We start from the raw sequence: 109,450 nt of genomic DNA, 5'->3' as shown, positions 1-109,450 counted from the left end.
GGATTATTTCAAGGATCGGGCCATCGAACTGGCCTGGAACCTGATCACCAAGGAGTTCGGACTGCCCAAGGACCGGCTGACAGTCACGGTCTATGCCGAGGACGACGAGGCGCACGACCTGTGGAAGCGCATTGCCGGCCTGTCGGACGACAAGATCATCCGCATCACCACCTCCGACAATTTCTGGGCGATGGGCGACACCGGCCCCTGCGGCCCGTGTTCGGAAATTTTCTACGACCACGGCGATCACATCTGGGGTGGCCCTCCGGGATCGGCCGATGAAGACGGCGACCGTTTCATCGAGATCTGGAATCTCGTGTTCATGCAGTACGAGCAGCTGGCCGACGAGCGCGTCGACCTGCCGCGTCCGTCCATCGACACCGGCATGGGGCTGGAGCGCATCGCGGCCGTTCTGCAGGGCGTGCATGACAATTACGACATCGACCTGTTCCGGGCGCTGATCTCGGCGTCTGAAAACGCCATCGGCGTCGAGGCGGAAGGAAAAGCCGCCTCCAGTCACCGGGTGATCGCCGATCACCTGCGCTCCGCCAGCTTCCTCATCGCCGACGGCGTATTGCCCTCCAACGAGGGGCGCGGCTATGTGCTTCGCCGCATCATGCGCCGCGCCATGCGCCATGCCCATCTCCTGGGGGCCGAAGATCCGCTGATGTGGCGTCTCGTGCCGACGCTGGTGCGCGAGATGGGCCGGGCCTATCCCGAACTGACGCGCGCCGAAGCGCTGATCACCGAGACGCTGCGGCTTGAGGAAAGCCGCTTTCGCAAGACGCTTGCGCGCGGCCTGACCCTGCTGGACGACGCCAGCGGCGATCTGGGCGAGGGGGCGGAATTCGACGGCGAGACCGCCTTCAAGCTCTATGACACTTACGGCTTTCCGCTGGATCTGACGCAGGACGCCCTGCGCACGCGCGGCATCTCCGTCGATACGGACGGCTTCAAGGCCGCGATGGAGCGCCAGCGCGCGGAAGCGCGGGCCGCGTGGTCCGGCTCGGGCGAGGCGGCCACCGATACCGTCTGGTTCACGCTGAAGGACCGCTGCGGCGCAACCGATTTTCTCGGCTACGATACCGAAAGCGTGGAGGGCGTCGTTCAGGCGCTCGTGCGCGACGGTGCGGAAACGATGGAGCTGAAGGCCGGTGATACCGGCATCGTGATCTTGAACCAGACACCGTTCTATGGCGAGTCCGGTGGCCAGGTCGGCGACACGGGCACCATGCGCGGCGAGGGGGTCGAGATCGAGGTGACCGGCACGCAGAAGAAGGCCGACGGCCTGTTCCTGCATGAGGTGCGGGTGATTTCCGGCACGGTCGGGCTCGACCAGGCGCTGGAGCTTCAGGTCGACGGCACGCGCCGAGCGGCCGTGCGCGCCAATCACTCCGCGACCCATCTCGTGCACGAGGCGTTGCGCGAGGTGCTTGGAACGCATGTGGCGCAAAAGGGCTCGCTTGTCGGCCCCGACCGGCTGCGCTTCGACTTCTCCCATCCCAAGCCGATGTCCGCGGAGGAGCTGCGGGAGGTCGAGGAGATCTCCAATGCGATCGTCCTGCAAAACGCGCCGGTCGAAACGCGTCTGATGGGCGTGGACGAGGCGATCGAGCAGGGGGCGATGGCGCTGTTCGGCGAGAAATACGGCGAAGAGGTCCGGGTTGTGTCGATGGGCGTCGCGGATCGCGGCGGGAAGGCCGGCAAGACCTACTCGCTGGAGCTTTGCGGCGGAACGCATGTGGCGCGGACCGGCGACATCGGACTTGTGACGCTGGTTTCGGAAGGCGCGGTTGCCTCCGGCGTGCGCCGCGTCGAGGCGCTGACGGGTGCGGCCGCGCGCCGCTATCTGAGCGGCCAGGACGCACGGGTGCGCGACATTGCCGGGGCGTTGAAGGTCGGGCAGTCGGATGTCACCGAGCGGGTTGCCGCGTTGATCGAGGACAAGCGGCGCCTGGAGCGTGAACTCGCCGAAACCCGCAAGAAGCTTGCCATGGGCGGGAGCGAAGGCGGCGACGCCGGCGTGCGCGAGGTTGGCGGCTTCAAGGTGCTGTCGCGCATCGTGGAGGGCCTCAACCCCAAGGATCTCAAGGGCCTTGCGGATCAGGCCAAGAGCCAGGTCGGGTCCGGCGTCGTGGTTCTGATCAACCGCGGCGAGGACAACAAGGCCGCGATTGTCGTGGGCGTGACCGACGACATGACGGGCACGTTGAGCGCTGTGGATCTGGTGCGTGTCGGGTCGGCCGTGCTTGGCGGGCGCGGCGGCGGCGGGCGCCCCGACATGGCGCAGGCCGGCGGATCGGATGCCTCCCAGGCGGAAGCCGCGGTGGAGGCCATCATGGCCTCGCTCGCGGACGGCGCGCGGTTGGCGGAGGCCTGAGGCCATGGGCGCCGACCGCGAAGATCCGGAGGAGACACCGGTCCCGGAGCGGCGGCGCAAGCCTGACCCCGAGCCTTCGGCGGATGTCTCGCAGGGGCCGGGCGCGCGGCGTGGCAGATCGTTCAAGCAACGGGTTTTCCGGTTGCTCGAACTTGGATCGTCCGGCGACCCGCAGGGGCAGTGGGTCGATCGGCTGCTCCTTCAATTCATCGTTCTCACTGTCATTCTCGTCGTTCTGGAAACGGTCCCGTCGATCGAGCGGCAATGGGAGGGGACGCTCGACAGCTTCGAATTCGTTGTCGGCGCGGTGTTCCTTCTGGAATACGTGCTGCGTCTTTGGGTGGCGGACCTGCATCCGCCGTTTCGCCGGCTGAAGCCCCTGCAGGCAAGGTTGCGCTATGCCGTTCGCGGCGAGGCGCTGATCGACCTGATCGCGGTCTTGCCCTTCTTCCTCGGCTTCTTGTTGCCGGCCGGCGACTTCAAGCCGCTGATCGTGCTGCGGTTGCTGCGGTTCTTCAAGCTTGCGCGCTATTCCCCGGCGCTGCGGTCCCTCGCCAATGCCGTCATGAGCGAACGTCACGCGCTGGGGGCGAGCCTCGTCATCATTTTCGGCGTCATGCTGCTCGCCGCGACAGGCATGTATCTGGTGGAGCGCACCGTCCAGCCGGACGCCCTCGGCACCATCCCGAATGCCATGTGGTGGGCACTCGCGACCCTGACCACGGTCGGATATGGCGACGTCGTTCCGGTCACGGTTGCCGGAAAGCTCCTTGGCGGTCTCGTGATGCTCATGGGCTACGGGCTTTTTGCCCTGCCCATCGGCATTATCGCGACCGCGTTTGCGCGGGAAATCCACGCAAGGGACTTCGTCGTGACCTGGGGCATGGTCGCCAGCGTTCCGCTGTTTGAGGATCTGCGTGCCTCTGAAATCGCGGAAATCTCAAAGCTTCTGCGAGCGCTTTCCGTCGATGGCGGTCAGCCGATTACCCGGGTGGGCGAAGAGGCGACCAGCATGTATTTCATTGCCCGCGGCGCGGTGATCGTCGATCTCGGCAGCACGCGCGCGCGGCTGGAGGAGGGCGCCTTTTTCGGCGAGATGGCCATTCTTGGCGGACGGCGGAGACTGGCCTCCGTCAGCGCGGCGGAAGCCACGCAACTGATGGTTCTGGAGGCAAACGACCTGCAGCGGCTGATGAACGACAAGCCGGAGATCGCGCGCAAGATCCTGGACGAGGTGCGGGAGCGTTCGCGCCTCATGGCGTCTGCCGGCGACATCGTCCCGGAAGAGTTGACGCGGGCGGCGGATGCCGGAGAATTCCAGGATGAGGACCAGTGTCCGTCCGTATCGGATCCCGGCCGCGACCTGTTTGAAGAAGAGACCAAGCCGCAGGCCGGGACCGAAGCCGGCGCTGCGGGAACCGATCCGGACCGTCCAGGTGAAAACGGCAAGCCGCCGCGCCGCTCCGAAGACTGACCGACACTGCCACGGGGCAGGCCTGCAGGGAGCGCGTCCACGCGTGCCTTCAGGGCGCCCGCTGCCGCGCGACGACGCCAGCCTGTCGCGGGTCCTGCCGGGGGGCATTGGCGCCGCGCGGGCCCATCCGGTCGAGAACGGCGCGTTTGCGCAGCCGCAGCCAGCGGTGCAGCGCGGGGCGTTCGGTCAACCAGAACCGTAGCGAAAGCCGCGCGCGCCAGGCGGCGAAGGCAAGCGCGCCGATCGGTGTCTGGCTGCTGCCCAACGCCATGATCGGCCGGTGGCGGCCGCCGAAGCGATCCTTGTAGTCGTAGCTTCCCGCACCGAAATCATAAAGCGCGAAGCCGTTCCGCTCTGCCCATTCGATTTCCAGCACGGTCGCGATCAGGCCGGGAGAATGCTTGCGGAAGGGACCGTCGCCGATGGAGCAAAGCGTGCCGGTAATGACGCCGTCGTGGCACAGGCAATAGCTCGTCGCGATCCAGTCGGAACCGACGCGCAGGCCCAGCAGGAGGACCTTGCCCGTCGCGCAGCCCTCGATGGCGAGACGCCGGCAATGGGCGAAGATGGCCGGGTCCTGCAAGGTGTCGCTCATTCCGGATCCGGAGAACCGTGCGAGCCGCTGATCGGCCATCGCGCTCAGGAGGCTGTCGATCTCGTGTGCCGTCGTCGCTTCCACGATCTCGAAGTCCGGTCGTTTTTCCAGCTTGGCGCGCTGCTTTGCCATCTTGGCGTAGACGGAATGATTGCCGCGCGCCCGTTTCAGGCTCTCGGGCGCCAGATCGATGCGCGAGGCGCCGTCGCGGGTCTCGACCGTCCGCCCGCCATCCCGCAGCGGATTGGGCACGCCGCGAAACTCGCGGATGAGCTTCGCGACGAGCAGCATGTCGTGCGGGGGAAGCGCGGCAAGGAACGCCTGCCGCAGCTGTCTTGAGGTCGAGGCGTCTCTCGCGGCCTGCGCGCAGATTACCGGGAAATGGTAGTCGGCCATGCCATGGTCGAGGAACTCGATCCGCCGGACCCCGTGTTTCTTCGTGCGCGTCAGCGGAACGATCATCAGCGCACGGTCGACGCAGGGGTCGAGCACGGCGACGTAGAGCGGCGTGCCGTCGCGGTCTTGCGCAACCGTGTCTTCCAGCGAGCGCAGGAACGCCAGGCTCTGGAACACGGTCGCGCATCCGCGTGCTTCAAGGTCGCTCCACAGAGCTTCAAGACGCGGATCCTGAAGGGTCGCGAAGGTTTCGCTTCGAAGCGGTGTCGTGGCTGTCATGGGGCTAGCGGCTCCGGTCGGTCGTCGACTGCAACCGCTCGCCGATCCGGCCCTTGCGCCAGGCGTAGGAAAGGGCGGCTTTTGTCCAGAAGGCCGGTCCGTCGATGGCGCGGGACTTGGGCGTCATGCCGAAGACCTGACGCATCACGCCATTGGCATAGTTCACCGCGAAATGCCGGCGGCTGGTGCGTGTGTGATACTCAACGGTTGCCGAGACATTCAGCGAATTTCCGTTGACGACGCGGTGCGGCCAGTTCAACGGCCAGAACAGGCCGTCGCCGGGCGTCAGATCGATCACTGTGGCCGCTTCGTCGAAAGACGGATCGTAGGCGATCTCCTCGCCGGCGGCGGTTGTGATGATGCGTTCGAGTTCTTCCGGTTTCAGGAAGGGTTCCGCGCCCGGGTAGAGCCAGATGCGCTTCTCGCCGCGAATGTGCAAGAGCCCCTGGCCGGGAACATCCGCATGATAGTAGACGCGGGCGTTGGGGGAGGAAATCAGGATGCCGAGCTGGCGGTTGAAGCAGGAAAACCCCGGAACCGCGGCCTCGACAGCCCCCATCAGGTCATCCAGAAGCGCCTGATAGCGCGGATCCCGCGCGCCGACATGGCCGATGTTGACCCAGAGCGCGCCACTTGCGACCGCGTCGAAAAGCCTTGCCGGATCGGCGGCGGACAGGCCGCTGTCGCGCCATTCACGCGCGTCCTCGCGGCCCGTGTCCATCGTTGCGATCTCGCGCACGGCGTCCGGATTTTTCGCAACCAGTTCGGCAAGCGCTGCGTCGCTGAACAGCGGGCTTTCGGCGAACCGATGCCGGATCCTGACGATCTCCTTGTCCCAGGTTTCCGCGATGTCCGATGGCAAACAACAGGTGTCTTCGGTCATTGATCCCTCGTGCTTTCGCGAAGCATTGCGTGGATTTCTAAAGATGGGGTCAACAACCATCGCGCGATATGGTGCCCGCGAAAGCAATCTGTTTGATGGTAAATGCGGACTTTAGGTGCTTTCCTTTTTATGAAAATTGCAAATGCATACGTCCCCTTAACCGGAGACGGGTAGGTCTCGACGAAATTCTTCGGACCCGGTGCGCAAACAGATGAAGGCTCTCAGGAGACTCGCAAGCTCCGAACAGGCGCGACGGCTGGTCGAAATCCTGTTCAGCCGCGGGTTGAGCACGCTGTCGAGCTTTCTTCTGCTTTATGTCGCAAGCCGTGTGCTGACGCTGCCCGATTACGGCCTTTACGTGTTTCTTTTTTCCGCGGGAAGTGCGCTCGGGCTGTTCATCGGCCTCGGTCGGCCGATGCTCCTGATCAAGCATCTGCGCGGCGGCGATACATGCACCAGCGCGCACAATCGCGCGCTCCTGCGCGCGAGCCTGCTTTGGGTCGGTGGGGCCGGGGCGGCGATCCTTGCGTTCGGTGGTGTTCTTTACATGACGGCGCCGGAACTGCCGTCCCCCTACAACGCGCTCTATCTCACGGCCGGCTTCGCGGCGATTTATGCCGTCAGCGAACTTCTGCAGGCCTACTTCCGGGTTCGGGAGAACTTCTGGCTGGCCCTGGTGCCGCGCGAGAACCTGTGGCGACCGCTCGCCGCCGCGGTTCTGGTCGCCGGCGTGGTTCTGGGGATCTCCTGGAGCGGGCGGACGGCCTTCGTCGCGGTCAGCCTTGCCCTGCTGGTCTCCATTGCCGTGCAGGTCGTGGTGTTTCTTCGCCAGTCGTCCGGCGTGTGGACATTGTCGCGGGCAACGGAGCTTCGCGGCCGGCTTCGGGCGTGGCGGCGCGAGGGGGCGTTCTTCTGGGCGCATACGGGCTTCGCGGCCGCAGCCGCCTATCTGGAGACGGTCCTGATCGGCGTTGTCATCGGGCTGGAGGCGGCGGCGTTCTTCTTCCTGGTCACACGCCTGACCATGCTTCTCAATCTGCCGAGCGTGGCGGTGGAGACGTTCGGCATGCCCCGGCTTTCGGAAAAGCTGCGTCGAAACGACAGGGCGGGGGCGCAGCAGCTCGCCGTGACCTATTCCTTCGTGACCTTCACGCTGGCGCTTCTCGGCAGCGTCGTCCTGCTCGCGATCGCGCCCTATGTGCTGGTCCTGTTCGACCCGTCGTTTTCCGGGAATTTCGACGTCTTGGCGGTGATGGCCGCCAGCGTCGTGGCGCATGCGTTCTTCGGCGTGGGAACCGGAATGCTGCTGCTTGCCGGGGGCGAGCGCTACTATCTGATCTTTCGCACCTTGCTGTTCGTCCCCTATGTCGGCTGTCTCGTGGTGTCCGGGCAGCTCTTCGGTCTCATCGGCGTTGCGGTGACGAGCCTCGCCTTCGTCCTGATCGAGAACGTCATCGCGCTGGAATGGTGTGTGCGCAAGCGCGGCATCGACCTGCGGGCAAGCACATTCGTGACACGGCGCTTTCGCGTGTCTCGGAGCGCGGGACCCCCGCGATGAGACGGCTCGAGGCTAGCGCGGGACGAGGCCCGGCGTGAGCTGCTCGTAGAGTGGATCGCCTGACCAGAAAACATCGGTCGGGCCGATCGCGTGGTCGACGATGTTCCACCGCCCGTAGGCCCGAACCAGCAGGGCATAGGTGGTGATCCCGTCCATGTATTCCGCCTGGTCGCGAAACATCGTGGCCGAGAGGTCTATCGGCTTGCCGCCGGGCCGTTGCGGCGAGACGATGGCGAAGGCCCAGTTTCCCGAAACGCGCAGACGGTCGATGACGAATTCGACGGGGGGAGACACGCGCGCCTCGACCAGCGGACGAATGGCATTCATCAGGTCCTTGCGCTCCTGCGTCCCGCGTGCGGGTTCGTACGGTTTTTCGAATTGCGCGTAGGCGGATGAGGCCAGCAGGAGAAGTGAAACCGTGGCGAAAACGCGGATCACGAGGGCGGACAGGGCTTTCGGCATCTTTCGTCTTTCGGCGGACATTGAGAACGGGCTTTTGACTTCGGACCGCCGAACTCTAGCCGCCAAATCCCGCGGGGGCCAGTCGGCACGCCATCGCAGGCGGGCCAAGCCCGTCGCAGGCTCCGCCGACCCGTTCTACCGGGCCGAAGGAGCCTCAACGCATGAGCGGACAATCGATTTTGCCGCGCGGCCCGCTTCCTCGGCATAGGCCGCATCGCGATGAACAAGCATTGTGGAGAAGGCGCCGTCCATCAGGAGAACGATCTGGCGTGCGATCGCTGCCGGATCGTCAATCCGGTTTTGCCGCAACTGCGTGGCGAGCCAGCCTTCGAATGCCTTCTTGTGGGCCGAGCCGATCTTCATGGCCGGATGGCCCGGCAGGTTGGCAAGCTCCGCTGCGGTCCGCAAGAAGCCGCAGCCTTTCCACTTGGGATGGCGGGCGGCTCTGGCGAGTTCCACGAAGATCGCCTCGACCTTGTCGGCCACGTCGCCTTGCGCGCTGTCGAACCATGTCTCGAAGAGCTTCAGGTTCGGCTGGTCGCGAGAGCTCAGATACTCGGCGATCAGGTCGTCCTTGCTCTTGAAATGGTAGTAAAGCGTTTTCTTGGTGACCCCGGCGTCCGCCGCAACGGCGTCGACGCTGACCGCGCGAATGCCCTCCCGGTAGAACAATCTGTTCGCGGCATCGACCACCTTTTCACGGGCGGGCTTGTCCTTGCTTGATCTCGCGTTCATCTGGTATCCGACGACAATGTATACTGACTAGTGAGTATGCTTATCGTATCGGCGGGACTAGCCTTTTTGTCAATGCAAACGGAAAGGCAGACCCATGCAAAGCAATGTCCTTTATGAGAAAACCGGTCGCGTCGCGCTTCTGACGCTCAATCGGCCGGAGAAGCTGAACGCCCTCGACTATGCGACCAACGACCGGCTGCTTTCGCTTCTCGAGCGGATCGAGGCTGACGATGAGATCGGCGCGGTGATCCTGACGGGAGCGGGGGAGCGGGCGTTCTCGGCCGGGGGCGACATTCACGAGTTCACGCAGAGCATCAAACGCGGCACGGATGAGGCGGTCCGCGACTTCTGCCGGCGCGGGCAGCGAATGACGGCCCGCTTCGAGGCGTTTCCGAAACCGGTGATTGCCGCCGTCAATGGCATCGCCTTCGGTGGCGGGTGCGAGATCACGGAATCGGTGCATCTGGCGATTGCCTCCGAAGAGGCCGTGTTCGCAAAGCCGGAAATCAACATCGGCATACCCCCGACCTTCGGCGGCACGCAGCGGCTGCCGCGTCTGGCCGGGCGGAAACGGGCGCTCGAACTGCTCTTGACCGGCGACACCTTCGGGCCGCAGCGTGCCCTGGAACTGGGCCTGGTGAACAAGGTGGTGCCCGGCGAGGACTTGCTTCCGGCGGCCTTCGACCTCGCCGAGCGAATCCTGCGGCATTCGTCTCTCGCCGCCGCGCGGATCATCACGGCCGTCACGCGCGGCATTAACACGACGATCGAGGAAGGGCTGCTGATCGAACGCGAGCAGTTCGCCCGCATGTGCGCAACCGCGGATGTGCGGGAAGGGCTGGATGCCTGGATTGCCCGGCGCACCCCGGTTTACCTCGGACGGTAGCGGGACTGATTTCGGCCGCGAGCGCATCGAGTCGCCCGCTGGCCGAAGTCGGGCAAGGGCAGCCGCAGCACTGGGCTGGAGGGGGACGCGGGCCGTTGCAGTGCCGGAGTCCGAATCGCCCGGGCGCGACAGCCGGTCGCCATGGAAAATCCGTGACCGCACAAGGAGCTGGAGCTGCGGACGCTCAGAAAAAGCTCAAAAACTTCGCGCCATCTCAACTCTGACGCGAACTTCGCCCGGATGTTGACCGGCGCGCGTTTGTGCAATCATTTGCACATTGGAAGATACAGCGATTTTTTGCCCTAACGGTTTTTCGCGTTCCCTAGCAAACCTGGAGGGCGTCAGGCTCGTTAACGGTCGTTCAGGTGATTACCGGGCGTGGATATACGCTCGTTTCCAAAACAGCATTGGAAATTGCACTGGAGTGCAGTGATCCGGCGGTTGGATAGGATCGGGTCCTTATGTTTTACAGATAATTTATTTTGCCTTTCCTTTGAGGTTCTCAAGATTTCAGGACGTTTCAAGCAGGCGTTTCAGTTGTAGTCATTAACTAGCTCTTCAGTGGCTTCACTCTAACACCGCTACGCGAAACTGTTTTTTGCGGTCATTTGACTTTGAGAACTGCGGTCGAGACTGCCTTTCTCTGTAAGCTGCGTATGAGGCGAATGCGATGCTCAAGAAAATATCGATCCCGAAGAAGGTTTTTGGCGGCTTCGGATTTATTCTGGTCCTGTTGCTGACGATCAGTGCCATCGGGATCGCCGCCCTTGTCAGCAGCAATGGCGATTTCGCCGTCTATCGCCAGGCGGCGCGGGAAACCGCAGAGGCTGGCCGGGTTCAGGCCAACCTGCTCGAAGCCCGCATCGCGGTGAAGAATTTCCTCATGTCCGGGTCGCAGGCCGATATCGACATCGTGGAGACGCGGCTTCAGTCGACGCGCGCTCTTCTCGGTGAACTGGAAGACATCGTGAGCGGCAACGATACCGGTCGGCTTGTCGCCGCTGCCGTGCGCGATCTTGCGAGCTACACCGAGGCTTTCCAGGCGCTCAAGGCGGTCAGCGAGAGACGGGTCGATGTTGCAGCCCGCACCGTCGACGTGATCGGTCCGAAGATCGCCGCTGAACTCGAGGAGTTCAAGCTCGCGTCCAAGACCCTGCAGGATACGCTCGGCCCGCGGGCGACGGCGGAGATGGAACGTGCCGTCACGATCATGCTGATCGTTGCCGCCGCAGGCGTTATTCTCGGGTTGGCCGCGGCGTGGAGCATTGGAACAGGCATCGCGCGGCCGATTTCCACCATCACCAATGCGATGCGGACGCTTGCCGGCGGCGACAAGACCATCGCCATTCCCGGGCTCGACCATGGCGACGAGATCGGGGCAATGGCCAAGGCCGTCGTCGTGTTCAAGGAAAACATGATCAAGGCCGAGGAACTGGCCGCCAGTGAGATGGAGGCCGCCACGGCGCGCGACGCCCGCGCCCGTCATATCGAGGAGCTGACCCAGTCCTTCGATGCCAACATCTCCGAGCTGTTGGGCGTGGTCGCAAGCGCCGCCACGGAAATGCAGAGCACCGCGCATTCCATGTCCGGCATCGCCAGCGACACCAACCATCGTGCAACCTCCGTCGCCAGCGCGGCGGAACAGGCCTCGGCGAACGTGCAGACCGTGGCAAGCGCCACGGAAGAGCTCTCCTCCTCGATCCAGGAGATTTCGCGACAGGTGTCCCAGTCCTCCGCCATTGCCGGCCGGGCGGTGACAGAAGCGAATCGCACCGACGGTCAGGTCCAGGGGCTGGCGTCGTCCGCCCAGAAGATCGGCGAAGTGGTGAACCTCATTTCCGCCATTGCCCAGCAGACCAACCTGCTTGCGTTGAACGCCACCATCGAGGCGGCGCGCGCGGGCGAGGCCGGCAAGGGCTTTGCGGTCGTTGCATCGGAAGTGAAGGCGCTCGCCACCCAGACGGCTCAGGCGACGGAGGAGATCAGCCAGCAGATTGCCAGCATCCAGGTGGAGACGGCAGAAGCCGTGTCGGCGATCCAGATGTTCGGCGTGACCGTTGGCGAGGTGAACGAGATCGCTTCCAGCATCGCGTCCGCGGTCGAGGAACAGACGGCGGCAACGAGCGAAATCGCCCGCAATGTCGAACAGGCCTCCGAGGGCACCCGGGAAGTCACGTCGAACATCATCGAGGTGACGAACTCGGCCAGCGAAACCGGTGCCGCGGCGACGCAGGTGACCGGTGTGGCGGCGGACCTCAGCCAGCGGGCCGAGTCCCTCAAGTCCCGCGTGGAGCGCTTCCTCGCCGACGTACGGGCGGCCTGAGCGGGCGCACCGACATGACCGTGCCGCGAAAACGGTCGCGGGCACGGTCTCAACCGAAAAAAAAGGGCGCCCCGAAAGGCGCCCTTTTTCCGTTTCAGCGAAGCCGATGCGGCTCAGCCGTTCATTGCCGCCTGCAGGTTCTCGTCGATCTTGTCGAGGAAACCGTTGGTGGTGAGCCACTTCTGGTCCGGGCCGACGAGCAGCGCCAGATCCTTGGTCATGTGACCGGATTCCACCGTGTCGATGCACACCTTTTCCAGCGTGTCGGCGAACTTGGCCAGATCGTCGTTGCCGTCGAGCTTGGCGCGGTGGGCAAGGCCACGGGTCCAGGCAAAGATCGAGGCGATCGGGTTGGTCGAGGTCTCCTCGCCGCGCTGGTGCTGGCGGTAGTGGCGGGTGACGGTGCCGTGGGCGGCTTCCGCTTCCACCGTCTTTCCGTCCGGGGTCATCAGCACCGAGGTCATCAGGCCGAGCGAGCCGAAGCCCTGGGCCACGATGTCGGACTGGACGTCGCCGTCGTAGTTCTTGCAGGCCCAGACGTAGCCGCCCGACCACTTCAGCGCCGCCGCGACCATGTCGTCGATCAGGCGGTGCTCGTAGGTGATCTTCTTTTCCTCGAAGGCCGCCTTGAACTCGGTGTCGAAGACTTCCTGGAACAGGTCCTTGAAGCGCCCGTCATAGGCCTTGAGGATGGTGTTCTTGGTCGACAGGTAGCAGGGAACGCCGCGCTGCAGCGCGTAGTTCATCGACGCGCGGGCGAAATCGCGGATCGAATCGTCGAGGTTGTACATTGCCATCGCGACGCCGGAGGACGGCGCGTCGAAGACCTCGTGCTCGATCTCGGTTCCGTCCTCGCCGACGAATTTCACCGTCAGCTTGCCCTTGCCGGGGAAGCGGAAGTCCGTGGCGCGATACTGGTCGCCGAACGCGTGACGGCCGACGATGATCGGCTGGGTCCAGCCCGGCACGAGACGCGGCACGTTGTTCATGATGATCGGTTCGCGGAAGATGACGCCGCCGAGAATGTTGCGGATCGTGCCGTTCGGAGACCGGTACATGCGCTTGAGGTCGAACTCCTCGACGCGGGCCTCGTCCGGCGTGATCGTGGCGCATTTGACGCCAACGCCGTGTTCCTTGATCGCGTTCGCTGCGTCGACCGTGATCTGGTCGTCGGTTTCGTCACGCTTCTCGATGCTGAGGTCGTAGTACTTCAGGTCAATGTCGAGGTAGGGGTGGATCAGCTTGTTCTTGATAAATTCCCAGATGATCCGGGTCATCTCGTCGCCGTCGAGTTCGACAACCGGATTGACAACCTTAATCTTCGCCATGGTGCAGATGACCTCGTGTCTTGGGTGGCTATGCGCGTCCCGCGCCGGAAACCTCGGGCCAATTGTCGCCGGCCCCTGAAGGCCGCCGCAACAGCCGCGCGGCCCCTATAGCAAAGGGGCGGCGAAACGCAAAGCTAGGCGTTCGTCAATCATACGAAACGACGAGGGCAAAATGCAGGTTGCGAGACGGGCAAGCTCGGCGCACCCTGTTGGAAGTCACAAGGGGTGTTCGGTTCATAAAAACCGGGCGGCGGCATTTTGGACCGCGCCGGAACAGGGGAGCGTGACAGGGTATGGGACGGAGAACCGGAAAGACAACCGCACGACTGCGTGCGCTGGCGCTTGGCGCGGTGGTCGCCCTGTTTGGCGCGGTGGCCGGCATGGCGGGCGCGGCCGCGGAGACATCGGCGGTTTTTCGGATCGACGGCAATATCGACAGTGCCGTCCCCCTGCAACTCACCCGCGCGGACCTGGAAGCGATCGGGATGCACGACGTTGTCACTGTCACGCCCTGGAACGACGAACTGACGACCTACACGGGACCGTTGATCCGCGATGTTCTCGCCCATGTCGGAGCGAAGGGCGACAGCATCGTTGCCGTGGCGCTCAACAATTACCGCGTGGTGTTTCCAGTCTCCGACACCCGTGACTACGATGTCATCCTGGCGGTGCGTGTGAACGGCGAGCCCATCGGCCTGCGCCAGCGTGGACCGGTTCGCGTGATCTACCCCTGGTCGGAGCGCGAGGAACTGAGGTCCGAGGTCTATTACTCGCGGGCGATCTGGCAAATGAACGGCATGACCGTGGTCGGGCAGGCGTCGCAATAGGGGCGGGTCAATACGGACGGGACTGCTTCCTGCTTTCCTCCCGGGCGTGGTGGCTGTAGAATTCCACCCCAGGATGCGCCGTTCGGCTTGAGGCAATCGCTGCGGGACAGGCATCGGCGCGAAACAGGCGAAAGACAGCACGATGGAACTGAGCGCAAGGTGGGTGCGCACGCTCTACGTAACACTTCTGGTGGGCGTCGCGATCATCACCGGGTCGCTGTTCGTCGTCATCTCCACCTTGAGCACGCAGAACAACGAGGACCGGGCAGAATACCGGCAAAGCCTTATCTGGTTCTCCGCGCAATTGGTCGTCGAATACAAGGACGTCCTGCATGCCCTCGACACACTGATTCTCAACGAGGGGCGCGAGGACCTGCGCCAGCCGGTGGTGTCGCGCTTCGATATCCTGTGGAGCCGGGCGATCCGCCTGGGCGAGGGCGCGGTCGGGCGCGAGTTGGCCCGGGTGGACGGCTCCGCGTCGCTGATGCCCGACCTGACGCGCGTGGTGCGCGGAGCGGATACCCATCTGGCGAACATGGCGAACGGGGATCTTGCGGCGGCGGCGTTGATGCGCAAAGAGCTCGGCGAGCTGCAGCCGACGCTCGATGCCTTTCGCTCCAGCGTCTATCGTTTGCAGCGCGAGGCCGCCGCCCGTCAGCGCGACATTCTCAGCGACACCGTCGACACGGTGCTGTTCCTGATCATCGGTCTGCTGGTCGCGGGGCTGTCGATGGGCGGGCTGCTTTTGCGCGACCGCAGTCAGCTGATGCGCCTGCGCGGACAGCTTGAGCGGCGTGTCGCCGAGCGAACCGAGGAACTGGCGCGGGCGAATGCGGATTTGCGCTCCGCGAACGAACGGTTGACCCAGTTCAACAACCTCGCCTCGCACGACCTCAAGGAGCCGGTGCGCAAGATCGGCGTGTTCAGCGACTTGCTGCTGGAAGGGATCGCAAACCGCGACAGCGAGACGATCGACTATGCCGCCAACGTCATGCGCGCCTCCGCCGGACGGGCCAAGACGCTGATCTCCAACCTCCTGAATTATTCCGCCGCGTCCGACCGGACGCTCGACCGGGAGCGGTTGTCCCTCGACACGCTGATCGCGCGGGTCAGTGACAGTCTTTCGGAGCAGATTCGCGACAGTTCGGCGGACATCATCGTGACCGGCGGCGAGACCGAGCTGGAGGGCGATCCCGTTTTCCTGGAGCAGCTTTTCCAGAACCTGATCGCCAATGCGGTCAAGTTTCACCGCGAAGACAACCCGCCGGAGGTGAAGGTCCGCGTCACGCGCGATGCGGACGGACGGCCGCGCCGCATTCATGTGCGTGACAACGGCATCGGCTTCGACATGCGCCATCAGGCGCAGGTCTTCGAGCCGTTTCGTCGTCTGCACGGGCGTGAGAAATACGCCGGAACGGGCATGGGACTGGCGATCTGCTCGGCCATCGCGCAAAGACACGGCTGGGAGTTGGGGGCAACGAGCGCGCCGGGCGAGGGGGCCGATTTCTACATCGATTTCGGCCCCGGCGCCGCCGGCGATTCCGGGTCGGTTGCGACGGCCGCCGAGTAGCGGCCGTCGCGTTTTCAGATCACGCGGAGCCGGTGCCGGCCTTGCGGGCGATCAACGCGATCGCGATATAGCTCCAGCCGTTCATCAGCACCGCGACGCCGCCGAACAGGCCGAGGACCCACAAGGCGGAGGTGGGGAACTCGAACCAGATCAACAGGCCGGCGATGATGGAAAGCACGCCGGCGCCCGCCAGCCAGCCCCAGCCGTCATGCGGGCGCACCTTGAAGCCGAGCAGAATCTGCGTGACGCCCTGCGCCAGCAGAATCACCGCGACGACAAGCGTCAGCGCAAAGGTGCCGATCACCGGATTGAAGTAGACGGCGGCGCCGCCCACCAGTGCGATGATGCCGGTGAGAATGTCCCACAGGAAGCCGCTCCAGTTCTTGACCGAAAAGGCATGCCAGATCTGCAACAGGCCGCCGACGGCAAAGACGATGGCGATGACGAGCGTCACCGCGATGGAGCTTGCCAGGGGAACGGTGATCATGGCGAAGCCGCCGATCACCAGGGCAACCCCGAGCGCGAGGAACCAGCCCCACTTGTTGCGCACGACTTCGGTAATCGGCGGCTTGTGTGTTGCGGTTTGTGTTTGCGGCTGGCTCATGCCGGACTTCCTTGTATTTGCGTATTGGAGACTGTTTTCAATGTTGCGAGTATAACGCCGCTTTGCAGTCGGGGCGATGCGGGATTGCCGCCGATCGCACCCTTCGCGTGAACACTGGAAAAGTCCCCCGCGATGGGCTATTTGCGCGCCATGACACGAAACGCATCCATCGATCCGTCGGCACGGTCCGTCGACCTGACACCGCCCTGCGTCATCCTGTGCGAGCCGCAGCTGGGCGAGAACATCGGCACGGCCGCCCGCGCCATGGCGAACTTCGGGCTTGTCGATCTGCGGATCGTCAATCCGCGCGACGGCTGGCCGAGCGAGCGGGCCCGTGCGGCGGCCAGCCGCGCGGATCATGTGATTGACCGTGTGCAGGTGTTTTCCAGCGTCGAGGAGGCCATTGCCGACCTGAGCTTCGTCTATGCGACGACGGCGCGCTCGCGCGAGGTGCCAAAGCCCGTGCGCGGGCCCGACGAGGCGGCGGAGGCGGCCACGCAACTGGCAGCAAAGGGCGCAAGCGTCGGCTATCTGTTCGGGCGGGAACGCTGGGGCCTCAACAACGACGAGGTGGCGCTTGCCGACGAGATCGTCACGCTGCCCGTCGATCCGGATTTCGCATCGCTCAACATCGCGCAGGCCGTGCTCGTGTGTGCCTACGAGTGGCGGGTGAAGGCCAATCGCGGGGCGCTTCCCTTCCGCCTGGACGAGGTGACGAACCCGCCCGCGCGCAAGGAAGACCTGGTCCGGCTGTTCGAGCATCTGGAAAGCGCGCTCGACGGGGTCACCTTTTTCCGGCCGCCGGAAAAACGCCCCTCCATGGTGCGTAACCTGCGCAACATCCTGCAAAAGGCGACGCTGACGGATCAGGAGGTCAAGACGCTTCGCGGCGTGATCGCGGCGCTCGAGCGACGGCCGACGCGTCCGCGCGAGGGGCCGCGCGAGGAGCCGCGCGGGGACAAAAGCGACGGCCCGGCCGCCGACAGCGAACAATGAGCGCGCCCGCGCCGCTCGCCTCACCGGTTCTCGTCTTCGACAGCGGGGCCGGCGGCATGAGCGTCGCGCGCCGGATCCGTCATCTGCTGCCGCAGCTTCCCCTGTGTTACGTCGCAGACGATGCCGGCTTTCCCTATGGCGACTGGCCCGAAGAGGCGCTGACCGCCCATTGCGTGGCGCTTCTGACGCGTCTTGTCGACGAGCTGCGGCCCTGCGCTGTCGTCATCGCCTGCAATACCGCGTCCACCCTGGTGCTGGCGCCCTTGCGCGCGCGGCTTTCCATTCCGGTGGTGGGCACCGTGCCGGCCATCAAGCCGGCGGCAGAGCTCTCGTGCAGCGGGCTGGTCACGGTGCTGGCGACCCCGGCGACCGTCGTTCGCGACTATACGTTCGATCTGATTCGCCGTTTCGCACCCGACACCGCGATCACGCTTGTCGGTGCGCGCGGGCTTGCCCGGCTGGCGGAGGGGGCAATCGCCGGAAAGGAGATCGATGCGCAGGTTCTGGCGCAGGAAATCGCGCCATGCTTCGTGACGAAGAATGGCGCGCGCACCGATGTCGTGGTGCTGGCCTGTACGCATTATCCGCTGCTTTTGCCGCAGCTGCGCCTGGTCGCGCCGTGGGACGTCGACTGGCTCGATCCGGCGCCGGCGATTGCGCGGCGCCTCGCCGTCGTGCTTGGGGATTCGGTGAGCGGGCCGGCGCCCGGGGCCGAAGCACAGCGCCCGCCCGACCGGGTGATTGCGACATCGGGGGCGGATCTCGGACCGCTGTTGCGGCTTCTCGCGGTCGCAAGCTGAACCTCGCGCCGGCAAACGGCGGTTTTGCGCGGTTCGTGCGGCGGGTTCCGTTTGACAAGCGGGCGGGGGTCGGCTAGGGATCCTGCGACTTGGCGGGTCCCTGTGGCCCGCCTTGTTTTTCACGCACCCGTGGATGCCCATGCCGGCGCTGTTTGGCTTGGGGTCCTGTCGCCTCGATTTCCCCGTGGGTTCATGGAGATGACGAGGAGAGGAGGGCGTGTTTCCTTGAAAAACAGACGAATGCGAAGGAACCGCGAATGTCGAAGCGCCACAGCGTAAAGCACAAACTCGATCGCCGCATGGGCGAGAACATCTGGGGTCGTCCCAAGTCTCCGGCAAACCGCCGTGAGTACGGCCCGGGTCAGCACGGTCAGCGCCGCAAGGGCAAGCTCTCGGACTTCGGTGTCCAGCTGCGTGCCAAGCAGAAGCTCAAGGGCTACTACGGAAACATTTCCGAAAAGCAGTTCCACAAGATTTACGTCGAGGCTTCCCGCCTCAAGGGCGACACCTCGGAAAACCTGATCGGTCTTCTGGAGCGCCGTCTCGACGCGGTCGTGTATCGCGCGAAGTTCGTGCCGACGGTCTTTGCCGCGCGCCAGTTCGTGAACCACGGCCACGTCAAGGTCAACGGCCGTCGCGTGAACATCACCAGCTACCGTTGCAAGCCGGGCGATGTGATCGAGGTTCGTGAAAAGTCCCGTCAGCTCGCGGCCGTGATCGAGGCGACGCAGCTCGCCGAGCGCGATGTGCCGGATTACGTCACCGCCGACCACAGCAAGATGACGGCGACCTTCACACGGGTCCCGACGCTTGCCGACGTGCCCTATCCGGTGCAGATGGAACCGAACCTCATCGTCGAGTTCTACTCGCGCTGATTTTCGGACTTCAAGTCCGCCAGGCTTTGGAAGGGGGCGCGCCGCAAGGCGCGCCCTTTTTCGTTTCGCCCCTTGTTTTTCCCGCACCCCGAGACAAGGCTTTTCATATTCGCCCGATCGAATATGATGCCGGAAAAGGGGAGGAAACAACATGTCCATTTCGAGACGAGGTGTTCTGGCCGGGGGGCTTGGCGCTCCCTTCGTGGCGCGCGGTCTGGCGACGACCGGAGCAGGCGCGGGGCTGCTTGCCGCACGCGCGCCTGCTCGTGCTGCCGAGGCGGCCCACAGCCTGACCCTGGGCGACAGCGAAATCACGATCCTGACCGACGGCGGTCTGACGCTTCCCGCCTCGACGCTTGCCTCCAATGTCAGCGACGCGGAGCGGGCGGCGTTTCTCACCGCGAACGGTCATGACGGCGAGGTCCGTGCCAGCGCGCTCAACATCGCGCTGGTGCGCAAGGGCGATGCGCTGGTGCTGATCGACACCGGAGCCGGGCTGAATTTCTTTCAGGACGCCGGGCTTCTGGCCGACAGTTTCGACGCGGCCGGTCTCGACCGCGACAGTGTCACCCATGTCGTGCTGACCCACGGCCATCCCGATCACGTCTGGGGCGTGATTGACGATTTCGACGAGAGCGAGCGCTTTCCCAATGCCAGCTACCTGATGGGATCGGCGGAGTGGGATTTCTGGATGAACCCGGATTTCCTCGCCGACAACCCGGAAGAGCTGCATTCCTTCGCGCTCGGCGCGCAGCGCAACCTCGGCGCGGTCGCGGAAAAGCTCGAGCGGGTCGGCGCCGATCATGCGGTTGTCTCCGGCATCACGATGATCGAGACGCCGGGGCATACGCCCGGGCACATGTCCGTCCTGATCGAGGATGGGGGCCAGCAGCTGTTGGTGACCGGCGATGCGCTGACCCACCCGTCGGTCTCCTTCGAGAAGCCCGACTGGCAGCCGACCACCGACCAGATCCCCGAGCTTGCCGTGAAGACGCGCCGCACGCTGCTTGATCGCGCGGCAACGGACGGCCTTCTGCTCGTCGGCTACCACCTTCCGTGGCCCGGCGTCGGGCGTGCCGAGGCAAAGGACGGCGCCTGGCGCTACGTCGCGGAGGGCTGACTGTCCACGTCCGCTCAGCGGTCGGGCGGGGGCGGGACATCCGATGTGTCCGGGGTGCCGATCGTCAGCGTCTGCGTGTCGATCGTCGCCGCGCCCCGTCCGTCGGATGTGATCACGGCCGAGCCGATGGAGGCGGAGGAGGAGCAGCCCCCGGCAAGGAGCGCCAGGGCGAGGGCCGTCAGGGATGTGACGCGTAAGGGTGCGGGCAAGGGGTCGCCTTTCCGGGCCGTGCGATGTTCGCGGGAGTGTTCGGGCGCAGCCTGAGGGATCGCGCCCGTTCGTGCAATGGTCGTCGACGATGTTGCCATCGCGGCCAAATCTCGGCATTGTCCGCCCCCGATACATCCAATCCCCGGCAGATGACACCATGAGCGATTCCACGCAGCCTGTTGACGCGACCGAGGCGACGGCCTGTCCGCCCCTGTTTCGCGACGCGCCGGCCTCCGTGGCCTTCAAGAAGCTCAGGAAGCGCCTGTTGCGCGAGGTGCGCGACACCATTTCGCGCAACGCCATGGTGGAAGCCTCCGGCAAGCGCCCGCGCTGGCTTGTCTGCCTGTCGGGCGGCAAGGACAGCTACACGCTGCTGGCCGTGCTGCTCGATCTCAAATGGCGGGGCATGCTGCCGGTCGATCTTCTGGCCTGCAATCTCGATCAGGGCCAGCCGGGCTTTCCCGCGCATATCCTGCCGGAGTTTCTGGAACAGCACGACATTGCCCACAGGATCGTTCGCCAGGACACCTATTCCATCGTCGTGGACAAGGTGCCGGAGGGAAAGACCTATTGCTCGCTCTGCTCGCGGCTCAGGCGCGGGCATCTCTACCGCATCGCCCGCGAGGAGGGTTGCTCGGCCATCGTGCTCGGCCACCACCGCGAGGATGCGCTGGAAACCTTCTTCATGAACCTCTTTTTCGGCGGACGGCTGTCCTCCATGCCGGCGAAGCTTCTCAACGACGATGGCGACCTGCTGGTGCTGCGGCCGCTGATCTCCTCCTCGGAAGACGACATTGCCCGCTATGCGAAGGCGATGGAATTTCCGATCATCCCCTGCGATCTGTGCGGCAGCCAGGACGGCCTGCAGCGGGCGCAGGTGAAGGCGATGATGGCGGAGTGGGAACGCGCGACGCCGGGTCGTCTGTCCGTGATGGCGCGAGCGCTCGCCAATGTGCGGGCGTCTCACCTCCACGACCCCGCGCTGTTCGACTTCGCCGGCCTGATGGCGTCGTCGCATGCAGGTGCCGACGCGCGTGAGGACAGCGAACCCTGCGGGGCCGCCCTTGCCATGACCGGGCGGTTGTTCGCCGCCGAATAACCCCCGCATCCAGATCCATCGTTCAAGCCGGGAAGGGTGCGCCTTTCCCGGCTTTGTCTTTCCCGTGCCGCATCCGGCGGCCCTGCTTTTTCGGACCCTGACAATGACCACACACGTGCCCTGCGGCATCGACTTCGGTACATCCAACTCCACCGCCGCGATTCTCGCGCCCGACGGTGCGGCGAGGCTCCTCGCCCTGGAGGGCGAAAGCGCGGTGCTGCCGAGCACGCTGTTCTTTTCGTTCGAGGATCCGGATATCCGTTTCGGTCGCGCTGCGGTCAATGCCTATGTCGAGGGCGTGGAGGGGCGGCTGATGCGCTCGCTCAAGAGCGTGCTCGGATCCAGGACGATGGCGGAAAAGACGACAATCAAGACACGTCGCTGGACGTTTTCCGAGATCATCGGGCTGTATCTGAAGCAGGTGAAGATGCGCGCGGAAACCGCCGCCGGCCGCGCCTTCGATGCGGTCGTGCTCGGGCGCCCCGTGCATTTCGTCGACGGCAATGAGGACGCCGACGCCCGAGCGCAGGGCGAGCTTGAGGCCATTGCCCGCGATGCGGGGTTTTCCGAGATCGCCTTTCAGTTCGAGCCGATTGCGGCTGCGCTCGATCACGAGCGGTCGGTGCAGCGCGAGGAGCTTGCCGTGATCGTCGATCTCGGCGGTGGCACCTCGGATTTCGCCATCGTGCGGGTGTCGCCGGAGCGCCGGCAGGCGCAGGACCGGCGTGCCGATATTCTCGCCAGCACCGGCATTCACATCGGCGGAACCGATTTCGACCGCCTGCTCAGCCTGCGGACCGTGATGCCGGAGCTCGGCTACCGCACGCTTGCGCGCGACGGGCGGCGCGATCTGCCGAACTGGGCCTATTTCGAACTGGCCACATGGCACCGCATCAACTTTCTCTATGCGCCGCAGATCGACACAAAGCTCAAGGCGCTCCGCCAGGACGCCGCCCGTCCCGACCTCGTCGACCGGCTGATGGCGGTGGTCGACGAACGCCAGGGCCATGCGCTCGCCGGAGAGGTCGAGGGCGCGAAGATCGCGCTGTCGTCGCGGGAGCTTCACCACCTGCGGTTCCCGCTGTCGGATCTGGATCTCGATCTGGAGGTGGCGCGCGCGGAGCTTATCGCGGCAATCGAACAGTCGGTCGAGGGAATTGCCGGGGCGCTTTCAGACTGTCTGGATCAGGCCGGCGTGGGGGCGGAGGCGATTTCCTCCGTGTTCGTCACCGGCGGCTCGGCCTCGATCCCCTTCGTGCGTGCGCGTCTGACCGGCCTGTTTCCGCAGGCGGCCGTTGTGCAGGGCGATGTGTTTGGAAGCGTGGGAACGGGACTTGCGCTCGATGCCGCACGTAAATACGGGCCGATGTAGGCCGGAGATACGGAAACGGCCCGGCGTGCTGGGCCGGGCCGTGGATACGGGCAGGGCAGGAGGGCGACGTCTCGCGGGGAAGCAGGCGTCGCACCGGGAAAGTCAGGATCGGCCGGTCAGGACAGGCTGCTTACGAGCCCTTGCCGGGGATCAGGCCGAGGGAGGCGCCCGCCGGCTGATTGCGAACGAGGATGACCAGGGCGGAATTGGCGGCATGAGCGCCCTCGGCGGCCAGCCCGCCATGGGCGCGGCAGGTGTCCGCGTCGCTTACCCCGTTGGCAGGGGCGAAGACCATCAGCTCGACACAGGCGATGCGGCGCAGGTTGCTGTCGCTTTCCTGAGCGAATGTCGCGAGGCCGAAACCCAAACTGAGCGCGAGGCCGAGGCCTGCAAGTTTCGCGATACGCATGGTCTGATCCTTCCGGTGCCGATAAGCCCTAAGACGACCGAGACATGACACGGTCCAAGTGATCAAGACCTGAAGCGCGCATTCATCTGACGTTCAGCTTAGGGTGATTCGGCAAAATTTGCCTAGTCTATAAATCTTGACAAAAAAAGGCGGATCAACTTGGATCCGCCTTTTATTAACCATTTATTAACTTTTGAATTACGCGGACTGACGCGTCGAGATGCCCTTGTCGGTCATGTGGCTCTGGAGTTCCTGGCTCTGGAACATCTCGCGAATGATGTCGCAGCCGCCGACGAACTCGCCCTTCACATAGAGCTGGGGGATGGTCGGCCAGTCGGAAAACTCCTTGATGCCCTGGCGCAGGTCATCGTCGTCCAGCACGTTGATGCCCTTGTAGGGGGCGCCGATGTAGTCGAGGATCTGGACGACCTGGCCGGAAAACCCGCACTGCGGGAAGGCCGGGGTGCCCTTCATGAAGAGAACGACGTCATTGGTGTCGACCTCGTTCTTGATCCATTCTTTGATGCTCATACTGCGTCCTTTCGTTCTGCCGGGGTCAAGGTCCAGCGACCGGGGTCGGCTTCGTGATGATTTCAGTCCGGGGCGCTCGTTTGCAGTGCCAGCGCGTGAAGTTCGCCGCCCATGTTGCCCTTCAGCGCCTGATAGACCATCTGGTGCTGTTGCACCCGTGTCTTGCCGCGAAAGGCGTCGGCCACAACAACAGCCGCATAGTGGTCGCCGTCGCCGGCGAGGTCGCGAATTTCCACCTTCGCGTCCGGCAGGGCTTCCTTGATCAGGGCCTCGATCTCGCGCGCCTGCATTGCCATATGTTCGTCCTTTCTAGTGGCCACCTGCCGATTGCGCGGACGGGCGGCCTGGAATTCACACCGCGCGACGCGGTTATGCGCCGGCCATGTAGTTCGGGAACCAATTTTCGTGGCTCTCGTCAAGCTTTGCAACGGATATGGTGAGAATGTCCTCCACCGTCAAACTCTCGCCGCCGACTTTACCGATCTCCGCGACCTCTAGGCCTGCGTCGAGCGCATCCTCCAGAACGCCTGCGACCCTGTCGGGGGCGATGGTCAGCACATAGCGGCCCTGGTCCTCCCCGAAGAGGGTCGCATGCGCCGGGGCGGGGACCTCGACCGTGCAGCCACGGGCGCCGGCGATCGCCATTTCCGCAAGCGCGACACCGAGGCCGCCGTCGGACAGGTCATGCACCGCCGTCACGCGTCCGGCGCGAATGAGGCTGCGCACGAAATCGCCACGCCGTTTCTCGGCCGCAAGATCGACCGGCGGCGGAGCGCCTTCTTCACGGCCCAGGATGTCGCGCTGATAGGTGCTTTGCCCCAGATGCGTGCCATGGCCGCCAATGAGGGCGATGATGTCGCCGTCATTGGCAAAGGCAAGGCTGGCGCGCGCATTGACGTCGTCGAGAAGGCCGACGCCGCCAATGGCGGGGGTCGGCAGAATCGCCTCGCCGCTGGTCTCGTTGTAGAGCGAGACATTGCCGGAGACGATGGGCATTTCCAGCGCCTCGCAGGCGGCGCCGATGCCCTTGATCGCCTCGACCAGCTGACCCATGATTTCGGGGCGTTCCGGGTTCCCGAAATTCAGATTGTCGGTGGAGGCCAGCGGTTCCGCGCCGACGGCCGTCAGGTTGCGCCAGCACTCCGCCACCGCCTGCTTGCCGCCCTCGAAGGGGTCGGCCCCGACGTAGCGCGGGGTCACGTCGACGGAGAAGGCGAGCGCCTTGCCGGCGTCACCGACGCGCACGATGCCTGCATCGCCGCCCGGCGAGGCGACGGTGTTGCCCTGGACCAGCGTGTCGTACTGCTCGTAGACCCAGCGCCGCGACCCGCCGTTGGCATTGCCGACAAGCGTCGAGAGCGCGGCCGCATAGTCGTCGGGTTCGGCGATGCGCGATGCGGGAAGCGTCTCCAGCTTCGGGCTCGGCGACCACGGACGGTCGTATTCCGGCGCCTCGTCGCCAAGCTCCTTGATCGGCAGGTCCGCGACGGTCTCGCCCTGGTGGTTGACGATGAAGCGCAATGTGTCCGTGGTCACGCCGACGATGGCAAAGTCGAGGCCCCACTTGCGGAAGATCTCCTTGGCCTCGGCCTCCTTGTCGGGGCGCAGCACCATGAGCATGCGCTCCTGGCTTTCCGAGAGCATCATCTCGTAGGCGCTCATGCGTTCCTCGCGCACCGGCACCTGGTCGAGTTCCAGCGTCACGCCAAGATTGCCCTTCGCGCCCATTTCGACGGCGGAGCAGGTGAGGCCGGCCGCGCCCATGTCCTGAATGGCGACGACGGCGCCGGTCTTCATCAGCTCAAGGCAGGCTTCCAGCAGGCATTTCTCGGTGAAGGGATCGCCCACCTGAACGGTCGGGCGCTTTTCCTCGATGGTCTCGTCGAACTCGGCCGAGGCCATCGTGGCGCCGCCGACGCCGTCGCGGCCGGTCTTGGCGCCGAGGTAAACGACCGGAAGACCCACGCCCTCCGCCTTGGACAGGAAGATGCCGTCGGTGCGCAGAAGTCCGGCGGCAAAGGCGTTGACCAGGCAGTTGCCGTTGTAGCGGGCATGGAACTCGACCTCGCCGCCAACCGTTGGAACACCGAAGGAGTTGCCGTAGCCGCCCACGCCTGCAACGACACCGGAGACGAGATGGCGGGTGCGCGAATGGTCCGGCGCGCCGAAGCGCAGCGCGTTCATCGCCGCGATGGGGCGCGCGCCCATGGTGAAAACATCCCGCAGGATGCCGCCGACGCCGGTCGCCGCGCCCTGATAGGGTTCGATGTAGGAGGGGTGGTTGTGGCTTTCCATCTTGAAGACGACGGCCTCGCCGTCGCCGATGTCGACCACGCCCGCGTTCTCGCCCGGGCCGAGAATGACCCTCGGTCCCGTCGTCGGCAGCGTCTTCAGCCATTTCTTCGACGACTTGTAGGAACAATGCTCGTTCCACATCGCCGAGAAGATGCCGAGTTCGGTGAAGGTCGGCGTCCGGCCGATCAGCGCGAGAATGCGCTCGTATTCGTCGGGCTTGAGGCCGTGCGCCTCGATGAGTTCCGGGGTGATGGCGATGTCGTTGGGAATCATGAGCGGTGCGGACCTTGGAAGCGGAAGATTGCGCCCCTTTAGCAAACCGTGACCGCAAAGGGAATTGTAGACATTCGCGCGACCGCCCACCATGGTCGCGACAGACGCGCGCAGGAGGCAGAACGCTTGGCGACGAAACGACGGCTGTTTTTGATTTTGAACGGAAAATCCGCTCCGAGGGAAGATGTGAGACTGGCGGTCGCGCGCGTGCGCGATGCCGGACACGAGGTGCTCGTCCGGGTCACATACGAGCCGCAGGACGTTGCGCGTTTCGTCGGGGAGGCGCTTTGCGCGCAGCCGCGTCCCGACGTGATCGTGGCCGGTGGCGGCGACGGCACGCTCAACCAGGTCGTTGCCGCCTTGCTTGCGGCCGACGCGGGGCCGGATGACGTTGCGGTCGGCGTGCTGCCGCTGGGCACGGCGAACGACTTCGCCGCCGGACTGGCGCTTCCGGCGGAGGATCCCGCGGCTGCCCTGGCGATTTGCGCCGAGGGCGAAATCCGCACGATCGATGCCGCGCGTGTCAACGAGAGGGTTTTCATCAACCTTGCCACCGGGGGCACGGTCACCCAGATCACGCGTGAAGCCGATCCGCGTGCCAAGCGCCTGCTTGGCGGAGCCGCCTATCTGGTTGCCGGCGCCAGCCATATCGGTCGCCTCTCCCCGTCGAAAGCGCGGTTTTCCGCCGACGGTTTTTCCTGGGAGGGAGACTTCCTGGCAATGGCGATCGGAAACGGGCGACTGGCGGGAGGCGGCGTTGCGCTGTGTCCCGAGGCACGGCTCGACGACGGGCTGCTCGACCTGTCACTGTTTCCCCAGCCCGATGCAGACCATGTTCTCGGACTGCTGTCGCGGATGTTGAGCGAGACGGAAGCGCCGCTGGAAAGCTACGCCGAGACCGCGCGGTTTTCCTCCCTGACGGTGGAAAGCGATGCGCAACTGTCGCTGAACCTCGACGGGGAGCCGATGTCGGCGGACAGGCTCAAGGTCGAGGTGCTTCCCGGCGCAATCCGTTTCGTGACGGGAGCCGCGCCGGAGGGGCTGCTGACCTGACGGCGCTTCAGCCGAATGCGCCGGAAACAGGATGTCAGAGCGCGCCAGTGTGTTCGCGCCCCGCCTCGAGGGGGATGTTCGTCCGTCCGGGCTTGCGGCTCAGCGGACCCGGTCGATCGCGGAGGGGCGTTCGAGCGCGTAGACCACCTCGGCGACCTCGTCCATCCGCGCGGAGATTGCCGCACGGGCGTCATTCAGGCCCCGATTGTAGAAAGCCGATCCGATTTCGCGCGACAGCTGGGAAAAGAGTGTTTCCGCCGAAAGCCCGCCGATCTCGATCTCGACTTCCTCGCTGATCAAATCGCGCAGCCGGGCGACGAGAACGGCGGTTTCCGCAGTGTCGAAGAGGGGCTTGCTCATCGACGGCGCGCTCAGGCCGCGACTGTGCCAAGCGCGCTTTCGAAGAAGGCGCGCCCGTCGATGCCGCCCTGCAGCGGATCCACGAGGTTTTCCGGATGCGGCATCATGCCAAGCACGTTGCCACGCTTGTTGGTGATGCCGGCGATGTCGTTGATCGAGCCGTTCGGATTGGTGCCGCGTGCATAGCGGAAGGCCACGCGGTCCTCGTCCTCGAGCGCCTGGATTGTGTCGGTATCGGCAAAATAATTGCCGTCGTGATGGGCGACCGGGCAGCGCCACACGGCGCCCCTGGCCATGCCGTCGGTGAACCGGTTGGCGGTGGAGGCGGTCTCCAGCATCACCTCGCGGCAGACGAAGGTGAGGCCGGCGTTGCGCATCAAGGCGCCGGGCAGAAGGCCCGTCTCGGTCAGCATCTGGAAGCCGTTGCACACGCCGAGCACCAGCCGGCCCTTTTCGGCGAAGTCGCGCACCGCATCCATGATCGGCGCGCGGGCGGCGATCGCGCCGGAGCGCAGGTAGTCGCCATAGGAAAAGCCGCCCGGCAGCACGACGAGATCGACATCGGGCAGCGTGGTGTCCGCGTGCCAGACGGAGACCGGCGCAATGCCGCTCGTCAGCTCCAGCGCGTACATCATGTCGCGCTCGCGATTCGATCCGGGGAAGGTGATGACGGCGGATTTCATGGGCATGTGTCCCTTGGAGCTCAGACCAGAAAGAGCGCGGCAAGCAATGCAAGGCCGGCGGGAAGTACGATGAATATGGCGGCCTTGATCAACAGGAAGCGGATCGCCTTGGCACTGTCGTCGTTCATGTCAGCCGCTCTTCAGCTCCGCCGGTCCCGACCTGTCAGAGGATCTCGATGGCGTAGTTCTCGATCACCGTGTTGGCGAGGAGCTTCTCGCACATCTCGGCGAGCTCCGCCTTCGCGGTGTCCGCATTCGCGGTGGCCAGCTCGACGTCGAACACCTTGCCCTGACGCACGCTGTCGACGCCGGCGAAGCCGAGCGCGGCCAGACCGCCCTCGATCGCCTTGCCCTGCGGGTCGAGAACTCCGGATTTCAGGGTGACGGTCACGCGTGCTTTCATCGGGGGTCTCCGCAATCGCTGCCCGCGCCGGAGCGTGCCGGCGCGCCTGTCTTCGGGCCGCGTCACGAGGCGCGCCCCTCTCGCGCCGCTTCTAGCGCGCCGCCCGCGCGGATGAAAGCCTCTTTTGCGCATTGCAGGGTGCTGCAAGGCGGGGGCGGGGATCTTGCCGGCTGTTCCAACAAAAAACCCCGGCGCCGGAGCGTCGGGGTCTTGTTGGATGCGGCACGCTCGGGTCGCGTTGCCGTCGTGCGTTCGCCGGTGGCGTCTACTTCACCAGCACCGGACCGCCGCCGATGGGGCGCTCGCTGTCGTTGATGATGCCCAGACGGCGCGCGACTTCCTGATAGGCTTCCAGCATTCCGCCGAGATCGCGGCGGAAGCGGTCCTTGTCCATCTTCTCGTTCGACTGGATGTCCCACAGACGGCAGCTGTCGGGGGAGATCTCGTCGGCGACGACGATGCGCATCATGTCGCCTTCCCAGAGGCGGCCGCACTCGATCTTGAAATCGACAAGACGAATGCCGGCGCCGAGGAACAGGCCGGACAGGAAGTCGTTGACGCGGATCGCGAGCGCCATGATGTCGTCCATCTCCTGGGGCGCGCACCAGCCGAAGGCGGTGATGTGCTCCTCGGAGACCATGGGATCGTCGAGCGCGTCGTTCTTGTAATAGAACTCGATGATCGAACGCGGCAGCGGCGTGCCCTCGTCGAGGCCGAGGCGCTTGGACAGCGAGCCGGCTGCGACGTTGCGGACAACGACTTCCAGCGGGATCATCTCGACCTCGCGGATAAGCTGCTCGCGCATGTTCATCCGGCGCAGGAAATGCGTCGGGATGCCGATTTCGTTGAGGTGGTTGAAGATGAACTCGGAGATCCTGTTGTTCAGGACTCCCTTGCCATCGACAATCTCATGCTTTTTGTTGTTGAAGGCGGTCGCATCATCCTTGAAGTGCTGGATGAGCGTTCCGGGCTCGGGACCCTCATAGAGGATCTTGCCCTTGCCCTCATAAATGCGCCGGCGGCGGTTCATAGGCACGTACCGTGTTCGTGAGAGAAAATCCATGCTTGCGGAAGCGCTCCGGTAACCTGCGGCCCCGCGCTTTCATCCGGCCCGGTCCGGAGGCGCGACAGCACCTGACGGTCGTGGAGGATTGGCGATGGACCGGCAGTTGGGTGTGGTTCCCCCGCTCGATGGCGCGGAAACTACACGATCGTCCGATAAAGTACAATCGAGCGGAGGAAGAGATTTCGGGGCTGTTTGAGGCGGGTTTTCCGCGGCGCGGGGCGCGGGGGCGATCACGCGTTGATTTGGCCTTGCAGCGGGGATATGCAATGACGCAACGAATCCCTACATGAGTTCCGGGGTTCACGGCCGGGTGCCAAGCCCGCGGACCCGATGACGAGGCAGGAGACACACGCATGAGCACGTTCGACCGTCGCGAGGACGCGTTTGAAAACAAGTTCGCCCACGACGAGGAGCTGCGGTTCAAGGCTGTCGCCCGCCGCAACAAGCTGCTCGGTCTTTGGGCCGCGGAAAAGCTGGGTCTGGATTCCGACAAGGCGCAGGATTACGCCAAGGAAGTCGTGCGTGCCGATTTCGAGGAGCCGGGCGAAGAGGACGTGTTCCGCAAGATCCGCAAGGATTTCGACGATGCCGGCGTGGACCAGTCCGATCACCAGATTCGCCGCACCATGGACGAATTGCTCCACACCGCTGCCGCACAGATCCAGTCCGAAGGCTGAGCCGGCGGACCAGAGCTCGGGGGCGAGTGTCCCCGGCCGGTGATGGTGACGAAATGTCCGGATCGTGCGAGTGTGCGGTGCGTTTCTGCGTTCGCCCGCTGGCCCGATGCGCTGCCTTCGGGCCGGGCGGACTCAGGCTCGCAGTTCCCCCGCCGCGTCAATGAGGTTCTTGCATGACTGACACGTCCGTTTCACTTGCCGCGCGTCTGCGCGCGGACGAAACCATCGTCACGGCATGGTCGACGCTTGCCGTTCCGGTGCTTGCGGAATTGCTCGGGCGCTCCGGCTATCCCGCAGTTACGCTGGACATGCAGCATGGCGCCCATGACATCGCCTCGGTGCGCGACGGCATTGCCGCTGCGCGTCTGGGCGGCGCGCATGCCGTCGTGCGTCCTCCGGTCGACGATTTTGCCACCGTCAGCCGCTTGTTCGATCTGGGCGCGGAAGCCGCGATCATGCCTATGGTGAACACGCCGGAAGATGCGCTGGCGCTGGTGGCCGCGGCGAAGTATCCGCCACTCGGCGCCCGCAGCTGGGGGCCGCATCGCGCCGCGATGCTGCAGGGCGTCTCACCGGCGGACTATCTGGAACGCGCCAACCGCGAGACCATTGCCTTCGCGATGATCGAAACGCCGGCCGCGCTCGAGGCGCTGGACGAGATCCTCGCGGTCGACGGTCTCGACGGTGTGTTCGTCGGACCGGGCGACATGTCGCTGACGCTTTCGGATGGCGCGGACCTCAATCCCTCAAGCGAGCGGGTTCAAACGCTTGCGGCCGATGTTGCCGCAAAGGCGCGGGCCGCCGGCAAGCTCGCCGGCATCTTCACCAACTCCGTGGAAGACGCAAAGCGCGGCAAGGAGATGGGCTTTCGTTTCATCGCGCTCGGCATCGACATGGGGCTGTTCATGGATGCCGCCTCCGACATGGCCGGCAAGCTGGACTGACATTTCTGCGGCAAGCTCGGGCATACGCGGTTTCCCCGAACGGGAAAACGCGTTGAGACGGCGTGTCACGTTTTATCCGAGCAAAAGCACGCTATATTGATGGCCGTCGAACGATGCGGTTGTCGCGCGCCCGCGCGCCGCGCTGCCTGCATCGCCGTGCCATGCCCTGGAGTGCACGCCATGTGGAAGCTGACAGCCTTGCTGTTGATTGTTGTCGCCCCGACCTTTGCCGGGATTTTCGCACTGATGCCGATGACCTTCTTCGGTCTCAATGACTATGATCCCTGGCTTCTGGCAGCCTTTGCCGCAGTCGGGTTGGTGCTGGCTGTGCCGGCGAGCTACTTCGTGGCGCGCCGGATCTCCGGGCTTGTCGAGCGGGACGCACGGTCCGTCTGACGCCGGGAGCGTTGCCCGACACATGCGGCCGGGTCCGGCGTGACCGATGCGGCTGGAGATGAAATCGGGAGGCCGGTTTTTCTGGAACCGGCCGCTTTTCGCATTCGGCGCATGTCGGTGCGGGCCGGGCCCTAAAGCGTCTTCATCAGATAGGCGAAGGACATCAGGCCTTCCGGCCAGGGGCCATGCCCGCTTTCCAGATTGATATGGCCGGCATCTCCCGCGTCCTGGAAATGCGCGCCCCAGTCCTGCGTCCAGTCCTTCGCCGTCTCGAAGGCGCAATGGGGGTCCGTTCGGCTGGCGACGATTCTTGCGGGAAACGGCAGCGGTCCCTTGGGCAACGGCAGGAAATCCGCGACTTCGAAGGCGGGCTTTGGCGTGTCTCGCGACAGATCGGTCGGCGCGACCAGGAAGGCGGCCTTGACCGCGTCCTTGGGCAGCGCGTGGGCCGCGTGCACGACAGTGTTGGCGCCGAGCGAATGCGCGACGAGCACGACCGGCCGTTCGGCGTCCTGAACGGCCTTTGTCACGGCCTCGACCCGGGTCTTCCTCGCCGGACGATGCGGGTTGCCGAGATCCACGAACCGTGCCGTCGGCATCTTCTCCGCCCATCGGTGCATCCAGTGCCCGGCCGGCGTGTCGCCGTAGCCGGGAATGAGAAGGATGTCTGCCTCGGAGATCTTCATGTCTTTTTCTTCCTGGACCTGTATGTGTTCATCGCCTCGTCGATCCATTCGGGAATGGGGGTCTGGACGTGGAAGCTTGCAGGGAAGTCGGCGGAGCGCATCAGCGCCACGACCGCTCGCATCGTGGTGCCGGAATTGTCGAAAAGGACCGCGTGATCGGCCTGTTCTATCGCCAGGGGCAACAGCGTCAATGTCCGCTTGTATCGTGCCACCACCTTGCGTGTCTCGACGTCGTGCCCGCCATCCCTGACGCGCTTTGAAACACGCGCCACGTTCAGGGCCGGACTGTCGGTCGCAACGAAGAGCAGGCGAATGAAGTAACCCGCCTCTCGCGCCTTGCGCATGAAGTCGAGCTTGCTTTCGTGGGAAAACACCGTCTCGAAAGAAAAGGCTTCGCCGCCCTCAAGAAGCGCCTGTCGTTGGCGCTCCGCCTCGTTGAATGCCCATGCCTCCCGATCCGGGCGGCTTGTGGACGCCGGCACCTCACTGGAGCCCCGTGCCAGGATGTCGTCCGCATTCACATAGGCGCCCAGATCATACCCATCCTTGACGAACTGATTGCGGAGCGTGGTTTTCCCTGACCCGTTTGGACCGGCAAAAATCGTCAGAACCGGCCGGACAGGGTCAGCCGGCATCCGGAAGCTTCAGCTTCTTCCCGATACGACGAGCCACGTCGGGAGCCGTTCCCTTGCTCATGTCCGCCTCGGGGTCGATCTCGACAACGCGACCGTCGACCAGGACGGGAAGCCGGGTTTTTCTGCTCTCCGCGTCCTTGCGAACGGCGTCCGTTGCACGGCGAGCGACCTTGCCAAGCTCTTCGAAACTGAAAGGATCAGGTGTCTTTGTCATATCGACGAACACGATACCCGTCGCTTGGTTAAGGTTCGTTTTGCGAACCGGACACCGGGAAAATAGGTTGCAAGTCCCCGGGACGCAACACTTGCGTCCGTTCGCCGGGGACTTGCCTTTTGTCTCAGCTTGCCCCGAACACCCGCGCGAAGATCGTTTCGACCGACTTGGTGTGATAACCGAGATCGAAACGGCTGCGGATTTCCTCTTCCGAAAGTGCTGCGCGCACGTCGGCATCCTTCAAGAGTTCCTCAAGGAAGTCGACGTCGGAAGACCCTTGCGTCTGGTAGCTGTCCCACACCTTCATGGCGTTGCGTTGCACGAGGCGATAGGAATCCTCGCGGCTGACGCCGGCCTGGGTGAGCGCCAGCAGGATGCGCTGCGAATGCACCAGGCCGCCCAGGCGGTTCATGTTGGCGAGCATGCGCTCGGGATAGACCATCAGCTTGTCGATGACGTTGGTGAGGCGTGCGAGCGCGAAATCGAGCGTCACGGTCGCGTCCGGGCCGATCATGCGCTCGACCGACGAGTGCGAGATGTCGCGTTCGTGCCAGAGCGCCACGTTTTCCATTGCCGGCATCGCGTAGGCGCGCACCATGCGGGCGAGACCCGTCAGGTTTTCCGTCAGCACCGGATTGCGCTTGTGCGGCATGGCGCTGGAGCCCTTCTGCCCCGGCGAGAAATACTCTTCCGCTTCCAGCACTTCGGTGCGCTGCAGGTGACGGACTTCGGTCGCCACGCGCTCGATCGAGGAGGCGATCACGCCAAGGGTGGCGAAGAACATCGCGTGACGGTCGCGCGGGATCACCTGCGTGGAAACGGGCTCCACGGCAAGGCCCATGGCCTCGGCGACATGTTCCTCGACCCGCGGATCGATATTGGCGAAGGTGCCGACAGCACCGGAAATTGCGCAAGTTGCGATCTCGGCGCGCGCCGCCAGAAGCCGGGTGCGGCAGCGGTCGAATTCCGCATAGGCCTCGGCCATCTTCAGGCCGAAGGTCACCGGCTCGGCATGGATGCCGTGCGAGCGGCCGATGCAGACCGTGTCCTTGTGCTCAAGGGCGCGGCGCTTCAGTGCGGCGAGCAACGCATCGAGGTCGGCCAGAAGCAGGTCGGCGGCGCGTGTGAGCTGCACGCTCACACAGGTGTCGAGGACGTCCGACGACGTCATGCCCTGATGCACGAAGCGGGCGTCGGGGCCGACGATTTCCGCCAGATGCGTCAGGAAGGCGATGACGTCGTGCTTGGTCTCGCGCTCGATCTCGTCGATCCGTGCCACGTCGAAGGTGGCCGCGCCGCCCTTTTCCCAGATGGTTTTCGCGGCTGCTTCCGGGATGACCCCCAGTTTGGCGAGGGCGTCGCAGGCATGCGCCTCGATTTCGAACCAAATGCGGAACTTGGTCTCGGGCGACCAGATGGCGACCATCTCGGGCCGCGAATAGCGCGGGATCATGCGGTGTCCTCGTCAGGGGGGGAATGAGTGAAAGGTGCCATATCAGACGCGGCGGCCCGGCTCAATGCGGGCGAAATACCAGGCGGCTGCAAAAAGCGGGAGAAGCATGAAGGGAAGCAGAACCCGCGCGCCCATCACCACGAAGATATAGGCCGTGGTCGCGCCGGTGAACACCTGTTCCCAGAACATGCGGTAGGAAAGCTCGTGTGTGTGCCAGTCGGCATAATAGCCGCGCAGCTGCAGGAAAAAGAAGAACGCCGTCAGCCCGGCTGTGCCCAGCGAGAGACACACCACCATCGCGGCGAAGCGCGCGGTGCGCCGCCTGCGACGCCAGGTCAGCAGGCGTGCCATTCCCCAGGCAAGCCAGGCGCCCAGGAAACTGCCGGCGGCGAAGACGAGGAAGACCGCGATCAGGCGGCCGCTCACGGCCTCGCCGCGCCCGAGCGTCAGCATGGCAACACATGCCGAGACCGTGGCGGACCAGAAGAGGGCGAAGATCAGCGGGCGCAAGGCGGGGCCTGTCCTCTTCCGGTTCAGGACGCCGCGCGGGCAGCGGCGTCGCGGATTGCGGAAATGTTGGCGCGGTAGCCGTCGACGCCGTCGCCCTTGAAGACGGCGGAGCCGGCGACCAGTGCATTGGCGCCGGCCCTGGCGACCAGCGGTGCGGTTTCAGCCGTCACGCCGCCGTCGACTTCCAGGTGGATCGGGCGGTCGCCGATCATCGCCTTGATGCGGGCGACCTTGTCGACCATCGCGGGAATGAACGACTGGCCGCCAAACCCGGGATTGACGCTCATGACAAGGATCAGGTCGAGCCGGTCGAGGACGTATTCCAGCACGCTTTCCGGCGTCGCCGGATTGAGCGAGACGCCGGCCTTCTTGCCGAGTGCGCGGATCGCCTGCAGCGAGCGGTCGAGATGGGGGCCGGCTTCCGCGTGAACGGTGATGATGTCGGACCCGGCCTTGGCGAAGGCCTCGAGGTAGGCATCGCAGGGGGCGATCATCAAATGCGTGTCGAAGATCTTGTCGGTGTGCTTGCGCATGGCGGCGATCACATCCGGTCCGAAGCTGATGTTGGGCACGAAATGCCCGTCCATTACATCCAGATGGATCCAGTCGGCGCCGGCGTCCGCCACGTCGCGAACTTCCCGTCCAAAGGCGGAAAAATCGGAGGCGAGCATGGAGGGGGCGATCACGAGGGGGAGGGACATGGCGGCAGGCGGCTCCGGTGGGTTGGACAAGTCCGCTCGCCGCTAGCACAGCCCGCCCCGGGCGACAAGCGCGACGCGCGGGGCGGGAACGATCAAAGCTTGCCGGTGATCGCGAGAAACCGCCCGTCTGGCCCTTCGAAACCGATCTTTTCCATCAGGACGAGCACGGCGAAATACGTCGGCCCGGAAAACACCGGCGTATGGGTGACGAACCGTTCGATCCGGTAGCGCAGCGGGCAGCCCCGGCTCTTGGGAATATGGCTGTCGTCGGCCAGCACCCGCGTCTCGCCCTCGTGGGTCAGCGTCAGCTTCATGCCCTGGATCGTGCCGAAGCCGTCGGGACAGTTGCCCGGCTTGGCGACAGGGATTTCCTGAAGGGCCAGCGTGACCGGGCCGCCGATCGTTGGCGCGCTGAGATTGGTCGTGGCGATCATCAGATGCGGATCGCTGGTGCGTTCGGTCGGGGGATTGTGGCCGACCGTCTGGCCGAAGCCGGCGATCCCGGTTTGCCCGAGCACGTCGTTTGCGACGTCCCGGTTCGCGGCGCGGGTGCGGGCGAGTTCCTCGGCGAAGTCGAGCGGCTGGCTGTCGTCCACCTCGTCCAGCCGGCGCTGCGGCGTGCCGGAAACCCAGCTGTCGTCGGCGACGTCGATCAGATAAATGTTGGAATAAGGAAAGCCCGAGCCGTCCTGGATGCCGAACTCCTCGAAGGCGAAGTGACTTCCGGACTTGGAGAAGCCGAGAACCTCGACCTCCGCGAAGTCGCCGGCCGTTGCGGAGATGGGCAGGGCGGCGATGGCAAGCCCGGCCAGAAATGCCAGGCTGCCGGCAAGGCGACGCCCCCGCGACCGTTGAGCTCTTGTATTGTACATTTGCAGTGTTTCCCTTGCATGAGCGGGTGGTCCCGCCGTCTGTCTTCCTTGCTAGCGGGAAATCCGGTCGACACCGTGACCGCCGTCACGACTGGGCGCTTTTGCCGCCGCGCGCCGCGCCAGCGGTCCCAGAATCCATGGCAGGAGATAGATCGGCAACTGGCCGAGGCCGAAGTAGAGCCAGGCAAGATCCGGCAGGCTGCCGCCGAGCGCGGCCACCAGCAGTCCCATGTTGCGGTTGCCGGCCGCATGCGCGAGCACGAAGGCGTGGTCCTTGCGAACGGCCGAAAACACCAGCCATGTCAGCCCCATCTGAAAGGTTGCAACGCCAAAGGTCAGAGCGCCGACGCCGAGCGTCAAAAGGGGCGTTTCGGCGAAATGCGCGGCGACCCCGTCCATCACGGCGACCGCGAAGACGAAGAGGACCAGCACGTTCAGCCCGTCGATGTGCTGGCGGGCGGCTGCAACGCGCACGGTGCCGAAGAGACGCCGGAGGATCCAGGCACAGCCCGCGGAGGCGGCGAGCAGCAAGGCAAGGCGAAGGGCGAGCGCCGGCGCGTCGATGGGAAGCGTGTCGCCGATCAGCGCGCCGCCGATCAGGGGGGCTGTGAGGGGCGTCAGCAGCATGGTGATGCACACGAGCGCGAGCGACAGGGCGCCGTCCAGCCCGATCAGCGCGATGAAGGCGGGGGCGGACATGATCGGCGGCGCGGCCGTCACGATGAAGGCGGCGAGCGCCAGATCGGGATTGTCGTCCAATAGCCCGCTGGCGGAGAGCGCCAGCGCGGTCGCGCCCGGCACGATCACGAGCATCCACAGGCTTGCCAGTGCCACGAGGCGCGGCTTTTTCACATGGGCGATCACCGCCGCCGGATCGACCCGCAGGAAGGCAAGCACCAGAAGAACGAAGATCGCCTCTTCCACGACCGGCCGGAACAGCGCGGAGAGCTGGGGCAGAAACAGGCCGAGAAGCGCGCTTACCGCGACGGCGCGGGTCCCTTGCCGCCCGAGCCAGGCGACAAGGCGCAGAGGCAGGAACAGCGCCTGCATGGGTGAACTCCGTGGGGTTGGCTGTGCCGCGTCCTGAACGGGGAGCGGGATGCTGGAGATCAAAAAAATGCGGCTTCAGTATCGACGCGGGCGACTTCCCCTTGCAAGCATCCTGTGAACGGTGTGGATAGGCACAATGCGGAACCACGATGTCATTGTTCTGGGAGGGGGAATCAGCGGTGTCTGCGCCGCCCTGCATTTGCAGGCGCGCGGCATGCGGGTTTTGCTCGTGGATCGCGCCGCGCCCGGCGACGAGGCATCGAGAGCCAACGCGGGCATTCTCGCGCGCGATGGTTTTAGTCCCGTCGACTGGCCCGCGACAACGGGCGAGATGCTTGCGCGGGTAATGCGCCCGGGCGGCCGGATCCGCGTCGACCTTCGCAGCCTGCCGGGGGCCCTGCCGTTTCTTCGCGCGGCGCATGTGGCGGTGCAGACCGGCGCGGCCGCCCGGGTCGGACGCGCCATCGCGCCGCTCCAGGCGATCGCGGCGGGCGAGCATCTGGCGCTTGCGCGCGCGGCAAGTGCGCTGCGCTTCTTCCGCCGCACGGGCTGGATCAAGATCTACCGGCACCAGACCTCCTATGAGGCCAGCGAGCAGGATCGGCATTTTGCCCGGATCTTCGGCGTTTCCTACACGGATCTCTCGGCGGCGGACCTCGTCCGGCTGGAGCCGCATCTCGTCTCCTTCGACCATGCGGGGCTTTACTGGCCCGATACGCAGTCGGTGTCCTCGCCAGGCGGCGTGACCAAGGCCTATGCGCGGCTGTTTCGCGAGCGTGGCGGCGAGACGGAGATGGGCAAGGCGGAGACGCTGGTCGCGGTCCGCGACGGTTGGTCGGTTCGCACCAGCCGGGGCGAGGCACAGGGCACGCGCGCCGTGATCGCGCTGGGCGCCGGCGCGCCGGGCGTCTTGGTGCGGCTCGGGGTCGGTCTCCCGGTCGCGACGATGCGCGGCTACCACCGGCATTTCCGGGCCGTGTCCGGCGTGACGCTGTCGCGGCCGATCACCGACATCGACAATGGCTACACGCTGACGCCGATGGAACGCGGACTGCGGCTCGTCGGCGGCCACGAGTTGATCCGTCCGGACCGCCCGGCGCGCGAAACCGCCTTGCAGCGCGCGACCGCCGCGGCGCGCGCCCTGATGCCGGTCGGCGCACAGGTGGAGGACGTGCCGATCCCCGGCGTGCGGCTTTGCATGCCCGACGGCCTGCCGGTGATGGGGCAGGTGCCGGCGCTTTCCGGTCTCTGGTTGGCGCTGGGCAACGAACGCTCGAGCTTCGGTCTCGGGGCGGCGATGGGCCGCCTGCTCGCCGAGACGATGACCGGCGAGCGTCCCTTCGCAGATCCCGCCCCCTATTCTCCGACGCGGTTTCTTTCCGACTGAAACCGCCGGGTGCGCGAGGACGGTCAGGTTTCGCGAATCGGCAGCGCCACCGTGTGTTTGACGGTATGCACCACGATGCGCGACTGCACGTCGGAGACCAGCGTATTGTCCAGGAGCTTCAGCCTGAGAAAATCGTCATAGGCCTTTATGTCGGTTGCGACCACCTTGATCAGATAGTCGACCGCGCCGGTGATTCTCTCGCAGATCACCACCTCGGGCCAGCGGTCGACCAGCTTGTCGAAGGTCTCCATGTTGTCGCGACTGGGCACGCCCAGCTTGACGAAGGCATAGGCGACGAAACCCAGGCCCACCGCCTCGCGGTCGACCACCGCGACGACCTGACGAATGATGCCGTTTTCCTTCAGCTTCTTGATGCGCCGCCAGCAGGGCGTCTGGCTCATGCCGGCCTCGCGCGCGATTTCGGCAATGGACAGCGATGCGTCGCGCTGGAGGATTTGCAGAACCCGGATGTCTGACGGATCGAGAAGATTTTTTTCGCTCATTCTGCTCTCTTGAGGAACAATATTGCCCGTAATGCGGAATTTATAGGCAGGTTAGCACAAATTTGGACGACAAAAAGGACGATATTGGACGGCATGAGAACATCGGGGCGCGTGCGGCCGACATCCGGCCCGCGCCCCAGGGAAGCGGAGGCCGTCCCATGAACGTTATCGCCAGACACATCTCTCTCGACGACAAATACAGCGCTCCCCTCGGGCGGGTCTATCTGACCGGAATCCAGGCGCTGGTGCGGCTTCCGCTCGATCAGGCGCGCATGGATGCGGCAGCCGGGCTGAAGACCGGAGGCTTCGTTTCCGGTTATCGCGGGTCGCCGCTGGCCGGCTACGATACCGAGCTGATGCGCGCCCGGCGCCACACGCAAGCCTCGAACATCGTGTTCAAGCCCGGCGTGAACGAGGAGCTTGGCGCGACGGCGGTCTGGGGGTCCCAGAAGGTCGCTCATCACGGCAAGGGCAGCGATTACGACGGCGTTTTCGGCATCTGGTACGGCAAGGCACCCGGTGTCGACCGGGCTGGCGACGTGTTGCGTCAGGCGAACGCAAGCGGCACGGCGGCGCATGGCGGGGTGCTGGCGCTCGCAGGCGACGATCATCTCGCCAAGTCCTCGATCCTGCCCGCGCAGTCGGAGTTCTTCTTCGAGCATGTGGAAATGCCCGTGCTCAACCCGTCCGACATTCAGGAAGTGCTCGACTACGGCTTGCACGGCATCGCCATGTCGCGGTTTTCCGGGCTTTGGAGCGCGATGATCTGTCTGGCCGACACGATGGATGCCTCGGCGACGATCTCGGTCGATCCGGGCCGTCTGTCCTTCGTCTTGCCGAAGTCGCAGGATCCGCGCGCGGACGACGAGTTGAATCGTGTGCTGCTTCTCGGCAACCGGCTGGAGACCGAACGGCTCCTGCGCGACATTCGCGTTCCCGCCGCCCAGGCCTATGTGCGGGCGAACGGGCTGGACCGGGTCGCCTTCGGCGCACGCAAGCCGCGCATCGGCATCGTCGCCACGGGCAAGGCCTACCGTGACCTGCGCCAGGCCTTCGACATGATCGGGATCGACGAGGCCCGCGCCCGCGACATCGGTCTGGCGATCTACAAGGTGGCGATGCCCTGGCCGCTGGAGCCGCAGGGGCTCGCCGGTTTCGCCCGGGGGCTGGAACGGCTTTTGGTGGTGGAACACAAGCGGGCGTTCCTGGAACCGCAGATCAAGGAAATCGCCTATGGCTGGCCGGAACAGGCCCGCCCGCGGATCTGGGGCAAGAAACGCCCGGACGGCTCGCCGCTTCTCTCCGACGTGCTGGAACTGGCTGTCGCGGAAATCATCCCAGCACTTCTCGCCTTCCTGCCGTCCGATCTCGTCAGCGAGGAGATGCATGCCGTCGCCGACCGGATGAACCGGCAGGTGATGTGGTCGCAGGGCCATGCGGAACGCGCCCAGCGCGTGCCCTATTTCTGCTCGGGTTGCCCCCATTCCACCTCCACCGTCGTGCCGGAGGGCGCCAGGGCGCTGCCCGGCATCGGCTGCCATGCGATGACCGAGGTCGCGGGACGAACCACCGACGGCCAGATCGCCATGGGCGGCGAGGGCGTGCTCTGGGTCGGGCAATCGCCGTTTGCCAATGACACCCATGTCTTCGCCAATGTCGGCGACGGCACCTATTTCCACTCGGCGATCCTGGCGATCCGGCAGGCCGTCGCCTCGAAGATCTCGATCACCTACAAGATCCTCTTCAACGATGCGGTGGCGATGACCGGTGGCCAGCCTGTCGACGGGCTGCTTACCGTTCCCCAGATCACGCGTCAGCTCGAAGCGGAGGGCGTCGAGCGGGTTGTCGTCGTCACCGAGGAGCCGGACGCCTATCTCGGGCGCTCAGATCTGGCACCGGGCACCGACGTGCGCCACCGGGATGACCTCATGGAGGTCCAGACCGAGCTTCAGGCGATTTCGGGCGTGACCGCGCTGATTTTCGATCAGACCTGTGCGGCTGAAAAGCGCCGCCGCCGCAAGCGTGGCAGCTTTCCCGATCCGGACCGGCGCCTCTTCATCAACGACCGTGTTTGCGAGGGCTGCGGCGACTGCTCGGTTCAGTCCAACTGTCTTTCGGTGGAACCCGCCGCAACGCCCTTCGGCGAAAAGCGGCGCATCAACCAGTCGTCCTGCAACAAGGATTTTTCCTGTGTGAAGGGCTTTTGCCCGTCCTTCGTCTTCGTGGAAGGCGCGGAGCTGCGCAAGGCGGACGGCAAGGGCATCGATATCGACGCGCTGGTCGCCAGGCTGGGCCCTGCCTCTGTCGCGGATCTCGGGACGACGCTGAATGTGCTGATCGGCGGTATCGGCGGGGCCGGCGTGACCACGACCGCCGCCGTTCTGGCAATGGCCGCGCATATGGACGGCAAGCAGGCCTCGACGCTCGACATGACCGGACTTGCGCAAAAGGGCGGTCCCGTGACGTCGCATATCCGCTTCGCGCAGGCGGAACGCAGCATCGAGGGACCGCGCATCCCGACCGCCAGTCTCGATGTGCTGATCGCCTCCGACATGGTGGTTGCGACCAATGCCGAACAGCTTGCGCTGATCGACCGCCAGAAGACCGCCGGCTTCGCCAATTCGCGGGTCGCGCCGACGGCGGAATTCGTCATGAAGCAGACGCTCTCCTTCGATGAGGCGCGCATGCGCAAGACGCTGGAGGAGGCCTGTCCGCTGTTTCATGCGCATGATGTTGCCGGCGTTGCCGAGGCGGTGCTGGGCGATGCGATCTTCGCCAACATGATGCTTGTCGGCATGGCGCATCAGGCGGGACGCCTGCCGATTTCCACCGATGCGCTGGAAGCCGCGATCCGGCTGAACGGCGCGGCGGTCGACAAGAACCTCGCGGCCTTCCGCGCCGGACGGGTGCTGGCTGACACGCCCGAGGCGCTGCTCTCAGCACTTCCGTCTTCGGACGAGAACGCGGGTGGCGACGATATGGACCTTGGCGAGCGGATCGCGTTTCTGGCCCGCGAACTGACCGCCTATCAGGACGAGGCCTATGCGCAGACCTTCCTTGCCGCCATTGACGCGGTGCGGACGGCGGACGAGGCGAAGGGTGCCGGCACCATGCGTCTGACGCGCACCGCCGCCGACATGCTCTACAAGGTCATGGCCTACAAGGACGAATACGAGGTGGCGCGGCTTTATTCCGATCCCGCGTTCAAGGCGAAGCTCGCGGCGCAATTCGCCGATCCGCGCAAGCTGAAGGTCATGCTGGCGCCGCCGCTGATCTCCCGCGAAGCCGACCCCAAGACCGGCCGGCCGAAGAAGATCGCCTTCGGTCCGTGGATCTTTGCAGCCTTCGGTCTGCTTGCGCGGCTGAAGGGCCTGCGCGGCGGGGCGTTCGACATCTTCGGGCGGACGGCGGAACGGCGGGCCGAACGGGCGCTTGTTTCAAGCTATCTGGCCGATCTGTCGATGATCGCGAAACACGTCGGGACGACGAATTACGGGCTGCTGGTCGAGATCGCGCGGGTGCCGGATCTGGTGCGCGGCTTCGGTCCGGTGAAGGCGGCGAACCTTGAAAAGGCGGCGGCCAAGCGCGCGCAGTTGCTTGGCAAGCTTGGCGAGGAAACACCGGAAGGTCCGGTGATGGAAGCTGCGGAATAGGCGCGTCGCACTCAGCCGAAGCGCGAGCCCCACGTCGGGAGCGTGTCTCCCGGCGCGCTTGAGGCGGCATGGATGCCGCGCGCGATTGCCCGGCTCATGACGGCGGCCGCCGCCGCACCGGCGGCGATGCCGTCGCTGAGCGGGTCGGTTTGCGGCAGGCGCGCGGTGGAGAGTGCGAACACCAGATCGCCGTCAAGCGCGGTATGCGCCGGCCACAGCGCCCGGGCGAAGCCGTCATGCGCCATCACCGCGAGCCGTTGCAGCTCCGCCTTGGTCATCGCCATGTCGGTCGCGACGATTGCAATGGTGGTGTTGGCGCCCTCGCGCAGGCCGTCGAGCTTGGTGCGCGGGACGTCGAACCGCCCGCTTGCGTAAGAGGGCAGGCCGAGGCCGCCGAATTCCGCGTCGCGCTCGAAGGGGGCCGCCCAGAAATGCGGGGTGTCGCCCATGGTCGCGGAGCCGAGGGCGTTGACCGCGACAAGGGCTGCGACGGTCGCGCCGTTTTCAAGCCGCATGGAGGCGGAGCCGAGACCGCCCTTGAGGGTCGCCGTCGTCGCACCGGTACCGGCTCCGACAGTGCCGATCTCGAAGCTTTTCGCGGCGGCGCGCACCGCCTGACGGCCGAGCGCGCCATAGGGGTTGTCGTCGCCCCAGGCCTTGTCCCCGCCGTTTGCCAGATCGAAGAGGATGGCGCTCGGCACGATGGGAACGCGCACGTCGCCGACGGCAAAGCCCCGGCCCATCTTGGCCAGTTCCATTTGCACGCCGGAGCCGGCATCGAGACCGAAGGCGGAGCCGCCGGAAAGCACCAGCGCGTCGACCTTTTCCACCGTGAAGCGGGGATCGAGCAGCGCTGCCTCGCGGGTGCCGGGCGCGCCGCCATGGATCGCGACGGAGGCGGTCGCCGGTTCGTCCGGCAGGCAGACGGTGACACCGGATTTCAGTCGGGCGTCCTGCGCATTGCCGACCTTGAGGCCCGGCACGTCGGTGAGAAGATTGAGGGTGTCGGACATCGGGGCGTGCGGCTTGCGTCAGATGCGGTGGTAGGTGCGGTCGAGATAGATGAGCGCCGGACCGCGCTCGCCGAGCGACAGGGCGACGATCTCGCCGAAGATGACGGAATGGGTGCCGACCTCGGAGATTTCCGTCACCCGGCAGTCGAGCGCGACCCTTGCGGCGCAGAGCACCGGCGCGCCGGTCGCCAGCGTTTCCCAGGCCGCGAGCCGGAAGCGCTCCTCGGCGGGAAGGTCACCCTTGCCGGCGAAAGCGTTGGAGAGGTCTTCGGCGTGGGCGGGCAGCGTGTTGATGGCGAAAACGCCGCTCTCCTTGATCGCGGCGTTGATGCGCGCCTGGCGGTTGACGCAGACAAGCACCGTGGGCGGTGTGTCGGAGACGGAGGTGACGGCCGAAACGGTGGTCCCGGCGCGCCCGGACGAGCCCGCGGTCGTTGCGATATGGACGGCGGAGCCGAGCCGGCTCATGGCTTCGCGGAAGGCGTCGGCCTCGACCGGACGCCCGCGCGGCGGCGATTCGGATCCTGTGTTCCTGTCGCTTGCAGGACTGTGTGTCATGTCGTCCTCTCCGGCGTTTCGCCGTGTCTCCCGTCCACAGGTAGCCTATTGCGCTCCCCTTACAAATACGTTTCCCGGTCTTCACGGTTCAGTCGAAGGACCGGATCATGCGTTTTCGGCCGGTAACCATGGTCGCTAACCATAGAATCACTTCGGGACCCTGTGGGCATTCATTCGCTGTCTTCGGTCGCGTAAACTCTTTGGTAACGCTCCGAGAGGTGTTGCCATGCGCAAGATGATTTGGGTTCTGGTTGCCGCGTACACGGTGGTCGGCGTGATTTTGTGGACTGCCCCCGTCTTTGCCGCACCCGAGGTTGTGGCTTTTACCGACACCCGCTTCGCACCGGGCACCATTGTCGTCAAGAACCGCGAACGCCGGCTTTATCTCGTGCAGCGCGGCGGGGTGGCGCTGCGCTATCCGGTCGCCGTGGGCAAGCGCGGCAAGGTCTGGGTCGGCCGCACCTATATCAAGGGCATGCATGTGCGCCCGGCCTGGTCCCCGCCGGCGGAGGTGAAACGCGACCTGCCGCATCTGCCGGCCGTGATCGCCGGCGGCGCGCCCAACAATCCCATGGGGGTGGCGGCAATGACGCTCGCCGGAGGCGAGTATGCCATCCACGGCACCAATCGTCCCGGCTCCATCGGCCGGGCGGTGTCCTACGGCTGCATCCGGATGCAAAACCGCGATATTGCCGATCTCTTCGCCCGCGTGCGCAAGCGCACACCCGTTGTCGCCATCAACTGAGGACGGCGGGACAGGGCGCCCCCACGTCTAAGCGATCTTGCGTATTCAAATATTCGCACATTAGAATATTGTTGATGAACCACACCCGCTTGGGAGTTCATCATGTTGTCACTCACCGACAGAAACTGGTCGCCCTACGCCGCTGGCGTGGTGATCGGCCTTCTCCAGATCCCGGCCTTCCTGCTGGTCGATACCGCGCTCGGCGCCTCGTCTTCCTTCGTCACGGCCGGCGGTTTCGTCGCGAGCCTCGTCGATCCGGCCGCGGCGCAGATCGACTATTTCGCCAAATACATGACGGCCGGCAAATACTTCTGGCAGTCGGCGCTGGTCATCGGCATCGCGCTTGGCGCGTTTTTGTCGGCCACCCTGTCGGGGTCGCGCCGCGCCAGCTTCTCGCCCGCCTGGACCCGCATGACCGGCGTCTCCAGCCTGTGGGGGCGCATGGCCATGGGCTTTGCCGGCGGTTTCGTCCTGCTGCTCGGGGCGCGGATCGCCGGCGGCTGCACGTCGGGCCACGGCATATCCGGCATGGCGCAGCTCGCCGTCGGATCCACCGTTGCCGTTGTCGCAATGTTCGCCGGCGGCATTCTCACCGCCGCCATGTTCAAGAAAGTCTAGGAGACCCGGTCATGTCGTTACTCTGGCTCATCGTTCTCGGACTGGCCATGGGCGTGGTCTTCGGTGCCGCGCTTGAGAAAAGCCGTGTCATGGAGCCCGGCGTCCTTGTCGGCCAGTTCCAGTTTCGCAATTTCACCATGCTGAAGATGTTTCTCGCGGCCACCATCACCGGTCTCGTCGCGCTTGCCGTCTTGAACGGCGTCTTCGGCGTCGCACTTCATCCCAAGGCCTTTGCGGTCGGTCCGGTTCTGATCGGCGGCCTGATCCTCGGTGTGGGCATCGCGCTTGCCGGCGCATGCCCCGGAACCGCACTTGCCCAGGCGGGGGCCGGCTACCGGGACGCCTGGGCGATCATTGCCGGCGGGATCGGCGGCGCGATCTTCTACGGTTACGCCAAGGGGCCTATCGATGCGGCTCTCGGCTGGGGCGATTTCGGCAAGATCACCTTCGCGGATGTGTTTGCCGTGCCGTTCTGGGCCCTGGCGCTGATCTTCGCCGCCGTGCTTGCCGCTTTTCTGGTGGTTCTGGAGCGGTTCGTTCCGTCCAAGGATGACCTCGCGCAGGCGGAAACCATGCTTGGCGATCCGGCCTGTTCCGATGGCGGTGCGCGCCCCGCGCCGGCGGAATAGGACGTTTTCAGGCCTGATCCGCCTGGAAAGCGAAGCCCCCGGGAGCCTGTCTCTCGGGGGCTTTCGTTTTTTGGAAAGGCCGCATCCCGAAAAAAACGCCCGGCTTGCCGCCGATTGCAGCAGGAGGCACTGTCGGATCGCGAATACATCGAAAGATCCGGGGGCCTCATGCTTGGTGCATTGACGATCATCCTGTGCTGTCAGCTTGCCGGAGAGGCGATTGTCGTCGCCACCGGCCTGCCGGTGCCGGGTCCCGTGCTTGGCATGGTGTTCCTGTTTGCAGGCCTTGTCGTGCGGGGCGGCCCCTCGGCCGGTCTGGCGCAGGCGGGCGACGCGCTCCTGCGCAACCTGGCGCTTCTCTTCGTTCCGGCCGGCGTCGGCGTCGTGCTGCACCTGGGGCTTCTGGGGCGCGAGGGGCTGGCGATCTCCGTCTCGCTCGTTGTCTCGACGCTCGCGACCATCGCCGTGACCGCACTCGTCATGCGCTGGACGTTGCGGGGCAGGGACGGCGACAGCGACGTGGACGCGGCTCCTTCCGGTGGCGCGGGAGACGGCGCATGACCGCGCCGCTTGACGAGGTCTGGGTCTATCTCTCCGCAAGCCCGCTCGCCGCCCTCACCCTGACGCTTGTCGCCTATCAGGCCGGCTTCTGGCTCTATCGCAAGGCCGGGTTTCATCCGCTGGTCAATCCGGTGCTGATCGCGGTGGCGCTGATCGCCGGACTGCTGCTTGTGAGCGGCACGCCCTATGCGACCTATTTCGACGGGGCGCAATTCGTCCACTTCCTGCTTGGACCGGCCACCGTGGCGCTCGCGCTCCCGCTCTATCGCCAGCTTGAAAAGGTGCGCCGTTCCGCGCTTGCGATCCTTGCAAGCCTGCTTGCCGGGTCGCTCACGGCAGCCGTGTCGGCGGTGGGAGTCGCGATGGCGCTCGATGCCTCGCGCGAGACGTTGGCCTCGCTTGCGCCCAAATCCGTCACCGCCCCGGTCGCGATGGGCGTTTCGGAGGCGCTGGGCGGACTGCCGTCGCTCACCGCGGTGCTCGTCATCCTGACCGGCATTCTCGGCGCCGCTTTCGGGCCGCTGGTTCTCGATCTGATCGGTGTCAGGGATTGGCGCGCGCGCGGGTTTGCCATCGGCGTCGCCTCGCACGGCATCGGCACGTCGCGCGCGTTGCAGGTCAACGAGACGGCGGGCGCCTTTTCCGGCCTCGCCATGGGGCTGAACGCGGTCGCGACCGCCGTCCTGCTGCCGTTGATCTGGCGGCTCTTCTTCTGAACCGGATCGGCTTCAGCTTGCCTTTCGCGCCGTTCCCGCACGCAGCCAGCGGCGCGGGTCGACGTCCTCGGTGAAGCCGCGCGCCCCCGACAGCGCCCGGCACAGATCCTCCACCGCATCCAGGGAATGAACGGAGCGAAATTCATCGACATGCGGGAGCATGGCGCGCACGCCCTTGGCGCGGGCCTCGAAGCCCTCGAACCGCAACAGCGGGTTGAGCCAGATCAGCCGCCGGCACGAGCGGTGCAGCCGGTCGATCTCGCGCTCCAGATCCTCGTCCGTTTCGCGTTCCAGCCCATCGGTCACCAGCAACACGACCGGGCCGCCCGACAGCACGCGGCGCGACCAGTGCTTGTTGAAATCGGCAAGGGCCGTTGCGATCCGGGTGCCGCCGGACCAGTCCTCCACACCGTCGGTACAGGCGACCAGCGCCTCGTCCGGGTCCTTCATCTTGAGCTGGCGCGTCACATTGGTCAGCCGCGTGCCGAACAGGAACGTGTGCACGTTGCGCCGCTCTTCCGTCAGCGCATGCAGGAAATGCAGCAGGATCCGCGTGTACTGGCTCATCGAGCCGGAAATGTCGCAAAGCGCGACGATGGGCGGGCGGCGCATGTCCGGCTTGCGATGGCGCAGGTCGATCATGTCGCCGCCGGTCCGGAGTGAGGCGCGCAAGCTTCGCCTGGGGTCGATGCGTCCCCGGTTCGACGCGATCAGACGCCGTCTGCGGATCTTTTCCATCGGAAGCACCATGCGCCGGAGCGCTTCCGTGGCCGCGCGCAGCTCCTCCGCGTTCATCTGCGCGAAATCCTTGCGCTGCAGCAGTTCGCGCCCCGACACGGTGAAACTCGCGTCGATCTCCAGTTCCTCGCGCTCCTGCTGCTCGCGTTCGCGGGTGGCCTGAAACGCCTGTGCCACCCGTGTCTGCGCTGCCTTCGGCTTGTCCGGCTCGCTGCGCGCCGGCGCCACGGGAGAGAGGATGGAGAGAAGCTTTTCCACCAGCCCGCGCGAGCGCCAGTAGATGCGAAAGGCCTCGTCGAAGACGGCGCGCTGCTCGCGCTTGTGCACGAAGACGGAATGAAGCGTCCAGTAAAGGTCCTCGCGGTTGCGGATGCCGGCGACCTCCACGGCGCGCACCGCATCGACCACGCTGGCCGGACCGACCGGCATGCCGGCGCGGCGCAGCGTGCGCGCGAAATGCACGATGTTGTCGGCAATGCGCCCGGCGGTTTCCGCGCCGCCGGGTGCCTCTCCGGTGCCTTTGTCTGTCATATTTCTCAAACCGCCTTTGCGGCTTCGCGGTCGAGGTCCTGGCGGATCTCGTCGACGATCCGGCGGGCGCGCGACCCGCGCACCCGGTCGATGTCGTCCTGGTATTTCAACAGGACGCCGAGCGTGTCGGAGACCATGTCGGGATCGAGCGCGATTTCGTTGAGTTCCGTCAGCGCGGTCGCCCAGTCCAGCGTCTCGGCAACGCCCGGCTGTTTGAACAGGTCCTCGTCCCCCCTGAGCTTCTGGACGAAGGCAACGACCTCTTGCGCCAGACGCGCATCGGCGCCGGGCACCTTGCGCCGGATGATTTCCAGTTCGCGCTCGGCCGTGGGGTAATCGACCCAGTGGTAGAGACAGCGCCGTTTCAGCGCGTCGTGGATCTCCCGGGTCCGGTTGGTCGTGATGATCACGATCGGCGGCTCTTCCGCCTTGATCGTGCCAAGCTCGGGAATCGTCACCTGGTTGTCGGCGAGCACCTCCAGCAGGAAGGCCTCGAAGGCCTCGTCGGCGCGGTCGAGTTCGTCGATCAGGAAGACCGGCGGCCCGTTCAGCGACGGCTTCAGAGCCTGAAGCACGGGACGCTTGATCAGGAACTGCTCGCTGAAGACGCTCTTCGACAGGTCGTCGTGGCTGGCGTCGCCGGCGGCTTCCGACACCCGGATTTCCACCATCTGGGCCGCATAGTTCCATTCGTAGACGGCTGTGGAAACGTCGAGGCCCTCGTAGCACTGCAGCCGGATCAGGTCCCGGCCGAGCACGTCGGAGAGCACTTTCGCGATCTCCGTCTTGCCGACGCCGGCTTCGCCTTCCAGGAATAGCGGGCGCTTCATGCGCAGGGCGAGATGCAGGACCGTCGCCAGCGCGCGGTCGCCGACATAGCCTCCCTGTTCCAGAAGGCTCAAAGTCTCGTCGATGGTGTCTGGCAGCGGCTGCGAGGTCATCGGGTCTCCCTGCGTGTTGTCTTGCCGTGCCCGGCGCGGTCGCATCGCCTGGAGATTGCGACCGCCGGACTTTGCACGATCATAATCAGCTTGGCCGTCGATTGTCAGGTGGCGCGCACAGGGCGCTTCGACAAGGCGGGCACCGTTTTCGATGTGCGGCCAACGGGACCGGCCCTTACCGTCTCGGAATCACCAGGCCCGCACCGTCGCGCATCACTGCGCTGGCGTGGTCGGTGAACGGGGATCCGGCGCCTTCGTGCACGACAAAGCCCGGCAGAAGGCGCAAGGGCGCACGGCTGGCGCGCAGGGCGCGCACGAGCACGCGGGTCGCGGGCGCGCCGGCGCGCGGGTAGAGCGGGATCACGTCGATTGCTCCGAACCGGCTGTGCAATGCGGTGAGGATCTGGTCGAGGCCGTCGGCGCGGAAGACGAGGGTCAGCGACCCGCCGTCGCGCAGGATGTCGGTTGCCGTGCGCGCCCAGGGTTCGAGGCCACGTGCGTCCAGGACATGCGCGTCCGCGCGGGCGTTCGCCGGCGACATGCGGACCTGGCCGTCGAGATAATAGGGCGGGTTCATGATGACATGATCGGCGAGGGCCGGGACGAGGCCCGCCGCATGTCGGTCCTTGCCCCGGGCCGTGATGTCGGCTTCCATCACCGCAACCCGGTCCGCGAAGGCGCTGTTTTCAGCCAGTTCCAACGCGCCGCGGGCAAGAGCGAGCGCCGTCCTGTCCCGGTCGACCAGCGTGACGCGCACCTGGCCAAGACGGGCAGCAAGGCAGAAGCCGGCCGCGCCCGCGCCGGAACCCAGATCGATGACATGGCCCGTGACGTCACCGGGAACCGCTGCCGCCAGATAGACGGCATCGAGCCCCGAGCGGTGTCCGCCGCCGCGCGCCGGTTGCAGCACCTGGACCCGTCCGCCGAGAAAGGCATCGCGCGTCGTCGCGGCCTGGCCCACGGCCGGGATGTCGTCGGGTCGGGGCACTTGCCCGCTCACGACTGCTTGCGGCCTTTTTCCGGTGCCAGTTCGTGTTCCAGCCCGGCGTCGATCATCAGCCGCACGGCGGCCGGGCGGTCGTCCTCGTCGACCATGATCCGGCGGGCGATGATCCCGAGCGAGCCCTCGACCACGCTCATGTTGCCGTCCAGAACGATATGCGGAATCCCGGCATCCTTGAGCAGGGCTTCGAGAAAGGAAATGAGCACCACGTCATTGGTGCGAAGCAAGGGAACCATGGCAAGCCTTCGGGTCGTGCGATCCTGGAAGGGGACCTTAACGGAAATGAACGGGGGCCGCGACGCCCAAGCGCCCGCTTGGTGCCGGCACGGGAGATCTTTCAACACACTGTTGCCGGAAAGATGGCTTGCCGGATGCCGGGGGCAGACCTATTGTCCCGGCAACGTGAAACAGGAAAGGTCTTTAACCGTGGGCGCCGTCGTTCCCTTGCGCGAGAGCCGGTCGGAACCGGCAAGCATCCAGAACCTGGTCGAACTGACCGGGCCGGGCATGGAGGCTGTCAATCAGCTGATCCTTTCCAAGGCGGGGTCGAATGTCGACCTCATCCCGGAGATCGCGCGTCATCTGATTTCCTCCGGTGGCAAGCGGCTGCGTCCGATGCTCACCCTCGCGATGGCGGATCTCTACGGCTACACCGGCGACGGCCATGTCGGACTTGCCGCCAGCGTCGAGTTCATGCACACGGCGACGCTGCTGCACGACGATGTCGTCGACGAAAGCGACATGCGCCGCGGCAAGCTCGCCGCCCGCAAGCTCTGGGGCAACCAGGCGAGCGTTCTTGTCGGCGATTATCTGCTCGGACAGGCCTTCAAGATGATGGTCGATGTCGGGTCGCTCGAGGCGCTCAGGATCCTGGCAAGCGCCTCCGCCGTCATCGCCGAGGGCGAGGTGATGCAGCTGGGGGCCGCGCAGGACATCGCAACCTCCGAAGAACGTTACATGCAGGTGATCGAGGCCAAGACGGCGGCGCTGTTTGCAGCCGCCGCCGAGGTCGGGCCCGTTCTGGCCGATGCCGGAGACGAGGCCCGTGCGGCGGCGCGCGACTACGGCATGGCGCTGGGCCTCGCGTTCCAGCTTGTCGACGACGCGCTCGACTACGGCGGTTCGGCCAGCGATCTCGGCAAGGACATCGGCGACGACCTGCGCGAAGGCAAGATCACGCTGCCGGTCATTCTCGCGATCCGCCGGGGCGAAGCGTCCGACCGTGCGTTCTGGACGCGCTGCCTGGAGGAGCGTGACGTGCGCGACGAGGATCTCGCCCGCGCCATTTCGATCATGACGACGACCGGCGCCTTGGCCGATACGGTGTCGCGCGCCCGTGCCTTTGGCGACGAGGCCCGCGCCGCGCTCGAGCGCCTGCCCGCCGGACCGCATCGCGAGGCACTGGGCGAGGCCGTCGATTTCTGCATCGCGCGGCTGAACTGAGCGGCAATATCGGCAATTCTTGATGCCGAAATTGCAGAATTTGCGCGAAAACTTGTCGAGATTGCACAAAACGCGCCGCCGGAGACCGGCGGCGCGTTTTGTGCGCGTGCGGGGATAAGCCTCAGCCCATGCGCTCGGAGGCGAAGCTTCCCGGGCTTGCCGGGAAGACCACCGTCTTGTTGCCGTTCAGGAAGACGCGGCGGTGGATATGCGCGTGGATGGCGCGTGCCAGAACCTGGCTTTCCACGTCGCGGCCGAGCGACACGTAATCCTCGGCCGACTGGGCGTGGGTGACGCGCACCGTGTCCTGCTCGATGATCGGCCCTTCGTCGAGATCGCTGGTGACGTAATGCGAGGTTGCGCCGATCAGCTTCACGCCGCGCACGAAGGCCTGCTTGTAGGGGTTGGCCCCCTTGAAGCTCGGCAGGAACGAATGGTGGATGTTGATGATGCGTCCGGCCATTTCCTCGCACATGCGCGACGACAGCACCTGCATGTAGCGCGCCAGCACGATGAGTTCGGCGCCTGTCTCCTCCACGATCGCCATCTGGCGCGCCTCGGCCTCCGCCTTGTTGGCCTTGGTGACCTTGATGTAGTGGAACGGAATGTCGTGGTTGACCACCAGCTTCTGGTAGTCGAGGTGGTTGGAGATCACGCCGACGATGTCGATCGGCAGCGCTCCGATGCGCCAGCGGTAGAGCAGGTCGTTGAGGCAATGGCCGAAACGCGACACCATGATCAGCACCTTCATGCGGGCCGTCTCGTCATGGAATGCATAGTCCATCGCAAGCGGCTTCGCGCGTTCGGCAAACCCGTCCGACAATTGCTCCAGCGTCGTGCCCGTTTCGCTGTTGAAGCTGACCCGCATGAAAAAGTTGCCGGTCTCGCGGTCGTCGAACTGGGCGCTGTCGGTGATGTTGCAGCCGCTCTCGGCCAGATAGGTCGAGATGGTTGCGACGATGCCGCGGGTCGAACGGCATGTGACGGTCAGGGCGAATGCGCTCATCGGGATGTCCTGCTGAATGGAAACTCGGTGCGGTGCCGGATCGCGGTGAACCAATAGCCGCTTGAGCACAGTCTTGTCAGCATCCCATTGTCGCGCATCGCGAAAAGCGGCGTGCAACGGCGGATTTGCGACGGGTCAGCCGGCGAGTGTGCCGATCCGCTCGACCGGAGCCGCCGCGATCCACCAGCCGGGACGGTCGGCGTGCAGCGCGTGTTCCGCCGCCTGCGCGTCCTGAAGCGTCTCGAAGATGGCAAAGCAGGTGGCGCCGGACCCGGACATGCGTGCAAGCCGCGCGCCTGCACAGGCGCCAAGCGCCGCAAGCACCGCATCGACATCCGGTGCAAGGGCGCGGGCCGGTTCCTCAAGATCGTTGCGGGTGCTTGCCAGCCAGGCGCACAGGGCGGCGAGATCGCCAAACCCATCGTGGGGAAGGTCGGGGAGAGGCGCATTCGCCTTGGTCTTCAGGGCTTTGAAGACCTCCGGCGTCGAAACCGCGATGCCGGGGTTTGCAAGCACCACGGCATGTGCGGGAAAGGGCGCGAGCGGGGTCACCAGTTCGCCGATTCCGCCAATCCGCGCCGGTTTGGAAAAAAGACACATGGGAACGTCCGCGCCGAGCTTCGCGGCCAGTTCGGCAAGAATCGTGTCGTCGAGTTCCGGCGCCCACAGGTCGCGAAGCAGGCGCAGCGCCGCCGCGGCGTCGGCGGAACCGCCACCGATTCCCGAGGCGACGGGCAAGGCCTTCTTCAGCGCCAGCGCGGCGTCCGCATCGCGGCCAAGGTGCTGTGCCAGGCAGGCGGCGGCTTTTACGACGAGATTGTCTTCGCCGGAGCCGGAGGGACCGAGATCGCCGGAAAATCGGCCGGACAGCGAAAGGCCCGGCGCGGCCCCGGCCGGGGCCAGGCTCACCCGGTCGCCGATCGCGGGAAAGACGGCGAGGCTCTCGACAAGATGGTAGCCGTCGGCGCGCTGGCCGGTGACATGCAGGGCGTAATTGAGCTTGGCCCGCGCCAGGCGAGCGTGCGCCGTCGGTCTTGGCGGTTCGGTCATGCGTGACGCGTCAGCCGCCGTTTTCCTGCAGCTCCTGCCCGACGGTCGCCGCCGGGATGGAGCCGTCGTCGCTCAGTCCGTTCTCGATCTTGTCGAGGATCTTGGGCAATTCGTCGGGTTCCGGCTCCAGATCGCGGGCGTGGTTCCACTGGAAGCGGGCCTCAAGCCGACGATCGACCTTCCAGTAGGCATCGCCGAGATGATCGTTGATGATCGGATCTTCCGGGCGCAGCGCCACCGCCTTTTCCAGTTCGACGACGGCCTCCTCGTAGCGGCCGAGCTTGTAGTAGGCCCAGCCAAGGCTGTCGACGATGTAGCCGTCGCGCGGGCGTAACTCCACCGCCTTGCGGATCATGTCGAGCGCTTCGTCCAGTTTCAGCCCCCGGTCGACCAGGGAATAACCCAGATAGTTCAGCACCAGTGGCTGCTCGGGCGAAAGCGCGAGCGACTGGCGGAAATCGGCTTCCGCCGGACCCCAGTTCTTCAGCCGCTCGCGGCAGATGCCACGGTAATAGAACAATGCCCAGTGCTTGAGTTCAGGTTCGGAAATCGTGTCGATGCCACGTGAATAGATCTCGTCGGCCTCGGCAAACAGCTTGTGCGAGCGCAGAACGTTGCCAAGCGCGGTCACGGCGTCGAGATCGCCTGGATCCTTGTCGACGAGGGCGGCGAGGTGCGCGCGCGATTCGTCCAGTTTGTCCAGTGCATTGTAGTTGATGCCGATCTGGATCTCCGCGTCGCGCTTCAGCGGCGAGGAGGGCTGAATACCCTTGAGGATCGTGATCGAACGCTCGTATTTCTGCTGGCGGTCGAACAGACCTGCGAGGGCGATGGCCGCGACATCCGCATCGATGTCGAGTTGCAGGGAGAGCTGCAGGAAGACCGCGGCAAGTTCCTCGCCACCGTCTCGGCCAAGCGCTGCTCCCAGGCCATAGAGAACCTCGGCCGCGCCGGCGCGCGCGGTTTCCGCAATCCGGCCGATGTCTTGTCCGCTTTCGATCAACCCGCGGGTCTCAACGAGCACCGGATGGTCCGGCAGGATCAGATCATACTGGTCGAGAATCTCGATTGCCTTGCCGGGTTCGCCGCTCTTCGCCAGTGCCCGCGCATAGGCGTCGATCACCCGAAGGGCGCCACGGTCGGCCTCATAGGCGGACTTGAGATTTTCCAGCGCTGCCTCGTTGCGCCCCGCATGGTCCTGGATCAGCGCGGAATGATAGGCGACGAAAACCGTGTACCAGTCCGGCCCCTCCAGACTTGCGATGCGCGCGAGCGCGGCGTCCGTCTCGCCGCGTTCCTCAAGCGCCCAGGCAGCGACAAGGCCGGAGGTCAGCACGGCAAGTGGGCCGCGTCCGCCATCGGCGAGCAGGGTTTCGGTGAGGTCCGGCTTTCCCGCGCGAAGCGCTTCCACCGCCAGCATGAGCTGCGCCATGAAGTGGTCCGGCTGCTCGCTCGACAGACGTTCGGCCAGGGCAAGTGCCTCGGCCAGGTCGCCGTTGGCAAGCTTCAGCACGAAGGTGCGGTCAAGCAGATAGGGATTGCCCGGATCCTGCTCCAGCGCTTCGCCGAAAAAGGCGGCGGCGTTTTCCAGGTCGTTGTTCTGTCCGGCAAGGCGTCCCGACAGATAGCTGCCGCTCAGGGTCATCGGCAGGCCGAATTCCGTGCCGATTTGCGGAGAATCGGTCTTTGCGACGACCGGAGGAGGGGCCATCACGGCGGCGGCGACACTCACTCCGGCAGCGAAGAACAGACGGCGGGCGGACGAAATCGGAGGGTAACGCTTCATGATGTGAGACTTGCTTCCCCTGCTTGCGCACGCTTCGACACGAGTCATGCGTTCAGTTACCTAACCGAGGATGGCTTTATTGTGTCCATGTCGCAAGCCGGACGCTACGGGCGGTCTTCGCGGCCTGCGACTGTCGCGAGATATGGTGCGTCGGGGCGCGAGGGCAACGAGATAGCGCCGGCGGACTTGCCAAAACCCCTTTGTTTCGTGCACTGCATCATTTAAGTGGGAAGCGTCCGGTAGGGACGGGCGCCGCGTCCGGCTGACGGTTCGCGGGCGTGCCGGCAACAGAGGGAACTGCGCGCGATGACGACCAAATGGGTCTACGGTTTCGGCGACGGCAAGGCCGAAGGGGCCGCCGGAATGAAGAACCTTTTGGGGGGCAAGGGGGCGAATCTCGCGGAGATGAGCAATCTCGGCCTTCCGGTGCCTCCCGGTTTCACGATCACCACCGAAGTCTGTACCCATTTCGAGGCGCAGGGTCACAATTTCCCGGACGGGGTGCGCGCCCAGGTGGACGCGGCGCTCGAGGAGGTCGGCCGCATCACCGGCAAGCGCTTTGGCGACAGCCGCAATCCGCTGCTTGTGTCCGTGCGCTCGGGGGCGCGTGTGTCGATGCCGGGAATGATGGACACGGTTCTCAACCTCGGCCTCAACGACGCAACCGTCCCGGCCCTTGCCGAGGCCTCCGGCGATCCGCGTTTCGCCTATGACAGCTACCGCCGTTTTATCCAGATGTATTCCGATGTGGTGATGGGGCTCGACCATCATGCCTTCGAGGAAATCCTGGAAGAGTTCAAGAACGCCAAGGCCTACGATCTCGACACCGATCTGACGGCCGACGACTGGCAGGTCGTCATCGACCGGTTCAAGGCGCTCGTTCAGGAGGAACTGGAGCGCCCGTTCCCGCAAGACCCGCACGAGCAGCTCTGGGGCGCGATCAGTGCCGTCTTCCGCTCCTGGGAAAGCGCCCGCGCGATCACGTACCGGCGCTTGCACGACATTCCCAACACCTGGGGCACGGCGGTCAATGTCCAGGCCATGGTCTTCGGCAACATGGGGACCACCTCGGCAACGGGCGTGGCCTTTACCCGCAATCCCTCGACCGGCGAGAAGGCGCTTTACGGCGAGTTCCTGATCAATGCCCAGGGTGAAGACGTGGTGGCAGGCATCCGCACGCCGCAGGACCTGACGGAAGCCGCGCGCATCGCCGCAGCCTCGGAAGCGATGTCGCTGGAACGCGCCATGCCGGAGGCTTTCGCGCAGTTCGTCGATATCTGCGACCGGCTGGAAGGCCACTATCGCGACATGCAGGACCTGGAGTTCACCATCGAGCGCGGGCGGCTGTGGATGCTGCAGACCCGTGCCGGCAAGCGCACGGCGAAAGCCGCGCTCAAGATCGCGGTCGACATGGCCGACGAGGGGCTGATCACCACCGAGGAAGCCGTGATGCGTGTCGATCCGGCGGCGCTCGACCAGCTTTTGCATCCGATGATCGATCCGAAGGCGGAACGCGATATCGTCGCGACCGGGCTTCCGGCCTCGCCGGGCGCGGCGTCGGGCGACATCGTGTTTTCCTCCGACGAGGCGGAGGAAGCCAAGGGCGCGGGGCGTCCTGTCATTCTCGTGCGGGTGGAAACCAGCCCGGAAGACATTCACGGCATGCATGCGGCCGAAGGCATCCTGACCACGCGCGGCGGCATGACCAGCCATGCGGCGGTCGTGGCGCGCGGCATGGGCAAGCCTTGCGTGTCGGGCGCGGGATCGCTCAGGATCGACTATCGATCCGGGACGCTGACGGTCGCGGGCCGAAAGCTTGCCAAGGGCGACCGCATCACCATCGACGGCACGAGCGGTCAGGTTCTCGTCGGCGACGTCGCCATGCTGCAGCCGGAAATGTCGGGCGAGTTCGCCCGGCTGATGGAATGGGCGGATGCACATCGCCGCATGGAGGTGCGCACCAATGCCGAGACTCCGGCGGACGCGCGCGCCGCGCGCGGTTTCGGCGCGCAGGGCATCGGTCTGTGCCGCACCGAGCACATGTTTTTCGAGGGCGAGCGCATTCTTGCCGTGCGCGAGATGATCCTGGCGGAGGCGGAAGCCGGACGGCGCAAGGCGCTCGACAAGCTCCTGCCGATGCAGCGCGGCGATTTCACCGAGCTGTTCGAGATCATGCAGGGCCTTCCCGTCACGATTCGTCTGCTCGATCCGCCGCTGCACGAATTCCTTCCCCACAGCGAGGAGGAGATCGCCGAGGTGGCCGGCGTCATGGGCGTGCCGGTCGAGCGGTTGCGCGAGCGTGCGCTCGATCTGGACGAGTTCAATCCGATGCTCGGGCATCGCGGCTGCCGACTGCTGGTGACCTATCCGGAAATCGCCGAAATGCAGGCGCGCGCCATCTTCGAGGGAGCGGTTGCCGCCGGAAAGACCACCGGGTCGCCGGTCACCCCGGAAATCATGGTGCCGCTCGTCGGCATGCGCGCTGAGCTGGACCTGGTTCGCGCGCGCATCGACGCCATGGCCGAGGCGGTCGCGGGCGAGACCGGCGTGACCATCGAGTATCAGGTCGGCACGATGATCGAACTGCCGCGCGCGGCCCTCAGGGCCGGCGACATTGCCGAGGCGGCGGAGTTCTTCTCCTTTGGCACCAACGACCTGACGCAGACGACCTTCGGCATCTCGCGCGACGACGCGGCCTCCTTCCTCGGCACCTATCAGCGGCTCGGACTGATCGAACGCGATCCCTTCGTGACGCTCGACCAGGACGGTGTCGGCGAGCTGGTCAGCATCGGGGCGGAACGCGGCCGCGCCGTGCGGCCGGGCATCAAGCTCGGCATCTGCGGCGAACACGGCGGCGATCCGGCCTCAATCACCTTCTGCGAGCAGCTCGGCCTCGATTATGTGTCCTGTTCGCCGTTCCGTGTGCCCATCGCACGGCTTGCCGCCGCGCAGGCCGCGCTCAAGGCGTCGCGGACGGAGGGTTCATCGGCTGCATGACCCGCGTGCCGGACAGCCTGTCGCAGCTGCGCGAGGGCGGCAAGGCCGCCCTTGCCCGTGCGATTTCGGCGGTCGAAACGCATGCCGACAGCGATGACCTGCTCCGCTTCCTGGACGTTGCGACCCGCAGCGGGCGGGCACAGGTTCTCGGGCTCACCGGGCCGCCGGGTGTCGGCAAGTCGACGCTGACCAATGCCTTGATCCGCGCCTACCGGGCCCGGGGCGAGACGGTGGGCGTCCTTGCCGTCGATCCCTCGTCCCAGGTGACCGGCGGCGCGCTCCTCGGCGACCGCACGCGGCTCAGCACCGATCCCGGCGATCCCGGCATCTTCGTGCGCTCCATGGCCGCGCGGGACCGGCTGGGCGGCTTGTCCGACCATGCAATCGCAGCCGTCGTCCTGATGCGTGCGGTGATGGACCGGGTGATCGTGGAATCGGTGGGCATCGGCCAGTCGGAATCCGATGTCGCCCATGCCGTCGACACGCTGGTGCTGTGCATCCAGCCAGGTTCCGGCGACAGCCTCCAGTTCATGAAGGCCGGCGTGATGGAACTCCCTGATCTCGTCGCCGTCACCAAGGCGGACATGGGCGCGATGGCGCGCCGCGCCCAGGCCGATGTCGCCGGCGCGCTGTCGCTGGCGCGGCCCGCCGACAGCGCCCGGCTTCCCGATGTCTTGACCGTCTCCGCCACCAGCGGTGAGGGTCTGGAGGCGCTCGTCGGCGCCTGTGACACCTTCGGTGCCGCGGCACGAAGCAGCGGCCGGGGGGACGCCCGTCGGGCCGTGCAGGAGCGTCATTGGGTGGATGATGCCATCCTGCGCCGCTTCGGCCGGATCGGACATTCCGTCTGCGATGTCGCGGCGGCGGTTTCCGGTGCCGATGGCCCGTTTTCCGCCATTGCGGCGCTTGACCGGTCGCTGCGTGTCCGGCTCGGGCTTATCGCGCCCGGCTGAACACGCGCGACAGCGCGTCGCGGGCCGTGATCACGGCCGGCGGCCCGAAGCCGCGCAGCAACGCGTGGCGGCTGTTGCGATACCGGCTGCTGCCCGGAACATCCCGCGCGTTGTCGTCCGTGTCGAAAATCGAATAGACGAGCCCGAGCGCAGCGGCATTGACGACCCGGTGCGGATGGCGTGACCGGATCTCCTGGATCGCGCGTGTGTAGGCAACGGGTCCGGTGGTCACGATCGTCGTATCGAACCCCCGGCCGTCGCGAAGCGGACAATAGGCCTCGAGGTTTCGCCAGACGCGGTCGATCACGGCTTTCAGATAGGGGTGACGCGGGGCGCAGACGATGTGCCATTGCTGGAATTCCCGCGCAACGCCATATTGCGGCCAGCGCCCCCAGCCGCGATAGAGCGTTCCGGGCGTATCCTCCCATGTCGCCAGCAGGAAAGCGTCGTCGTCCCTGACGATCTCCCGCAAGGGACGGCGGGCGGTCGCCTTGATGTCGAGATAGACGCCGCCGCATTCGTAAAGCTGCACGTAGCGAAAGATATCGGCCTTCGCCGCGCCGTAGTCGTCGTGAATGCGGTCGAACAACGCGAGCCGGTCGGCGCCGCAGCCGCGCCGGATTGCGGCGCGCACATCGTCGTCGTCGTAGAGGCGATGCTCCCAGCCGGGGTTGAGCGCCTTCAGCGCCGTGATGTTGCGTTGAAGCGCCGGGGTGAGCGCAGACCTGCAGCGTATGGTCTGGTGAAGCACTCTTGGGACGGGCACGGCGCGCATTCCGACGATGAAGAGGTTGTCGGACGTTAGGGTGTGCGCGGGGCGGTTGCAAGTGCCTTGCATCGGGGACACCGCTCGGCCCGCCCGGCACGGGAGCGGTTTTCCGCAGCGCGTTGTTTGCGGGTGCCTCTCTAGGCCGAGAGCGAGATCGCGGCCAATGGTTCCTTGCCGGCGGCCAGGCGCGCTTCGGCCGCCGGAACGTCCTGCGGGGACACCGGGCGCGACAGGTAGAAGCCCTGCAGCCGGTCGCAGTTGGTGCGCTGCAGGATTGCCGCCTGCTGACGTGTCTCGATGCCTTCCGCGACCACCTTCATGCCGAGCGCATCGCCCAGGTCGATGATCGTCGACAGGATCGAATGCGCGTGGGGGGCGACCTCGAGGTCGGCGATGAAGCTGCGATCGATCTTCAGCGTATCAAAGGGGAAGCGGCGCAGGTAGCTCAGGCTGGAATAGCCGGTGCCGAAGTCGTCGAGCGCGACCCGCACGCCCATTTCCTGAACCTGCTTGAGCGTCGACAGGATGTTGCTGTCGTTGTCGGCGAAGACCGTTTCCGTCACCTCGATTTCCAGCCGGGTCGGTTCGAACTTGCAGGTCTCGAGCGTGTCGCGCAAGTCGTCGATGAAGCGCGGGTGGCGGAACTGGCTGGGCGAGACGTTGACGGCGATGCCCAGATGCGGCCAGGCAGCTGCGTCCTCGCAGGCCTTGCGCAGAACATAGAGGCCGAGCTCGTTGATCAGGCCGATTTCCTCCGCGATGGGGACGAAGACGCTCGGACTGACCGGGCCCATTTTCGGGTCCGTCCAGCGAAGCAGGGCCTCGACCGAGAGCGTCGTCGCGCCATCGATGGTCGTTTGCGGCTGATAGACGACATGAAGCCGGTCCTGTCCGATGGCATCGCGCAGCGCGTGTGCAAGGTTCTCGCGCGTGCGGACATGCTCTTCCATGCTGACGTCGAAGAATGCCCAGCGGCCGCGTCCGGCACCTTTCGCCGAATAGAGCGCGATGTCCGCCTTGCGCAGAAGTTCGCCCATCGACAGGCTGTCGTCGGGAGCGAGCGCCGCGCCGACGCTGAGGCTGACGTGCAGATGGGTTCCGCTGATGTACATCGGAACCGAGAAACGGTCCTGGATGCGGCGCAGGATGTGCTCGATCGACGCGCGCGACGCATAACCGGGAAGCAGCAACGCGAATTCGTCGCCGCTGATGCGGGCAAGGGTCGCTTCGTCGGGCGCGAGCACGCGCAGGCGGCGCGCCGCTTCCCGGATCACCTCGTCGCCCGCCGCATGGCCCAGGGTGTCGTTGATGTCCTTGAAGTGGTCGAGATCGATGTAGATGACGCCGACCAGCCCCTTCTCGGCACTCCAGCCGGCCAGTTCCTCGCGAAAGCGGTCGGCGAAGAAGTCGCGGTTGGCCAGCCCGGTGAGGCTGTCGTGCAGGGCGGCGTGCTGGGCGCGGGCCTCGCTTTCGGCGAGGCGGCGGGTGTTCTGGCGGGTGTAGAACAGCACAACGCCGGTCAGGCCGGCGATCGTCACCGCCAGGAACAGCAGCACAGGACCGACCCCGGACAGGATCTTCGACCCCGGGGTGTTCGCCGTCCAGGTCAGATAGCCGATCGGCATGCCGAGCGGCGAACGAACGTCGAAGGTCGCCGTCTCCTTCGGCTGGTCGGTCCCCGGGGTTGCGTTCAGCCCGTTGACGCCGGAGCGGGTTCCCAGGGCGGACAGGCGCGCGCCTTGCAGCTTTTTCACGCTGACGAGAACGGCCGGCGGCCGCCGCTTCGCGACGAACTGTTTGAGTTCCGGGGAAATGGCGGTGACGGAGACGAAGGCGAGCTCGCCTTCGTGAAGCGCAAACCCGGTTTCGTGAATGGATCGCGTGAAGCCGTTGAGCGGGCGTTCGATCACGAAGAGCCCCGAGGGAAGCGACCTGAAGCGGGTGATGAATTTCGCCCGGGTGCGGGCGATGAGCGGCCAGATGCCGGAGAGCAGCGGGCGGCTCTCGCCCGGATCGATCTGCTGGCCGCGCAACGCATTGTAGATCGGATTGCCGTCTTGGCCGACAATGACAATCTGGTCGTGGCCGTGATTGGCATAGAGCCAGTGGCCCATGTTGGCATCGAGCCATTGGGTGCTGACGCTGACGGGACGCGTGTAGTAGTCGGCCAGATCCCAGACGGCCGCGCCTTCCTGCTCCTTTGCCAGAAGTTCAAGCTGGAGTTGCGTGCTGCCGCGCAAGAGCCGGCGCTCGCTTTCCATCGCGGCGTCATCCGCGGAGCGGGACGTGTAGGCGATCAGGGCGACGGAAAACGCGACCGCAAGCAAAACCAGTCCCACCACGGGGAACAGGATTGCGTTTGCCAGTCTTGCGCCGTTGTCCGTTTTGTTGATTGCCATTTACGCCTCGTTGGGAGCGCACAACGGTCGCATGTTCCGTTTAATAAATAGCATCGAAGCGTAGTTAAAGCGGATTAACGATTGTGGACGATCTCGGGTGATTCGCAACATCCCACATCTTAAGGATGTGGGCGTGCAGCCTGAGGATGCACACGACGTTCCTCTACAGCAGATCAGGGGCGCTCGTAGCGGGAGGGGATTGTCCGCGCCGCGCGACAGCGCCGCGAGCAGAATTTCACGTCGGCCCAGATCGCGGCCCATTTGCGCCGCCATGCAAAGGGACGGCCGCATCCCGCGCACAGCTTTCGCGGAAGGTCGCATTTCTTGCGCATCTTCATGGCCGGACGGACGGTTTCGTCAATGCCGGCGCCCGCCGTTCACGGTGCATGCGAGGCTTTGCCGGCGGCCTGCCGCGCGCGGCGGTGACGCTGCTGCCAGCCCAGAAAGCCGCGATAGCCGGCTTCGGCAAGCTGCCGGATACCGGGAACGGAAAAGATCCAGGCGACATGGCGAAAACCCGGCAGCACCTGCCAGATCCGGGCGAAGGCATCGACGCCGATGTGCCATTCGCCGTCCCGGTCGCGGACATGGAAGCGACCGAGAAGCGCGCTGCGGGTCTTGCCGGTCGGGAGCGCGTCGTCGGCGAGGCGGGTAATGTCTCGCCAGTCGATGGCCTGTGTCTTGTCGATGCGTGCGTAAAAGCGGATTTCGGCGCGACAGACCGGGCAGTCGCCATCGTGAAAGACGGTGATGGCGGGGGTGTTCGTCACGACGCCCCGCTACCGGCCAGGCTTCGCACGATCGCGTCGCGCAACTTCGGCGAACCGGGTGCGGTCATCGGCGTGTACCAGTCGATCAGCCTGCCGTCGGGCCCGATCAGGTATTTGTGGAAATTCCAGCGCGGCTTGCCGAGCGGCCCCGCCTGCTCGCTCGCCCATTTGTAAAACGGCGACGCATTGTCGCCGACCACGGCGGTCTTGTTTGTCAGGGGAAAGTCGACCCGGTAGGCCGACTGGGTAAAATCCTCGATGTCGGCTTCGGTGCCCGGTTCCTGGCCGCCGAAATCGTTGGACGGAACGCCGATCACGACAAGACCCTCGTCGCGGTGCGCCTCGTAGAGCGCCTGCAAGGGGGCATACTGTTTTGTGAAGCTGCAGCGCGAGGCCGTGTTCACCACCAGCACCGTTTTCCCCTTGAAGGCGGAAAGCGGCATCGGGGAGCCGTCGATGGCCGTCAGGGTGAAGTCGTGTGCCGTGGTCGTGTCGCTTGCGACTGCGGCCGGCGCGGTCGTCGCGGCGAGCATCAGTGCCAGAACAACGCGTGAGAACATGTTCGCCTCCTCGGTGTTTCGAGAGGCTTTACGCGCTCGGGTCAGGAATGGATCGACCGGCGCGGCGGGGGAAATGCCGCGCCCGGGTCTCAGGTGATGAGCTGAAGCCCGCGAAAACTGACGTGGCCGTCGCGTCCGACGATGATGTGATCGTGAAGCGCGATGCCGAGCGGCCTGGCGATCTCGGCGATCTGGTTGGTCATCTGGATATCCGCGCGCGAGGGTGTCGGATCGCCGGACGGGTGATTGTGAACGAGAACGATGGCGCTTGCGGAAAGCTCCAGCGCCCGCTTCATCACTTCGCGCGGGTAGACCGGCGTGTGATCGACGGTGCCGCGCTGTTGCACCTCGTCGGCAATCAGCGCGTTCTTCTTGTCGAGGAAGAGAATGCGGAACTCCTCGCGGTCCGAAAAGGCCATGGCGCTGCGGACATAATCCAGCACGGCGGACCAGGAGGAGAGGACCTGTTTGCCCTGAACCTGGCCGCGCAGGAAACGTTGCGCGACCGCATGGGCGAGTTTCAACTCGACGACAACGCGGTCGCCGACGCCCCGCACTTCCTTGAGTCGCGCCGGCGGCGCGGCCAGCACCTCCGCGAAGGAACCGAAGCGGGCGATCAGCGCCTTGGCGATGGGCTTGGTGTCGGCCCGCTTGATCGGGGAAAACAGCAGCAGTTCCAGGAGCTCGTAATCCTGGAGCGTTTCATGGCCGCCGTCGCGGAAGCGCTTGCGGAGCCGGTCGCGATGCCCGTGGAAATGCGGGGCGGACCCGGCGTCGGAAAACCCGTTGCTGTCCTGGCTCATCCGCGCGCCCCTCTCGCACCGTCAGGAGGGGGCGTGCGCGGCGGGATTGTCGAGCCCGGCTGGCGACAGCGTGAAGATTTCGCAGCCGGTTTCGGTGATGCCGACCGAATGTTCGAATTGCGCCGTCAGCGAGCGGTCGCGGGTCACGGCGGTCCAGCCATCCGACAGGACCTTCACGTGCGGGCGGCCCAGATTGACCATCGGTTCGATGGTGAAGATCATCCCCGGCCTCAGCTCGATGCCCTCGCCGGGCCGGCCGTAGTGCAGGATGTTGGGCATGTCGTGAAACAGTCGTCCGACGCCATGGCCGCAGAAATCGCGCACGACCGAACAGCGCTCGGCTTCGACATAGGACTGGATCGCCGCGCCGATATCGCCGGTGGTGTTGCCCGGGCGGGCGGCCTCGATGCCGCGCAGCAGCGACTCGTAGGTGACCTCGATCAGGCGCTCGGCCGCGCGTTTCGGACGCCCGACCGTGTACATGCGGCTGGAATCGCCGTGCCAGCCGTCGAGAATGAAGGTGACGTCGATGTTGACGATGTCGCCGTCCTTCAAGGGCTTCTCGTTGGGAATGCCGTGACAGACGACGTGATTGATCGAGGTGCAGCTCGACTTCGTGTAGCCGCGATAGTTCAGCGTCGCGGGGATCGCGTTGTGTTCCTCGCCGAAGGCAAAAACGAAGTCGTCGATCTCCTGCGTCGTCGTGCCGGGCCTGATCCGTGCGGCAAGCGCATCGAGACAGCGGGCCGTCAGCTGGCCGGCGCGGTGCATTGCCTCGAAGTCCTTCGGGCCGTAGAGCCGGATCTGTCCGGTGTTCTTGAGGGGAGCCGTTTCGGCGTCGATGTATGTGACCATCGGATTTCCGTCTGCATGAGAGGCCACCCGGCGGGCCATGGATTGCGATCCGACGCGCGGGGTCGCGCGCGTCGATCGGGCCGCACCGGGTGTCCGTGCGTGTCCTGAACTGACTTATAGCCATAAAACGCGCGGACCACGGGTGCAATGCGCATTCCGCCGCGCAGCCGGAAATCCGGCGCCCGGGCCGGTTGCGTTCGCGCGGAGGCCGGCTCGGGCCGATGCCTCTTGCGCGCCCGCGCGCGGGCGGGTACCCAGAACATGCGCGGACGTGGTGGAATTGGTAGACACAAGGGACTTAAAATCCCTCGGCCCCGGCCATGCGGGTTCGAGTCCCGCCGTCCGCACCAGTTTGACCTGATCGCAATTGCCGGCAAACGGCGTATGGCGGATGCGGCGCGGCAGGTGCGGTGCAAGACGCCAGATGGACCGTAGACGACGAAAGACGCCCGACACGTGATCTCGCTGCGCCCTGTTCTCAACGTTCTCGGCTTCCTCTATGTGGGCCTTGCCACCGCCATGCTGATCCCGGCGATGGTGGATGTGGCCGCGCGCAATGCCGACTGGCAGGCCTTCGTCATGTCGGCGCTGGTCACCGGGCTGACCGGGCTGCTCCTGTCGGTCGCGGTCGGCGGTTCGCTCAGCGAGGGGCTGAACATGCGTCAGACCTTCGTGCTGACGACGCTCGCCTGGATGTCGCTGCCGGCCTTCGGGGCGTTGCCCTTCCTGTGGCTGGGCATCGGCTATGCCGATGCCGTGTTCGAGGCCGTGTCCGGCTTCACCACCACGGGGTCCACCGTCCTGTCTGGTCTCGACGGCCTGCCGCCGGGCCTTCTGGTGTGGCGCTCGCTGATGCAGTGGATGGGCGGCGTCGGCATCATCGTCATGGCCATCGTGTTGCTGCCGTTCCTCAAGATCGGCGGCATGCAGCTTTTCCAGACGGAAAGCTCCGACCGCAGCGAGAAGATCGTCGCCCGCTCGATCGAGCTGGTGCGTCTGATCGGCTTTTCCTATCTGTTCCTGACGCTGCTCTGCGCGCTGGCCTATTGGGTCTCCGGGATGAGCGTGTTCGATGCGGTCAACCATGCCTTCACGACCATCGCCACCGGTGGCTATTCCACCCACGACGTGTCCTTCAGCTATTTCACCAATCCGTCGACGGCCTGGGTCGCCATCGTGTTCATGCTGATCGGGTCGCTGCCCTTCGTGCTGCTGATCCAGGCCTTGCGTGGCGAGCCGCTCGCGCTGTGGCGTGATCCGCAGGTGCGTGCCTTCTTCGGATTCGTCGTGCTCGTTTCGCTGGCGGTGACGGTCTATCTCGGCCTGCAGCACCGTGTCCCCTTCGGCGATGCGTTGCGCATGTCGGCCTTCAACATGATCTCGGTCGTGACCGGAACGGGCTATGCCTTCGGCGACTATACCACCTGGGGGGCGCCGGTCGTGGTGCTGGTGCTCTTGCTGAAATTCGTCGGCGGCTGCACCGGCTCGACCACGGGCGGCATCAAGATCTTCCGCTTTCTGGTGTTTTTCGGCACCGTGCGCGCGCATCTCAGGCGCATGGTGCGCCCCAACCGCGTGCTGCCGGAATCCTACGGCAAGGCGCGGCTGACGACCGAACTCTCCTTCTCCGTCCTGGCTTTCCTGGTGGTCTACATGGGCACGGTCGGCGTGCTGACCCTGGCGCTTGCCGGCTTCGACCTCGACCTCGTGACGGCGCTGTCGGCCGCCGCGACCGCGGTTGGCAACGTCGGCCCGGGGCTCGGCCCCATCATCGGGCCGACCGGCAACTTCGCCCCGCTTCCCGATGGCGCCAAGTGGATCCTGTCCTTCGCCATGCTTATGGGACGCCTGGAGCTTTTCACCGTCCTCGTCCTGCTCGATCCGGATTTCTGGTCGCGCTGAGACTTTTGTTCCGGGAGCTCCGGTCTTGCGCTTTTCCTCTCCCTTGCTGTCCGGACGGCTCAAGCGCCGCTACAAGCGCTTCCTCGCCGATGTGGTGCTCGACGGGACCGGCGAGACGGTCACGGCCCATTGCGCCAATCCCGGCGCGATGCTGGGTCTGAAGGAGGAGGGCGCGCGCGTTTATCTCTCGCTGTCGGACAACCCGAAGCGCAAGCTGCGGTATTCCTGGGAGATCGTGGAGGCGGACGGAACGCTGGTCGGCATCAACACCGCACATCCCAACGCGCTGGTGGAAGATGCGCTGCGGGCGGGGCTGATCCCGGAGCTTTCCGGTTTCATTGGCCTGCGCCGTGAGGTGAAATACGGGCGGAATTCGCGCATCGACATCCTGTTGGCGGCGGAGGACGCTACGCTGACCTACGTCGAGGTCAAGAATGTGCATCTGATGCGCAGCGCCGGTCTTGCGGAATTTCCCGATTCGGTGACCGCACGCGGCGCGAAGCATCTGGTGGAGATGTCGGATATGGTGGCTGCCGGGGCGCGGGCCGCGATGGTCTATCTGGTGCAGCGCGGCGATTGCGCGAGGTTGTCCCTGGCACGCGACATCGATCCCGCCTATGCGGCCGCCTTCGATGCCGCGCGGGCGGCGGGCGTGGAGGCCTATGCCATCGGCTGCTCTGTCAGCGTGACGGAAATTGCAGCCGATCGCCTGGTTGTCCTCGATCCGTGAGACGCGGCCGCGGCTACGCGACGCCGGCACCCTGCTGCACGATGATGGGCGCGTTGTTGGGCACCCGCGCCGCCAGGTCGATGATGTCCTGGTTGAGCAGGCGCACGCAGCCCGACGAGACCGCCTTGCCGATGGACCAGACCTCCATCGTGCCATGCACGCGGTAGATCGTGTCGCGACCGCCCTCGAAGATGTAGAGCGCGCGGGCGCCGAGCGGGTTCTGCAGGCCCGGCTCCATGCCGTTGCGGTATTTCTCCAGCTCCGGCTGGCGCTCGATCATTTCCGCCGGCGGCGTCCAGGTCGGCCACGCCCGCTTGTAGGCGATGCGCGCGCGCCCGCCCCAGGAGAAGCCGGCCCGGCCGATGCCGACGCCGTAGCGCAATGCCTGCCCGTTTTCCATCACCAGATAGAGAAACCGGTTCGGGGTGTCGACGACCAGCGTTCCGGGGCGTTCCTGCGTGGGATAGTCCACGACCTGACGGAAGTAGACGGGGTCGAGCTTGCGCAGGTCGACGGCGGGAATCGGGAATTTTTCCTGAGGCATCGCCGCATACATCGCCCGGTAGTAGGGGTCGATCGCGGGCCGTCCGGCGACCGGGGCGGTTCCCGGCGCCGGGCGCCGGGCTGTTCCGGTCGTGCAGCCTGCAAGGGCCAGGCCCGCGGCCCCGGTGATCAGGGCGCGGCGCGTGAGGGTGGTCGTGTTGGCAACGGAGTGTGTCATTGTGTGTCGCATGTCATGAGAAAAGCACTGCTGCCGGCGTGTCGCGCGGCGGCGGAAGATCTATGGCCGGTGGTGTCGGGCGCCTTCAGCGCGGAGGCGGCGTCTGCTGTCCCATCGCAACCGGCGCCGGTGCGCGCCAGACGCTGGGCAAATGCCGTTCCGGATGGCCCGCGGGGCCGCCCAGAAGGGGAGCGAAGGGAACGGTGTAGACGACACAGGAGCCCGCCCGCCCGCAGTCCCGGCCAGAGGTCGCGTCGGCCGCGGCATCGGCGGCCGCGATCGCAGCGGTTCCCGTCGTTACCGTGCTCCTGGAGGCGGAGACCAGGGTGTCGCCCTCGGTCGCCCCGACGCTCGGTGCCGTCATTGCGCGCGGCGTCGCGACGTCGATGTGGAGCGACGCCAGCAACAGCAAAGCGAGGACGAGTGCGCGCCGGGCGCTGTGACGAATTGAACTCATGCGTCGTTATAGCGCTGGAAAATGCGCCGAAATATGGACATGCACTCACTTTTTTGAGAGGGCGCGGCTGCCATGCACCCTGTGCAAGGCCGGGGGGCGCAATGTGAACGCCGGCGTCAGCTCTGCGTGCTCTTCGCGATTGGCGGCTGGAACTGCCAGCCCATGTCCCAGGGAAAATAGATCCAGGTGTCCTGTGAGACCTCGGTCACGAAGGTGTCGACCAGCGGCCGTCCCATCGGCTTGGCATAAACGGTGGCGAAATGCGCGTCCGGCAGCATGTCGCGCACAACCCGCGCCGTCTTGCCGGTGTCGACGAGGTCGTCGATGACGAGGACGCTTGCGCCCTGGCCGCCGTTCAGGTTGACGACGCTTTCGCCGACCGTCTTGATGATCTGCAGGTCGCCCTGTTCCTCGTAGTCGTGATAGGAGGCGATGCAGACGGTCTCGATCATGCGGATGCCGAGTTCACGTGCGACGATGGCGGCGGGCACGAGGCCGCCCCGGGTGATGCAGACGATGGCTTCCCACGTTCCCTGTCCCGACAGGCGCCACGCAAGGGCGCGGCTGTCGCGGTGGAACTGGTCCCAGGAAACGGGAAAGGCTTTCGGCTGTTGCGGGTTTTCCATCGGGGTCGTGTCCTGTTCGAAAGACGGGGTGTCAGGCGGTAATCTGGTCGGCGACCGCGGCGCGAATCGCGTCGGCTGCCGCGGTCATGGCTTCGACGTCGCGCGAGCGCACAACGATCTGGGTCGAGAAACGTCCGTCGTTGGAGCGCGGGTAGGAGCCGATCATGACGCCGGCATGGGCGTCCTGGATCGCGCCGAGCGCGGCGGCGATCCGGCTTTCCGGCACATCCGCGTCGATCGCGGTGGAATGCATCTTCTTGCCCGTCTTCAAGGTGGGGGCAATGGCGTCCAGCATCGCCTGCATGACCGCCGGCACGCCGGCCATGACATGCACATTGCCGATGCGAAAGCCGGGAGCCCTGGAAACGGCATTCTCGATCAGGTCGGCGCCTTGAGGGATGCGCGCCATGCGCAGCCGCGCATCGGTGAGCTGGCCTTGCGGGTAGAAAGCGGTGAGGATTTCCACGGCGCGCGGATCGTGATCGGCGGATACGCCAAAGGCCTTCGCGATGGCATCCGCGGTGATGTCGTCGTGGGTCGGGCCGATGCCGCCGGAGGTGAAGACATAGGTGTAGCGCTCGCGCAGGGCGTTGACCGCCTCGACGATCCGCTCCTCGACGTCCGGCACGATGCGAACCTCGGAGAGGTCCACGCCGATGGCGGTCAGGAATTCGGCCAGATAGCCGATGTTCTTGTCCTTGGTGCGGCCTGACAGGATCTCGTCGCCGATGACGACAAACCCGGCCGTCACGATGTCACCGGTCGCCTGCGTTGTCATAGCCTTGCCTTTTCGGTTTGCGCGCAATGCCTGCCGAGGCCTCACCGGCCTTCGGGCGGGCGCCATCCATACAGCCAATCGAGGCGCGCGAGAAGCCGCTCTCCGCCAAGACCCTTCATGACGGCGTCGCGTGCGAGCGCCATCGGAGCGGACATGTGATAGACGCGGTCGTTGGCTCTGGCGAGGCGCAGAACGCTCTCTGCCCGGTCCTGTCGTTCGGCCTGATAGCGCGACAGCGCATCCGGCAGACGGTCGGTCGTGTCGATGGCACGCGCGAGCGCGTCGGCATCCTCGATCGACATGCCGGCCCCTTGCGCGGCGAAGGGAAGCATGGCGTGCGCCGCATCGCCCAGAAGCGCGAAACGGCCGTTCACCCAGCTCGTTCCCGGGTCCATGCCGCATAGCGCCCACTTGAGATATGTGTCGGGCAGGGAGAGCAGGTCGCGGCATTCGCCCGGCCAGGCTCCGAACCGCGCGAGCAGGGCGGACGTGTCGGCCGGCGTGGACCAGCTTTCCTCCTGCCAGTCCTCGGCGACGAGCGCGACGATGTTGAACTGCTTGCCACCGGATACCGGGTAATGCACGACATGCGCGCGGGGGCCGAGCCACAGGCCGGTCGCGCTGCGCCATTTTGCCGGCACCCGTTCGATGGGAATCACGGCGCGGTAGGCCGTGCGGCCGCTGAAGACGGCCTGGCGCAGGCCCATGACGCGGCGGCGAACGTTCGACCACACACCGTCGGCGCCGACGAGCGCGCCGCCGCTCAGGTGGTCGTTGCCCGTTGCGGTCTCGATCTCGACCTGTACCGCATCGGCGTTCTGGCGGGCATCGCGCACGCGGGTGCCAAGTCGCAGATCGATCCCGGCGGAGGCTCTGGCAGCATCAACAAGGACATGCTGAAGATCGCCCCGGTGGATCACGAGATAGGGCGCGCCGTAACGCGCCTCAGCAGCCGGCCCGAGCGGGATTTCGGCAATCGGCTTGCCGTTGCGCGCCGACATCACACGGATCGCATCGGGCGCGACGGCCTCGCGACGAACCGCCTCCTCCAGCCCGAGCCCGCGCAGGACATGAAGGGCGTTCGGCGACAGTTGCAGGCCGGACCCGATCGGGTCCAGCGCGGGGGCTGCTTCAAGCACCGTGACCGGACGGGCGCGACGCGACAGGGCAATCGCTGCCGTCAGTCCGCCGATCCCTGCGCCGGCAATGAAAAGGGTATCCTGCGGGGTGGAGGCCATTGGCGCTGTGTCTTCAGGGGCGGTCGCCGGCCGCATGGCGTGACCGTCGACGGCTCATCGCGATGAGCGTCGGTTCAAACGGTGACGGGAGCGGCGGACCAGACGCAGTCGGCAGGGTCGGCCTGCGACGGTTCAAGCGCCGGGTTGTGGCGATAGAGCGTCGAGCAATAGGGACACACGATTTCGCTGTCGCCGCCCATGTCGAGATAGACATGCGGGTGATCGAAAGGCGGCTTGGCGCCAATGCACTTGAATTCCTTCGCGCCGATCTCGATCCGCTCGAGACCGGTGTCGTTTTGAAAGTGGGGGACGACACCATCCGCCATCGTGACCATCCGTCGTTCTTGTGGTTGCCAAGTGCGCGGACCATACGCAGGAACTGCGCGCTTGAACAGGGGGCGCGGGCGGGAAATGCGTGCGCCGCAGACGCTGGTGCGCCGCCAGGGCCGGGCCGGGCCGGTGTTGCGGAAGTCCTGCCGGCGGGCGCGGGGTTTTCATCCCCGTCTTGTGCCTCTATCTTAGCGGCTCGTGTTTTTACGTTTACGTCAAGGTAATATCATCATGCCGCATTTCGACTCCGCAGGGCTCCGGCTTGCTTATCTGGACGAGGGCGAGGGAGAGCCCATTTTGCTGATCCACGGGTTTGCCTCGAACAAATCGGTAAACTGGGTCTATCCCGGCTGGGTGGAGATGCTGGTCAAGGCCGGACGCCGGGTGATTGCCATCGACAACCGCGGCCATGGCGAAAGCGACGGCAGTCACGATCCCGACGACTACGGCGCGCCGGCAATGGCTGAAGACGCAAGGCGGCTTCTGGAGCATCTGGGTCTGACCGGCGTGGACGTGATGGGCTATTCGATGGGCGCGCGGATCACCGCCTTTCTCACCTTGAACCATCCCGATCTCGTGCGCAGCGCGATCTTCGGCGGGCTGGGCTACGGAATGATCACGGGGATCGGCAATCCCGAGCCCATCGCCAGCGCGCTGGAGGCGGACAAGCTCTCCGATGTGAAAGACCGCAACGGACGGGCGTTTCGCGCCTTTGCCGACCAGACCAAATCGGATCGCAAGGCGCTGGCCGCCTGCATGCGCTCCTCGCGCCAGAGGATCTCGCAGGACGAGGTCGCCAGGATCGCGCAGCCGGTGCTGGTCGCCGTGGGAACGCGGGACGAGATTGCCGGCTCCGCCGCCGACCTCGCGCGACTGATGCCGCATGCCGAGGTGCTCGACATTCCCAACCGCGATCACATGGTCGCCGTCGGCGACAAGGCCTACAAGGCGGGCGTGCTCGCCTTTCTGGAATCGGTCGCGCGGGTGGATGGGGCATGAGCGCGCGCCAGATCGAACTTTCCGGTGCCGACGGCAACAGGCTCATCGCGGATGTGTATGGCGACACCGGTCGCCCCGCGCTTCTGTTTCACGGCGGCGGACAGACCCGTCACGCCTGGGACGCGACCGGAGCCCGGCTTGCCAGCGGCGGGTTGCAGGCGTGGAGCGTCGACCAGCGCGGCCATGGCGACAGCGACTGGGTCGAGGGGGGCGGTTACCGGTTCGAGGAATTCGGACGCGATGTCGTGGCGGTGGCAGACCGGTTCGCCGATGAGGCCGGCAGCCGACCGATCGCCATCGGCGCCTCGCTCGGAGGGATCGCATCGCTGTTGGCAGAAGGGGCGCTGAAGCCCGGCACCTTGTCGGCGCTGGTGCTTGTCGACATCACGCCGCGGATGGATCCCACGGGGATCAACAAGATCGTCTCCTTCATGGCCGAGCGGATGCACGACGGGTTCGCCAACGTCGAGGAGGCAGCGGACGCCATCGCCAGCTACCTGCCGCATCGTTCGCGACCGAAATCGCTCGACGGGCTTTCCAAGAACCTGCGCCGGCATTCCGACGGCCGCTATCGCTGGCATTGGGATCCGCGCTTCATCGAGCAGCGGGACAACGGCGAGGCGGACGAGCCGCATCACATCGAGGCAGGGCTGATGGCGGCGGCACGTGCGCTGACCATCCCCGTGCTGCTGGTGCGCGGCACGCGTTCGGAGCTCGTCACCGATGCGCATGTCGAGGAGTTCATGACGCTGGTTCCCCATGCGCAATATGCCGACGTGAAGGGCGCCGGCCATATGGTTGCCGGGGACCGCAACGATGCGTTCGCCGGGGCCGTGGTGTCCTTTCTCGACCGTCTGAAAGCCGCCTGACCGGCGTCTTGCCGCCAGTCTTGTCCCCGCTATCCCCCGAACCGCTCCGGCTGTGGATACGTCGCCGCGACGCCTGTCGTCGTGGGGGAGGGGTCTGTCGGTGTCTTTTTTAATTCGTTTTGTAAAAACAATGAATTGTATGGTTAAGCGAATGTTAATTCAGAGCTATAAGACTATGAGTCATCGCTTCAGGAAGATCTGATATCTTCCTGTTTTTGCACAGTAAGTCGCCTTGCGGGGTTTCGTGCTGGAGGGTCTGCTTCATCCATCGCGTGAAGCCCCTCGAAAAGAGAATCATCCCTCAAGCCACGGGCAAGGAATCAGTCCTGCACGGGCACGTCAACCCGGGTGGTCGCATGCCGGCTCGGTCCCCGGCGCATCCATGAGGCTGCGCGGAATCGGTTAACAAAGTGAGTCTGCAGCCGGCCGTCAGTTTCCGGTGAAATTCGGCGTGCGCTTTTCCAGAAAGGCGCTGCGGCCTTCGGCGAAATCGGCGCTGTCGAAACAGGCATTGGCGAGCTGCTCGCAGGCCGCAAGATCCTGCGGGGACATTCCGCCGGCCACGGCGTCGATTGCGGCCTTCGCGGCGGCGAGCGTCAGCGGGGCGCCGAGGGCGACCGTGCCGGCAAGGTCGCGGGTCGCGGTATCGAGGTCGGCGGGCGGGACGAGCATGTCCACCAGTCCCGCCTCGCGGGCCTGCGCAGCGTCGAGCCGCCGGGCTGTGAAGAACATCGTCTTGGCGCACGACGGCCCGACGAGGCGCACGATATCGGCGATGGCCGACGGCGGATAGGCAATGCCCAGACGGGCCGCGGGGATGCCGAATTGCGCCGTCTCGTCGGCAATGCGCAGGTCGCAGGCCGCAGCCAGGCCGAGCCCGCCGCCAAGACAAAAGCCGCGCACCATGGCAACCGTCGGCAAGGGGCAGTCGCGCAGCGCATCGAAGGCGGCGACATTGCTCGCCTCGTAGGCCTGCGCGGAGCGGGCGTCCTTGCGCAGTGTTGCGAACTCGGAAATATCCGCCCCGGCGACGAAGGTCGCGTCTCCGGCGCCGCGCAGGACCACGCAACGCAGGCCCGGCGTCGCGGCAAGGGCGGCAACGGCGCCGGGAAGCGCGCGCCACATTTCCAGCGTGACGGCATTGCGCCGGGCCGGGTTGTGGACGCTCAGCCAGCCGACCGCGCCGTCGACGAAGGTTTCGATGCGCGCGGCGTCCGAAGCGCCGTGGTCGGTTGCCTGCATCGTGCTGTCATCCGTCATGCCGATCAGATCTCCCCCTCGTTCCAGCGCGTTTTGACAGGGCCCTGCGGGAATGTCCAATGATCCGCGCGGGCCTGCGTGCGGCGATCTCGCCAGAAATCGCGAGGCGGTTGCTTGGCTATGGCCATCCCCCGCGCAATCACTATATGATTTCGACAAGTGAAGACTGCATGCGTGCGCGCTTGCCGGCCGGGCCGGTGGCGAAACCGCACCAGCACAGGAGGCGGACATGCCGCAATCCCAGCAAGTATCCGAAGCGGCGGGCCTGCCGCGCCACGATCCCGTGTGGGAGAGACTGCGCGAGGAGGCGGAGGCGATGGTGCGCTGCGAGCCGGCGCTCGCCTCCTTCGCCTATGAAACGGTCCTCAATCACGACCGCCTCGAAGAGGCCGTGGTGCACCGTCTCGCCGACCGGCTCGGTCATGTCGTGGTGTCGCCCTCGCTGATCCGCCAGACCTATCTGGAGGCGCTCGCCGACAGCTCCGCGCTTGGCGACACGTTCCGCGTCGACCTCGTTGCGGTCTACGATCGCGATCCGGCCTGCACGCGTTTCCTGGAGCCGCTGCTCTACTTCAAGGGGTTTCACGCGCTCCAGACACACCGGCTGGCGAACTGGCTGTGGCGGCGCGGGCGCAAGGATTTCGCGCTCTATCTGCAAAGCCGCAATTCCGAGATCTTCCAGGTCGACATCCACCCGGCCGTGCCCGTCGGCAATGGCGTGTTCATGGACCATGCCACCGGCATCGTCATCGGGGCGACGGCGCAAATCGAGGACAATGTCTCGATCCTGCAGAATGTGACGCTCGGCGGCACGGGCAAGGAAGAGGGCGACCGTCATCCCAAGATCCGCCACGGCGTGCTGATCGGGGCCGGTGCCAAGGTGCTCGGCAATATCGAGATCGGCCATTGCTCCAAGGTCGCGTCAGGCTCGGTGGTCCTGAGCGACGTTCCGGCCAACTCCACGGTCGCCGGCGTGCCGGCGCGGGTCGTCGGCGAGGCCGGCTGCAGCGAGCCGTCGCGCACGATGGACCAGCTCATCGTATCGGAGGCGGGCGCCGCCACCGACGGGTGAGGGGCGGCTTTCGCGCATCCAACGTCGCCCTGTCGCGCCCCGGAATGCGGGGAGGGGTTGGGGAAAGCCGGGGTTTGGTCTTGGTTCGGGGCCGCGAATGTGTAGGCTTGCGCGCTTCGGAGCGGGTCGGTCTGCCATGATTTGCCGAAACGTCAGGCCTTGACGTTTGCCGGCGTTCATTGCATCGCGACCCGACGACACCCCCTGAACCGCCGCGTGACGCGGCGGTCCGCTTAAAGGAGCGCTTCCGTGAAGCCTGACGAAATCCGCAAGCTCGAGGACTATCTGCAGAAGAAATTCGAACTTCCCAAGCTTGCCGTGCGGGCGAGGCCCAACAAGGACGATTCCGCGGAAGTCTATATCGCCGACGAGTTCATCGGCGTCCTGTACCGCGACGACGACGATGACGACCTGAGCTGGAGCTTCCAGATGTCCATCCTCGAATTCGATATCGTGGAAGGCTAGAAGACCCGAACGACGGACGGCTGGAGCGGGGGAGGCGCGCAAGACGCGCCCTTGCTCCGCGTCCGGCAGGTCCGGTGCCGCCGTCCGCGGCGCGCCGGCTACGGCGCGAAAGAGGCGACCAGCGAGGCAATCGCGGCGTCCATGCGCCGCCAGTCCGCAAGATGCGTCTGGCGAAAGCGGTAGGTCGCCAGCAGACCGGTCCCGATGCGGATCGTGCGCTCGCAATTCGCCGCCAGCGCCTGGTCGCGCGGCGTGAAGCAGCGCGCGGCGAACAGTTTTCCGCCATCGTTCCTGTGGGCCACGAAATCCGTGCCCGCCAGTCCGTCCCCGGCAAGGGGAAGCAGCGCGAGCCCTTCCGGCCCCGGGAAGGCGTCGGCCGATGCCAGCGACATCCACACCTGCGTGAAGCGCTCATTGGTATCGAGCGCGCCCGTATCCGCGCGCAGCGCCAGCGAGATCACGGGCGAGCGGTCGCCCGTATCGGCGAAGTCCCGCGCGTTTGTCTGGGTATATCCTTCAAGCGATGGCCACAGCACCGCCAGATGCAGCGTGTCGACCGCTCCGCCGGCGGCGCGCTCGGCGGAGTGGCGCATCATGTTGGCGGGAATGGCCTGGCGGATGTCGCCAATGTCGACCGGAACGCGCTCCCGGCTTTGCGTCCAGCTGCTCGGCTGGCTTGTGTAAGACATCCACTTTCCGACGGTGTGCGCCACAAGCGCCGTGCCGACCAGGGCCAGCGCCACCACCATCGGCGTGAAATGGCGCGCCCGCATCCCGGTTCCGTTGGGCAGGGTTATCGGCATCATGCGCGAACTCCGCGCAGTGGCGCCGCACCGGCCGAAATCGGGCCGGGCGTGTCCCGTCGGGGGACGCCTGTCCCGTCCTGACGCGGATCGTGCCGCCGAGTGTGCCCCATTTTATGGTTACCGGTCTGTTAATGCGCCACGACAAACGGCACGCGAATTGCTGGAACGAAAGCGACGTTTCTGTTTAAGGTTCGGTGAGATTAGGTTAACGGGAGGTTAACGGGCGAATGACTGACTTGGCACTGGCTGCCTATATCGGCTGCGCGGGGTTTGTGGTGGCCGGGATTCTCGGCAGTTTCTATCAGCTCCTGACCGGTGAGCCGCTGAAATTCGCGATTTCCGTCGAGACCTGGGTGAAGGGGGTCTTCTCCTGCCTTTTGTGTGTCTTCGCAGGTCCGTTCATCATCATGCGCAATGCGATTCGCGGCCGCAAGGTCGAGCAGCGCCCGCTCGGCTGGCTGGTCGCCTCGTCGACGATCGCCGGCATGTGGTCGTTGTGCTCGGGGGTGTTCGTGTTGCAGATCGCCTTTACCATCCTGTTGTAGGCCCCTGCGGCCGCCGGACGTTTCATCATTTCCCGAGCGGGAGGTCGACATGGCCATTTATCAGCTCGACGACGGCATCCCGGGCCTGCCGGATGCCGGACAGTTCTGGATCGCGCCCTGTGCGTCGGTGATCGGCAGCGTGGTGTTGAAACGCCACGCCAGCGTGTGGTTCGGCGCCGTCCTGCGCGGCGACAACGAGACGATCACCCTGGGCGAGGGAACCAATGTCCAGGACGGGTGCGTCCTCCACACGGATATGGGGTTTCCGCTCGATATCGGACGCAATTGCACCATCGGCCACAAGGCCATCCTTCATGGCTGCACGATCGGCGACAACAGCCTTGTGGGCATGGGCGCGACCGTGCTGAACGGTGCAAGGATCGGACGAAACTGCATCGTCGGCGCGAATGCCCTGATCGCGGAGGGCAAGGAGATCCCCGACAATTCGCTCGTGGTGGGAATGCCGGGGCGTGTCGTGCGACAACTGGACGAGGCGGCGGCGCAAGGGATCACGGCGTCGGCTGACAATTACGTCCGCAACTGGCAGCGGTTTCTCGCCGGGCTGACCCGGCTGCCGGAATAAAAAAAAGGCCGGTCCCGAAGGACCGGCCCGGCAACCCGACACTGGGTGTGGGGAGGGGGTACGCCGGATTGCCAAAGTTGGGCGCGTATGGTGCGTCAGTTGGTTAGGCTTGCGACGGTGCTGACCCGCTGGTCGCTGATCGCGGCCCATTTGGCCGGATGCCCGGTGGATTGCCGTTTCACGAAACGGTAGGGAGACGAATACCAGGGCAACACCGCCTCGATCTGATTGTCGAGAATGACGTCTCCCTGATCCGTGCGCACGGTGAGAACCGCATGCCCGGCGTTGTCGGTGTCCTTGACCACCGTGATAAGCAGCGCACTGCGCGGCCAGCCGCGGTTTTGCAGCACACGCTGCTTTTCAAGAACGTATTCCTCGCAATCGCCCGCCCCGCCGCTGGGAAACGTCCAGTATTCCTCCACGCCGAACAGCTCGATGTCCGTGACGGGGCGTATCTGACGGTTGACCTCGTCGTTGACGGCGATCAGTTCGTTCCACCGCTCCCGGTTCAGCTTGACAACGACGGCGTCGCGGTTCGCCCCGCCGCATTCGCCGGGGTTTTCGCTGCAAAATCCGACATGTCCGGCCGGAGCGCGTGTCGCGCCGTCGACGTCCATGAAGCGGCCGGTCTGCGTCTCCGCATTCGCCGCCGATGAGGCAGCGCCGAGAAGGCAGGCGAAAGAAAATGCGATTGCTTTGCTTTTGAATGTCATGTCTATCCCTTCCCCAAGGTTGGATAGACCATGCATTCAGCGGTTTGATTTCAGAATAAAAACAACATATACATTAAAATCAAAGTCTATTTGAATTATAAGATAATAATAGTCAAATTGAACTCTATTTTGATTCAAATTTTAGCGGTCGCGATCCTGGCATCTTGCACCGACGCCAATGTGTTCAGGGAAAGCGGGGGGCGATTGCGACCGGTCTGTGCGGGCACGCAGGGCCGCGGAGCGCCGGGGCGACTGCCGAGAGATCTTGCAAGATTCTGATTTGTATAGAGTTTTTGTGGCGACTCTTCGCGGCGCGTTCGATGGGACGTCGGTCCCTGCCGAGGCGCGCGCGTCCGTTCCCGGGTGGGGTCAGGAACGATGGAGGGTTGGTGCGCCGGCGACAAAGCCGCGCGGGGACAGCGCCGAGGACGGGGTGTGACAGGCGCCGAAGGCCATGCGGTCCGCTTTCAGACGGCCCCCTGACCGGGACATTTTTTTTGAAAAAAATGCGAGAAAGTGGCGGGCAGCCGTTCGAGCGTCAGGAAATATGACGTTCAAGAAGGTCGCGGTTCTGGATGTGTGCGAATTCGACCGCGATTCCATCCTCGGTGTGGCGCACGATCCGTGCCCGCATCTTGCCGATGTCGATGGAAATTCCCAGTTCCGGCCGCACGTCGGTTTTCAGCGAGGCGCCCGACAGCGACACATCGACGATCCGGCACTTGTAGGAGCGTCCGTCCGGAAGAACGATCTTGGTGACCGGATTCTTGGGTGTGAAGCGCTCGTGCCTGCGGTCTTCCGGCAGGTTGAGAATATCGCGGTTCGCGAGCCAGGTAAGCACGTTTGCAAGCTTGTCGCGCTTGCGGGCGGTGGCATTCAGGCGGATCGCGAAGCCGCCCTCGATCTCGCGGACCACCTCACCCTCGACGCGTCCGATATGGTCGAGGTAGGCGATGACCCGTTCGCCGACACGGGCGCTGACCGGGGCGATGAGGGCCGCCCCGCCGGGAGACATGTCGACAACCTGACAGGGGTATTCCTGACGATCCTCGAGCATGAAGCGGCCGAGAAGATTGACGCCCACACGGCTATGCCGGCGCCGGTCGAGCCGTTTGGCGGCTTCCGACGTCTGATAAGTTAGTGCCGTGGCCTGCGCCATCCGTCGTCGACCTTCCCTGGAGCGCAGCGGCAGGACGTGCCGCGCTTACGCTGCATCCCGAAAATAGGCAAGGACGGTTAATAGACGGTAAGTGAGTGTGGCGAAGATGTGCGTGTCAGCTCTTTCCGCCGTCGATGACCATCAAATGCTGTACCTGACGCCCGCCGTTGGCAATCGACGCCGGCACAAACCCGGGGGTTTGTCCGATATTGGGAACGGTGCTGGTCGCGCGGGCGGTGTTGGTCGACAGAAAGGCCGGGCGCTCGTCGGGCCAGATCAGCCGGACGCTCTTGACGGTCTGGGACAGGATCGGATGCATGCCGGCCCAATAGGGCTGTTCCAAAGCGACACAGGCACCGAGAACACGATTGCAGCCTTCGCCGGGAATGTGCAGCGGCAGCAGGACCATTTCCATGTCGACGCTCTGACCGCGTTCGGTGAAGCCGCTCAGCCCGACCACGGCCGCGGCCGCGTCTTCGGTGATTGCCGCAAGCAACGTCGCCAGCGCTTCATGGTCTTCTTCCGACCAGCCGCGCAGGATATTGCGGTTCTTCAGCTCGCGGCAGTGCAGGGCGCAAAGGCGCGTGCCGGCGAGGCGGAAGCGATAGGTTTGGGGGTCGACCAGTTCCAGGATGAAGGTGTCGCCCAGGATGCTGCGAATGCTACCCGGTTCGATCTCGCTGCGGTCCGGGGCCGGCCGTCCGTCGCGCAAGGCGTCCCAATAATCGTACAGGCGCTGCGTCACAGGGTGTTTCATGGTCTCGTCGCCCCTCGTTTCGGTTCCGGTTGATCGCCGCCGCCACCCGTTTTGTCCCTGTTTGGAACGTCTGGCGGTGCGATCGGTCGTTCTGGGAGAAGCGAAGCAGGGCGTGTGCCACGCATTCGATCTTTTGGGTTTACCTGGTGTTAAGGTTAACAAAGGCTTTCGATTGCCGCAGACAGCGCGGGGCGCGAAGGTGGCTTCGTTGGTTTTGCTGACGTGACGAGCACAGGCGTCTCCACCGGAGACCCGCAGAAATCCTTGAGACCGCTTCGCATGCCGCCAGGCACGCCAGGCGGTTTCTTTTTGCCTGCGCCACGCGGCGACTTGAACTGTCTCCCGATTGGTCCAAGTTGCGGTATGCATCGGCCCGTGCCGGCGACGCCCGGCCTTTCACAAGGAAGCCGCAATGACCGTACCCGACGTCCGGGGCTCTTCGCCGGAAGGGCCGCCGCCCTCCGAGCCGATCTTCAATCTCCCCTCCGTTATCACCTGGCTGGCGGGGATCCTCATCGTCGTTCATGTCGTGAGCGCGGTGTTTCTGTCACGCGACGCAGCCTTCGAGCTGATCATCGCCTTCGGGTTTCTCCCCGCGCGTTATTCGGCAGACTTCCTTCCCGGCGTGGCGTTGCCCGGCGGGGCGGGGGCCGATGTGTGGACCTTCCTGACCTACGCATTCCTGCATGGCGGCTGGGCCCATCTCTTCGTCAACGTGCTGTGGATGGCCGTGTTCGGCAGCGCCGTGGCCCGCCGGCTCGGCACGGTGCGGTTTCTCGTGCTGTCGGCGCTTTGCGCGGTCTCCGGCGCGGCCCTGCATCTCGCCCTGCATTTCGGCGAGCAGGTCCCGATGATCGGCGCCTCGGCCGCGATTTCAGGACAGATGGCGGCGGCCACGCGGTTCGTGTTTCAGGATGGCGGCCCGCTCGGCACCTTCCGCCGCGCGGATGCGGCGGCCTATCTGGTTCCGGCCAAGGGCGTGATCGACTCGCTCGCCAATCCGCGCGTCGCCATGTTCCTGACCGTGTGGTTCGGGATCAATCTCGTGTTCGGACTGATCTCGACGCCGTTCGGCGGAGCGAGCGGAAGCGTTGCCTGGGAGGCTCACATCGGGGGCTTCGTGGCCGGTTTCGCCTTGTTTTCCCTGTTCGATCCCGTGCCGCGCCGAGGGCAGTGATCCTTCCGCCAACGGCAATTGCGGATTGCACCCCCGACAGGATTTGTCATGATGAGACAGGCGGGTCCTTCGGGACGCGCGCGAGGGACAGAGACCGGCTTCACGGGAGGAGGCGCGCATGACAGTCGCATCGATTTTGAATCAGAAGGGTCGGGACGTGGTGACGGAGCGCGCCGGCACCAGCTTGCGCGACATCTGCTCGATCCTGGGCACGCGCCGGATCGGCGCGATCGTGATCACCGCCGAAGACGGCAAGATCGAGGGCATCATCTCGGAGCGCGACGTGGTCCGTGCGATCTCGCAGGACGGAATGGGCGCGCTCGACCGGCCGGTGGCCGATTTCATGACGGCGTCGGTGGTGACCTGCGAGGTGCAGGAGACCGTCAACTCGGTCATGGCGCGGATGACGGGCGGCCGGTTCCGGCATGTTCCGGTGGTGCAGGATGGAAAGCTCGCCGGCCTGATCTCGATCGGGGATGCGGTCAAGCATCGCATGGCGCAGATCGAACGCGAGGCGGAGGACATGCGCAACTACATCGCCATGACCTGACGACGCGACCACGCGGGGTGCCTGGCGCTCCCCGCTTATACGAAGACGGACGGCACGGATCGGGGTCCGTGCCGTTTCTCGTTGCAAGGAAAAAGGCAGGGCGCTGACAGGCGGCCCGAGGTCAGCTCTTGCCGTAAACAACCTCGGGGTCGTAGACGCGCGCGTCTCCCGTCGGTTCCAGGCGGGGGGAGCCATCCGGCCCCAGCTCTACGCGCCGATAGAAACAGGACCTGTAACCGACATGGCAGGTGGCGCCATTGCCGGCCACACGGACCCTCAGGACAAGCGCGTCCTGGTCGCAGTCGGTGAGCACCTCCACGACCTGCTGGACCTGTCCGGAGGTCTCGCCCTTTTTCCAGTAGCTCTGGCGCGAGCGGCTCCAGTACCAGGCCTCGCCCGTTCGCAGCGTGCGCGCAAGCGCCTCGGCGTTCATGTATCCGACCATCAGCACGCTGCCGTCGTCGGCATCCGTCACGACGCAGGCAACAAGGCCGTCGGTGTCGAACTTCGGCTGGAAGCCGGTCCCTGTCTCGATGTCCGTCTTGTCGCCGCGCGCAGCGAAGATCGTGTCGCTCATGTCAGTCCATTTGTTGCGCGCTGTATTTCGTGGAACGCATTGTGGGAGAAGGCGCGGGGGGTCAGCGCCTTGCGTCGCGCACCAGGCTCATGAAGCGGACCTGTTCGGCCGGATCGTCGCGGAAGACGCCGGTGAACTGGGTCGTGATCGTCGAGACGCCGCGCTTCTGGACGCCGCGCATGGTCATGCACTGGTGTTCGGCCTCGAGCATAACCGCAATGCCGCGCGGGGCAAGGTGGGTGTCCATCGCGTCGGTGATCTGGGCCGTCAGGTTTTCCTGCGTCTGAAGTCGCTTGGCGAAGATGTCGACCACGCGGGCGATCTTCGACAGGCCGACCACGCCCTCGGAGGGGTAATAGGCGACATGCGCCTCGCCGACGAAGGGCAGCATGTGGTGCTCGCAATGGGAGAAGAACGGAATCCCGCGCACGAGAACGATGTCGTCGTAGCCGCCGACATCCTCGAAGGTGCGCTTCAGGTGTTCGGCCGGGTCCTGGTCGTAGCCGGAGAAGATTTCCTTGTAGGCCTTTGCGACACGCTTGGGCGTGTCCAGAACGCCCTCGCGCATCGGATCGTCGCCCGCCCAGGCGAGCAGGGTCCGCACGGCAGCTTCCGCCTCCTCGCGCGTCGGACGCGTGGCCGGGGCCTCGGCGCTGTCGTCGCGCTGCGCGACCGGGTTCAAAATGGCATCCATTGCGGGCTCCCCCGTTTGTACTCTTTTACGCATGCGTTACGCTGACCCCGTCGCTTCGGACCACATGAAACATAAGGTGCGACAATCCTTTCGCCGCGAGATCGCATGGCATTCTGGTTGAATTGCGGCATTTGCCCCGCTCCGCGACCGCGGTCCGGCGTGACGGCGAAAGCGTCCCGTTTCTTTCGCGCGATGCTCCCTATATAAGAGGAAAGCACGGGCTGTGAAGCTGGAACGCCGGAGTCACGCTTTCTTGAAGAGGCATGTATGCTCGACGACGTCTACAATACCAAAATCCTCGAACTGGCCGGCAACATCCCCCGTATCGGTCGTCTCGACGCCCCTGACGCGTCCGCGAAGGCTCACTCTAAGTTGTGCGGATCCACGGTCAATGTCGACTTAAAAGTGCATGGTGAAGTTGTGACCGATTTTGCGCATGAGGTCAAAGCATGTGCGCTCGGACAGGCATCTTCCGCGATCATGGCGCGCAACATCGTCGGCGCGAGCGCGGCGGAGCTGCGTGCGTTGCGCGAGCGCATGCGCGCCATGCTCAAGGAGGGCGGGCCGCCGCCGGACGGCCGGTTTGCCGAATGCGCCTACCTGGAACCGGTGCGCGCGTACAAGGCCCGCCACGCCTCGACGATGCTGACGTTCGATGCGGTGGTCGAGGCGCTGGACAGGATCGACGCGGCCAAGGACACCAACGCCGCCTGAGGCAAACGCGCCGCCAGATTGCGGCGGTTTCGCGCTGTTTGAAGGACCGACGTCCATGTGCCCTGCGACATCGCATTCCCCTCGCGCGCGCACCGGACCTGGCGCGCGCGTCGTGCTGGGGCTGATCCGCGTCTATCAGCTGACCTTTTCCGCCTTCATCGGCCGCTCGTGCCGCTATGCGCCGAGCTGTTCGGAATACACATCCGATGCCATTCGCAAGCACGGCCTGTGGGCGGGCGTGTGGATCGGTCTGGCGCGGCTGCAGCGCTGTCGGCCCGGCGGCGGCAGCGGGTTCGACCCCGTGCCGGAGACCTGCGACCACCATGCGTCCCGTTTCCGGCCCTGGCGGTTCGGGCGCTGGCGGTCCGATCACATCGATCCGGCAACGCGGCTCGACTGAAGCCATGCGTTTTCGTGTCCCGGCATGCATATCGCGCGCAAGACGCGCACGGATTATCCCGTTAATGCGGCGGTGATGCCCTTCTCCATTCCGGGTGTGCGCAATGACTTCCAGCACTGCCCCGGACCTCGACATGCGCCTGGCCGGGACGAGCGATCTGCCGGAATTGCTACGCCTTGAAAACGCGTGCTTTTCCGGGGATCGCATCTCCCGTCGCAGCTTTCGCCGCTTTCTGGAAAGCGCCGGCGCGTCCTGCCTTGTGGCGGAGGGGGAGGGCGGGCTACTCGGATATGCGCTGTTGCTGTTTCGCTCCGGAACGGCGATGGCGCGGCTTTATTCGCTCGCCGTCGATCCGGCCGCGCGCGGCTCCGGCCTGTCGCGCCGGCTGCTGGCGGCCGCCGAGGCCGATGCCTTCGCGCGCGAGCGCGTCCTGCTGCGGCTGGAGGTGCGCGAGGACAATGCGCCGGCCCGCGCGCTTTACGAACGTGCCGGCTACCGGCGGTACGGGCGCGTCGCGGATTACTATGAGGACGGCACGGCCGCGATCCGGATGGAAAAGCTGCTGCACGACGAGGCGGCACCGCCCTCCGCCGTGGCTTACCATTCGCAGACATCGGATTTCACCTGCGGTCCGGCGTGCCTGATGATGGCGCTGAAGCATTTCGGCGCGGTCGATACGCTCGACGAGCGGCTGGAGCTCAGGCTCTGGCGGGAAACCACCACGATCTATCTGGCCTCGGGTCACGGCGGCTGCGGCCCCTTCGGCATGGCGGTCGCCGCCGCGCGACGGGGGCTTGAGGCCGAGGTGCGGCTTGCGCCTGGCGGGCATCTGTTCCTGTCGTCGGTGCGCGATCCGGACAAGCGGCGGGTGATGGAGATCGTGCAGGACGATTACCGCAGCGAAGCGGCGGGTCTGGGCATCGACAGCTCCGGTGAGCCGCTGTCGGCGGCCGACCTCGCCGGTGCGGTTGCCGAAGGGGCGCTGGCCATCGTGCTGATTTCCGAATACCGCATGCTGGGTCGGCGCGGCCCGCATTGGGTGCTGGTGCAGGGACAGGACCCGCGCCATCTCTTCATTCACGATCCCTGGCTTGGCTACGAAGGCTATGAAACGCCGCAGGACGCCGCCAACCTGCCGATCCCTTTCGCCGAATTCGACCGTATGGCCCGTTGGGGCAAGCCGCCGGTTCGCGCGCAGATCCTCCTGAAGAAGGCTTAGACCCGATGGCCACCTGGGTCGTACTCGTCGACAATCCCAAGGATGTCTCGAATGCGGACACGCCGCACAAGGTGATGAGCGTGCGCGACTATCTGATGCGGCCGAAGCTCTTCACCGGCACGCATCCCAACATCATAAACCTGTCGCGCTCCTATTCCTATCAGGGTGCGGGCTACTATGCCTCGCTGCTGGCGGAAGCGCGCCAGCACCGCGTGCTGCCCAATGTCGAGACGATGATCGAACTGTCGCGCAAGGGGCTTTACCGCCATGCGCTTCCCGAGCTTGAGGACAGCCTCAACCGCTGCCTCGCCAAGGCGGGAAAGGAGGTCGCCGGCGACCGCATCCTCGTGTGCCTGGGACATACCGGCGTCGCGGCGCTGGACCCCTTCGCGCGTCTCCTGTTCGACTGGTACCGCGCGCCGATCCTCGAGGTCACCACCATCGCCGGCGACTGGACCGCGATCAGCCGGATCCGCACCGTTCCGGTCCCGGATCTCGATGCCGCCCGCCGGGCCTTCATGATGGAAAGCCTGGAGCGCTACACCCACCGCGCCTGGCGGGCGCCGAAGCAGCGCGTCCCGATGAAATACGCGCTCGCGGTGCTCTCCGACCCGAAGGAAGAGCTGCCGCCGTCCAGCCAGGCATCGCTGCGCCACATGGCGAAGGCGGCGGCCCGTCAGGGCGTCGAGATCGTGCCCATCGGCAAGGGCGACCTCGACCGGCTGGCGCAATACGATGCGCTCTTCATCCGTGAGACGACGAATATCGACAATCACACCTACCGTTTCGCCCGCCGCGCGACGCAGGAGCGCATGCCGGTGATCGACGATCCGGTCTCGATGATCCGTTGCACCAACAAGGTCTATCTGGCCGAATTGATGGAAAGCCATGGCGTGCCCGTGCCGCGCACGGCGATCCTCTCAAGCGTCAAGGAAGCGGCGGGGCTGGAAGAGCGTCTCGGCTCGCCGGTGGTGCTCAAGATCCCGGACGGGTCGTTCAGCCGGGGCGTCTTCCGGGTGTCCGGCGAGGCGGAGATTGCGGAGAAGCTGAAACTGCTTCTCGACGACAGCGATATCATCATCGCGCAGGAATATTGCCCGACGGAGTTCGACTGGCGCATCGGCGTGCTCGACGGCGAACCTCTGTTCTCCGTGCAGTATCTGATGGCGAAGAAGCATTGGCAGATCGTCAAGCACGAGGACGGCAAGCAGGCGAAGGAAGGAAGCTTCCGCTCCGTGTCGCTCGCCGAAACCCCGCCGGCGGTGGTGGAAACGGCCGTGCGCGCCGCCCGCCTCATCGGCGACGGCTTTTATGGCGTCGACCTGAAATCCTTCGGCGACCGGGTGGTGGTGATCGAGGTCAACGACAATCCCAACCTCGACCACGGCGTCGAGGACGCGTCGGAAAAGGACGCGGTGTGGGAACGGCTGGTGCGCTGGTTCGTGCGCCGCATCGAGGCGCGGTGAGATTTGTAAACTTGAGCACCTTAGATTGTTGCTTTGTCTAATAAATTTACCTAGCGAAGATACACTTCGCCGGCCACAGAGAGAACTGGAAGAGGAAGATGGACAGTATGTAAATTTAAAGGGTCCCATGCTGTCTGTTTCGTGAGTGAGAATTCACCCAAGGTGAGCCAAATGTCAGTTGGAAAATATTCGAATTCAGCCGATTTTTTTCCGAAAATGTCTTCCATTGCATTCCGGCTCATTTTTATTTCCCGAAAACTCGAAAAATGCTTGGAGATTTTTGTTTTACTTCGGAAAATTATTCTGTCTCGTGTCATGGATGAAAAACATGGAGAAGGTCCATCAAGACTCCATTTCAATCCAATCTTGATGTACGGTGGGAAAGGTCCATTGTATCCGAAGTTGTATTTCTCCCATCCTGAATCCAGAAGTGAATCGAATAAGCTTTTCCCATTTTGAATTTTTTGTTCAGGAGTTTGCACGATAATTTTTCCTGTATTTCGGTGTAATCAGTGATTAATGCGCCCTGAATTCCCAGTTGAATATAACTCGTTTCGTCCTGTTGTCCCTAGCGGTCAAATCGCCTAAATGAACCGTGCTTAGCGTCGGTAGTTTGTGCCGGCGCCTGACCCACACATGCTTACCTGCCGCGTTTGCAGGAGTGAGCCGGAGAGACACATGATCGACCTGACCTTTCCCGACAATTCCGTTCGCCCGTTCGAACCCGGCATCACCGGTGCGGAGATCGCCGCAGGCATTTCCAAGTCCCTCGCCAAGAAGGCGGTCGCGGTGGCCATCGACGGCGAGCTTGCCGACCTTTCCGAGCCGATCAAGGCGAACGCGAAGCTGGAGATCGTCACGCGCGACGACCCGCGCGCGCTGGAGCTGATCCGCCACGACGCGGCCCATGTGATGGCCGAAGCCGTGCAGGAACTGTGGCCGGGAACGCAGGTCACCATCGGCCCGGTGATCGAGAACGGCTTCTATTACGACTTCAAGCGCGACGAGCCGTTTACCCCCGACGACCTGCCGGTCATCGAGAAGAAGATGCGCGAGATCATCCAGCGCGGCGATGCCTTCACCAAGGAAGTGTGGTCGCGGGAGGAGGCGAAGCGCCACTTCCTCGCCAAGGGCGAGACCTACAAGGTGGAACTGCTCGACGCGATCCCCGAAGGCGAGGACGTCAAGATCTACAAGCAGGGCGGCTGGCTCGATCTCTGCCGCGGGCCGCATATGGCCTCGACCAAACAGGTCGGCGACGCCTTCAAGCTGATGAAGGTCGCCGGCGCCTATTGGCGCGGCGACAGCGACAACGAGATGCTGACCCGCATCTACGGCACCGCCTGGGCGAATGATGCCGAGCTGAAAGCCTATCTCCACATGCTGGAAGAGGCGGAGAAGCGCGATCACCGCAAGCTCGGCCGCGAGATGGATCTGTTCCACTTTCAGGAAGAGGGACCGGGCGTCGTTTTCTGGCACGCCAAGGGCTGGAGCCTGTTCCAGAGCCTTGTCTCCTACATGCGCCGGCGTCTGGACGAGGACTACGACGAGGTCAATGCGCCGCAGATCCTCGACACCTCGCTTTGGGAGACCTCCGGTCACTGGGGCTGGTACAAGGAGAACATGTTCTCCGTGCAATGTGCCGATCCGGAAGCCGAGGACACGCGCCTCTTTGCGCTGAAGCCGATGAATTGCCCCGGTCACGTACAGATCTTCAAGCACGGGCTGAAGAGCTACCGCGACCTGCCGCTGCGTCTGGCCGAGTTCGGCGCGGTGCACCGTTACGAGCCGTCCGGCGCCATGCACGGGCTGATGCGCGTGCGCGGCTTCACCCAGGACGATGCGCATGTCTTCTGCACCGAGGACCAGCTCGCCGAGGAATGCCTGAAGATCAACGAGCTGATCCTGTCGACCTATGCCGACTTCGGCTTCGACGAGATCGTCGTCAAGCTCTCCACCCGGCCTGAAAAGCGCGTCGGCTCGGATGCCTCCTGGGATCATGCCGAGGAGGTGATGGGCAAGGTCTTGAAGACCATCGAGGCGCAGTCGGGCGGCCGCATCAAGACCGGAATCCTGGAAGGCGAGGGCGCCTTCTACGGTCCGAAGTTCGAATACACGCTGCGCGACGCCATCGGCCGCGAATGGCAGTGCGGCACGACGCAGGTCGACTTCAACCTGCCCGAACGCTTCGGCGCCTTTTATGTCGACGCCAACGGCGAGAAGAAGACCCCGGTGATGGTGCACCGCGCGATCTGCGGATCGATGGAGCGCTTCCTCGGCATCCTGATCGAGAACTATGCCGGACACTTCCCGCTGTGGCTGGCGCCGCAGCAGGTGGTCGTCACCACGATCACCTCTGACGCCGACGACTATGCCCGCGAGGTACTCGCCGCGCTTAAGAAGGCGGGGCTGCGCGCCGAGATCGATCTTCGCAACGAGAAGATCAACTACAAGGTCCGGGAGCACTCGCTTGCCAAGACACCGGTGATCGTCGTCTGCGGCAAGCGCGAGGCGGAGGAGCGCACGGTGAACATCCGCCGTCTCGGCTCCAAGCACCAGACGCCGATGGGGCTCGACGACGCGGTGTCGTCGCTGGTCGACGAGGCGGTCGCGCCGGACCTGCGCCAGGCGGCGGATTGACAGGAGCCAGGTGACGGCGCCTTCGCGAAACCGTCACGCTCCATCGTGTATGAACCCAAGCCGGGCTCGCGCTGCGCGTCCGGTCTTTTTTGGGGCCGGCAGATCCGCAGGCACGGTGTTTCGGGGGAAGAGCGTGCACGATACCGAACTGAGCTACGCCAACCCGGACCATCCATGGCTCAAACGGTCCGTCATCCGGGCAATCGAGACGCTGTCCGGGCGGTCGCATCTGCTGGGCTATTACCGCTACTGGCGGGATGCCATCGCTGCGACCTCCGCCCACAAGTGGAGCGATCTTCTTTCGCTGGTTGGAGTGAATGTCGTCGTGGCGCAGGGAAGCTGGCCGCCGGAAGCGGTGCCGGACGGTCCGCTGGTGATGATCGCCAACCATCCTTATGGCCTGAGCGACGGACTTGCCGTCTTGTCGCTCGCCGAGCGGCTGAACCGGCCCTATCGCATCCTGATCAACAACGAGCTGCTCAAGGCGCCGGAAATCCGTCCCTACGCCCTGCCGGTCGATTTCGAGGAGAGCGAGGCGGCCTTGCGCACCAACATGAAGACGCGTCAGGAGGCGCTTCGGCTGCTGGGCGAGGGCGTCACGATCATCGTCTTTCCCGGCGGAGGCGTCGCCACGGCGGACCGTCCGTTCGGACGCGCACGCGAACTTCCCTGGAAGACCTTCACCGCGAAGATGATCCGCGCCTCCAGGGCAACCGTTCTGCCGCTGCATTTCGAGGGGCAGAACTCGCCGCTGTTTCACATCGTCTCGCGCTATTCGCTGACGCTGAGGCTGTCGATGTATATCCGCGAGTTCCGGCGGCTGATGGGGCGGGATCTTGCGGTGCGCATCGGCGCGCCGATTCCCTTCGCCGAGCTTGCAGCCTTTGGCGACCAGCGGGCGATGATCGCGCATCTGCACGAAAGGGTTCTGGCGCTGGCGCCGGCGGAGCTGGCGAAACGGCGCCTTTCGATCCGGCGCAAGCCGTTCAGCCGCGCCGCCTGACACCGGCGAGGGGGCAGAAGGTCAGTTCTTCACGGGGTTCTTGGTCAGGACCTCGACCTCGCCATGCTCGGCGGTCTCGACGAGAAAGTCGCGCGAGTAGAGCTTGTCGGCGTTGCGCGCGATCACCTGATACTGCCCTGACGCCAGTGTGAAGGCGGGGAAGGCGCCATTGGCTTCCGCGACCATGTCGCCGCCGGGTGTCAGCACGCTCCAGGCGGTGTTGGCGAGGGCTTCCCCGCCGCGCTGGTTGACGAGCTTGAGCGTGACGCGCGCGGCATTGTGATAGACGGTCGCCTCGGTGAGCTTGCCGGGCTCGACGTGGATGTCGGCCCGCACGACCGCATTGACGCCGCCGTAGCGGCTGACGACGTGGTAGGTATCGGCGTTGAGGCGCACGACCTCGCCCGGTGCGATGTTGCCGGCGACCAGCTTGCGCTCGCCACGGCTGTCGAACTCGCGCTCGTAGATATCGAAACGCACCCGCCCGGTCGAAATCGGCATGTGTCCGCTGAACAGGGCGTCGAGCTTCATGCCGCCGGCGTTGAGCAGGACGGTCTCGCTGGTGACGCCGTTGCGCACGGCGATGCGGCTCGTGCGCCCGGCAAAACCGAAACCCGTATGCACGATGTAGGTGCCCGGCTCGAGACGAAAATCGGCGTCGCCGCCGGTGGCGGTGGCGACCAGTTCCAGCTTGCCGTCGTCGCCCGGCGTGTCGGCATAGACCCGCCAGGAGACGCCCCTGCTGAGGGACGGTCCCTCCTCGCTGAGGCGGGCGACGAGGTAGACGGGGCTGACACCCGAGGGGGCGGGCATACCCGTGTCCGGGGTGATGGCCGGTGCATAGGGGACGGCCGGGGCGATCGATCCCTGGATCGGGGCGTCATCCGCCAGCCCGTCGAGCGGCGGCAACTCGTCGTTCGCGGCCGGGGCCGGATCGGGATTTCCCACCGCGCCGAGGTCATCCGGCTTGGGGGACGGCACGCCCACATCCTGGGCAAACGCCGCTGTGCCGAGAAAGGCGACGACGACGATGCCCGAAAGGTGTTTCAACACGACATGCATGAGTTCGATCTGTCCCGTTCCGGCAAGATTGGCATTGCATGTCGTTCCTTCCCCAAAACTGGGGCGATTTCAAGTCTGCCGGTCCATCAATCCCGAGATCGCGATGCGTTCGGCATACCGGCAGAATTGACAGCGGCGAAAAGGCGTCTACCTCTTGCCGGGAACAGGGCCCGCATCCCGGGCCCCTGCCGTGCCCGTGAAGGGGCGGGACACCCTCGTCCCGTTTCCGCGAAATCCTTGCCCAGAAGGACACTCATGACTATGGACCCATTCGATGTGCTGGGGCATTTGCTCAAGCGCCGGTCGCACCCCGCCGCGACCCTTGCCACGCCCGCGCCGGACGGTGCGGCGCTGAATGCCATGCTCGAGGCGGCATCTCGGGTGCCGGATCACGGCAAGCTCGTGCCCTGGCGGTTCATCCTGTTGCGTGGCGATGCGCGCGATGCGCTGGGCGCAAAGCTGGTCGAGACGCTCGAGGCGCGTGGCGAAAGCCTTGACGACACCCGGCGCGAGCAGGAAACGACGCGCTTTTCGCGCGCGCCGCTGGTCATCGCGGTGGTGAGCCGCGCGACGGTGCATCCGAAAATTCCGGTCTGGGAGCAGCAACTTTGCGTCGGCGCGGTGTGCATGAACCTCGTTCATGCGGCGCACGCGAGCGGCTATGCCGCGCAATGGCTGACGGAGTGGATGGCTTTCGACGACGAGGTCAGCGCGATGCTCGGGCTGGCCGAGGCGGAGCGCATCGCCGGCTTCGTGCATGTGGGGACCCCGACACAGGTGCCGGCGGAACGCGCCCGCCCGGATCTGGACAGCCTGATCAGCGAGTGGACCCCGCAATGAGCCATTATTCCTACACGATCGCGAATGGGCACGGCCTGCCGCACAACCCCTTCAAGGCCATTGTCGCGCCGCGTCCCATCGGCTGGATCTCGACCGTGGGGACGGACGGCGCCGCCAATCTCGCGCCCTACAGCTTCTTCAATGCGGTCAGCGATACCCCGCCGATGGTGCTGTTTTCCTCCAGCGGCTTCAAGGACACCGTGGCCAATGTCGAGGCGTCGGGCGATTTCGTCTTCAATCTCGCAACCGAGGATCTCAAGGAGGCGATGAACCAGTCGTCGGCGCCCTATGCGCATGGCGTTTCGGAGTTCGAGAAGGCGGGCCTCACTCCGGTGCCGTCGGATCTGGTCTCCGCGCCGCGCGTCGGCGAGGCCAAGGCGGCCTTCGAATGCCGGCACCTCCAGACCATCCGCCCGGTCGGACTGGACGGCACGCCGGCCGACAACTGGATCGTGCTCGGCGAAGTGGTCGCGGTGCACATCGACCGCTCCGTGCTGTTGGACGGACGGTTCGACGTCACGCTTGCCCGGCCGCTCTCGCGGCTGGGATATCTGGACTATGGCGTTGTCGACAGTGTCTTCCAGATGAAGCGCCCCGCCGCCGAATAGAGGGGCCCGGGGCGTTAACCGGCCCGTCGGTTTTCCCTGATAACAGGTGAGCGGACATGCCCCGGTTGTTGCCGAGGACGCTGGCAATCGGGGCGGACCGCATCTGTTTCAGGGGGATACAATGTCGCACGCGAGCCATAGCTCCATTCCGCACTGGTCGTGGCTGGTGCCGGTGACCGCCGCTCTTGCGCTCGCGCTGATCATGTCCGGCGTGCTTGCGGAGACATCGGTGGCGGTCCTGGTGCTCGTCACGCTGTTGCTCGGCGGTGCGGTGTTTGCGTCCGTGCATCATGCCGAGGTGCTGGCGGCGCGGGTCGGCGAACCCTTTGGGTCGGTCATACTGGCGGTTTGCGTCACGGTGATCGAGGTGGCGCTGATCGTGTCGATCATGCTTTCGGGCGCGGAAGGAAACGAGGTGGTGGCGCGCGACACGGTGTTTTCCGCCATCATGATCGTGCTCAACGGGGTGATCGGCTTTTGCCTCGTGCTCGGCGGGCAGCGCTTCCACGAGCAATCCTTCCAGCTCAATGCCGCATCCGCCTCGCTGGCTGTACTCGGCACGCTCGCGACCGTTTCCTTCGTGCTGCCGAACTTCGTGCTGGCGGGCGGCAACGGTGGCTTCTCCATTCTCCAGCTTCTGGTGATCGGCGTGGTGTCGCTCGGCCTCTATGCCACTTTCGTCTTCGTGCAGACGGTGCGGCACCGCGACTATTTCATGGCCGAGGACCGCTCGGGCGGAGGCGAAATCGGGGCCGAAGCGGAGCTGCCCTCCGTCCGGGTGACACTGGCAAGCCTGGTCCTGCTGCCCGCGGCCCTGCTGACGGTGATCCTGCTTGCCAAGATCCTGTCGCATCCGCTCGACTCGGCGGTTGCCCTTGCCGGCTTGCCGCAGGCGGTGGTCGGCGTGGTGATCGCGGCGATCGTGCTCTTGCCCGAGGGCATCGCCTCGGTCCGTGCGGCCTTGCACAATCAGTTGCAGAACAGCGTCAATCTCGTGCTTGGATCGGCCCTGGCCAGCATCGGCCTGACCATTCCGGTGGTGGCGGCGGTCTCGGTGGTCATGGGCAAGCCGCTTGTCCTCGGCCTGATGCCGGAAGACCTGGTGCTTCTTGTCCTGACGCTGTTTGTCAGCACCCTGACCCTGGGCACCGGGCGCACGACCATCCTGCATGGGGCCGTGCACCTCAGCATTTTCGCCGTCTTTCTGCTTCTCGCGGCGATTCCCTAACCTGCAGTCAGCCCGGCGGCGCGCGCGCGCGCCAGAAGTTTTTCCGCGCGCCGCAGATGCGGGCGGTCGAGCATTTCCCCGTCGAGCCCCACAACCCCCGGGTCGCCGGCGGCGGCGAAGGCGTCGACGATGCGCCGGGCGTCCGAAATGGCGTCGGGCGAAGGGGTGAACACGTCGTTGATCACCGGAACCTGCGCCGGATGGATCGCCATCTTGGCGGTGAAGCCGTCGCGCAGCGCTTCTTCGGCCTCGCGGCGCAGGCCGTCGGTATCGCGAAAGTTGGTGTAGACGGTATCGATGGGGATGGCGCCGGCGGCGACCGCGCCGAAGAGGCACAGGTTGCGTGCCATGCGGAAAGGCTCGGTGAAGCCGCCCGATCCGTCGCGGGTCGCGCGCGCGCCGATGTCGGCGGAGAGATCCTCCGCCCCCCAGGACAGCCCCTCCAGGCGCGGGCTTGCGCCGGCATAGCTTCCCAGATTGAAGACGGAAGCGGCTGTTTCCGTCGCGACGATCAGGATCCGCGTTTCGCCGTCGGGACGGTCGTTTTGGGCCTCGTGCACGGCGAGACGGGCGTCCAGTTGCTGAACGCTTCGGCCGGCGACGGATTTCGGCAGCATGATCCCGTCGGGCGCCATCGGCATCACCGCTGCAAGATCGGCCTCCGTCTCGCCGGTGTCGAGCGCATTGACGCGGACATAAAGGCGGGGCCGTTCGGTCTGCTTGCGCGCCTCCTTCAGGAAACCGGCCGCGACGGTTCGCGCATGGGCCTTGGCCTCGAGCGCGACGGAATCCTCAAGGTCGATCAGCAGGACGTCGGCGCCGCTTTCGAGGCCCTTGGCGAGCTTGCGCTCACTGTCGGCCGGGACGAACAGGAGCGAGCGCATGGATCAGGACCCTCCGCCGCGTTTTTTCATGAAGGCCTGGCGCCGGCACACCGCCACCAGCACGTCGTGCTGGTTGAAGGCCTTGTGCTCGAACTCGACTATGCCCGCGTCCGGACGCGAGCGGGATTCGCGCTTGGAGACGACTTCGGTGGTGCAGTGGACGCTGTCGCCCTGGAAGAGCGGGTTGGGAAACTTCACGTCGCTCATGCCCAGGTTGGCGATGGTCGTGCCGACGGTGGTGTCGTTCACGGAAATCCCGATGAGCAGACCGAGCGTGAACAGGCTGTTGACCAGCGGCTGGCCCCATTCCGTCTGGGTCTCGCAGAAATGCCTGTCGATGTGCAGCGGCTGCGGGTTCAGCGTCATGTTGGAAAACAGCATGTTGTCCATCTCCGTCACCGTGCGGGTGAGCGTGTGATGAAAGACATGCCCGGTCTCGAATTCCTCAAAATGCAGTCCCGGCATGGGATCCTCCCCTTTGGAATCACGCGCAAAAACACGGGCAGGAGGCACGGTCTGCGCAGATTATGCGAATCGCCCCTTTCGATTACCCACGCAAAACCCAAGGCGCAACAGGCGTTAAGGGGCGTTAACGTGTCGTTAACCACTTGCCTCCGACTCTTAACCAAATCCTAAGACATGAGCAGCCAGGAGAGCGGAGCATGAAAGTCGGCGACCCGTCCTCGATCGCCTCCAGGATCGAGCAAGCGTTTCAGTCCGCCAGCACGACCACCGGTGCCTCCTTCGAGTACCTGGTCAAGACGGCGCAGCGTGAATCGAATTTCGACGAGGACGCCAAGGCGCGAACCTCCAGCGCCTCGGGTCTTTTCCAGTTCATCGAAAGCACCTGGCTCGAGACGCTCAAGCAGTCCGGCCACAAGCACGGCCTCGGCCAGTATGCCGACCAGATCCAGCGCTCTTCCGGCGGGCGCTACAAGGTTGCCGATGCCGACATGCGCCGCGAGATCCTGGCGCTGCGCGACAATGCGGAAATCGCCTCGAAGATGGCCGGTGAGCTCACGCAGAAGAATGCGGAGTATCTGTCGCGAAAACTGGGCCGTGCTCCGAACGAGGGCGAGCTTTATATCGCGCATTTCCTGGGTGCCGGCGGCGCGAACAAACTGATCCGTCTGGCGGAAACGCAGCCGACACTCGCTGCCGACCGGGTGTTTTCGAAGCAGGCGCGTGCCAACAAGCCGATCTTCTACGAAAAGGGCGGAGCAAGGACCGTTTCCGAGGTCTATGCCAATCTGGTCGCCAAGCACGGCGGCCCGACGCCGACCATTCCCGGGCTGGGAACCACCCGGATGGCGGCCTTGCCTGCGGCCAAGCCGCAGCTTGCGGGCAATCCGGTGACGCTTGCGGCGGTCGACAACGCGGTTCCCGTCGACGCGGCCATGCCGGGGCGCGAGCTCTCCATGGGCGATCCGACAAGCCGGGTCCTGACCGCCTGGTCGGCCACCAACGATATTTCCTCGCCCTTCCATGCCCTGTTTCGCAACGGGGTGGAGGCGAAGCGGGCGTCCTTCGACAGCACGTTTCTTACCGCTTTCGCCGCGCAGGAGGTGGGACAGCAGGAGGCGGTCCAGCGCGCCGCAGCGCGTCAGACATCCGATGGCGACGCCTATAGCGATCGTCGCTCGCGGGTGCTGGCACAGCTGGAAACCACCGGAACCGCCTCGCTGGGGGCGGGTCGTCCGATGGACCTGACGGGGTTTCTCAACTACCGGCCGAGCTTTGCCCAGAAGGAGCTCCTGCCTCCGGTGTGACGGACAGGTCTTCCGGCGGCGTTCCCGCGCACGGCGCCATGCGCCGCGTTTTCAGGATAATGACAAAGCATCGAGTGGCGTCCTCCCGGACGCAACGAGAGCTGCGATCCGGGATCGGAGAGGTCGGGAATCGCGGCTGGCAATTCCATAGAACGGATAGGTTCTTGGCTCGCCGATACCGGGTCGCGCTGACGCTTGCCCGGTATGACGCTGGAGAGCATTCGCCCCCTCTGTCATCAGTCTGAACACGCGGCGCCTTGCGCCGCGTGTTTTCGTTTGGCCCGCTCCCGAGCCTTTGCCGGCAAAGCTGCGATCATGGTGAACGAAGCCTTAAAGGTTTATCGCGCAAACTGCTGATCCTGATGAGTTTGCTGCCGCCTTTGAGGATGCCGCACGATGATCGTTCAACAGTTCCTGCGATGGATGTCGGATGCGCCGGTCGAGCGCCGCGCCGTGGCGACGAGCGCGCTGGCGCGCGCCTATCTGTATTCGGATCTTTGCGAGGACGACCTGGAGGCCGCCGAAGCGGCGATGACGATCCTGCTTGACGATCCCAGCGCCACGGTGCGCCGGTCGCTTGCCGAGGCGCTGGCGCGCAGTCCGCATGCCCCGCGCGAGGTGATCCTGGCGCTGGTGTCGGATCTGCCGCCGATCGCGGAGCCGGTCCTGACCTATTCCCCGGTGCTGCTGGATGCCGAACTCGTCGATGCCGTTGCCGGTTTCGCCGATCCGCTTCCCGCAGCCGTTGCCCGGCGACACGACCTGTCCGTGTCCGTCGCCGCGGCGATTGCGGAGGTCGGCTCGCTGTCCGCCTGCCTCGCGCTTGCCGACAATCACGAGGCGGGGATCCCGAAGTTCAGCCTGGCGCGGATGGTGGAGCGCCACGGTGACAGTCCCGAATTTCGCGAGGCCTTGATGCGGCGCGGCGACACGCCGATCGAGATCCGCCAGATGCTCCTGAAGCAGGTCGGCGACCTGTTGAGCGACCATCCGCTGGTGCGGCTGGGCCTGCGTGAGGAACGCGCGCGCGCCGTCGTGCTGGAGGCCCGCGAGCGGGCCACCGTGTCGCTGGCCAACACGGCCGATATCGGGGAAACCCAGGCGCTGGTGGAACACCTTCTGACGAGCGGCCAGCTGACGGCCGGGCTGCTGCTTCGCTCGGTGTGCACCGGCAACACCGGCCTGTTCGAGGCGGGGCTGGCGCGGCTGTCGGGACTCGGGCTCGGCCGTGTCGCCTCCGTGGTGCAGGGCGGGCGCATGCTCGCGCTGAAGGCGCTCCTGTCGCGGGCCGGGCTTCCGGCGCGCACGCATCAGCTGTTCTGCGTTGCCGTCACGGTGTGGCGGGAGATTTCGCGGGAGGCCGGTCATGCCGTGAGCTGCGGCGCGAATGTCGTGCTGGCGCGCCGTGTCGTCGGCATGGTTCTCGACCGCTACCAGGCAACGGACGGTGTCGAGGCCGACGATCTTGTTGTGATGCTGCGACGGTTTTCCGCGGAAATCGCCCGCGAATCGGCACGCGCCTACATGGAACGCACCCTGGCGGCCTGACATGCGGTTGTCCGGTGCGGCCTGATCTCAGTTCGCTTCCGGTTCGGCAGGCGGCGCCGTTCGCGCGACGAAATCCTCGGTCACTTCGGCGAGACGGTCGACCAGCGCGCGGGCGGTGGGGTTTTCTTCCTTTTGCGCGGTTTCGGCGACCATGGCGCGCACGGCATCGACATGCTGCGCCACAAGCTTTGCGGGGAGGGCGTCCGCCGGAACGTGTTCGATCAGGTGACAGAGACTGCCGGCGACCGCGCCGACCAGCGGATAACCGAGCGTGCTTGCCTGCCCCTTGATGTCATGGGCGGCGCGAAACAGTGTCGCGCAGCGGTCCTCGCTCATGCCCTTTTGCTGGATGTCGCTCCAGGCGGCGGCAAGCGTCGCGGCCTCATTGGCCATCCAGTTGTCGAAATCCCCTGAAAGACGGTCGAGCGCCGCCTCCGCCGACTTGACGGGATCAAACCGCGCGGCTTCGCGTTCGCTCATCATCCGCACCTTCGATCGCAGGTCGCGCGGCGGCTTCACCACCTCATAGCCGTCATTTGACTTGGTCGGATCGCTGGCCATTGTCGTGTTCCTTGAGCGAGGGCCGGTCTGGAGCCGTATGCAGCGTCTGTTCGACACGTTTCAGGGGCGGAGCGCGGCGGAACCTCGACCTGAAGGTCACGACACCGCCGAGTCGCGCATCTTTGTCACAGCCCGACTTTGGTCGACTTCCCCCGGGCCGTCCAGAGTGTATCCGTCGTCCCGCTTTACGCCGCGCCGCTCGGCCCCGATGAACGTCGGGCTCTGGAACCGGCGACGGTCGGGGCCGAAGAAGCTCTTGGTCCGGATGAAATCCCGCTGATTGAGCACGCAATTGGCGAGACGCAGATAAAGGCCGCGCGCGGAAACGGGCTTGCACATCACCTCGGTGACGCCGGCATCCCGGGCGGAGATCACGCGGTTTCTTTGTGTGTGCGCGGTCACCGCGACGATCGGGATAAAGCAACTCGGAGCGGGAGAGCGGCGAATGATGCGCGTCAGTTCCGCGCCGTCGAGGATCGGCATCATCCAGTCGACCAGCAGCAGGTCCGGGTCGCGCGCTCCGATCAGCTCCAGCGCGCTTGCGCCGTCTTCGGCCTCGAAGATCCGGCGGATGCCGTATCCCGAGAGCAGCATGCGAAGGATATGGCGCATGTGCGGGTTGTCTTCCGCAACAAGCACGCGAAGGCTGCTCAGGTCGAGATGTGGAATGGCCATGGCTTCGGGACGCGACGGTGCCCGGATTCGCGTCGACGTCCGGGGCTGCGCGGCGAGGGCGGGATTGCCCGGCCGCGACCATGCATCGTGATCGGCAAACCTTGCGAAAACGTGGACGAGCGGAGCCCGCGCGCGGGCCGCTCAGTAACGAAACATCTCCGAGAGGATGCGTTCGTCCCAATTGTGGTCGGCGTCGAAGAGCGCAAGCGAGCTGGAGTTCTTTTCCTCGCGCACCCGGACCTCGGTGACGTTTCGGATCTCGGTGTAGTCGGCGGCCGCCGACACCGGACGCTTGGCGGTTTCCAGTACGGTGATGCGCACGCTGACGCTGTTGGGCAGCAACGCGCCGCGCCACCGGCGCGGACGAAAGGCGCTGATCGGGGTCAGGGCCAGAAGCTGGGTGTCGATCGGCAGGATCGGCCCGTGGGCGGAGAGATTGTAGGCTGTGCTGCCGGCCGGGGTCGCAATCAGCACGCCGTCGCACACGAGCTCCTCCATGCGCACGCGCTCGTCGACCGAAATCCTGAGCTTTGCCGCCTGATGCGTCTGGCGCAGCAGGGACACCTCGTTGATGGCGAGCGCGGAATGGATATGACCCAGGGCGTCGGTCGCTTCCATGACCAGCGGATGGATCCGGCTGACCACGGCCTTGCGGATGCGCTCCAGCAGGTTTTCCTCGCCGAACTCGTTCATCAGGAAGCCGACCGAACCGCGGTTCAGCCCGTAGATCGGCTTGCCGGTGTTCATGAAGCGGTGGAGCGTCTGCAGCATCAGTCCGTCGCCGCCGAGCGCGACGATCACGTCGGCCTTTTTCGGGTCGTGCGCGCCATAGCGGCGTTCAAGCGACTGGCGGGCATCTTCCGCCTCGCCGGTCTCGCTTGAGATGAACGCCAGTTTCTCGATAGGGTGCATCGGCTGATCCATGACACCGATCTAGCATGTGCGATCCGCAATTGGGAATTCATCTTGCGATGCAAAGTTGCAGCGACATCCGTTTGATCTACGCGACCTTCCCGGACACGGCGAGTGCGCGGGCGGCGGCACACGCCCTTGTCGGCGCGCAACTGGCCGCCTGTGTCAACATGTGGCCGGGCATGCAGTCCGTCTATTGCTGGCAGGGCGCGGTCGAGGAGGGCGCGGAAGTCGTGTTCCTGGCGAAGACGACTTCCGCGCGCCTTGCAGAGGCGATGGCGAAGATCGCCGAAAGTCACCCGTTCGACGAGCCGGCGGTGATCGCCCTCGACGTCGCGGCCGGGCGCGACGGCTTTCTCGACTGGATTCGTGCCCAGACCGGCGGCGACGAGCCGCTGTCCTGATCCGCCGGCTGGCGGGCGGTCACTGGCCCGGCGTCAGCGTCTTCAGATAGGCGGCGACCGCCTCGCGGTCGGCTGCCGGCGCCCTGGCCCAGTTTTCCTGCACGGACGTCATGCTGCCGCCGACGGAATCGTAATCCGGGGTGAAGCCGCTTTCCAGGTAGTAGGCGATGTCGGTCGCCGACCAGTCCGCGATCCCGTCCGAAGATTGCGTGATGTCGGGGATCATGCCGTCGCCGCCTTCCGGGTCGGGGCCGCCGGCGAGCCAGCGGGTCATGTCGAGCCCGCCAAGGGCATCGCGCGGTGTGTGGCATTCGGCGCAATGGCCGGCCCCGGTGACGAGATAGGCGCCGCGTTTCACCAGATCGTCGGCCGATTGCGGCGGCGTCGGGCGCGCCGCATCGAGGTAGAGCAGCTTCCAGAAACCGAGCGCCGGGCGGAAGGCATAGGGAAACGCGAGATCGTGCCCGGCGACCGTGTTGTCGCTTGCCGGCAGCGTATCGAGGAAGCCTTTCAGGTCGACAAGGTCGTCGCCGCTCATGTGGCGATAGGACGTATAGGGAAAGGCCGGGTAATAGTGGCGCCCGTCGGGGCTCGTGCCCTCGACCATCGCCGTCAGGAATTCTTCCGTCGTCCATCCGCCGATGCCGTGTTCGGCGGAGGAGGAGATGTTGGGCACGTTGAAGGTGCCAAACGGCGTCTTCAGGGCCAGTCCGCCGGCCATGATCCGCTTGTCGTCGCCGCTTGCCCCGGGCGCTGCATGGCAGGAGGCGCAACCGCCCGTCCAGAAGACGGCCTCGCCGTTCGCAAGGTCCGGCGTGCGGTCGGGAACGGAGGCAACGCGCTCCGGTCGGGTGAGGTACAGCGCGCCAGCCGCCGTCAAAAGGACAACACCTGCAAGAAGCAGGATGGATTTTCGGCGGACCATCGGGTCACTCCGGCTGTGGGGTTTGAAAAAAAGACCCGGAACGGCGGGGTGCCGGCGCGCGAACGGCCGGCCCCTGTCTTGAGGCTGGTCGAGAACGACGAGCCGGCGCTCAGTCCTTCTTGACGCGATAGGTCTCGTGGCAGGCCTTGCAGTTCTGCGCGACCGAGCCGAAGGCGCCCTTCAACTGCTCGAGACCGCCGCCGGCGGCCGGCAGGGCGGCAAGCGCGGCCGCCTGCATGTCCATGGCGATCTTGTCGAAGCCGGCCTTGTCTTCCCAGATCTTCGGGGCGGCCTCGGTGTCGCCGGTGGTGCTGCCTTCGGGAAACTGGGTAATGAAGCCGGACGGGGTGGTGAAGAGAACCCGCATCGCCATTGCGGCGAGGTCCGCGTTGTATTCGGTCTCGCCCTTGAGCATCTTGCCGAGCGTCCCGGTGGCAGCGCCCACCTGTTTCATCATGTTCTGGCGGGTTTCCACCGGATCCGCGACGGCCAGGCCGCTCGCCATGACGAGCGGCAGGGCGAAAGCAAGTCCACGCATGCAGGTTTTGAGCATTCAAGATCTCCCTCGGTCTCGGCGAAAGGCCGCCGGGCACAACTTTCGGTGCTCCGCCTGCCGCACTCAAGCAGGCAGCTATCACGAAACCGTGAAGCGGTGAAGCGGAAAGCGGTCAGCGGCAATCGCTTGCAAGATCCCGAAGATGGGCGGCCGCCTTGTCCGGCCCGACGACGGCATCGCGGATCAGCATGTCGAAATGCCTGGTGAGGGCGCGGATGTGCTCGACCGAGTTCACCACCAGGTACAACGATCCAAGATAAAGCGCCGCGCGCTGGGGGCCGAACACCGTATAGGGCGCCGCGTACCGGTCGCGCCCGTCGAAGAGGAACAGGCGGAAGGTCGGATAGAGTTCGTCGGCAAGCCGCGCGATCAGCTCCAGCTGGTCGCGTCGCTCCTGCCGCGTCAGACCGCTCCAGGCCCCGCTGCCGTCGGCGAGCAGGCGCAGCGTCTGCAGCGGCATGCAGACCTCCATGTCGGTTTCCGGGCGGCGGGTGTAGGCGAGAAGCCGCTTTGTCTGTTCCGCCTTTGCGGCCGCCTTTTCCGCACCCGTCCCGGCGAATTCGTAGTGAAGCACCGCGTCGCTGCGCACCAGGTCGGGCAAGGTCGCCGGCACGTATCGGATCTTGTAGCCGGCGGCCTCCTGGTGCCAGGCGGCAAGCAGCGTCTCGCCACGGCCGTTCGCCGACTGCTCGATCTGGAGTGCCGGGGCGATGTCGGTCGCTTCCGACTGGGATTGCGCAAGCCCGAGGAGCCAGTCGGTCGTGACCCCTTCCGCGCGGGCAATGTCGCACAGGGCCTCGGCGCGGGGCATGCGGGTCGAGGCGGGGTCGAGAAAGTGACTGATCGCGGAGCGGTCGAGGCCGATGCGTTCGGCAAAGCGCCCGGGGGCCTCGCCGGCGCGCGCGATGAGGGCGGCGAGGCGCTTGCGAAACAATCCGGCGAGTTCGCGCTTGTCCGATCGTGCCATCGGGCCTCCGGTTCTCATGATTTCACGACAAATTTGTATTTTCACAAAAGTAGCACGAAAACGATGCGAATGTTCCAATTCATTTGGGAATTGACACATTGCCGGAGGCGCCCCTCCGGCGCATCACTCGGGGACCGCCAACACAGAGGTTCCCCTTGCCCACAGCGCATGTCCCGCCGTCCCGCGCCGCACAGGCGCGCACATCGCACACCCGAACGCTCGAGTGGCCGACCCTTCTCCTTGCCCTTGGCGTTCACGCCGTGTTTCTGGGGCTCGTTCTCGCCGCCCCGCATGTCGGCATTTGGGCCTATCTCGCCCTTGTCCCGGTCCTCACGCTGCATTCCTCGCTTCAACACGAGGTGCTGCACGGTCATCCGTTTCGCGCGCCGCGACTCAACTGGATCTTCGTGGCGTTGCCGCTCGGGATGTTCGTTCCCTATTGGCGGTTTCGCGCGCTCCACATCGCCCATCACCGCGATCCCGCCCTGACCGATCCTTTTGACGATCCGGAAAGCTGGTACCGCGATCCGTGCGACTGGGCGGGGATGTCGCCGGTCAAGCGGTGGTTCCTGACGGCGACGAACACGCTTGCCGGGCGGATGCTGCTCGGCCCCATTGCCGGAATGGCGGGGCTCGTCGCCGGCGACGCACGGGCGATTCTGGCTGGGCGACGGGACGTTCTCGCCGCCTGGGCGGAGCATCTCGCCGCGCTTGCGCTGCTGGTCTGGTTGCTGCGCCAGGTGCCGGGGTTCTCGCTGACGGGGTATGTTGCGGCCTGCTACGGCGCCTCTGTGCTGCTGTGCCTGCGGACCTTCCTGGAGCACCGGGCCGAGGACGCCGTCGGACACCGCAGCGTGATCATCGAGGAGAGCGGTCCCCTCGCGGCGCTGTTCCTGTTCAATTCGCTGCATGCGGTGCATCATCTGGACCCGTCCCTGCCGTGGTACGGGCTGCGCGCCGCCTATGCGCGCGACCGGGCGCAAGTGATCGCCGCCAACGGCGGCTACGTCTACCGTTCCTATGCGCAGATCATCCGGCGCTACGCCTTTCGCTGCAAGGAGCCGGTCGTTCATCCGCTGCGCGGGACGGCGGCGGGGCTTCGAACGCCGGATGCGTCCGCTGAAGCGTCGAGAACGGCCTTTGCGCCGGAAGGCGTGTCGCCGGGAGCGCGTGTCTCGGGTGAGACATGACCCAGGTCTCGCGAGGATCCCGCGTTTTTCGGGATCTTCGGATAAGAAATGAACTCTTGAAGGAAATTGTGGTGCCGGCAGCAGGATTCGAACCCGCGACCCCCTGATTACAAATCAGGTGCTCTACCAACTGAGCTATACCGGCAAGCGAGGCGCTTCTAGCACAGGATTTTCGCTCGTGCATCCCGTTTTGCAAGCGTTTCGTTCTGCAGGCGGCCAAGGGGGCGCCGGCGGCGCGTGCGCCTGCGCAGCCGCGGCGCTAACCGGCCGTGCGCCGGCCCTCCAGACTTTCGCGAATAATGTAGAGCGCAAGCACGGCGGCATTGGAAACATTCAGCGAGGCGATCTTGCCCGGCATGTCGAGACGGGCAAGCGCATCGCAGTTCTCGCGCACGCCCTGACGCACGCCCTTTCCTTCAGAACCGAGCACCAGGAGCACCTTGTCGCCGGTGTCGGTTTCCTCAAGCCGCGCCGGCCCCTCGCTGTCGAGCGCGACGGTGCGAAAGCCGCTGTCGCGCATCTCGGTGACGAAACGCGCCATGTTCTTCACGCGGACGTGGCGAATCATGTCGAGCGCGCCGGAGGCCGATTTGGCGAGAACGGGGCCTTCCTCCGGTGCGTGGCGTTCGGTGGTCACAACGGCATCGGCGCCAAGCGCAACGGCGGAGCGCAGGATCGCGCCGACATTGTGCGGATCGGTCACCTGGTCGAGAGCCAGGACCAGGCGCGCGCGCCCCAGATCGCGTACGCCAAAGGCGGGCAGGGGATCTGCTTCCAGGACGGCGCCCTGGTGAACGGCGTCGCGCCCGACCATCTGGTCGAGCTTTTTCGGCGAGACCGTCTCCACGGGCACATCGATGCCGACGTCGCGCTCCGACAGGCGTCGCAGCGCGTTCTCCGTGGCATAGAGCTTGAGTCGCCGCCTTTCGGGGTTGGCGAAGGCGGCTTCGATCGTGTGAAGACCGTAAAGCCGGAGCGGCCCCTCGGTCGCAGCACTGCCCGGCTGTCTGGCCCGGCGGTGGCGCCCAGGGGAAAAGGATTTCGGTGCGCGTGTCATCGCATCAGCGCTTATCGCGGGCGCGCGCGAGCGGCAAGAAGAAAGCGTCTGGGGACAGGGGGGCGATTTTGTGTCGACGACGGACAAATGGGCGTTGACACCCCCAACCCCGTTCTGCATAACACGCGCCACGGGAGCAGCCTCGCGATTGTTTCGCAGGACGTTTTCGTGATGCCATCCAAGGCGCTTCGGCGACGGGGAAGGTGAAACGGAGGAGTGCCCGAGTGGTTAAAGGGGACGGACTGTAAATCCGTTGGCTTAGCCTACGTTGGTTCAAATCCAACCTCCTCCACCATCCCCCGGCCGGCGGCGGGTGTAGCTCAATGGTAGAGCAGCAGCCTTCCAAGCTGACGACGAGGGTTCGATTCCCTTCACCCGCTCCACGCACAAGCGCCCGGCCGCAAGGCCCGGAGGGCGGATCGGAAACCGCGTTCCCGCTCCGAGTATCCGCCGCCGCGTTGCGGTCGGCTCTTCACCGTGTTTGATAGACTTAACCGCAAGTTGGACAGAGAGCGACGCCGATGGCGAAAGCAAAGTTTGAGCGGACGAAGCCGCACGTGAACATTGGCACGATCGGCCACGTCGACCATGGCAAGACGACGCTTACGGCGGCGATCACGAAACAGTTCGGCGACTTCAAGGCGTATGACGAGATCGACGGCGCGCCGGAAGAGCGTGCGCGCGGCATCACGATCTCGACGGCGCACGTGGAGTACGAGACGGAAAACCGTCACTACGCCCACGTCGATTGCCCGGGCCACGCCGACTACGTGAAGAACATGATCACGGGTGCGGCGCAGATGGACGGCGCGATCCTGGTGTGTTCGGCGGCCGACGGCCCGAT

At 65.3% G+C, this 109,450-nt stretch carries 116 protein-coding genes and 4 tRNA genes (1 of these 120 cut by a window edge); 54 read left to right on the top strand and 66 right to left on the bottom strand.

Features of this window, described 5'->3' with window-relative positions:
• Both alaS and G572_RS23720 read left to right on the top strand, forming a co-directional pair.
• Positions 1-2,380: the 3' portion of an alanine--tRNA ligase gene (alaS, locus tag G572_RS0112835; RefSeq protein WP_029058828.1), read on the top strand. Its footprint begins 296 nt before the window's first position; 2,380 of the gene's 2,676 nt are visible here — the last part of the coding sequence; its start codon lies off the left edge, out of view; it ends in the stop codon at positions 2,378-2,380.
• Between the two features lie 4 nt (positions 2,381-2,384).
• Positions 2,385-3,854, top strand: a complete 1,470-nt coding sequence (locus G572_RS23720) for a cyclic nucleotide-gated ion channel (RefSeq protein WP_084650116.1) — start codon at positions 2,385-2,387, stop codon at positions 3,852-3,854.
• Between the two features lie 49 nt (positions 3,855-3,903).
• Here G572_RS23720 and G572_RS0112825 read toward each other — a convergent pair whose 3' ends face one another.
• Both G572_RS0112825 and G572_RS23715 read right to left on the bottom strand, forming a co-directional pair.
• The gene (locus tag G572_RS0112825) at positions 3,904-5,124 is read right to left on the bottom strand and encodes a GNAT family N-acetyltransferase (RefSeq protein ID WP_029058827.1); all 1,221 of its coding nucleotides are present in this window, start codon (positions 5,122-5,124) and stop codon (positions 3,904-3,906) included.
• Between the two features lie 4 nt (positions 5,125-5,128).
• Complete coding sequence (locus tag G572_RS23715) at positions 5,129-6,007, bottom strand: cupin-like domain-containing protein (protein WP_169391314.1); 879 nt, start codon at positions 6,005-6,007, stop codon at positions 5,129-5,131.
• Positions 6,008-6,218: 211 nt separating this feature from the next.
• On the opposite strand from G572_RS23715, the gene G572_RS23710 reads away from it, so the two are divergent.
• Positions 6,219-7,565 carry a lipopolysaccharide biosynthesis protein gene (locus G572_RS23710; protein ID WP_051242313.1) on the top strand — a complete coding sequence of 449 codons (1,347 nt, stop codon included), beginning with the start codon at positions 6,219-6,221 and terminating at the stop codon, positions 7,563-7,565.
• A 12-nt stretch (positions 7,566-7,577) separates the two neighbouring features.
• Here G572_RS23710 and G572_RS23705 read toward each other — a convergent pair whose 3' ends face one another.
• Together G572_RS23705 and G572_RS0112805 are read right to left on the bottom strand one after the other, a co-directional pair.
• The gene (locus tag G572_RS23705) at positions 7,578-8,027 is read right to left on the bottom strand and encodes a hypothetical protein (protein ID WP_037547046.1); all 450 of its coding nucleotides are present in this window, start codon (positions 8,025-8,027) and stop codon (positions 7,578-7,580) included.
• A gap of 135 nt (positions 8,028-8,162) precedes the next feature.
• Entirely contained in the window at positions 8,163-8,762 is a 600-nt protein-coding gene (locus G572_RS0112805; RefSeq protein ID WP_029058826.1) for a TetR/AcrR family transcriptional regulator, read from the bottom strand.
• 94 nt (positions 8,763-8,856) lie between these two features.
• On the opposite strand from G572_RS0112805, the gene G572_RS0112800 reads away from it, so the two are divergent.
• Together G572_RS0112800 and G572_RS0112795 are read left to right on the top strand one after the other, a co-directional pair.
• Positions 8,857-9,648 (top strand): crotonase/enoyl-CoA hydratase family protein, encoded by a 792-nt coding sequence (locus tag G572_RS0112800; protein ID WP_029058825.1) that lies wholly within the window; start codon positions 8,857-8,859, stop codon positions 9,646-9,648.
• A 670-nt stretch (positions 9,649-10,318) separates the two neighbouring features.
• Positions 10,319-11,971, top strand: coding sequence for a methyl-accepting chemotaxis protein (locus G572_RS0112795; protein WP_029058824.1), 1,653 nt, complete (start codon positions 10,319-10,321; stop codon positions 11,969-11,971).
• Positions 11,972-12,084: 113 nt separating this feature from the next.
• Here the strand turns inward: G572_RS0112795 and G572_RS0112790 are convergent, their stop codons facing one another.
• Positions 12,085-13,299 (bottom strand): NADP-dependent isocitrate dehydrogenase, encoded by a 1,215-nt coding sequence (locus G572_RS0112790; RefSeq protein ID WP_029058823.1) that lies wholly within the window; start codon positions 13,297-13,299, stop codon positions 12,085-12,087.
• A gap of 293 nt (positions 13,300-13,592) precedes the next feature.
• Between G572_RS0112790 and G572_RS0112785 the strand changes: the two genes are divergently transcribed.
• Together G572_RS0112785 and G572_RS25500 are read left to right on the top strand one after the other, a co-directional pair.
• Complete coding sequence (locus tag G572_RS0112785) at positions 13,593-14,126, top strand: putative pterin-binding protein (protein ID WP_051242311.1); 534 nt, start codon at positions 13,593-13,595, stop codon at positions 14,124-14,126.
• A gap of 142 nt (positions 14,127-14,268) precedes the next feature.
• A complete protein-coding gene (locus G572_RS25500; RefSeq protein WP_051242309.1) occupies positions 14,269-15,696 on the top strand; it encodes a sensor histidine kinase in 1,428 nt (475 codons plus the stop codon).
• A gap of 19 nt (positions 15,697-15,715) precedes the next feature.
• On the opposite strand, the gene G572_RS0112775 is transcribed toward G572_RS25500, so the two are convergent.
• On the bottom strand, positions 15,716-16,300 hold the full coding sequence (locus G572_RS0112775) for an HdeD family acid-resistance protein (RefSeq protein WP_051242307.1): 585 nt from the start codon (positions 16,298-16,300) through the stop codon (positions 15,716-15,718).
• Positions 16,301-16,450: 150 nt separating this feature from the next.
• On the opposite strand from G572_RS0112775, the gene G572_RS0112770 reads away from it, so the two are divergent.
• The 4 genes from G572_RS0112770 (at position 16,451) to G572_RS0112755 (ending at position 20,091) form a co-directional block, all read left to right on the top strand.
• Positions 16,451-17,296 (top strand): RNA methyltransferase, encoded by an 846-nt coding sequence (locus G572_RS0112770; RefSeq protein WP_029058820.1) that lies wholly within the window; start codon positions 16,451-16,453, stop codon positions 17,294-17,296.
• Positions 17,293-18,096, top strand: coding sequence for a glutamate racemase (gene murI, locus G572_RS0112765; RefSeq protein ID WP_029058819.1), 804 nt, complete (start codon positions 17,293-17,295; stop codon positions 18,094-18,096). The genes G572_RS0112770 and murI overlap by 4 nt, the downstream gene beginning before the upstream one ends.
• A gap of 257 nt (positions 18,097-18,353) precedes the next feature.
• Positions 18,354-18,971: a 30S ribosomal protein S4 gene (gene rpsD, locus G572_RS0112760; RefSeq protein WP_029058818.1), complete on the top strand. Its 618-nt coding sequence runs from the start codon at positions 18,354-18,356 to the stop codon at positions 18,969-18,971.
• Between the two features lie 151 nt (positions 18,972-19,122).
• Entirely contained in the window at positions 19,123-20,091 is a 969-nt protein-coding gene (locus G572_RS0112755; protein ID WP_029058817.1) for an MBL fold metallo-hydrolase, read from the top strand.
• A gap of 14 nt (positions 20,092-20,105) precedes the next feature.
• Here G572_RS0112755 and G572_RS23695 read toward each other — a convergent pair whose 3' ends face one another.
• A complete protein-coding gene (locus tag G572_RS23695) occupies positions 20,106-20,300 on the bottom strand; it encodes a hypothetical protein (protein WP_029058816.1) in 195 nt (64 codons plus the stop codon).
• A gap of 158 nt (positions 20,301-20,458) precedes the next feature.
• On the opposite strand from G572_RS23695, the gene ttcA reads away from it, so the two are divergent.
• Both ttcA and G572_RS0112740 read left to right on the top strand, forming a co-directional pair.
• Complete coding sequence (gene ttcA / locus G572_RS0112745) at positions 20,459-21,400, top strand: tRNA 2-thiocytidine(32) synthetase TtcA (protein WP_029058815.1); 942 nt, start codon at positions 20,459-20,461, stop codon at positions 21,398-21,400.
• Between the two features lie 103 nt (positions 21,401-21,503).
• A complete protein-coding gene (locus G572_RS0112740) occupies positions 21,504-22,772 on the top strand; it encodes an Hsp70 family protein (RefSeq protein ID WP_037547037.1) in 1,269 nt (422 codons plus the stop codon).
• Between the two features lie 130 nt (positions 22,773-22,902).
• Here G572_RS0112740 and G572_RS0112735 read toward each other — a convergent pair whose 3' ends face one another.
• The 4 genes from G572_RS0112735 to purL form a co-directional block, all read right to left on the bottom strand.
• Positions 22,903-23,181, bottom strand: a complete 279-nt coding sequence (locus tag G572_RS0112735) for a hypothetical protein (protein ID WP_029058813.1) — start codon at positions 23,179-23,181, stop codon at positions 22,903-22,905.
• Between the two features lie 198 nt (positions 23,182-23,379).
• Positions 23,380-23,712, bottom strand: a complete 333-nt coding sequence (grxD, locus tag G572_RS0112730) for a Grx4 family monothiol glutaredoxin (RefSeq protein ID WP_029058812.1) — start codon at positions 23,710-23,712, stop codon at positions 23,380-23,382.
• Positions 23,713-23,774: 62 nt separating this feature from the next.
• Positions 23,775-24,008, bottom strand: coding sequence for a BolA family protein (locus tag G572_RS0112725; RefSeq protein WP_029058811.1), 234 nt, complete (start codon positions 24,006-24,008; stop codon positions 23,775-23,777).
• 73 nt (positions 24,009-24,081) lie between these two features.
• A complete protein-coding gene (gene purL, locus G572_RS0112720) occupies positions 24,082-26,280 on the bottom strand; it encodes a phosphoribosylformylglycinamidine synthase subunit PurL (RefSeq protein WP_029058810.1) in 2,199 nt (732 codons plus the stop codon).
• Between the two features lie 48 nt (positions 26,281-26,328).
• Here purL and yegS point away from each other — a divergent pair, with 48 nt between their 5' ends.
• Positions 26,329-27,333, top strand: a complete 1,005-nt coding sequence (yegS, locus tag G572_RS0112715) for a lipid kinase YegS (protein ID WP_281168766.1) — start codon at positions 26,329-26,331, stop codon at positions 27,331-27,333.
• A 99-nt stretch (positions 27,334-27,432) separates the two neighbouring features.
• Here yegS and G572_RS0112710 read toward each other — a convergent pair whose 3' ends face one another.
• From G572_RS0112710 to purC, 5 genes are all read right to left on the bottom strand, one after another.
• On the bottom strand, positions 27,433-27,693 hold the full coding sequence (locus G572_RS0112710; RefSeq protein WP_029058808.1) for a DUF2164 domain-containing protein: 261 nt from the start codon (positions 27,691-27,693) through the stop codon (positions 27,433-27,435).
• An 11-nt stretch (positions 27,694-27,704) separates the two neighbouring features.
• A complete protein-coding gene (gene purQ, locus G572_RS0112705; RefSeq protein ID WP_029058807.1) occupies positions 27,705-28,376 on the bottom strand; it encodes a phosphoribosylformylglycinamidine synthase subunit PurQ in 672 nt (223 codons plus the stop codon).
• A 20-nt stretch (positions 28,377-28,396) separates the two neighbouring features.
• The gene (locus G572_RS26675; protein ID WP_245566214.1) at positions 28,397-28,504 is read right to left on the bottom strand and encodes a phosphoribosylformylglycinamidine synthase-associated small membrane protein; all 108 of its coding nucleotides are present in this window, start codon (positions 28,502-28,504) and stop codon (positions 28,397-28,399) included.
• A gap of 35 nt (positions 28,505-28,539) precedes the next feature.
• Positions 28,540-28,779, bottom strand: coding sequence for a phosphoribosylformylglycinamidine synthase subunit PurS (gene purS / locus G572_RS0112695; RefSeq protein ID WP_029058806.1), 240 nt, complete (start codon positions 28,777-28,779; stop codon positions 28,540-28,542).
• A gap of 265 nt (positions 28,780-29,044) precedes the next feature.
• A complete protein-coding gene (gene purC, locus G572_RS0112690) occupies positions 29,045-29,842 on the bottom strand; it encodes a phosphoribosylaminoimidazolesuccinocarboxamide synthase (protein WP_029058805.1) in 798 nt (265 codons plus the stop codon).
• Between the two features lie 356 nt (positions 29,843-30,198).
• On the opposite strand from purC, the gene G572_RS0112685 reads away from it, so the two are divergent.
• From G572_RS0112685 to G572_RS0112675, 3 genes are all read left to right on the top strand, one after another.
• Complete coding sequence (locus tag G572_RS0112685; RefSeq protein WP_029058804.1) at positions 30,199-30,522, top strand: DUF1476 domain-containing protein; 324 nt, start codon at positions 30,199-30,201, stop codon at positions 30,520-30,522.
• A 173-nt stretch (positions 30,523-30,695) separates the two neighbouring features.
• Positions 30,696-31,466, top strand: a complete 771-nt coding sequence (locus tag G572_RS0112680; protein WP_029058803.1) for an HpcH/HpaI aldolase family protein — start codon at positions 30,696-30,698, stop codon at positions 31,464-31,466.
• Between the two features lie 180 nt (positions 31,467-31,646).
• Complete coding sequence (locus tag G572_RS0112675; protein WP_029058802.1) at positions 31,647-31,862, top strand: hypothetical protein; 216 nt, start codon at positions 31,647-31,649, stop codon at positions 31,860-31,862.
• 131 nt (positions 31,863-31,993) lie between these two features.
• Here the strand turns inward: G572_RS0112675 and G572_RS0112670 are convergent, their stop codons facing one another.
• The 8 genes from G572_RS0112670 to G572_RS23685 form a co-directional block, all read right to left on the bottom strand.
• Positions 31,994-32,548: an RBBP9/YdeN family alpha/beta hydrolase gene (locus G572_RS0112670; protein WP_029058801.1), complete on the bottom strand. Its 555-nt coding sequence runs from the start codon at positions 32,546-32,548 to the stop codon at positions 31,994-31,996.
• Positions 32,545-33,183: an ATPase gene (locus G572_RS23690; RefSeq protein WP_051242299.1), complete on the bottom strand. Its 639-nt coding sequence runs from the start codon at positions 33,181-33,183 to the stop codon at positions 32,545-32,547. The genes G572_RS0112670 and G572_RS23690 overlap by 4 nt, the downstream gene beginning before the upstream one ends.
• A complete protein-coding gene (locus tag G572_RS0112660; RefSeq protein WP_156884596.1) occupies positions 33,173-33,397 on the bottom strand; it encodes a hypothetical protein in 225 nt (74 codons plus the stop codon). Before G572_RS0112660 ends, G572_RS23690 begins: the two co-directional genes overlap by 11 nt.
• Positions 33,398-33,521: 124 nt before the next feature.
• On the bottom strand, positions 33,522-34,850 hold the full coding sequence (gene purB, locus G572_RS0112655; protein ID WP_029058799.1) for an adenylosuccinate lyase: 1,329 nt from the start codon (positions 34,848-34,850) through the stop codon (positions 33,522-33,524).
• Positions 34,851-34,892: 42 nt separating this feature from the next.
• Positions 34,893-35,360, bottom strand: coding sequence for a hypothetical protein (locus G572_RS0112650; protein WP_051242296.1), 468 nt, complete (start codon positions 35,358-35,360; stop codon positions 34,893-34,895).
• Positions 35,361-35,383: 23 nt separating this feature from the next.
• Entirely contained in the window at positions 35,384-36,061 is a 678-nt protein-coding gene (rpe, locus tag G572_RS0112645; RefSeq protein WP_029058797.1) for a ribulose-phosphate 3-epimerase, read from the bottom strand.
• A gap of 92 nt (positions 36,062-36,153) precedes the next feature.
• Positions 36,154-36,933, bottom strand: a complete 780-nt coding sequence (locus G572_RS0112640) for a DUF2259 domain-containing protein (protein ID WP_084650112.1) — start codon at positions 36,931-36,933, stop codon at positions 36,154-36,156.
• Positions 36,934-36,984: 51 nt separating this feature from the next.
• Complete coding sequence (locus tag G572_RS23685) at positions 36,985-37,983, bottom strand: sodium:proton symporter (RefSeq protein WP_037546815.1); 999 nt, start codon at positions 37,981-37,983, stop codon at positions 36,985-36,987.
• Between the two features lie 136 nt (positions 37,984-38,119).
• Here G572_RS23685 and G572_RS0112630 point away from each other — a divergent pair, with 136 nt between their 5' ends.
• A complete protein-coding gene (locus G572_RS0112630) occupies positions 38,120-39,370 on the top strand; it encodes an NAD(P)/FAD-dependent oxidoreductase (RefSeq protein ID WP_029058795.1) in 1,251 nt (416 codons plus the stop codon).
• 23 nt (positions 39,371-39,393) lie between these two features.
• On the opposite strand, the gene G572_RS0112625 is transcribed toward G572_RS0112630, so the two are convergent.
• Positions 39,394-39,873: an Lrp/AsnC family transcriptional regulator gene (locus G572_RS0112625; protein WP_029058794.1), complete on the bottom strand. Its 480-nt coding sequence runs from the start codon at positions 39,871-39,873 to the stop codon at positions 39,394-39,396.
• Positions 39,874-40,031: 158 nt separating this feature from the next.
• On the opposite strand from G572_RS0112625, the gene G572_RS0112620 reads away from it, so the two are divergent.
• The gene (locus tag G572_RS0112620) at positions 40,032-43,526 is read left to right on the top strand and encodes an indolepyruvate ferredoxin oxidoreductase family protein (protein ID WP_029058793.1); all 3,495 of its coding nucleotides are present in this window, start codon (positions 40,032-40,034) and stop codon (positions 43,524-43,526) included.
• 11 nt (positions 43,527-43,537) lie between these two features.
• On the opposite strand, the gene G572_RS0112615 is transcribed toward G572_RS0112620, so the two are convergent.
• Positions 43,538-44,539 carry a P1 family peptidase gene (locus G572_RS0112615; RefSeq protein WP_029058792.1) on the bottom strand — a complete coding sequence of 334 codons (1,002 nt, stop codon included), beginning with the start codon at positions 44,537-44,539 and terminating at the stop codon, positions 43,538-43,540.
• A gap of 18 nt (positions 44,540-44,557) precedes the next feature.
• Positions 44,558-45,007, bottom strand: coding sequence for a flavin reductase family protein (locus G572_RS0112610; protein ID WP_029058791.1), 450 nt, complete (start codon positions 45,005-45,007; stop codon positions 44,558-44,560).
• Between the two features lie 316 nt (positions 45,008-45,323).
• Between G572_RS0112610 and G572_RS0112605 the strand changes: the two genes are divergently transcribed.
• The 5 genes from G572_RS0112605 (at position 45,324) to G572_RS0112585 (ending at position 48,366) form a co-directional block, all read left to right on the top strand.
• On the top strand, positions 45,324-45,842 hold the full coding sequence (locus tag G572_RS0112605; protein ID WP_037546812.1) for a L,D-transpeptidase: 519 nt from the start codon (positions 45,324-45,326) through the stop codon (positions 45,840-45,842).
• Positions 45,843-45,944: 102 nt separating this feature from the next.
• On the top strand, positions 45,945-46,460 hold the full coding sequence (locus G572_RS0112600) for a YeeE/YedE thiosulfate transporter family protein (RefSeq protein ID WP_029058789.1): 516 nt from the start codon (positions 45,945-45,947) through the stop codon (positions 46,458-46,460).
• A gap of 11 nt (positions 46,461-46,471) precedes the next feature.
• The gene (locus G572_RS0112595; RefSeq protein ID WP_029058788.1) at positions 46,472-47,089 is read left to right on the top strand and encodes a YeeE/YedE thiosulfate transporter family protein; all 618 of its coding nucleotides are present in this window, start codon (positions 46,472-46,474) and stop codon (positions 47,087-47,089) included.
• 168 nt (positions 47,090-47,257) lie between these two features.
• The gene (locus tag G572_RS0112590; protein WP_029058787.1) at positions 47,258-47,650 is read left to right on the top strand and encodes a CidA/LrgA family protein; all 393 of its coding nucleotides are present in this window, start codon (positions 47,258-47,260) and stop codon (positions 47,648-47,650) included.
• Positions 47,647-48,366 (top strand): LrgB family protein, encoded by a 720-nt coding sequence (locus G572_RS0112585; protein WP_029058786.1) that lies wholly within the window; start codon positions 47,647-47,649, stop codon positions 48,364-48,366. The genes G572_RS0112590 and G572_RS0112585 overlap by 4 nt, the downstream gene beginning before the upstream one ends.
• Before the next feature lie 12 nt (positions 48,367-48,378).
• On the opposite strand, the gene G572_RS23680 is transcribed toward G572_RS0112585, so the two are convergent.
• From G572_RS23680 to G572_RS0112555, 4 genes are all read right to left on the bottom strand, one after another.
• Positions 48,379-49,635 carry a vWA domain-containing protein gene (locus G572_RS23680; protein WP_037546809.1) on the bottom strand — a complete coding sequence of 419 codons (1,257 nt, stop codon included), beginning with the start codon at positions 49,633-49,635 and terminating at the stop codon, positions 48,379-48,381.
• A 5-nt stretch (positions 49,636-49,640) separates the two neighbouring features.
• Entirely contained in the window at positions 49,641-50,576 is a 936-nt protein-coding gene (locus G572_RS0112565; protein ID WP_029058783.1) for an AAA family ATPase, read from the bottom strand.
• Between the two features lie 175 nt (positions 50,577-50,751).
• Entirely contained in the window at positions 50,752-51,564 is an 813-nt protein-coding gene (locus tag G572_RS0112560) for a tRNA1(Val) (adenine(37)-N6)-methyltransferase (RefSeq protein ID WP_208979107.1), read from the bottom strand.
• A gap of 8 nt (positions 51,565-51,572) precedes the next feature.
• Positions 51,573-51,815, bottom strand: a complete 243-nt coding sequence (locus G572_RS0112555; protein WP_029058781.1) for a putative signal transducing protein — start codon at positions 51,813-51,815, stop codon at positions 51,573-51,575.
• Between the two features lie 190 nt (positions 51,816-52,005).
• On the opposite strand from G572_RS0112555, the gene G572_RS0112550 reads away from it, so the two are divergent.
• Complete coding sequence (locus G572_RS0112550) at positions 52,006-53,022, top strand: polyprenyl synthetase family protein (protein ID WP_029058780.1); 1,017 nt, start codon at positions 52,006-52,008, stop codon at positions 53,020-53,022.
• Between the two features lie 121 nt (positions 53,023-53,143).
• Here the strand turns inward: G572_RS0112550 and purU are convergent, their stop codons facing one another.
• The 3 genes from purU to G572_RS23675 all read right to left on the bottom strand — a co-directional run bounded on the left by purU (position 53,144) and on the right by G572_RS23675 (position 56,864).
• The gene (purU, locus tag G572_RS0112545) at positions 53,144-54,028 is read right to left on the bottom strand and encodes a formyltetrahydrofolate deformylase (protein WP_029058779.1); all 885 of its coding nucleotides are present in this window, start codon (positions 54,026-54,028) and stop codon (positions 53,144-53,146) included.
• Between the two features lie 135 nt (positions 54,029-54,163).
• A complete protein-coding gene (locus G572_RS0112540) occupies positions 54,164-55,078 on the bottom strand; it encodes a 4-(cytidine 5'-diphospho)-2-C-methyl-D-erythritol kinase (protein ID WP_051242294.1) in 915 nt (304 codons plus the stop codon).
• A 10-nt stretch (positions 55,079-55,088) separates the two neighbouring features.
• The gene (locus G572_RS23675) at positions 55,089-56,864 is read right to left on the bottom strand and encodes a tetratricopeptide repeat protein (RefSeq protein ID WP_208979106.1); all 1,776 of its coding nucleotides are present in this window, start codon (positions 56,862-56,864) and stop codon (positions 55,089-55,091) included.
• Positions 56,865-57,170: 306 nt separating this feature from the next.
• On the opposite strand from G572_RS23675, the gene ppdK reads away from it, so the two are divergent.
• On the top strand, positions 57,171-59,861 hold the full coding sequence (gene ppdK, locus G572_RS0112530; RefSeq protein ID WP_037546807.1) for a pyruvate, phosphate dikinase: 2,691 nt from the start codon (positions 57,171-57,173) through the stop codon (positions 59,859-59,861).
• A complete protein-coding gene (meaB, locus tag G572_RS0112525) occupies positions 59,858-60,814 on the top strand; it encodes a methylmalonyl Co-A mutase-associated GTPase MeaB (protein WP_029058776.1) in 957 nt (318 codons plus the stop codon). Before ppdK ends, meaB begins: the two co-directional genes overlap by 4 nt.
• Here meaB and G572_RS23670 read toward each other — a convergent pair.
• The 7 genes from G572_RS23670 to map all read right to left on the bottom strand — a co-directional run bounded on the left by G572_RS23670 (position 60,798) and on the right by map (position 66,970).
• Complete coding sequence (locus G572_RS23670) at positions 60,798-61,580, bottom strand: glycosyltransferase family 32 protein (RefSeq protein ID WP_169391313.1); 783 nt, start codon at positions 61,578-61,580, stop codon at positions 60,798-60,800. The two genes, meaB and G572_RS23670, sit on opposite strands and share 17 nt — an antisense overlap.
• 140 nt (positions 61,581-61,720) lie before the next feature.
• Positions 61,721-63,982: a bifunctional diguanylate cyclase/phosphodiesterase gene (locus G572_RS23665; protein WP_037546805.1), complete on the bottom strand. Its 2,262-nt coding sequence runs from the start codon at positions 63,980-63,982 to the stop codon at positions 61,721-61,723.
• Positions 63,983-64,155: 173 nt separating this feature from the next.
• Entirely contained in the window at positions 64,156-64,314 is a 159-nt protein-coding gene (locus tag G572_RS25950; RefSeq protein WP_208979105.1) for a DUF2256 domain-containing protein, read from the bottom strand.
• Positions 64,315-64,359: 45 nt separating this feature from the next.
• Positions 64,360-64,752, bottom strand: a complete 393-nt coding sequence (locus G572_RS23660) for a thiol-disulfide oxidoreductase DCC family protein (protein WP_037546803.1) — start codon at positions 64,750-64,752, stop codon at positions 64,360-64,362.
• Positions 64,749-65,312 (bottom strand): glutathione peroxidase, encoded by a 564-nt coding sequence (locus G572_RS0112500; RefSeq protein ID WP_051242290.1) that lies wholly within the window; start codon positions 65,310-65,312, stop codon positions 64,749-64,751. Before G572_RS0112500 ends, G572_RS23660 begins: the two co-directional genes overlap by 4 nt.
• 89 nt (positions 65,313-65,401) lie before the next feature.
• Positions 65,402-66,115, bottom strand: coding sequence for a RadC family protein (gene radC / locus G572_RS0112495; protein WP_029058774.1), 714 nt, complete (start codon positions 66,113-66,115; stop codon positions 65,402-65,404).
• A 21-nt stretch (positions 66,116-66,136) separates the two neighbouring features.
• Positions 66,137-66,970, bottom strand: coding sequence for a type I methionyl aminopeptidase (map, locus tag G572_RS0112490; RefSeq protein WP_029058773.1), 834 nt, complete (start codon positions 66,968-66,970; stop codon positions 66,137-66,139).
• 265 nt (positions 66,971-67,235) lie between these two features.
• Between map and G572_RS0112485 the strand changes: the two genes are divergently transcribed.
• The 3 genes from G572_RS0112485 to sfsA all read left to right on the top strand — a co-directional run bounded on the left by G572_RS0112485 (position 67,236) and on the right by sfsA (position 69,602).
• Positions 67,236-67,320, top strand: a tRNA-Leu gene (locus tag G572_RS0112485).
• A 106-nt stretch (positions 67,321-67,426) separates the two neighbouring features.
• The gene (locus tag G572_RS0112480) at positions 67,427-68,872 is read left to right on the top strand and encodes a TrkH family potassium uptake protein (RefSeq protein WP_029058772.1); all 1,446 of its coding nucleotides are present in this window, start codon (positions 67,427-67,429) and stop codon (positions 68,870-68,872) included.
• 25 nt (positions 68,873-68,897) lie between these two features.
• Positions 68,898-69,602, top strand: a complete 705-nt coding sequence (gene sfsA / locus G572_RS0112475) for a DNA/RNA nuclease SfsA (RefSeq protein WP_029058771.1) — start codon at positions 68,898-68,900, stop codon at positions 69,600-69,602.
• 13 nt (positions 69,603-69,615) lie between these two features.
• Here sfsA and G572_RS0112470 read toward each other — a convergent pair whose 3' ends face one another.
• The 6 genes from G572_RS0112470 to G572_RS0112445 all read right to left on the bottom strand — a co-directional run bounded on the left by G572_RS0112470 (position 69,616) and on the right by G572_RS0112445 (position 73,748).
• Positions 69,616-70,323 carry a L,D-transpeptidase gene (locus tag G572_RS0112470; protein ID WP_029058770.1) on the bottom strand — a complete coding sequence of 236 codons (708 nt, stop codon included), beginning with the start codon at positions 70,321-70,323 and terminating at the stop codon, positions 69,616-69,618.
• 85 nt (positions 70,324-70,408) lie between these two features.
• Complete coding sequence (locus G572_RS0112465; RefSeq protein ID WP_156884594.1) at positions 70,409-70,780, bottom strand: hypothetical protein; 372 nt, start codon at positions 70,778-70,780, stop codon at positions 70,409-70,411.
• 116 nt (positions 70,781-70,896) lie between these two features.
• Positions 70,897-71,406: a xanthine phosphoribosyltransferase gene (gene gpt / locus G572_RS0112460; RefSeq protein ID WP_029058768.1), complete on the bottom strand. Its 510-nt coding sequence runs from the start codon at positions 71,404-71,406 to the stop codon at positions 70,897-70,899.
• Positions 71,407-71,437: 31 nt separating this feature from the next.
• On the bottom strand, positions 71,438-72,184 hold the full coding sequence (locus tag G572_RS0112455; protein WP_029058767.1) for a competence/damage-inducible protein A: 747 nt from the start codon (positions 72,182-72,184) through the stop codon (positions 71,438-71,440).
• A 41-nt stretch (positions 72,185-72,225) separates the two neighbouring features.
• Entirely contained in the window at positions 72,226-73,422 is a 1,197-nt protein-coding gene (locus G572_RS0112450) for an FAD-dependent monooxygenase (protein WP_029058766.1), read from the bottom strand.
• Between the two features lie 74 nt (positions 73,423-73,496).
• Positions 73,497-73,748 carry a zinc-finger domain-containing protein gene (locus G572_RS0112445; protein ID WP_029058765.1) on the bottom strand — a complete coding sequence of 84 codons (252 nt, stop codon included), beginning with the start codon at positions 73,746-73,748 and terminating at the stop codon, positions 73,497-73,499.
• A gap of 235 nt (positions 73,749-73,983) precedes the next feature.
• Between G572_RS0112445 and G572_RS0112440 the strand changes: the two genes are divergently transcribed.
• Both G572_RS0112440 and G572_RS0112435 read left to right on the top strand, forming a co-directional pair.
• Positions 73,984-74,751 (top strand): alpha/beta fold hydrolase, encoded by a 768-nt coding sequence (locus tag G572_RS0112440; protein WP_029058764.1) that lies wholly within the window; start codon positions 73,984-73,986, stop codon positions 74,749-74,751.
• The gene (locus tag G572_RS0112435) at positions 74,748-75,620 is read left to right on the top strand and encodes an alpha/beta fold hydrolase (RefSeq protein WP_029058763.1); all 873 of its coding nucleotides are present in this window, start codon (positions 74,748-74,750) and stop codon (positions 75,618-75,620) included. Before G572_RS0112440 ends, G572_RS0112435 begins: the two co-directional genes overlap by 4 nt.
• Before the next feature lie 429 nt (positions 75,621-76,049).
• On the opposite strand, the gene G572_RS0112430 is transcribed toward G572_RS0112435, so the two are convergent.
• Positions 76,050-76,880, bottom strand: coding sequence for an enoyl-CoA hydratase (locus G572_RS0112430; protein ID WP_245566213.1), 831 nt, complete (start codon positions 76,878-76,880; stop codon positions 76,050-76,052).
• A gap of 229 nt (positions 76,881-77,109) precedes the next feature.
• On the opposite strand from G572_RS0112430, the gene cysE reads away from it, so the two are divergent.
• Positions 77,110-77,952 (top strand): serine O-acetyltransferase, encoded by an 843-nt coding sequence (gene cysE, locus G572_RS0112425; RefSeq protein ID WP_029058761.1) that lies wholly within the window; start codon positions 77,110-77,112, stop codon positions 77,950-77,952.
• Positions 77,953-78,201: 249 nt separating this feature from the next.
• Positions 78,202-78,417 carry a DUF3126 family protein gene (locus G572_RS0112420; RefSeq protein WP_029058760.1) on the top strand — a complete coding sequence of 72 codons (216 nt, stop codon included), beginning with the start codon at positions 78,202-78,204 and terminating at the stop codon, positions 78,415-78,417.
• A 98-nt stretch (positions 78,418-78,515) separates the two neighbouring features.
• Here G572_RS0112420 and G572_RS0112415 read toward each other — a convergent pair whose 3' ends face one another.
• Positions 78,516-79,223: a hypothetical protein gene (locus G572_RS0112415; protein ID WP_037546800.1), complete on the bottom strand. Its 708-nt coding sequence runs from the start codon at positions 79,221-79,223 to the stop codon at positions 78,516-78,518.
• A gap of 227 nt (positions 79,224-79,450) precedes the next feature.
• Between G572_RS0112415 and G572_RS0112410 the strand changes: the two genes are divergently transcribed.
• Positions 79,451-79,768: a DUF6949 family protein gene (locus G572_RS0112410; protein ID WP_029058758.1), complete on the top strand. Its 318-nt coding sequence runs from the start codon at positions 79,451-79,453 to the stop codon at positions 79,766-79,768.
• A 49-nt stretch (positions 79,769-79,817) separates the two neighbouring features.
• Positions 79,818-80,351: a gamma carbonic anhydrase family protein gene (locus G572_RS0112405; RefSeq protein ID WP_029058757.1), complete on the top strand. Its 534-nt coding sequence runs from the start codon at positions 79,818-79,820 to the stop codon at positions 80,349-80,351.
• Positions 80,352-80,446: 95 nt separating this feature from the next.
• On the opposite strand, the gene G572_RS0112400 is transcribed toward G572_RS0112405, so the two are convergent.
• The 3 genes from G572_RS0112400 to G572_RS0112390 form a co-directional block, all read right to left on the bottom strand.
• On the bottom strand, positions 80,447-81,064 hold the full coding sequence (locus G572_RS0112400) for a transglutaminase-like cysteine peptidase (protein ID WP_029058756.1): 618 nt from the start codon (positions 81,062-81,064) through the stop codon (positions 80,447-80,449).
• A gap of 538 nt (positions 81,065-81,602) precedes the next feature.
• Positions 81,603-82,223: a PilZ domain-containing protein gene (locus tag G572_RS0112395; protein WP_029058755.1), complete on the bottom strand. Its 621-nt coding sequence runs from the start codon at positions 82,221-82,223 to the stop codon at positions 81,603-81,605.
• Between the two features lie 115 nt (positions 82,224-82,338).
• The gene (locus G572_RS0112390) at positions 82,339-82,980 is read right to left on the bottom strand and encodes a PAS domain-containing protein (protein ID WP_029058754.1); all 642 of its coding nucleotides are present in this window, start codon (positions 82,978-82,980) and stop codon (positions 82,339-82,341) included.
• Between the two features lie 412 nt (positions 82,981-83,392).
• On the opposite strand from G572_RS0112390, the gene G572_RS23655 reads away from it, so the two are divergent.
• Entirely contained in the window at positions 83,393-84,157 is a 765-nt protein-coding gene (locus G572_RS23655) for a rhomboid family intramembrane serine protease (RefSeq protein WP_037546797.1), read from the top strand.
• Positions 84,158-84,275: 118 nt separating this feature from the next.
• Positions 84,276-84,707: a CBS domain-containing protein gene (locus G572_RS0112380; protein WP_029058753.1), complete on the top strand. Its 432-nt coding sequence runs from the start codon at positions 84,276-84,278 to the stop codon at positions 84,705-84,707.
• A gap of 121 nt (positions 84,708-84,828) precedes the next feature.
• On the opposite strand, the gene hisI is transcribed toward G572_RS0112380, so the two are convergent.
• Positions 84,829-85,284 carry a phosphoribosyl-AMP cyclohydrolase gene (gene hisI / locus G572_RS0112375; RefSeq protein ID WP_029058752.1) on the bottom strand — a complete coding sequence of 152 codons (456 nt, stop codon included), beginning with the start codon at positions 85,282-85,284 and terminating at the stop codon, positions 84,829-84,831.
• A gap of 61 nt (positions 85,285-85,345) precedes the next feature.
• Positions 85,346-85,978: a GTP cyclohydrolase I FolE gene (folE, locus tag G572_RS0112370; RefSeq protein ID WP_029058751.1), complete on the bottom strand. Its 633-nt coding sequence runs from the start codon at positions 85,976-85,978 to the stop codon at positions 85,346-85,348.
• Between the two features lie 267 nt (positions 85,979-86,245).
• Between folE and G572_RS0112365 the strand changes: the two genes are divergently transcribed.
• The 4 genes from G572_RS0112365 (at position 86,246) to G572_RS0112350 (ending at position 89,777) form a co-directional block, all read left to right on the top strand.
• The gene (locus tag G572_RS0112365; protein ID WP_029058750.1) at positions 86,246-86,692 is read left to right on the top strand and encodes an iron-sulfur cluster assembly scaffold protein; all 447 of its coding nucleotides are present in this window, start codon (positions 86,246-86,248) and stop codon (positions 86,690-86,692) included.
• Positions 86,693-86,747: 55 nt separating this feature from the next.
• Entirely contained in the window at positions 86,748-87,092 is a 345-nt protein-coding gene (gene yidD, locus G572_RS23650) for a membrane protein insertion efficiency factor YidD (RefSeq protein ID WP_051242288.1), read from the top strand.
• A 103-nt stretch (positions 87,093-87,195) separates the two neighbouring features.
• Positions 87,196-88,311: a GNAT family N-acetyltransferase/peptidase C39 family protein gene (locus G572_RS0112355; protein ID WP_029058749.1), complete on the top strand. Its 1,116-nt coding sequence runs from the start codon at positions 87,196-87,198 to the stop codon at positions 88,309-88,311.
• A gap of 5 nt (positions 88,312-88,316) precedes the next feature.
• Positions 88,317-89,777: a RimK family protein gene (locus tag G572_RS0112350; protein ID WP_029058748.1), complete on the top strand. Its 1,461-nt coding sequence runs from the start codon at positions 88,317-88,319 to the stop codon at positions 89,775-89,777.
• A 50-nt stretch (positions 89,778-89,827) separates the two neighbouring features.
• Here the strand turns inward: G572_RS0112350 and G572_RS26255 are convergent, their stop codons facing one another.
• Complete coding sequence (locus tag G572_RS26255; RefSeq protein WP_156884592.1) at positions 89,828-90,259, bottom strand: hypothetical protein; 432 nt, start codon at positions 90,257-90,259, stop codon at positions 89,828-89,830.
• Positions 90,260-90,455: 196 nt separating this feature from the next.
• On the opposite strand from G572_RS26255, the gene thrS reads away from it, so the two are divergent.
• Positions 90,456-92,417, top strand: coding sequence for a threonine--tRNA ligase (gene thrS, locus G572_RS0112345; protein ID WP_029058747.1), 1,962 nt, complete (start codon positions 90,456-90,458; stop codon positions 92,415-92,417).
• A 133-nt stretch (positions 92,418-92,550) separates the two neighbouring features.
• Complete coding sequence (locus G572_RS23645; RefSeq protein WP_037546789.1) at positions 92,551-93,420, top strand: lysophospholipid acyltransferase family protein; 870 nt, start codon at positions 92,551-92,553, stop codon at positions 93,418-93,420.
• A 21-nt stretch (positions 93,421-93,441) separates the two neighbouring features.
• Here the strand turns inward: G572_RS23645 and G572_RS0112335 are convergent, their stop codons facing one another.
• Positions 93,442-94,482 (bottom strand): hypothetical protein, encoded by a 1,041-nt coding sequence (locus G572_RS0112335; RefSeq protein ID WP_037546787.1) that lies wholly within the window; start codon positions 94,480-94,482, stop codon positions 93,442-93,444.
• 255 nt (positions 94,483-94,737) lie between these two features.
• On the opposite strand from G572_RS0112335, the gene G572_RS0112330 reads away from it, so the two are divergent.
• The 3 genes from G572_RS0112330 (at position 94,738) to G572_RS0112320 (ending at position 97,158) form a co-directional block, all read left to right on the top strand.
• Positions 94,738-95,322, top strand: a complete 585-nt coding sequence (locus G572_RS0112330; protein ID WP_156884590.1) for a nitroreductase family protein — start codon at positions 94,738-94,740, stop codon at positions 95,320-95,322.
• Positions 95,319-95,930, top strand: coding sequence for a flavin reductase family protein (locus tag G572_RS0112325; protein WP_029058744.1), 612 nt, complete (start codon positions 95,319-95,321; stop codon positions 95,928-95,930). The genes G572_RS0112330 and G572_RS0112325 overlap by 4 nt, the downstream gene beginning before the upstream one ends.
• Positions 95,931-96,051: 121 nt before the next feature.
• Positions 96,052-97,158 (top strand): calcium:cation antiporter, encoded by a 1,107-nt coding sequence (locus G572_RS0112320; RefSeq protein ID WP_029058743.1) that lies wholly within the window; start codon positions 96,052-96,054, stop codon positions 97,156-97,158.
• Here the strand turns inward: G572_RS0112320 and G572_RS0112315 are convergent.
• Positions 97,155-98,042: an HpcH/HpaI aldolase/citrate lyase family protein gene (locus G572_RS0112315; protein WP_029058742.1), complete on the bottom strand. Its 888-nt coding sequence runs from the start codon at positions 98,040-98,042 to the stop codon at positions 97,155-97,157. The genes G572_RS0112320 and G572_RS0112315 overlap by 4 nt on opposite strands.
• 3 nt (positions 98,043-98,045) lie before the next feature.
• Positions 98,046-98,507: a MaoC family dehydratase gene (locus G572_RS0112310; protein ID WP_029058741.1), complete on the bottom strand. Its 462-nt coding sequence runs from the start codon at positions 98,505-98,507 to the stop codon at positions 98,046-98,048.
• A gap of 197 nt (positions 98,508-98,704) precedes the next feature.
• On the opposite strand from G572_RS0112310, the gene G572_RS0112305 reads away from it, so the two are divergent.
• Positions 98,705-99,811: a transglycosylase SLT domain-containing protein gene (locus G572_RS0112305; RefSeq protein WP_029058740.1), complete on the top strand. Its 1,107-nt coding sequence runs from the start codon at positions 98,705-98,707 to the stop codon at positions 99,809-99,811.
• 396 nt (positions 99,812-100,207) lie between these two features.
• Positions 100,208-101,359 (top strand): DUF2336 domain-containing protein, encoded by a 1,152-nt coding sequence (locus G572_RS23640; RefSeq protein WP_037546783.1) that lies wholly within the window; start codon positions 100,208-100,210, stop codon positions 101,357-101,359.
• 27 nt (positions 101,360-101,386) lie between these two features.
• Here the strand turns inward: G572_RS23640 and G572_RS23635 are convergent, their stop codons facing one another.
• The 3 genes from G572_RS23635 to G572_RS0112285 all read right to left on the bottom strand — a co-directional run bounded on the left by G572_RS23635 (position 101,387) and on the right by G572_RS0112285 (position 103,507).
• Positions 101,387-101,920, bottom strand: a complete 534-nt coding sequence (locus G572_RS23635) for an Hpt domain-containing protein (protein WP_037546781.1) — start codon at positions 101,918-101,920, stop codon at positions 101,387-101,389.
• 96 nt (positions 101,921-102,016) lie between these two features.
• Complete coding sequence (locus G572_RS0112290; protein ID WP_037546779.1) at positions 102,017-102,595, bottom strand: response regulator; 579 nt, start codon at positions 102,593-102,595, stop codon at positions 102,017-102,019.
• Between the two features lie 141 nt (positions 102,596-102,736).
• The gene (locus tag G572_RS0112285; protein WP_156884671.1) at positions 102,737-103,507 is read right to left on the bottom strand and encodes an NAD kinase; all 771 of its coding nucleotides are present in this window, start codon (positions 103,505-103,507) and stop codon (positions 102,737-102,739) included.
• 59 nt (positions 103,508-103,566) lie between these two features.
• On the opposite strand from G572_RS0112285, the gene cutA reads away from it, so the two are divergent.
• The gene (cutA, locus tag G572_RS0112280) at positions 103,567-103,911 is read left to right on the top strand and encodes a divalent-cation tolerance protein CutA (protein ID WP_029058737.1); all 345 of its coding nucleotides are present in this window, start codon (positions 103,567-103,569) and stop codon (positions 103,909-103,911) included.
• Positions 103,912-103,930: 19 nt separating this feature from the next.
• On the opposite strand, the gene G572_RS0112275 is transcribed toward cutA, so the two are convergent.
• The 3 genes from G572_RS0112275 to G572_RS0112265 all read right to left on the bottom strand — a co-directional run bounded on the left by G572_RS0112275 (position 103,931) and on the right by G572_RS0112265 (position 106,359).
• Positions 103,931-104,836, bottom strand: coding sequence for a c-type cytochrome (locus G572_RS0112275; RefSeq protein WP_029058736.1), 906 nt, complete (start codon positions 104,834-104,836; stop codon positions 103,931-103,933).
• Between the two features lie 109 nt (positions 104,837-104,945).
• A complete protein-coding gene (locus G572_RS0112270) occupies positions 104,946-105,389 on the bottom strand; it encodes a c-type cytochrome (protein WP_051242286.1) in 444 nt (147 codons plus the stop codon).
• Between the two features lie 115 nt (positions 105,390-105,504).
• Positions 105,505-106,359 (bottom strand): helix-turn-helix domain-containing protein, encoded by an 855-nt coding sequence (locus tag G572_RS0112265; protein ID WP_029058734.1) that lies wholly within the window; start codon positions 106,357-106,359, stop codon positions 105,505-105,507.
• Positions 106,360-106,514: 155 nt separating this feature from the next.
• Between G572_RS0112265 and G572_RS23630 the strand changes: the two genes are divergently transcribed.
• Positions 106,515-107,549, top strand: a complete 1,035-nt coding sequence (locus tag G572_RS23630; RefSeq protein ID WP_084650106.1) for a fatty acid desaturase — start codon at positions 106,515-106,517, stop codon at positions 107,547-107,549.
• A 69-nt stretch (positions 107,550-107,618) separates the two neighbouring features.
• Here G572_RS23630 and G572_RS0112255 read toward each other — a convergent pair.
• Positions 107,619-107,694: transfer RNA gene (locus G572_RS0112255), tRNA-Thr, on the bottom strand.
• A 114-nt stretch (positions 107,695-107,808) separates the two neighbouring features.
• Positions 107,809-108,606: a 23S rRNA (guanosine(2251)-2'-O)-methyltransferase RlmB gene (gene rlmB, locus G572_RS23625; protein ID WP_051242284.1), complete on the bottom strand. Its 798-nt coding sequence runs from the start codon at positions 108,604-108,606 to the stop codon at positions 107,809-107,811.
• Between the two features lie 210 nt (positions 108,607-108,816).
• Here rlmB and G572_RS0112245 point away from each other — a divergent pair.
• From G572_RS0112245 to G572_RS23620, 3 genes are all read left to right on the top strand, one after another.
• A tRNA-Tyr gene (locus G572_RS0112245) sits at positions 108,817-108,901 on the top strand.
• A gap of 14 nt (positions 108,902-108,915) precedes the next feature.
• Positions 108,916-108,989, top strand: a tRNA-Gly gene (locus G572_RS0112240).
• Positions 108,990-109,127: 138 nt separating this feature from the next.
• Positions 109,128-109,450: GTP-binding protein (locus tag G572_RS23620; protein WP_037546777.1), on the top strand; the 323-nt coding region annotated here is incomplete at its 3' end.

This window comes from Stappia stellulata DSM 5886, from assembly GCF_000423705.1.
Lineage (GTDB): Bacteria > Pseudomonadota > Alphaproteobacteria > Rhizobiales > Stappiaceae > Stappia > Stappia stellulata.
The sequence above is the reverse complement of the archived record's forward strand: the minus strand, read 5'-3'. Positions and strand labels throughout refer to the sequence as shown.

Excerpts from the sequence above, each read along its gene's own strand:
- G572_RS0112285 (WP_156884671.1), bottom strand. The coding sequence starts at position 103,507 with ATGCACCCTATCGAGAAACTGGCGTTCATCTCAAGCGAGACCGGCGAG.
- hisI (WP_029058752.1), bottom strand. The coding sequence starts at position 85,284 with ATGAGCGACACGATCTTCGCTGCGCGCGGCGACAAGACGGACATCGAG.
- folE (WP_029058751.1), bottom strand. The coding sequence starts at position 85,978 with ATGGATGCCATTTTGAACCCGGTCGCGCAGCGCGACGACAGCGCCGAG.
- ttcA (WP_029058815.1), top strand. The coding sequence starts at position 20,459 with ATGAGCGATTCCACGCAGCCTGTTGACGCGACCGAGGCGACGGCCTGT.
- G572_RS0112590 (WP_029058787.1), top strand. The coding sequence starts at position 47,258 with ATGCTTGGTGCATTGACGATCATCCTGTGCTGTCAGCTTGCCGGAGAG.
- G572_RS0112435 (WP_029058763.1), top strand. The coding sequence starts at position 74,748 with ATGAGCGCGCGCCAGATCGAACTTTCCGGTGCCGACGGCAACAGGCTC.
- G572_RS0112620 (WP_029058793.1), top strand. The coding sequence starts at position 40,032 with ATGAACGTTATCGCCAGACACATCTCTCTCGACGACAAATACAGCGCT.
- G572_RS23685 (WP_037546815.1), bottom strand. The coding sequence starts at position 37,983 with ATGCAGGCGCTGTTCCTGCCTCTGCGCCTTGTCGCCTGGCTCGGGCGG.
- G572_RS0112290 (WP_037546779.1), bottom strand. The coding sequence starts at position 102,595 with ATGGCCATTCCACATCTCGACCTGAGCAGCCTTCGCGTGCTTGTTGCG.
- G572_RS0112755 (WP_029058817.1), top strand. The coding sequence starts at position 19,123 with ATGTCCATTTCGAGACGAGGTGTTCTGGCCGGGGGGCTTGGCGCTCCC.
- G572_RS0112670 (WP_029058801.1), bottom strand. The coding sequence starts at position 32,548 with ATGAAGATCTCCGAGGCAGACATCCTTCTCATTCCCGGCTACGGCGAC.
- G572_RS0112790 (WP_029058823.1), bottom strand. The coding sequence starts at position 13,299 with ATGGCGAAGATTAAGGTTGTCAATCCGGTTGTCGAACTCGACGGCGAC.
- purB (WP_029058799.1), bottom strand. The coding sequence starts at position 34,850 with ATGATCCCGCGCTATTCGCGGCCCGAGATGGTCGCCATCTGGTCGCCC.
- G572_RS0112320 (WP_029058743.1), top strand. The coding sequence starts at position 96,052 with ATGTCGCACGCGAGCCATAGCTCCATTCCGCACTGGTCGTGGCTGGTG.
- G572_RS23655 (WP_037546797.1), top strand. The coding sequence starts at position 83,393 with ATGACCGTACCCGACGTCCGGGGCTCTTCGCCGGAAGGGCCGCCGCCC.
- G572_RS0112770 (WP_029058820.1), top strand. The coding sequence starts at position 16,451 with ATGACACGAAACGCATCCATCGATCCGTCGGCACGGTCCGTCGACCTG.
- G572_RS0112615 (WP_029058792.1), bottom strand. The coding sequence starts at position 44,539 with ATGTCCGACACCCTCAATCTTCTCACCGACGTGCCGGGCCTCAAGGTC.
- G572_RS0112330 (WP_156884590.1), top strand. The coding sequence starts at position 94,738 with ATGACTATGGACCCATTCGATGTGCTGGGGCATTTGCTCAAGCGCCGG.
- G572_RS0112415 (WP_037546800.1), bottom strand. The coding sequence starts at position 79,223 with ATGATGCCGATAACCCTGCCCAACGGAACCGGGATGCGGGCGCGCCAT.
- purL (WP_029058810.1), bottom strand. The coding sequence starts at position 26,280 with ATGATTCCCAACGACATCGCCATCACCCCGGAACTCATCGAGGCGCAC.
- G572_RS0112660 (WP_156884596.1), bottom strand. The coding sequence starts at position 33,397 with ATGACAAAGACACCTGATCCTTTCAGTTTCGAAGAGCTTGGCAAGGTC.
- G572_RS0112735 (WP_029058813.1), bottom strand. The coding sequence starts at position 23,181 with ATGCGTATCGCGAAACTTGCAGGCCTCGGCCTCGCGCTCAGTTTGGGT.
- G572_RS23675 (WP_208979106.1), bottom strand. The coding sequence starts at position 56,864 with ATGAAGCGTTACCCTCCGATTTCGTCCGCCCGCCGTCTGTTCTTCGCT.
- grxD (WP_029058812.1), bottom strand. The coding sequence starts at position 23,712 with ATGAGCATCAAAGAATGGATCAAGAACGAGGTCGACACCAATGACGTC.
- G572_RS0112555 (WP_029058781.1), bottom strand. The coding sequence starts at position 51,815 with ATGGTTCCCTTGCTTCGCACCAATGACGTGGTGCTCATTTCCTTTCTC.
- G572_RS0112800 (WP_029058825.1), top strand. The coding sequence starts at position 8,857 with ATGCAAAGCAATGTCCTTTATGAGAAAACCGGTCGCGTCGCGCTTCTG.
- G572_RS23665 (WP_037546805.1), bottom strand. The coding sequence starts at position 63,982 with ATGGCAATCAACAAAACGGACAACGGCGCAAGACTGGCAAACGCAATC.
- G572_RS0112785 (WP_051242311.1), top strand. The coding sequence starts at position 13,593 with ATGGGACGGAGAACCGGAAAGACAACCGCACGACTGCGTGCGCTGGCG.
- G572_RS0112275 (WP_029058736.1), bottom strand. The coding sequence starts at position 104,836 with ATGGTCCGCCGAAAATCCATCCTGCTTCTTGCAGGTGTTGTCCTTTTG.
- G572_RS0112680 (WP_029058803.1), top strand. The coding sequence starts at position 30,696 with ATGACTGACACGTCCGTTTCACTTGCCGCGCGTCTGCGCGCGGACGAA.
- G572_RS0112450 (WP_029058766.1), bottom strand. The coding sequence starts at position 73,422 with ATGGCCTCCACCCCGCAGGATACCCTTTTCATTGCCGGCGCAGGGATC.
- gpt (WP_029058768.1), bottom strand. The coding sequence starts at position 71,406 with ATGGAAAACCCGCAACAGCCGAAAGCCTTTCCCGTTTCCTGGGACCAG.
- murI (WP_029058819.1), top strand. The coding sequence starts at position 17,293 with ATGAGCGCGCCCGCGCCGCTCGCCTCACCGGTTCTCGTCTTCGACAGC.
- G572_RS0112390 (WP_029058754.1), bottom strand. The coding sequence starts at position 82,980 with ATGAAACACCCTGTGACGCAGCGCCTGTACGATTATTGGGACGCCTTG.
- G572_RS0112465 (WP_156884594.1), bottom strand. The coding sequence starts at position 70,780 with ATGAGTTCAATTCGTCACAGCGCCCGGCGCGCACTCGTCCTCGCTTTG.
- rpe (WP_029058797.1), bottom strand. The coding sequence starts at position 36,061 with ATGTCCCTCCCCCTCGTGATCGCCCCCTCCATGCTCGCCTCCGATTTT.
- G572_RS0112265 (WP_029058734.1), bottom strand. The coding sequence starts at position 106,359 with ATGGCACGATCGGACAAGCGCGAACTCGCCGGATTGTTTCGCAAGCGC.
- purU (WP_029058779.1), bottom strand. The coding sequence starts at position 54,028 with ATGAGCGCATTCGCCCTGACCGTCACATGCCGTTCGACCCGCGGCATC.
- G572_RS0112585 (WP_029058786.1), top strand. The coding sequence starts at position 47,647 with ATGACCGCGCCGCTTGACGAGGTCTGGGTCTATCTCTCCGCAAGCCCG.
- G572_RS23635 (WP_037546781.1), bottom strand. The coding sequence starts at position 101,920 with ATGGCCAGCGATCCGACCAAGTCAAATGACGGCTATGAGGTGGTGAAG.
- G572_RS0112725 (WP_029058811.1), bottom strand. The coding sequence starts at position 24,008 with ATGGCAATGCAGGCGCGCGAGATCGAGGCCCTGATCAAGGAAGCCCTG.
- G572_RS0112610 (WP_029058791.1), bottom strand. The coding sequence starts at position 45,007 with ATGAGCCGGCTCGGCTCCGCCGTCCATATCGCAACGACCGCGGGCTCG.
- G572_RS0112305 (WP_029058740.1), top strand. The coding sequence starts at position 98,705 with ATGAAAGTCGGCGACCCGTCCTCGATCGCCTCCAGGATCGAGCAAGCG.
- ppdK (WP_037546807.1), top strand. The coding sequence starts at position 57,171 with ATGACGACCAAATGGGTCTACGGTTTCGGCGACGGCAAGGCCGAAGGG.
- G572_RS0112365 (WP_029058750.1), top strand. The coding sequence starts at position 86,246 with ATGCTCGACGACGTCTACAATACCAAAATCCTCGAACTGGCCGGCAAC.
- G572_RS0112325 (WP_029058744.1), top strand. The coding sequence starts at position 95,319 with ATGAGCCATTATTCCTACACGATCGCGAATGGGCACGGCCTGCCGCAC.
- G572_RS0112440 (WP_029058764.1), top strand. The coding sequence starts at position 73,984 with ATGCCGCATTTCGACTCCGCAGGGCTCCGGCTTGCTTATCTGGACGAG.
- G572_RS0112500 (WP_051242290.1), bottom strand. The coding sequence starts at position 65,312 with ATGTTCTCACGCGTTGTTCTGGCACTGATGCTCGCCGCGACGACCGCG.
- G572_RS0112355 (WP_029058749.1), top strand. The coding sequence starts at position 87,196 with ATGACTTCCAGCACTGCCCCGGACCTCGACATGCGCCTGGCCGGGACG.
- G572_RS23640 (WP_037546783.1), top strand. The coding sequence starts at position 100,208 with ATGATCGTTCAACAGTTCCTGCGATGGATGTCGGATGCGCCGGTCGAG.
- G572_RS0112630 (WP_029058795.1), top strand. The coding sequence starts at position 38,120 with ATGCGGAACCACGATGTCATTGTTCTGGGAGGGGGAATCAGCGGTGTC.
- thrS (WP_029058747.1), top strand. The coding sequence starts at position 90,456 with ATGATCGACCTGACCTTTCCCGACAATTCCGTTCGCCCGTTCGAACCC.
- G572_RS0112315 (WP_029058742.1), bottom strand. The coding sequence starts at position 98,042 with ATGCGCTCGCTCCTGTTCGTCCCGGCCGACAGTGAGCGCAAGCTCGCC.
- G572_RS0112400 (WP_029058756.1), bottom strand. The coding sequence starts at position 81,064 with ATGACATTCAAAAGCAAAGCAATCGCATTTTCTTTCGCCTGCCTTCTC.
- G572_RS25500 (WP_051242309.1), top strand. The coding sequence starts at position 14,269 with ATGGAACTGAGCGCAAGGTGGGTGCGCACGCTCTACGTAACACTTCTG.
- G572_RS0112455 (WP_029058767.1), bottom strand. The coding sequence starts at position 72,184 with ATGACAACGCAGGCGACCGGTGACATCGTGACGGCCGGGTTTGTCGTC.
- G572_RS23690 (WP_051242299.1), bottom strand. The coding sequence starts at position 33,183 with ATGCCGGCTGACCCTGTCCGGCCGGTTCTGACGATTTTTGCCGGTCCA.
- G572_RS0112310 (WP_029058741.1), bottom strand. The coding sequence starts at position 98,507 with ATGCCGGGACTGCATTTTGAGGAATTCGAGACCGGGCATGTCTTTCAT.
- G572_RS0112565 (WP_029058783.1), bottom strand. The coding sequence starts at position 50,576 with ATGACCTCGCAGCCGCTGCCAGACACCATCGACGAGACTTTGAGCCTT.
- G572_RS0112395 (WP_029058755.1), bottom strand. The coding sequence starts at position 82,223 with ATGGCGCAGGCCACGGCACTAACTTATCAGACGTCGGAAGCCGCCAAA.
- G572_RS0112640 (WP_084650112.1), bottom strand. The coding sequence starts at position 36,933 with ATGTACAATACAAGAGCTCAACGGTCGCGGGGGCGTCGCCTTGCCGGC.
- G572_RS23680 (WP_037546809.1), bottom strand. The coding sequence starts at position 49,635 with ATGACAGACAAAGGCACCGGAGAGGCACCCGGCGGCGCGGAAACCGCC.
- G572_RS23715 (WP_169391314.1), bottom strand. The coding sequence starts at position 6,007 with ATGACCGAAGACACCTGTTGTTTGCCATCGGACATCGCGGAAACCTGG.
- G572_RS0112470 (WP_029058770.1), bottom strand. The coding sequence starts at position 70,323 with ATGACACACTCCGTTGCCAACACGACCACCCTCACGCGCCGCGCCCTG.
- purC (WP_029058805.1), bottom strand. The coding sequence starts at position 29,842 with ATGGATTTTCTCTCACGAACACGGTACGTGCCTATGAACCGCCGCCGG.
- cutA (WP_029058737.1), top strand. The coding sequence starts at position 103,567 with ATGCAAAGTTGCAGCGACATCCGTTTGATCTACGCGACCTTCCCGGAC.
- G572_RS0112775 (WP_051242307.1), bottom strand. The coding sequence starts at position 16,300 with ATGAGCCAGCCGCAAACACAAACCGCAACACACAAGCCGCCGATTACC.
- purQ (WP_029058807.1), bottom strand. The coding sequence starts at position 28,376 with ATGAAATCCGCCGTCATCACCTTCCCCGGATCGAATCGCGAGCGCGAC.
- G572_RS0112410 (WP_029058758.1), top strand. The coding sequence starts at position 79,451 with ATGACTGACTTGGCACTGGCTGCCTATATCGGCTGCGCGGGGTTTGTG.
- G572_RS0112595 (WP_029058788.1), top strand. The coding sequence starts at position 46,472 with ATGTCGTTACTCTGGCTCATCGTTCTCGGACTGGCCATGGGCGTGGTC.
- G572_RS0112350 (WP_029058748.1), top strand. The coding sequence starts at position 88,317 with ATGGCCACCTGGGTCGTACTCGTCGACAATCCCAAGGATGTCTCGAAT.
- G572_RS0112380 (WP_029058753.1), top strand. The coding sequence starts at position 84,276 with ATGACAGTCGCATCGATTTTGAATCAGAAGGGTCGGGACGTGGTGACG.
- G572_RS0112445 (WP_029058765.1), bottom strand. The coding sequence starts at position 73,748 with ATGGCGGATGGTGTCGTCCCCCACTTTCAAAACGACACCGGTCTCGAG.
- G572_RS0112710 (WP_029058808.1), bottom strand. The coding sequence starts at position 27,693 with ATGAGCAAGCCCCTCTTCGACACTGCGGAAACCGCCGTTCTCGTCGCC.
- G572_RS0112795 (WP_029058824.1), top strand. The coding sequence starts at position 10,319 with ATGCTCAAGAAAATATCGATCCCGAAGAAGGTTTTTGGCGGCTTCGGA.
- G572_RS0112825 (WP_029058827.1), bottom strand. The coding sequence starts at position 5,124 with ATGACAGCCACGACACCGCTTCGAAGCGAAACCTTCGCGACCCTTCAG.
- G572_RS0112675 (WP_029058802.1), top strand. The coding sequence starts at position 31,647 with ATGTGGAAGCTGACAGCCTTGCTGTTGATTGTTGTCGCCCCGACCTTT.
- G572_RS25950 (WP_208979105.1), bottom strand. The coding sequence starts at position 64,314 with ATGCGCAAGAAATGCGACCTTCCGCGAAAGCTGTGCGCGGGATGCGGC.
- map (WP_029058773.1), bottom strand. The coding sequence starts at position 66,970 with ATGGTCACATACATCGACGCCGAAACGGCTCCCCTCAAGAACACCGGA.
- G572_RS23705 (WP_037547046.1), bottom strand. The coding sequence starts at position 8,027 with ATGCCGAAAGCCCTGTCCGCCCTCGTGATCCGCGTTTTCGCCACGGTT.
- rpsD (WP_029058818.1), top strand. The coding sequence starts at position 18,354 with ATGTCGAAGCGCCACAGCGTAAAGCACAAACTCGATCGCCGCATGGGC.
- G572_RS23710 (WP_051242313.1), top strand. The coding sequence starts at position 6,219 with ATGAAGGCTCTCAGGAGACTCGCAAGCTCCGAACAGGCGCGACGGCTG.
- G572_RS23720 (WP_084650116.1), top strand. The coding sequence starts at position 2,385 with ATGGGCGCCGACCGCGAAGATCCGGAGGAGACACCGGTCCCGGAGCGG.
- meaB (WP_029058776.1), top strand. The coding sequence starts at position 59,858 with ATGACCCGCGTGCCGGACAGCCTGTCGCAGCTGCGCGAGGGCGGCAAG.
- G572_RS0112740 (WP_037547037.1), top strand. The coding sequence starts at position 21,504 with ATGACCACACACGTGCCCTGCGGCATCGACTTCGGTACATCCAACTCC.
- G572_RS0112335 (WP_037546787.1), bottom strand. The coding sequence starts at position 94,482 with ATGCATGTCGTGTTGAAACACCTTTCGGGCATCGTCGTCGTCGCCTTT.
- purS (WP_029058806.1), bottom strand. The coding sequence starts at position 28,779 with ATGAAAGCACGCGTGACCGTCACCCTGAAATCCGGAGTTCTCGACCCG.
- G572_RS0112405 (WP_029058757.1), top strand. The coding sequence starts at position 79,818 with ATGGCCATTTATCAGCTCGACGACGGCATCCCGGGCCTGCCGGATGCC.
- yidD (WP_051242288.1), top strand. The coding sequence starts at position 86,748 with ATGTGCCCTGCGACATCGCATTCCCCTCGCGCGCGCACCGGACCTGGC.
- G572_RS0112270 (WP_051242286.1), bottom strand. The coding sequence starts at position 105,389 with ATGCTCAAAACCTGCATGCGTGGACTTGCTTTCGCCCTGCCGCTCGTC.
- rlmB (WP_051242284.1), bottom strand. The coding sequence starts at position 108,606 with ATGACACGCGCACCGAAATCCTTTTCCCCTGGGCGCCACCGCCGGGCC.
- G572_RS0112685 (WP_029058804.1), top strand. The coding sequence starts at position 30,199 with ATGAGCACGTTCGACCGTCGCGAGGACGCGTTTGAAAACAAGTTCGCC.
- G572_RS0112600 (WP_029058789.1), top strand. The coding sequence starts at position 45,945 with ATGTTGTCACTCACCGACAGAAACTGGTCGCCCTACGCCGCTGGCGTG.
- G572_RS26675 (WP_245566214.1), bottom strand. The coding sequence starts at position 28,504 with ATGAACGACGACAGTGCCAAGGCGATCCGCTTCCTGTTGATCAAGGCC.
- cysE (WP_029058761.1), top strand. The coding sequence starts at position 77,110 with ATGCCGCAATCCCAGCAAGTATCCGAAGCGGCGGGCCTGCCGCGCCAC.
- radC (WP_029058774.1), bottom strand. The coding sequence starts at position 66,115 with ATGAGCCAGGACAGCAACGGGTTTTCCGACGCCGGGTCCGCCCCGCAT.
- G572_RS0112805 (WP_029058826.1), bottom strand. The coding sequence starts at position 8,762 with ATGAACGCGAGATCAAGCAAGGACAAGCCCGCCCGTGAAAAGGTGGTC.
- G572_RS0112540 (WP_051242294.1), bottom strand. The coding sequence starts at position 55,078 with ATGACCGAACCGCCAAGACCGACGGCGCACGCTCGCCTGGCGCGGGCC.
- G572_RS0112430 (WP_245566213.1), bottom strand. The coding sequence starts at position 76,880 with ATGACGGATGACAGCACGATGCAGGCAACCGACCACGGCGCTTCGGAC.
- G572_RS0112605 (WP_037546812.1), top strand. The coding sequence starts at position 45,324 with ATGCGCAAGATGATTTGGGTTCTGGTTGCCGCGTACACGGTGGTCGGC.
- G572_RS0112625 (WP_029058794.1), bottom strand. The coding sequence starts at position 39,873 with ATGAGCGAAAAAAATCTTCTCGATCCGTCAGACATCCGGGTTCTGCAA.